The sequence below is a fragment of the Christiangramia sp. genome (assembly GCF_029937855.1).
Taxonomy (GTDB): Bacteria; Bacteroidota; Bacteroidia; order Flavobacteriales; family Flavobacteriaceae; genus Christiangramia.
In genome coordinates, this window is sequence record NZ_JAPYPC010000004.1 from 1 (window position 1) to 115,343 (window position 115,343).

Below are 115,343 nucleotides of genomic sequence, written 5' to 3' on the forward strand. Positions count from 1 at the left end.
ATAATCCAGTTGCTTTCTTATTTTATAGCGCCTGATTAAGTTTAAAGGCTTTTTCTTTAGATATGATTTATCTGTATGCAGAAAATCTATACCGGCCTGGATCACTCTTTCGCTGGATTTTCCATCAGTATAAGGATGGGAGAACCTGGCAAATTTATCAATTTCTGAAATTAATTCTTCAGGTCTGGTGAGTGCCAGGTCAAAAGAACTTTCAATATCCTCCACCCTGTCAATATCAATAAGGTAAGGTCCGGGCATATTATTTTTATAGGTGATCACCGGTTTTCTTTGGAGTAAAAATTCAATTATAGCTGAGGTGGTATCAGAAAACATAATATTTGCTTTCTTAAAAAGCGGAATCAAATCTGTAGTATCGTAGAACTTGAAATTTTCATTCTCCAGCCTTCTAAATTTTTCTACTGTTTCCTGGCCGAGTTTGGGATGTAAAACCGCCATGAAATCATATTTCCCGGTTTTTGAAAGTCGGTGAATTTCATCCACCACATTATCTTTTAAAGCTAGGCTATATTGTTTAGTAAAGGTGGAAGAAATCAGTATTTTGGGCTTTTTATTATGTATAGCTTTTAAAGGGAATAAGGGATCTACCTTAGACCAGCCCGTTTCAACAACATCAAAGGTTTTATATTTTTTTTGCTGTTCTTTAAAAGGAAGAGTGCTTGAGGGTCCCTGTGTGCAATAAAGATCAAAAAAACCACGTATGGTAAATTGATCTGTGCCCTTTCTTTTATTGGCTGGAAAGCCATGAAAAACCTGGACTTTGAGTCCGGAAATAAAATCTGGAACCGTATCGGTGATGCTCAGGACAATGTGAGGTTTATAAGCAATGGCCTCTCTTATGTTATTTATCAAGGCTCCCTGCTTCGGAAAAAATTTCTTTGGAGCTTCCATTCCTGAAAACCATTTTACCGTATGCCCCAATCGGTTGATCTCTTTCTGAAGAGGTAAGCCAATTGGCAGGGCGTAGTCGTGATTTATGTATATTAAAAACCTGTACTTCATTTAGAATTTGCATTTAAAAAATATTCCAGTTTTGGAAGAATCAAAGAAGGCTTAAACAGTTTATATAGGCTATCGACTGTCTTTGTCAGATCTTTATACTTTTTCCCCTGAAACTGTTCAGGTCTATAATCTTTTAAATGAACAGAGATATTACTTTCTCCATCCTCATACATATTCCAGTTTTCCTTATTAATTGGAGGCGAAAAAATTGCAAAAGTGGGAATATTCAGGGCTTTAGCCATATTTACAGCACCACCTTCGTTTCCAATTAGAGCATCACAATGATAAGTGAGGGCAAGGAATTCCCGTAGATTTTTTCCGTATATATTCAAACAAATTTTTTCCCTGGTTGCTGGTTTACAGAAGTCGTACAGTTTTTCAATTTCCTTTTTTTGCGATGGAATGTAATTAAATAAAAGATTCCCTTTAGTTTTCCGAACGATTTTATCTAAAAGTTTTGCCAGGTGCTTTAAAGGATAGGTTTTACCTGAAGAACTACCCAACGCACTGATCATATAAAGATTTCCAGAAAAATGGATTCCCTCAGATTCAAGTCTTTTTCCCGCATTTTCGATTTCTTCTGCTTCGAGATAAATTTTAGGTTTTATTTCTTGTGGTATATCTGAAGATAATGGAGATAGTAGCCTTAACCTTTTTTCTATAGCAGCTCCGGCAATTGTTTCTGGTTCAATATCTCTACTGAACACATGAGTACAAAGTGGACGAGTATATTTTTTGTTATAGGCAATTCTATATTTGGCTCCTGAAAGGCCAGTTAAAAGTGCCGTTCTCAAATTCGAATAAACATCGATAACCGCATGGTAATTAGCGTTTTTAGTAGATTTTATTAATTTTCGTAAACGCTGCTCTTTTTTGGCAAAGATGAACTTATCAATATTTGGATTATTTTGTACTACAGGGAACGTATGCTCAGAGATCATATAATGTAGTTCAGCAGTGGGGAACTCCTTCCGAAGTGCCTCAAAGAGGATTGAGGATGTAAGGACATCCCCAATCATTTTAATCTGAATTACAAGTATTTTCATTCCTCCCTAAATCCCTCCGAAGGAGGGACTTCCAATCATTTTTACTGTTATTTATTCTCCCCCTTCGGGGGAGTTAGAGGGGGATTTATACCGCTACACTATATTCCCTCAACGCATCGTTGAGTGAGGTCTTTTTGTTCGTGCTTTCTTTTCTCTTTCCTATGATCAAAGCACACGGCACCTGAAAATCTCCGGCAGGAAATTTCTTGGTATAACTTCCCGGTATTACTACAGAGCGGGCAGGCACGTAGCCTTTAAATTCTTTAGGTTCATCTCCTGTAACATCAATGATTTTGGTTGAACCCGTTAAAACTACATTTGCTCCCAGAACAGCTTCTTTTTCAATTCTGATTCCTTCTACCACAATACTTCTTGATCCTAAAAATGCATTATCTTCAATGATCACCGGTGCAGCCTGTAATGGTTCCAAAACTCCGCCAATTCCAACACCACCGCTAAGATGAACGTTTTTTCCTATCTGGGCACAACTTCCAACGGTAGCCCAGGTATCTACCATGGTTCCTTCATCTACATAGGCACCTATATTCACATAACTCGGCATCATAATCACTCCTGAAGAAATATAGGCTCCATGTCTGGCCACGGCATTGGGAACGACACGGATCCCTTTTTCTTTATATCCTTTTTTTAGCGGAATTTTATCATGGTATTCAAAAATCCCGGCTTCCAGGGTTTCCATCTTCTGAATTGGAAAATAAAGCACCACTGCTTTTTTTACCCATTCATTAACCTGCCATCCCTCATTTGTAGGCTCAGCAACACGTAATTCTCCCTTGTCTAAAAGATCGACCACTTTCCTTATAGCCTCGGTTGTTTTGGTATCTTTTAAAAGTTCCCGGTTGTTCCAGGCTTCTTCGATTTTCGCTTTTAATTGGTCCATATTCTAATTTTTTTCAAATATAACAGCTATAAAGCAATATTTATGGACAAACGAATATAAACCTTACCTTTGCCTAAATTTTTGAAAATGCCTAGAGTTTTAGCCCTGGATTTTGGAACGAAGAGAACAGGAGTAGCGGTTACCGATGAATTGAAGATGATTGCTTCCGGTTTGACCACGGTTCAAACTCCTGAACTTATAAAGTTCCTTACAGACTATTTCAAAAATGAAAAGGTAGAACGCGTTTTGGTGGGAGAACCTAAGCGAATGGATGATACACCTTCAGAAAGTGAAGTTCATATTCAGGAGTTTTTAAAAGAATTCTCCAAAAAATTTCCGGAGATGCCTCTGGAAAGGGTTGATGAACGTTTTACAAGTAAAATGGCGGTCCAGAGTATGATTGATGGCGGAATGAAGAAGAAAAAACGCAGAAATAAAGCACTGGTGGATGAAATTAGTGCTACCATAATTCTGCAAACCTGGCTCTATGAATAAGGCTTAGTGTTTAATGTATAAGGTTGAAAGTTTTGCTTTAATGGAAAGAAATTTAAAATTGCGAACAAATAAATTTGCACATGGTTGTGTGAATGTTGCACTTTCTTTACCGCAAACCTTTTTAGGGAATCATATTAGGAATCAGCTAGTGAGATGTTCTACATCAGTTGCTGCGAATTATAGAGCTACGTTATTAGGCCAAACTAAAAAGTCATTTATAGCTAAACTGAGTATAGTAATCGAGGAAGCAGATGAATCTATTTTTTGGTTACAATTCTTAATAGATAAAAAAATGATGACTTATGATCATTGTAGAGAAATTTTTGAAGAAGCTAAAGAATTGACAGCAATTTTCATTTCATCCAGAAAAACAGCTGAAAAAACGAATAATCGAAGTTAAACCTTCAACATTAACGATAAACATTAGAAATGATTTTACCAATTGTAGCATACGGAGATCCGGTTTTAAAAAAGAAAGCCAAAGATATTGATAAGGATTATCCGAAACTTGAGGAATTGATCAATAATATGTGGGATACCATGTATAATGCCTATGGTGTTGGACTGGCTGCACCACAGGTGGGCTTGCCTATTAGAATGTTTATGATAGATCCAGCGCCATTTGCGGAAGATGAAGAACTGGACGAAACAGAGAAAGAAACCCTACAAGACCTACGCAAGGTATTTATCAATCCTAAAATTGTTGAAGAAACGGGAGAGGAATGGGCTTTTTCTGAAGGTTGTCTAAGCATTCCGGAAGTTCGGGAAGATGTTTTCAGACAGCCGGATATTAGCATCGAATATTACGACGAAAATTGGCAAAAACATACTGAAAAATATTCCGGTTTAGCCGCGAGGGTGATTCAGCATGAATATGACCATATTGAGGGAGTTCTATTTACAGATAAACTTTCCAGTCTTAAAAAGAGGCTAATAAAAAGTAAACTCACCAATATTTCCAAAGGTAAGATCAACGTTGAATATAAGATGCGATTTCCAAATGCAAAAAAAGCCCGCTAAAGGTTTTGATAATTGACTTTGGCAATTGATATTTGCCAACCTAAATAAAAAAATACTATGGGATTAGATAAAATTCTTGCTATTTCTGGAAAACCCGGTTTATATGAGCTTACCGCTCAAACCAGAGGCGGCTTTGTGGCAAAATCTATGCTGGATGGGAAGAAGATAGCGGTAAACATGCGTCATAATGTGAGTATTCTAAGTGAGATCGCTATTTATACCTATACTGAAGAAATTCCGTTGGGTGAAGTTTTCCAAAAAATCAGGGAGAAGGAAGATGGAGGAGAAGCTATAAGCCACAAATCTTCAAAAAAGGAACTGGAAGACTATTTCTCCGAGATACTTCCAGATTATGATGAAGATAGGGTATATGCCAGTGATATGAAGAAAATATTTCAGTGGTATAATATTTTGATCAATAATGGTTTTACCGACTTTTCAAAAGAAGAAAAAGGAGATAACAAAGACGAGGAAGAATAAATTCCTTATTTTTTCTGAAAAATATAAAAGCTGAAATTGTAGAATTTCAGCTTTTTTTATTCTTATGTATGTTGTCATTCAGAACGAAGCGAAGAATCTGTATCGCTATAAAGAGAGTCCTCCTGCGTCGGAATGACAATCGCATTCAACGCCACAATTATTGATTTTTTTATCCTCTTTTTATATTAAAATTTCAGGCCAAAAATAAAAGCTCCTTCCTGTTTGCCTCCAAAGTCTGAAACAACATAATCCAACCTTAAAAAGCGATATTTTCCGAAACCGAGATTGTCTATTCCCACTGAATATTCAGAGTAAGGATTTAAACCTTTCGTGGTCAGTCGGTGGGCACCTAACACGAGGTTGAAATTTAGTTTATTGATAAGCGGTAATTTTCCCAGTACCCATCCCTGGAAATCATGTTCCGCATGGAATTCAGCATAATTTTGATTAGTGTTAAAGTTATAATATGGCATTAAATTAAATTTCCCCACATAACTTCCAAAACCAATCCTGGTTTGGTTGGCATCAAAATGCTGGTAATCTACCAGGCTAATATTTTCGGCATTAGAAAATAAACCTCCATTGATTAAATATTGAAATTCTCCTTTATTTCCCAGATCTAATTCCTGCCGTATCTGAGCTTTGAACTGATCGAAATTATATTTCTTTTCGCTGCCGCCAAATCCTTTCTCCCAGGCTAATTTCAATTTTGGATATTTGGATTCATCAGCATTGTATCGGCCATTCGGGTAGCTCATGTATTTTTGTCCGAATGTGATATCAGTATAAAAATCTGCTCTAAAAATAGAATGTTCATCGAAAGGAAGACTGCCAAAATTTTCAGGCTGTAAAGGATTGTTTGACGTATAATTGCGATCTTCCCAATCTACTATTACATGGTCTGTATTATTTATCAAAGGCTTTCTGTTTTCCCAGCTTAATTCTCCAAAAAGTCGAATTCCGGGAGTGATATCCTGTCCATAACCAACATTTACAAAATTTCTTTCATAAAGTTTCATGTAATTCCGTTCGAACAAAATGGTGCTAATACTGTTTAAGAGCGGGGAAATAGGCTCCCTGGCATTTATTTGCTCTGTAGCAATTCCACCGGAAATTCTTAGAAATGGCTTATTATAATTATTGAATTTCTTTTCAAAACCCCCATTTAACCTTAGTTTTTCCTCGCTTAAGCCATAGTCTAACTCAGAAAATATTCTCCAGTAGTTTTCCTGGTCTTCACCGGTTCGTTGGGTGTAAGTTAAAGTGATATCGGTGTTCCAGCCCTGGACGGTGTTAAATCCAATACCAGAAATGGGAGCACTGATGCTGAAATTCCTGTTTTTCCATGAGTTTTGATAAGAGTAACCAAATAGTACATCAGTAATCTCGAATTTGTTTCTCACCAGGTCTACGGAGTCTTTATATTCTTTAGTGCTTCTTTTTTCCTGAATACTGTCTTTCCTAATATAATCCCTAATTTCTTCTCCGGTAAGGGGAACGGGTCTTTTCTCTTCCCAAAAAACAGAATCTTTCATATTGGCCTGTTCCTGAAAACTTAAGATCTCCCTTCCAAAACTATCTTTATCAAATTGTGGTGTGAAATCATAATCGCTATACACTGCCGTAAATCTGCCATTGCCACCAAAACCAAAGATTTTGAAGCTGAAATCCACACTCTGGGAAATCTGTATATAAAGATCGTTTTCTTCAGAATATTTATAATTCTGTTTGAAAACGAGTTCTTCAATAGGCGGAACCTGTATGGCAGCACCAGTAGTGGTAAGTTCTACCCCATAAATTTGCCAAAGATCTTCAACTATATAAATATATCCTGAAAATACGCGATCGTTCGACCTCTTTGGAGAAACCAGGATTTTATTGATCATATTTCCCCGGTCATCGAAAAAAGTACCTTCCAGCTGATATCGGTAATAATTAAAAGCATATTCAGCGATAGGGGAGACCAATTCACTGTTAATTTCCAGGGTATTTTCATAAAAGGAGAAATAGGCTTCCTGCGCAGAATTCAGACTAAAACCATTATCATCACCACTTACTTTGGAAGCGATGATCTTTTCCTTAAAGTCATCGGGTTTTTGGTAAGCGATCTCGGAAATAGTTTCACTTAAATATACAATGCCGCTTCTGGTGGAATCCAGGCCACCTCCAAGATCACCAACGTCCTGGCCTAAAATTTTTTCCGGGGCATTTTGTATTCGCCACAAACCGCGAGAGTAAAAGTCGGCGGTAAAAGACTGTAATTTTTTAGCATTTAGTTCACGATTATCAATTGCATTTCTAATGATTCTATTTGCCGGATTCTCCCCGGCTTGCACCGTTACCTCGTCAAGGCTGGTACTTTCAGCTTTTAAAGTGACATTGACAGTTATTGGGAAATTATTTGCGGTAATCTCTTTTTTAAACGTTTTATATCCTAAAAATTGAAAAACCAGGGTGTAGTCTCCAGTCTGGTTTATTTTAAGTTCGTAGATACCCTCGTCATTGGTGGTAGTTCCTATAGAGCCGGTTTTCGTATAAATATTTACATAGGGCAAAGGATTCCCATTTTCGTCTTTAACCTCTCCAATAATTTGCGAAGAAAGCTGAAAAACTGAGAAAAAGAGCATTACGCCCAATAGCTTTTTAAGCATCAGTTAGATTTTGGATTGATAAAAGAACGAAAAAATCTGAGATTTATTTGTATTCCTTCTGAATTCGGTCTAAACGGCGCTTACTTTCGCGGTCTTTAATTGCTTCTCTTTTATCGTAGAGTTTTTTACCTTTTGCCAGGGCGATCTGGAGTTTTGCTAAACCGCGATCATTAATGAATAATCGAAGCGGAATAATCGTCAAACCGGAATTGGTAACTTCCTTCTCCAGCTTTCTTAACTCCCTTCTTTGGAGCAAAAGCTTTCGTTCACTTTTTGGATTGTGATTAAAATGAGTGGCGTGAGAGTATTCTTCAACATGCATATTAATTACAAAAAGCTCGTGATTGTTGAATTCACAAAAACTTTCAGCAATATTCGCTTTTCCTTCCCGTATAGCTTTAATCTCTGTTCCGGCTAATTTAATACCTGCGGTATATTTATCCAGAAACTCGTAATTGAACTTGGCTTTCCGGTTTTTTATGTTGATAGAATTCTTCATAGAGACACAAAAATACAAGCTTTAAGCTAATTTCATACTAAAGCAATTTTAAAATTCTGAGAGAATGCTTCCTCTGTAAAATTTTTTATTTTTGCGGCACTCAAATTATACTTATGAAATATATTTATACTTGCCTGATTATCTTATTTTTTACTTCCTGTACTCAGGAAAAAAAGGAGCTCACCGCAGATGAAATTATAAATAAAGCGATTGAAAATGCTGGTGGTGAAAGATATGAGAATGCTGAAATTGATTTTGTATTCAGAAAGCGGGAATATAAAAGCACGCGAGAAGGAGGAAAATTTCAGTATGAACGTATCCTTATAGATTCCATGGGGAATAAGATTCATGATGTCCTGAATAATAAAGGTCTGGAACGGTTCGTTAATGATACAGTAACAAAACTTCAGGATTCACTGGTGCTACCTGTTGGAAATTCTATAAATTCAGTACATTATTTTGTTCAGTTACCTTATGGCCTAAATGTGCCGGCAGCAAATAAAAAACTACTTGGCAAAGATAGTATCGCCGGAAGGGAATACTATGAGGTTCAGGTTACTTTCTCTGAAGAAGGTGGCGGTACCGATCACGAGGACGAATACCTTTACTGGATAGACACTCAAAATTTTGAAGTGGATTATCTGGCATATAATTTCGAAGTAAACGATGGTGGAATTCGTTTCAGAAAAGCTTTTAATCCTCGTATTATCCAGGGAATTCGATTTGTAGATTATGAAAATTACAAATATGAAGAGCTTTCCACAGCTTTAAAAGATCTTGATAGTCTTTATGAAAAGCGAGAATTAGAACTTCTCTCCGTCATAGAAACGAAGGATGTAAAAGTTAAATTAGGCTCTAATTAATATAAATTACCTGGCTTATTTTAGAGCCGTCTTCCAAAACCTGTACTATAAAAAGAGCGCCGTTCTCTGAATCGTCTATATCCTCATATCTATTATCCCCCAGAATTGCATTGGCGAATTGTGGTGTAGTATTGCTATGGCCAACCACAAGGACCTTCTTTCCTAAAGTAGCTTTCTTAAATTCAGGTGAGTATAAAGTATTAGGGTCGTAAATTAGAACCTCCAGATTTTTTAGGGCTGCAAGGGGTTTAGCCGTTTGTTTTGTTCTCCTGTAATCTGTGCTGTAAATAGCATCAAAGTCAATATCTTTCAAAACCTGAACCCAGTTATTCGCTCTTTCTAAACCTGCATCTGTTAGTTCCGGATCACGATTACTGGAATCGCTTCGGTCTTTTTCAGCATGACGTATCAAATAATAAGTTGTAACTGTATCTTCTGAAGTTTCTGGAAGACTTTCTATAGTTCCAAAACTGAATAAAATTGAAAAGAAGATAGTGATTATTTGTACCATGGCTTTTATGATTATGTTGCAGGTTTGACGATATGCAGATTAATTTGTTACAGTGTCCATTCCTTTAAAATTAATTTCCATTAGAATAAATTGATTGATCTGTTCTGCGAAACTATTGAAATTATTATCGGAAACCAGGATTAAAGATTGTTCTCCATTTTCCAGTTTTGGCCCGAAACACATTCCTTCAATATTATCAATGATCTCTCTGGTTAATTTATCTTTAACTGATTTAAAATTAAAAACCAGCTTTTTTTCAGCAGTATCATATTCTTCACCCTTTAATCGATCCATTTCCAAAGTATTGCTTGCATTCGAAGCATCTACTTCGAAAATTTTCACCGTATTCCCGTGAGAGCCATAGCCTGCGGAGTAGGATCTTTCCAGAATCAGAAATTTATCCTCTGCATATTCAATAATTTCGGTAAGGCCGTTTACCGCAAAATAATTGATGGGTAATTTAGCGATACCATCCAGCTTATAAACGAATTGGTTTATAGGGTTTCCTGTATTTTTATCAAATTTTGTGATCCTGATGTGTGATCTTGAAGGAAAGATCTTTGGTTTAGAAGAGTCTTTTTCCAAAGGAGATTCTGTAGCTACCCAATACCCTTGCTGATCAAAACTTTCAGATAAACCCTCAAATACCCCGTTGTTCCTTGGTTTTTGCGCTCCCTTAGCTTTAAAATAATCAGGAATACTAAAAGAACTTATCACCTCTCCGGTAGTAGAAAGCCTGTATATACCTGGATCTTTGCCATTATCAATTTTACCTTCGCTTGCCACTAAAAATTCTTCCCGTTTTTTATCAAAGCTTAAAGCCTCAAGATCCATGAAATCTTCAGTAAATTTCCCTGTTTTTTTAATTTTAATCAGCTGTTCTATGGAAATATCCTGAAATCTGTTATTCGCAATAGCTATTTTCGCACGGTATATTCTTGGATTGGAAGATTGGTCACTTACCAGGTAATATTTTCCATTTGTATAATCAATTCCAGAAAGTCCCCCCACTACCGTGTTGTCCACTTCTATATTAGGAGCTAGTACGTATTCATCCAGATATTTTAGCTGAATATCATCATTTTTGATTTTTCTGGTTACCGCACAACTGGTAAGAAGTAAAGATATGATGAGCAGCAGGATTACTTTCTTCATGGAGATTTTATTGAAATCAAAAATAACAAATTGTTAAGACAAAAATAGGAGTTTCTTGGGAGGTCTAACGGTGAGGTTTGAATATCTTTAATGTTATTAACAACAAAAACCAAAATGTTATGAACGAAGATCAAAGAGAAGGAAAGTGGAAACAAATCAAGGGGGATTTCAAACAAAAATATGGAAAACTAACCGATGATGATACCACTTATTCCGAAGGTAAATTTGATGAAATGCTGGGTCGTATGCAAGAGAAAACCGGTAAGAGCAAAGAAGAATTGAAAAAGGAAATCGATAGATGGTGATGACGGATGAATTAATAAAAAAGGCGGTAAATTTTTTTACCGCCTTTTTTCATTTTAAAAACTAAAATTTGATCTTACAAATTTCCCGGAAACGCTGTCTTAGGGACAACTGGTTTCAAGAAATTTTTATTCATTTTCGGTGAGCTGCTCCTGATTTCTAAATACCAATTCATCATCAAACTCATCAATGAGAACAATACTGTCGGTACTAATCTTACCGGCGAGAATTTCCTTAGAAAGTTGATTTAAAACCTCCCTTTGAATTACTCTCTTAACAGGTCTGGCGCCAAACTGAGGATCAAAGCCTTTAGCCGAAAGATATTTTATTGCCTCTTCAGTAGCATCTAAAACAATATTTTGTTTTGCCAGCATTTTTTTGACTCCTTTTAATTGTAATCCTACTATCTGCTTAATGTCTTTTTTTGTTAACGGACTAAACATTACAATATCATCTATCCTGTTTATAAATTCCGGACGAACATTCTGTTTTAATAGGCCTAGTACCTCGGTTTTTGCGGCTTCCATAGCCGTATCAGGATCTTTAACATTTTCAAATTTCTCCTGAATAATATGGCTACCCATATTTGAGGTCATGATGATAATCGTATTTTTAAAGTCGGCAACCCGGCCTTTATTATCAGTTAATCTACCTTCATCCAAAACCTGAAGCAGGATATTAAAAGTATCTGGATGCGCCTTTTCTATCTCGTCAAGCAAAACCACAGAGTATGGCTTTCTTCTAACCGCTTCCGTCAGTTGTCCTCCTTCATCATAACCAACATATCCCGGAGGTGCCCCCACTAATCTACTTACCGAATGTCTTTCCTGATATTCACTCATATCTATTCTAGTCATCGCAGATTCATCATCAAAAAGATATTCAGCCAGCGCTTTTGCAAGCTCGGTTTTTCCAACTCCCGTTGTTCCAAGGAATAAAAAGGAACCAATGGGCCTGTTTTGATCCTGTAGGCCGGCACGACTTCTTCTAACTGCATCACTCACCGCAATAATAGCTTCCTCCTGTCCCACCACGCGCTTATGCAAATCTTCTTCCAGGCGAAGCAATTTTTCACGATCGCTCTGAAGCATTTTAGTCACCGGGATACCGGTCCATTTTGCTACAACTTCAGCGATGTCTTCATTAGTCACTTCCTCCTGAATTAGGGATTTCTCATTCTGGTTTTCTGCAACCTTAGCCTGGAGTTTTTCAAGTTTTTCCTGAGCTTCCTTGATTTTTCCATAGCGAATTTCAGCAACCTTTCCGTAGTCTCCTTCACGCTCAGCGCGTTCTGCTTCGAGCTTGTATTCTTCAATTTCAGATTTGGCTGTTTGAATACTATCTACAATATCTTTTTCACTCATCCATCTTGCGTGAAGATCGTTTCGTTCTTCTTTTAGATTTGCAAGATCGGCACGTAGAGATTTAAGTTTTGTTTCATCCTTCTCACGTTTTATCGCTTCAATTTCAATTTCAAGCTGCATGATCTTACGATCCAGAACGTCCAGTTCTTCTGGTTTTGAATTGATCTCCATTCTCAATTTTGAAGCTGCTTCATCCATAAGATCAATGGCCTTATCGGGCAAGAACCTATTGGTAATATACCGCTGGGAAAGTTCAACTGCTGCTATAATTGCCTCATCTTTGATCCTTACTTTATGATGCGTTTCATATTTTTCTTTGATTCCACGAAGAATGGAAATAGCACTTTCAATATCGGGTTCTTCTACGGTTACTTTTTGGAATCTACGTTCCAGCGCTTTATCTTTTTCAAAATACTTTTGGTATTCATCTAAGGTAGTTGCACCAATCGCGCGCAATTCACCTCTCGCAAGAGCTGGTTTCAAAATGTTTGCTGCATCCATTGCTCCCTGACCGCCACCGGCACCAACAAGAGTATGGATTTCATCAATGAAGAGTACAATGCTACCATCACTGGAAGTTACTTCCTTGATCACGGCTTTTAATCTTTCTTCAAACTCTCCTTTATATTTTGCACCGGCAATTAAAGCACCCATATCTAAAGAATAGATTTTCTTATCTTTTAGGTTTTCGGGTACGTCTCCATCTACGATTCGGTGAGCCAGGCCTTCGGCGATGGCGGTTTTACCGGTTCCTGGTTCTCCAACCAGCATAGGGTTGTTTTTGGTTCTTCTGGAGAGGATCTGAAGGATTCGTCTAATCTCTTCATCACGCCCAATTACCGGATCCAGTTTACCATCTTCTGCAAGCTGATTCAGATTTCGGGCATATTTGTCCAAAGAGTTGTAAGTTTCTTCAGCACTTTGAGAAGTGACTTTATCTCCCTGGCGCAATTCTGATATTGCCGCTTTTAAACCTTTTTCCGTAGCTCCCTGATCCTTTAAGATCTGGGCTACCTTACTTGAAGATTTAAAAATGGCCAGGATTAAATGTTCAATGGAAACATATTCATCCTCCATCTTTTTTGCAATAGAAGAAGCTTCGTTGACTGTTTTTCCGGCTGCCCGGGAAAGAATGATGTCACCACCGCTTACCTTCGGAAAACTTTCCAGGCTTTTATCCAGAATCTGGGAAAACAGGTTTACGTTAATGTTCAGTTTTTTCAGCAAAAATGGTGTAACATTTTCGTCCACCATAGTGATGGCTTTAAAAATATGTTCATTCTCTATTTGCTGATGGCCCATCTCCTGAGCAAGCTGCTGTGCCTGCTGGATAGCCTCTTGAGATTTTATGGTAAAATTATTAAAATTCATTTTTTCATTTTTTAAAATCATATGGCAATAGATATACCATTCGAAATTAATGTCAAAATGACACTAAAAACCTATTATCTACAAGACAAAAAGACAGTATAGCTGAATAGCATTAAAAAATTCCTCGTAATTTTCCTTTATTAAATTTACTTAGATTTACTTTTGAAAAAAAGAACGTTATGGGATTATTTGATAAAATTTTTAATTCAGAAAAAAAAGAAACGACAGAGAGTAAAAGTGCAACGCCATGGATAAATTTAACTTCCATGGATCAACTGGATGAAATCGAAAAAATTTCAGAAGAGAAAACGGTGGCTATTCTGAAACATTCCACTACTTGTGGAATTAGTAGAATGGTGCTAAAAATGTTTGAATCTGATTATGATTTAGATGAAAGTGAGCCAATCAATCTGTATTTCCTGGACCTGAGAGCGCATAGGGATGTTTCTAACGCAATTGCTGAAAAGTTTGGGGTGCGGCATGAGAGTCCGCAATTAATTGTAATAAAAAATAAAGAAGTGGTGCATCATGCTTCGCATCAACAAATACAGGCAGAAAAACTGCATGAGCTGGTAAAGTCTTAATTTTCATTGTCTTAAGATTCCTCGTTAAATAATATTAAGAATAAGTGGATTATGCCTAATCTTTTCTAATTTCAGGTTTCATTCTAAAATTAAAATTATGGACAATGAAAATAGAAAGGAGCAGTTGAAAAAGACCATACGACATCCTGAACCGGAAAAGATGAGCAAAGAGTCGCAGGAAGCTCAAAAGGACAAGGATAAAAATAAGAAAGCTTTAGAAGAAAGGGAAATAGATCCTCAGGATGAATTTAAATCCCGGGAGAAATTCAGGGATACAAAGGGAAAGAAAAAATAAAAAAAAACCGCGGATCAACCGCGGTTTTTTTATGATAAGATCATTTCTTTTTTGGTTTGTAAACCGGAAGTAGCTTAGATCTTACTTCGCCAAAACCAATTCTGGAATGACCATTCTGGCAAAATCCTCTCATGATCACCGTATCGTTATCTTCGATAAATTTACGTTCTGAGCCATCCTTTAATTTGATAGGCTTTTTACCACCCCAGGATAGTTCCAGCATAGAACCAAAAGAATCTTCAGAAGATCCTGAAATAGTTCCCGAAGCCATCATGTCTCCGGAATTCACCGGGCATCCATTTACCGTATGATGCGCTAATTGCTGACTCATATTCCAGTAAAGATATTTAAAGTTTGATTTTGAAAGTGAATTTTCCTCACCACCTTCAGGCTGAAGGAAAACTTCTAAATTGATATCAAAACTTTTCTCTCCTTTATATTTTAAGTAAGGAAGTAATTCTTTTTCAGGTTTTGGACTGGCTGTTCTAAAGGGCTCCAAAGCATCCATAGTAACAATCCATGGAGAAATGGAGGAAGCAAAATTCTTAGCAAGAAATGGTCCTAAAGGTACATATTCCCATTTTTGAATATCCCGGGCACTCCAGTCATTGAAAAGTACCATTCCAAAAATATAGTCTTCAGCTTCATCTACAGGGATTGGTTCTCCAAGATGATTAGCGTCTGTGGTAATAAAAGCCATTTCCAGTTCAAAATCTACTCTTTGGGAGGGTCCAAAGACAGGCTCTTCAGAATCTGCAGGTTTGGTTTGTCCCTGTGGGCGGTGTACCGGAATTTCCGAAGGAATAATTGAAGAACTTCTTCCATGATATCCAACCGGAATATGAAGCCAGTTTGGCAACAAAGCATTATCTGGATCTCTAAACATGGTTCCTATATTGGTCGCATGTTCTTTGGAAGAATAGAAATCTGTATAATCTCCAACCTGAACCGGCATTTGCATCTCGATCTCGTCCAGAGTAAAAAGCACAGTATTCCTGTGATCCTGATTATCTTTTAATTTTGTATTGTTAGCATCAAAAATATCGGCGATACGATTACGCACTAATCGCCAGGTTTTCTTACCGTCAGATATAAAATCGTTTAAGGTGTCCTGTAAAAATATATCGTCAGTTAATGGGATCCCCTCAAAATAACCTAATTGGTGCAATGCTCCAAGGTCTATCGCGTAATCGCCAATTCTTGTACCAATGGTGATCACATCATCACGGGTTAAAAATACTCCAAATGGAATATTCTGAATAGGGAAATCGGTATCGCCAGGAATATCCAACCAGGTTTTTCTATTTGGATCGTTAGCGGTAATTGACATAAAATATGTTGGTTTTTTGTTAAAATCTAGTTGACTCAAATATATTATTTTCCTGTTATTAACCGAATGTATTTGTTACTTTTACCGAATATTTAACGTAAAAATTAATGATGCAACGAGACAGCCAGGTATTTGATTTAATAGCTAAAGAAAAAGAGCGCCAGTTAAATGGTTTGGAACTTATTGCAAGTGAAAATTTTGTAAGCGATGCGGTGCTTGAAGCTGCAGGATCTGTGCTTACAAATAAATATGCTGAAGGTTACCCCGGCAAGAGATATTATGGAGGTTGTGAGGTGGTAGACCAGGTAGAACAGCTTGCGATAGACCGTCTAAAAGAATTGTTTAATGCTGAGTATGCCAACGTGCAACCTCATTCTGGTTCACAGGCAAATACTGCAGTTTTTCATGCCTGTATGAAACCGGGAGAAAAATTCCTGGGTTTTGATCTTTCCCATGGGGGGCACCTGACGCACGGTTCCCCGGTAAATTTCTCAGGAAAACTTTACAATCCTGTTTTTTACGGGGTAGATAAGGAAACCGGTTTAATAGATTATGATGCGGTGGCAGAGATCGCTGAAAAAGAAAGACCTAAAATGATCATTGCCGGTGCTTCTGCTTATTCCAGGGAGATCGATTATAAAAGATTTAGGGAAATTGCAGATAGTGTGGATGCAATCCTGGTTGCAGATATGGCTCATCCGGCAGGTTTAATCGCTAAAGGATTAATTAGCGATCCACTTCCACATTGTCATATTGTAACGTCAACCACGCACAAAACCCTTCGTGGTCCTAGGGGTGGTATCATTCTTATGGGAAAAGATTTTGATAATCCTTTCGGAGAGAAATTGAAGAATGGAAATCTAAAAAAGATGTCATCATTGCTGAATTCAGGAATTTTTCCTGGAAACCAGGGCGGACCTTTAGAGCATATAATTGCTGCTAAAGCGGTTGCCTTTGGAGAGGCATTAACCGATGAATTCCTTCATTATACAGTTCAGGTTAAGAAAAATGCTGAAAAGCTTGCGAAAGCTTTTGTTGCAAAGAATTACGGTGTGATTTCGGGAGGAACCGATAACCATATGATGCTTATTGACCTGAGAAATAAGAATGTAAGCGGTAAAGAAGCGGAAGAAGCTTTAGGAAAGGCTGATATTACCGTAAATAAGAATATGGTACCTTTCGATGATAAATCACCTTTCGTGACCTCGGGTATTCGAATAGGAACTCCGGCAGTGACCACGCGTGGTTTAAAAGGAGAGGATATGGCAAAGATAGTAGACCTAATTGACCGTGTGATCTCTAATATTGAAAATGATTCTGAAATTGAAGCTGTAAAAAAAGAAGTGAATTCCATGATGAGTGGAAGGCCTCTTTTTAATGCTTAATACCATATTTTATCCGAAAATTTAGGAGAAGGTCATTCGATAGAATGGCCTTTTTTTATGGCTACAAATCAAAACACCTTATTGCCGTTTCGAGCAAAGCGGCAAGTAGTGAGAAATCTCTATCAGGAGTTATCTTCAACCTGGATTTTGGGGAGAAGAGATCTCTCCCGTTGGTCGAGAGGAAAACGAAAAGTAGTGGTAACTGTCATTGCGAGAAACGAATCAATCTGGTATTTGGTTTCGTACATGAGATTACTTCACTTCGTTCCTAATGAGAAATATGTAGGTTTTTTAGAGAACCTTTTTTGTTTTCAGTTTTTTGTTGCTACTGTAAAAAAACTCTTTTAAGCTCTTCAGAGATCTTCACTGGTTTCTTTGTTTCAGCATCCAGAAGGCACCAGGTGGTTTTGGCTTCGGCAAGGACCTTCTCGGTATCAGCATTTTTAATGATTACGTGTCTTACAGATGTCACATGAGTAGTTTCGCCTACATAGGTTTGCAGAGAGATGTTGTCTCCCAGGAAGGCTTCTTTTTTATAACTGATCTCATGCTTTACCACCACCCAGACAACTTCCGATTTTTGTTCTTCAGAGGCCCTTACTTCCCAATGTTCTTCAGCCACATCCTGGATCCATTGCACATATTGTACATTATTCACATGTTCCTGTTTGTCCAGGTGTTTGTCTTCTACAACCAGGTTCTTTTCGTATATTTCAGGATTGACCTCCATTATTTTTGAATCACTTTTACTTCAAATATTTTATCCCAGTTTTTTCCGGTGACGTATAATTTATCTGTGATTGGATTATACGCGATCCCGTTGAGTACATCCAGTTTGTCATGCTGGGTAACTTCGTCCCTTAATCCGCTAAAATTAATTATACCTTCAATAGCGCCATTCTCAGGGTTAATGATTGCCACACCATCTTTTTGATAGGTATTCGCATAAATTTTTCCGTTTACCCATTCCAGTTCATTCAATTTTGTAGAAATTGACTTATGATGGGTTGGCTGAATATAGCTTTGTTCTGCTAAAGTTTCAGGATCGAGGATCCATATTTTTTCTGTACCGTCACTTTTAAATATTTTTTCTCCGTTATTACAAAGTCCCCAACCTTCTTTGCTCTCATTATATCCAAAACTCCCTGTTTTTTCAAAAGTATTTAGATTGTAAATAAATCCTTCTCCTTCCTGCCAGGTAAGCAAGTATAGGTTGTCATTTAAAATAGTAAGTCCTTCGGCAAAATATTGATCGTCTAATTTTATCTCTTTTAAGACTTCTCCCGTTTCAATATCTACTTTTCTTAATTTGGATTTTCCGTATTGCCCTATACTTTCATAAAGCGTATCACCATGAAATTCCAGTCCCTGGGTATAAGAGCTGGCATCATGAGGAAATGAATCTACAATTTCATAGGTGTAGACCGTAGGAGCTTCAGTATTTAAGATCTTGATATTTTTTGAAAGTGTATCTGCTTTTTCTTCACTGTAAACAATGGCCTGGAATTTTTGATTTCCCAGCAATGTATTCTGAAGTTCCATAGTAAAATCACCATTCTTAGAACTCATCAAATATCTGTTATTGAAATAAAAAGCTACAGAATCTATATTTTTGTTTTTGCTGTTCTCGATCGAAGCTTTTAGGCTTTCATCTAATTTGAATTCAGATTTATTCTGATCTATTTTTAGAGAAAAATCAGATTTTTTATTGCCATTATTGCTTCCGCAGGAAAAAAATAAAAAGTTTAAGATAAAGACTAACAGTAAGTTAAATTTGTTCATCATTAAATAGGCTTGAATACAGGGCTAAATTAACTAATTCACATTAAAAAAAGCTTGCTAAAAGTTACAAAGATTGTATATTTGCATCGGCAAGTCCCACACAACCAGCTCCTGCTGAATCCCCCAGGGCGGGAACGCAGCAAGGGTAGGCGGTCGTAGCGGTGTGATGTGGGTCGCTTGCCATTTTTTGTTTCTACTAAGTCCTAAATTTATTGCATATTTGTGCGATATGAAACACGGGAAATCTTCAGATAAAGTGGTGCTTATTACAGGCGCTTCTTCCGGAATAGGAAAATCCATTGCAACCTATTTAAGCGAAAGAAACTTTAAAGTTTATGGCACCAGTAGAAGTCCGAAAGATTCTTCTAATAATCCATTCAAATTTATCCCGTTAGATGTTACTAAAAAGGAGACGATTGTCACAGCTGTGGAGAGCGTTGTACAGAAGGAAGGTAGAATTGATGTTCTTATCAATAATGCAGGAGTGGGAATTACAGGTCCTATTGAAGAAATTCCTGAAGCTGAAATCAAGAGGGCATTCGAAACCAACTATTTTGGCGCATTGAATATGATCAAAAATGTTCTGCCAATAATGAGAAGTCAGCAAAGCGGACTCATTATTAATATAACCTCCATTGCCGGATATATGGGATTGCCGTATCGCGGAATTTATTCGGCAACCAAAAGCGCCCTGGAGATTACCGCTGAGGCCTACCGAATGGAATTGAAACAATTCGGAATAAAAATGACCAATGTGGCACCGGGAGATTTTGCGACAAATATTGCTTCAGGTAGATATCACGCCCCGGTCATTAAAGGATCTCCTTATGAAAAAGTATATGGCAGTACGCTAAAATTGATGAATGAACATGTTGATGCCGGTAAGGATCCCGAATTAATGGCGAAAGAAATATTAAAGATTATTCATACAAGTGAACCGAATGTTCATTATAAAGTTGGAGAGCGATTGCAGAAAATATCAGTCAAACTGAAAGCTTTCTTACCAGATAAACTCTACGAGAAAATGTTGATGAAGCATTATAAATTGTAATTTTGACTTCATCTGAAAATATATATCATTAATATTCAAAATAACACACAACTATGAAATTTTTTATTGATACCGCTAATCTGGATCAGATCAAAGAAGCACAGGATCTTGGTGTCTTAGACGGAGTGACTACCAATCCTTCTCTAATGGCTAAGGAAGGAATCACCGGAAAAGACAATATATTTAAGCACTATAAGAAAATTTGTGACCTGGTAGAAGGAGATGTGAGTGCTGAAGTAATCGCCACAGATTTTGAGGGAATGGTAAGGGAAGGTGAGGAGCTTTCCGAACTGCATGAGCAGATCGTGGTTAAAATACCTATGATCAAAGAAGGTGTGAAAGCTCTTAAATATTTTAGCGATAAGGGGATCAGGACCAATTGTACGTTAGTATTTTCTGCAGGACAGGCTCTATTGGCGGCAAAAGCTGGCGCTACCTATGTATCTCCTTTTATTGGAAGATTGGACGATATTTCTACAGATGGTTTGAACCTGATTGCTGATATTCGTTTGATCTATGATAATTATGGGTTTGAAACTGAAATCCTTGCTGCCTCTGTAAGGCACACTATGCATGTGCTGGAATGTGCAAAAATAGGAGCTGATGTTATGACCGGGCCTTTATCTTCTATCGAAGGTTTGCTTAAACACCCATTAACTGATATAGGATTAGAGAAATTCCTTGCAGATTATAAGAAAGGAAACTAGAAAAAACATTTTTATATAATGCTGAAGAAGGGCTTTTTAATAAGGCCCTTTTTTTATCTGTTAAGGTAGGTGAGCAATTGCTCTTCAAAATCCGGACTGCCAATATTCAAATCCCCTTTGATAATTTCTCCATCGGCAGAAACCAATAAAACTTTATAAAGGTATTTTTTATAAACCTCATTGCTCGCTTTTCTCTGAGTAATTTGAAAATGTTTTTCTTTATTGTAACCATAAGTCTCTAAAGTCCTAAGCCACTCTTCTGTTTCACCAAGATCCATATTGATCCCTATAAATTCAATTTCAGGATACTTCTTTCTTAAATCCTGAATATACTTGTGTTGAATACGATGTCGTGCAGGAGCATCTATGGACCACGCATAATTTATGGTAGGTTTATTAATGACTTTGCCCCAGGTGGTGATTTCTCCGTCGGTATTTCGTATTGGAAGAGATTTTATGGAAGTTCCTACAAAATAATCCCGCTGTAAATCGGCCAGTTCTTCTATACGTTCCATCTTTGGATAATCAATCTTCTCAAGTAAACCTAAAATCGAATCAATCCGAGATTCATTTTCAGCCATGATAATCATTTGAGAAGCAAACCTGTCCAGGAATTCATTCTTTAAAGGAGCTAAGTTGGAGAGGGAGTCTATTAGAACGATACGGCTTTCAAGGTTTACAAAGCTATTAAGATTATAACAATTTTTATGATCTTTATGTTTTTGAGCACAGTAATCCAGGGCGCGAGAACGTAAATAATCATCGATTAAATTTGTGTAAACGTAATAATCCTGTAGTTCTTCGTGGTTAAAATTAATTTCAGAGCGGTAATCGTGAAAATCATCCGGGATTTGCTTGGCTTTTTCTTTATAATATTTTTTGATTAAAAATGTATAGCGTTCTCGTAGATCATAAAATTCATAGTTGATGCTGGTTCTGGCAATATCCAGGAATTCGCTTGAAAATTTTTGTTTTTTATTAAGTTCCTCAAGATGTTGAATTCTTTTATTCTTTATGGAGTCGGTTATTTTTGCAAATTCAGCCGGTTCAATTTTATAATAGGTAAGAATTAGATCATTATTACTTTGATTTTTAAGGAACATATCCAAGAGAAAACTGCTTTTATCAGCTCCTTCTCCGCTAAAATTTAGCGACTCATCAAAGGACATAGTGTTAAGGTAGATTAAAATACTGTCACCTGGCTCAGTGTAAATAATCTGACTTTCCGGAGGATGTTTGAATGTATAAATCCCACTCTCAAGATTCTGAAAATCCTTTCCGAACTGGTTCTTTTCATCCAGAAATAGCGTATCTATAATTTTATTTTCTCTTGAAATAACTATGAAATCGGTTTCCGGATTATTAATCTGGCCGCCTATATAAATGGAATTTTCTTCGTCGGAATTTTCTTTACATCCCGCGAATAAAATTGCACAGCAGAAGAATAGACAATATAAATATTTCATTCGTAGTATTGGAACCTAAGGGTATTTCGGTTCACCCTATTTTAAACAAATATAGATTCTGCCTTAGGCGGGGCATGTTAAGTGTGCGTTAAAACAAATATTTAAAACGTTAATCTTTCCTAGTAACGCTGATTATATTTACTTTTGCAAAAAATTAATTCATTTAGTTTATGCTTTCAGTATCAAACCTTTCTGTACAGTTTGGAAAACGTGTTTTGTTCGATGAGGTGAATACAACCTTTACTCAGGGAAATTGCTATGGAATTATTGGTGCCAACGGTGCCGGAAAATCTACATTCTTAAAAATCCTTGCGGGAAAATCTGAACCAACTTCGGGTCATGTTCATTTAGAACCTGGTAAACGTATGTCGGTTTTAGAACAGGACCATAATCTATACGATGAATACCCTGTGCTTGAAACGGTGATGAGAGGGAATAAACCTTTGTTTAAAGTAAAGACTGAAATGGACGCCTTGTATGCCGATTATTCTGATGAAAATGCAGACAGGATTGGGGAGTTACAGGTTCAGTTTGAAGAAATGGATGGATGGAATGCAGAAAGTAATGCCGCTTCTATGCTCTCTAACCTTGGTATAAAAACAGAATTGCATTATTCCCAAATGAAAGATTTGGATGGTCAGCAAAAGGTACGGGTGCTGCTGGCGCAGGCTTTATTTGGTAGCCCGGATGTTTTGATCATGGATGAGCCTACCAACGACCTGGATTATGAAACTATTAATTGGTTAGAGAACTTTTTGGCCAATTATGATAATACGGTGATCGTGGTATCTCACGACCGTCATTTCCTGGATGCGGTTTGTACACATATTTCTGATATCGACTTTGGAAAGATCAACCATTTCAGTGGTAATTATACGTTCTGGTATGAATCTTCTCAATTAGCCGCAAGGCAAAGAGCGCAGCAGAATAAAAAAGCTGAGGAAAAGAAAAAGGAACTTCAGGAATTTATTCAGCGATTTAGTGCGAACGTGGCTAAGAGTAAACAGGCTACCTCAAGAAAGAAAATGATTGATAAGCTGAATATCAATGAAATTAAACCTTCAAGCAGAAGATATCCGGCGATAATTTTTGAAAGAGAACGTGAAGCGGGAGATCAGATTCTGAATGTTGAGAAATTAGAAGCCAGTATTGAAGGTGAAACTATTTTCAAAAATATAGATATCAATCTCGCCAAAGGAGATAAAGTAGTCGTATTTTCAAAAGACTCCAGAGCTACCAGCGCTTTCTACGAAATAATAAACGGAAAACAAGAACCTGTAAATGGTAAATATCAGTGGGGAGTTACCACTTCCCAGTCGTACTTACCGGCAGATAATTCAGATTTTTTCGATAATGATCTGACTTTGGTAGATTGGTTGCGTCAATGGGCCACTACCGAAGAGGAACGAGAAGAGGTATATATTCGCGGCTTCCTGGGTAAAATGTTGTTTAGTGGGGAAGAGGCATTAAAAACCTGTAGAGTGCTTTCCGGAGGAGAGAAAGTGCGTTGTATGTTAAGCAGGATGATGATGATAAGGGCAAACGTCCTTATGCTGGATGAGCCAACAAATCACCTGGATCTGGAATCGATTACCGCTTTTAATAATTCCTTAAAAAATTTCAAGGGAACCGTACTATTTACCACTCATGATCACGAGTTTGCCCAAACTGTGGCAAATCGTGTGATCGAACTTACTCCCAAAGGAGTCATAGATCGTTATTTGAGTTTCGATGAATATATGAGTGATAAAAATATTAAAGAACAAAGAGAGAAAATGTATGCCGTAGAAGCATAATTTTATTTCACTGCCTGGAGATGTATCCAATATCCCTGGTTATATAGAATTTTGATATTGTCAAATCCAGCATTTTTCATCCATTCTATTTGAATATCATAATCTGTTGGTTTGTCAAAGGCTTCGTAGTGATCCATGATCCATTTCCATTTTTCACCATCCGGAAAACTGACATTAACAAATCTATTCCATTCTTCTAAAATCTTGGGATGGTCTGGATTAGTTTTGCTTATCATCAAATCACTGTACGAAAATATTCCTCCTTGTTTCAAGGAAGAATAAATATCCTTAAAAATGGATTGTTTCTCTTCATCATCTAAGTGATGTAGACTAAATCCAGCAACTATCAGGTCATAACTATCTTTATTAAACCTAAAATCTTTAAAATAGTTATTGTGATAAATGAAATTATGGTTCTTGAACTTTTGACGACATAAATTGATCATTTCTGTAGATGCATCCACAAGTGTATAAGTCGCATTTGGAAAATATGGAACAAGTTGTGATGAGATATTGCCGTTACCACAACCAAGATCAAGAACAGATCTGGAATTAAAATTTTCCGGAAAATACTTTACAAAGCTTTCCACTAACTGCAAATAATGAGGTGCACAGCCAATCATGTCATTGGTGTAATTTTTAGAAAATTCATTAAATTCTAAGGCTATGTTCTCATTTTTTTCCATGATTAATAATTGTAATTTTACAAATGCTCTCTTTATTGAAATTAGATCTGTTCCTATAAATTTAGGATAATTAAATCATTTTTTTTGCTGGTTTATGTTTAACAAGTTACTTTGTATTGCATAATAGGTGTACGCAATACACCGGAGTTTTGATGATCTTGTACTTATAGGACGACTCAAATTTTCAATTTTTAAATGAAAACTGAAAAGAACCTGCATTTCCCGAAAGAAATGCAGGTATAACAAAATCATCGTTACTAACACTAACCATCAAAATTAATAGGATGATTTTGCAAGGCCCGGACCTCATGAGAAAGACTGCTTATCCTGCTAATTGTTACAGTAAATTTTGTTTAACTTTGAAATATGGAGAAAAAGACACTTGTTTTAGGAGCCTCATTAAATACAGCCAGATATTCTAATCTGGCGATCAATAAACTTGTTGGGCATGGACAGCCCACTGTGGCAATTGGTTTGAGAAAAGGGAGTGTAGCCGGGATAGATATTAAAACCGAAAAATATCCTTTTGAAGACATTAATACTATAACACTTTACCTAAATGCTAGGCGACAGGAAGAATACTATGATTATATTCTTTCCTTAAATCCCGAGCGGGTTATTTTTAATCCTGGAACTGAGAATCCTGAATTATACGACTTGCTAAGGGAAAATGGGATAAACTTCGAAAATGCCTGTACATTAGTGATGCTTTCTTCTCAGCAATATTAATCCGAGGAAAGTAAGTAGCCCATTAAGAATCAGGATAAAGAAGCCGAATTCAAAACCAAACCAAACCAAGCTGTTGATACTTATTATATAAGAAAGGACGGGTGATGCTATGGCAATAACCGGAACCAGCTTATCTTTTACCTTCCATGTGGTAAAAAGTCCGAAGGCATAAAGACCCAATAATGGGCCATAGGTATATCCGGCGAATTGAAATAGCTTATTGATCACGCTTTTATCTGCAATAGCATATTTAAACGCCAACATCACCAGGATTAGTAAAACAGAAATACTAACGTGAATCTGTTTTCTAATTCTTACCTGTTTCTTTTCATCATATTTTTTCTCGATATCCAGAATATCTATACTGAAAGAGGTCGTTAAGGAAGTGAGAGCGCTATCGGCACTGGAATATGCTGCTGCGATAAGTCCCAGGATAAAGAAAATAGCCACGGCCATGCCTAATTCCCCGCTGGTAGCAATGGCTGGAAAGAGGTCATCTTTAGTTTCGGTAATTCCATTAATATCGGCATAATCTGTTAGCAAAACCCCTAAGGTTAGAAATAGGAAGTTTACAAATACCAGGACGATAGTAAACCAAAATATATTTTTTTGTGCGTCCTTCAGGCTTCTACAGGTAAGGTTTTTCTGCATCATGTCCTGATCCAGTCCCGTCATTACTATAGCGATAAAAGCTCCTGAAAGGAACTGTTTCACAAAGTGATCTTTGCTTTTCCAATCTTCAAAAAAGAAAATTTTAGAATGTTCACTTTCAGAAAGGTAACCGAAGAGATTGCTTAGGGAAAAACCAAGATCTTCAGAAATAAAATAAAGGGTGATACCCAATGCTAAAAGCATAAAAAATGTTTGTAAGGTATCGGTCCAGATAATAGTTTTAATTCCGCTCTTAAAGGTGTATAGCCAAATTAATAAGATCGTGATCGTTACGGTTACATAATAAGGAACTCCCATTGCATCAAAAACGATAAGTTGCAATACATTGGCAACCAGGAATAACCTAAAACTCGCTCCTACCACCCGTGATAAAAGGAAAAAAGAAGCTCCTGTTTTATAGGAAGCATTTCCAAACCTACTTTCCAGATAAGTATATATGGAGGTAAGGTTCATCTTATAATATAGCGGAAGCAATACCTGGCCAATCACTGCGTAACCAACTGTATAGCCGAGAACCACCTGAAAATAGCTAAAGGAATCTGCTTCGACGGTTCCTGGGATGGAGATAAAAGTGATACCACTTAACGAAGCTCCAATCATTCCAAAGGCCACGAGGTACCAGGGAGCCTGCTTATTTGCTTTAAAAAATTCAGCGTTACTACCGCTGCGACCGGTGAAATAGGAGATTATTATTAATACCGCAAAATAGGCGGCGATTAGGATAAGTACCTGGTATGCTTGCATAAATCGTAATTCTGCGGGGCAATTTACAAATTAAGCTTTAAGTAATTTCATCCGCTGAAAAAATCATAAATTCGCGTATGGATTTTTCTTCAAAATTACTGGAGCAGGCAGTAGATGAAATGTCGCAATTGCCGGGAATAGGTAAGCGAACGGCCTTAAGATTAGTATTGCATTTACTGAAACAACCGGAAGAGCAAACAAAGCAGCTCACAGATGCATTGCAAAATCTAAGACAACAAATAAAATTATGCAAAAATTGCTTTAATATTAGTGATACTGAACTTTGTGAAATTTGTGCAAATCCTTCCAGAGTTTCAGAAATTGTTTGTGTGGTAGAAGATATTCGGGATGTAATGGCTATTGAAAATACGGGACAATACAGAGGTCATTATCATGTCCTAGGCGGAAAAATTAGTCCGATGGATGGAATAGGTCCTTCTCAGTTAACTATAAAACCGCTCATAGAAAAAGTGAAAGCCGGAAAAATTGAAGAGATCATTTTTGCTTTGAGTAGTACTTTAGAGGGAGATACCACTAACTTCTATATTTTTAAACAACTGGGAGGCACCCATGTTAAAACATCTACGATCGCCCGTGGGATTTCAGTAGGAGATGAACTTGAATATGCCGATGAGGTAACCCTAGGTAGGAGTATTACCAATAGGATCCCTTTTGAAAACTCTATGAAGAGTTAAAAAATTAATTTGGCTTTAGAAGCAAGAAAATTTTAAAAATTCCGGAAACTTTTTTAGTTCCGTAGTTGAAATTGTAATTTTAGCAGGGCGTTTGGCGAATTATTTCGCTGTAAAAAAATCAGTAAAAATCAATTTTATTGATTTTTTAATATTCAATGAGTGGTATTTTGATTAAATTCGCAACTCAAATAACAAAAATCACATCTGATTTAAAGATATGGCAAAATTTGAATTGAAGTTACCTAAAATGGGTGAAAGTGTTGCGGAAGCAACCATAACTAGCTGGCTTAAAGAAGTTGGGGATACGATAGAAATGGACGAGCCGGTACTTGAAATCGCTACCGATAAAGTAGATAGCGAAGTGCCTAGCGAAGTTGATGGTAAGCTGGTAGAAAAACTTTTTGAAGAAGACGAAGTTGTAAAAGTTGGGCAGACGATTGCAATTATAGAGACTGAGGGAGAAATGGATGGAGAGGATGAGGATGAAGTGGAAGAAGAAACATCCGCTGTCGCAAAAGAAGTAGAAGAAACAGTAGAGGCTGCAAAGGCTACCGCTTCTGGAGAGGATACTCCAGGAGAAAATTATTCAGATTCTTCCCGTTTTTATTCTCCGTTAGTAAGGAATATAGCCAAAGAGGAAGGAATTTCTCTTGGGGAACTTGAAAAAATAGAAGGAACTGGCAAGGAAGGGCGTGTTACCAAAAATGATATTCTGGGTTACGTGAAAAATAGAGGTTCGCAGCCCCAGGAGTCTCAAGCTTCCAAAGCTAAGTCGATCGATACCAAAAAGCTTGAAAGTGGAGTTTCTTCGCAACCTGAACCCGTAGTTTCCGGAGAAGATGAGATCATAGAAATGAGCAGAATGGGTAAAATGATCGCTCATCATATGGTGGATAGTGTTCAGAAATCTGCGCATGTTCAGAGTTTTATTGAGGTAGATGTTACCAACATCTGGAACTGGAGAAATAAGCATAAAGCTGATTTTCAAAAGAAAGAAGGAGAGAAACTTACGTTCACCCCCATTTTTATGGAGGCAGTTGCCAAGGCGATCAGGGATTTTCCAATGATCAATATTTCGGTAAACGAAGATGCAACGAAGGTAATCAAGAAGAAGAATATAAATCTTGGAATGGCTGCAGCACTTCCAGATGGCAACCTGATTGTTCCGGTAATTAAAAATGCTGACAGGTTGAACCTGGTGGGAATGGCAAAGGCAGTTAATGATCTGGCAAATAGGGCAAGACAAAATAAGCTGAAGCCAGACGATATCCAGGGCGGTACCTATACGGTTACCAACGTGGGAACCTTTGGAAGTATTATGGGGACCCCAATCATTAATCAGCCACAGGTTGGTATCCTTGCGCTGGGTGCGATTAGAAAGATGCCAGCGGTAATTGAAACTCCGGATGGTGATTTTATTGGAATTCGTTATAAAATGATCCTTTCACATAGTTATGATCATAGAGTGGTGAATGGCGCATTAGGAGGCCAGTTTGTGCAGCGAGTAGCGCAATATCTTGAGAGTTTTGATAAAGACCGGGAAATCTAATTTTCTGAATTATATCAATAATTAAAGCCACGTGATGCGTGGCTTTTTCTTTTTTCAGTGAATATCAGTTCATCTAATTCCCAATGATATATTTAAGCGGACTATCAAATTATACTAACTTTACCGAAATTTTTCAACTATGGATCTTAAGCTTACCAAACCTATTTGTTTTTTCGATCTTGAAACTACAGGTACTAATATATCTAAAGACAGAATTGTAGAAATTGCTATTCTAAAAGTGTTTCCGAATGGAAATAAGGAAAGTCATACCTGGCTGGTAAATCCGGAACGGGAAATTCCTGCAGAAGTGATCGCGATTCATGGTATAACGAACGAAAAAGTTGCGAATGAACCATCATTCAAAGAACTGGCTCCAAAGATCCATGATTTGATCAAAGGTTGTGATCTTGGGGGTTATAATTCCAATCGTTTTGATATTCCGCTGTTAGTAGAAGAATTGCTGCGTGCAGATATCGATTTTGAAATGAAGAATGTGGTCGCGGTAGATGTACAAACTATATTTCATAAAAAGGAGCAGCGAACTTTGTCTGCCGCTTACCAGTTTTACTGCGGAAAAGAACTTGAAGGAGCTCATGGTGCGGAAGCAGATACAGAGGCTACCTATGAAGTTCTAAAATCCCAATTGGATAAATATGACGACCTGGAAAATGACATGAAATGGCTTTCAGAGTTTAGCTCCAGGAGAAAGTTTGCCGATTTTGCCGGATTTATCAGTTTTGATAAAAAAGGGAAAGAAGTATTTTCTTTTGGAAAATACAAAGGAAAATGTGTAGAGCAGGTGCTGGAAGACGAACCTGGTTATTTTGGGTGGATCCAGAATGCCGATTTCCCACTTTATACAAAAAAGGTGTTAACTGCTATAAAACTTCGCAAGCTTAATAATAAACTTTCTTAGATTGAAAAGGCTTCAGGTCTATTTACTCCTTTTAGCTCTTCTGCAAGGTTTCTCAACGATTGCGCAGGTGCTGACCGTTCGCGGAATTATTAAAAATGACTCAACTTCAGAGCCAATCCCTTATGTGAATATCATGTTCGAGAATTATGGAATGGGAACTTCTTCCAACGAAAATGGACAATTTGGTTTTATCATACCGGATTCCCTCAGCACTGAAAATATTGTGATATCTCATGTGGGTTTCAATTCTAAAAAGGTATCTATTCAGGAAGTGCTTGAAAAAAGTACAATCTTATTAATTCCAAAAAAAGAATTCCTGGCAGAAGTTTCAATTTCCCAGGTGCTTAAAGATAAACGTCATATTTTCCGACCTGAAAATTCATTAGAAGCTGTGGGTATTGGGAATATGAACGCTGCTTTATATCCTTCAACCATCGCGAGGTTCTATCCAAAACCGGATAAATTCTCTAGGGAATGCTTCATTGAGAACATTCAGATCTATTTTTATCCGGTTGAGGAGCAAAATCATCTTTCTCCTAAATTCAGGCTTCATATTTATAAGGTTCAGGAAGATGGAAAACCGGGAGAGGATCTGCTTAGTAATTTAGTCTTAGAGAAATCTTCCGGGCAATCCAGGATGAAAGTCGAGCTTTTGGATAAAAAAATAGAGGTGCCCGAGAATGGTTTTTTCGTAGGCCTTGAACACCTTTTTTTAAAGGAGAACGAATTTAAAGAGGTGAAGGATTATTATATTAATGATTCGCTGGTTGCCAAAGAATTTGAGTATAAAAAATATGCTCCTGTATATAAAGGAGTTTTTACCAAACAGGATTCAGACTTAAAAGTTTATTATTATCAGCCTGGAGGTTGGGTGAATATTTCCAATTGGGAAATAAACCGTGAAGAATCTGAAGAAAATTATATTGCGCCCGTTTTTAAAATTAGGATCACAGATTAATCTTAAAAAAAATCAGTATGAAAATTATTTGTGTTGGCCGTAATTACACCGAACATATTGAAGAATTAAAAAATGAGAAACCAGATGATCCTGTGATCTTTCAGAAGCCGGATACTTCCATTTTATTAAAAAAGCAACCATTCTTTATTCCTGATTTTTCAAATGATGTACATTATGAAGTAGAAGTGCTGGTTAAGATTAAAAAGATAGGAAAGCATATTCAGCAGAAATTTGCACACAAATACTATGATGAAATTGGCCTGGGAATAGACTTTACAGCCAGGGATCTTCAGCAAAAATTAAAAGATAAAGGACTGCCCTGGGAAAAGGCAAAAGCTTTTGATGGTGCCGCTGTTATTGGTAATAAATGGCTGGATAAGAATCAGTTGGGCAATGTGGATAAGCTTAACTTTAGTTTATTAAAGAATGACGTGGTTGTGCAGCAGGGAAATACCTCCCATATGCTTTGGAAAATTGATGAATTAATTGCTTATATTTCGACGTATTTCACCCTGAAAATTGGTGATATCATATTTACAGGAACTCCTGCAGGAGTGGGACCTGTAACTCCTGAGGACAGGTTAACGGGTTTTCTGGAAGATACCAAAATGTTTTCGATCAAAGTAAAATGACCAACTAAATGAACAGCTATAATCTTGATGAAGTAAAAGAAATGGCCGGTGGGGATGAGGAATTCATGCTCGTAGTCGTACAAACCTTTCTTGAGGAAATACCACCAGATGTGGCAGCTATGAAAGAAGCTATAAGCAATGATAATCCTTCATTAGCATATCAATTTGCCCATAAGATGAAACCAAATCTGCAATTGTTCGGGTTAAATTTAATGGATCAGATTAAGATAATTGAAGCCTGGTCTAAAAAAGGCCAACGAAAAAATGAGGTGCCGGAAGCAGCAGAAACAATTTCAAAAAAAGTAGACGTTGCCTCGATTGCGCTTAAACGTGATTTTGGATTAGAATGAAAGCTGAAATAATCACTATAGGCGATGAGATACTCATCGGCCAGATTGTTGACACCAATTCAGCATATATTGCTAAAGAACTCAACAAGATAGGTGTAAGCGTTTATCAAATAACTTCTATTCAGGATGAGAGAAGCCATATTCTACAGGCATTAAAAGAAGCTTCTCAAAGGGTTGATATTATAATAATCACTGGCGGATTAGGCCCTACAAAAGATGATATTACCAAGACATGCCTTTGTGAATATTTTGAGGATGAACTGGTTCGCAATCCTGAGGTGCTAAAACATATAGAAGAACTTTTCGAAAAATATATCGATACGCCTATTTCAGATTTAAACCGGAATCAGGCGTTGTTGCCTTCTAAAGCCACGGCCTTACATAACGAGTTTGGAACTGCAGCGGGAATGTGGTTTGAAGATAATGGGAAAGTCTATATTTCTATGCCTGGCGTACCCTATGAGATGAAAGGACTTATGGAAAGGGAGATAATTCCCAGGTTGATGCAAAATTATTCCAGACCCGTTATTCTTCATAAGACAGTGATCACGTATGGGCTAGGCGAAAGTGCCATAGCTGAAAAGATCGAACATTGGGAGGAAAATTTACCTGAAAATGTAAAACTGGCCTATCTTCCCAACGTGGGAAGAGTGAGGCTTAGGCTTACCGCCCGTGGCGATAATGAAGAACATTTAAGAGATGCTATAGATAATCAGGTCACCGCTTTACATGAAATTATAGGTGACATTATTTATGGCTATGAAGATGACGATCCTATGGAGGTGATCATAGGAAGGATGCTTGCTGAAAAAGGCTGGACTCTTTCTACTGCTGAAAGTTGTACCGGTGGCAGGCTGGCCTCGAAGTTTTCCAGTGCACCGGGCTCTTCTGTTTCCTTTGAAGGAAGTGTGGTTTGCTATTCCACTCAGTCTAAAACCGATATCCTGAACGTTTCAGAAGATCTTATTAAAGAGCATTCGGTGGTGAGCGCCGAAGTTGCCAAAGCGATGGCGACAGGAGCCTGCGAGAAGTTTCATTCTGAATTTGCAATTTCCACTACCGGTAATGCTGGACCTACTAAAGGGGATAGTGAAGCCGAATTAGGCACTGTTTTTATTGGGATAGCTACTCCTAACGGTGCAGAGGCATTTGAGTTTAATTTTGGGAATCATCGCGAAAAGGTAATTGGAAAATCTGTTAATAAAGCGATGGAATTAATTCAGCAAAGCATCATAAAAATGAAAGATGCTAATTGATTTTCAGATCTTTATGAAACCAATTAAAATATTCAGCTAATTTCCACTTGATTTATATTGATTAAAAATCTTATTTTTGCAGCCGGAATAGGGATGAGACAGGAGCTGAACGATGGTTTAAAAGAATTGTTTTAAGCGCAAAATATTTTTTTTGAATTAGTTGCCGGTTAGGTAAAAAAATCGTTAATTTGCAGCCTGTTTTGAAATAACGAGAAAAGTATAGAGCAATGTCAAGAGTTTGTGAACTTACCGGGAAAAGAGCTATGGTTGGGAATAATGTTTCTCACGCCATGAATAAAACTAAACGTAAATTTAACGCCAATTTAGTTAAAAAACGTTTTTTTATTCCTGAAGAAGACAGATGGGTTACCCTTAAGGTATGTACATCTGCATTAAAAGATATCAATAAAAAAGGCATTTCTGCCGTAATTAAGGAAGCTAAAGCAAAAGGATTTCTTCAGAAATAATCCTTAGTACTTAAAATATTTTCACAATGGCAAAGAAAGGTAACAGAGTTCAGGTAATTCTAGAATGTACAGAGCATAAGTCATCTGGACAACCAGGTACTTCAAGATATATTACTACAAAAAATAAGAAGAACACACCGGATAGAATCGAGTTGAAGAAATTCAACCCAATTCTTAAGAAAATGACGGTTCATAAAGAAATTAAATAATTAAGTCATGGCAAAGAAATCAGTAGCATCTATTCAAACAGGATCTAAAAGATTAACCAAAGCGATAAAAATGGTTAAGTCTGAAAAAACTGGCGCCTACACTTTTGTAGAACAAATCATGGCTCCGGAAGACGTAAACGACTTTTTGAAAAAATAAGCATCGTTCACAAACGATTTTAAATAATCTTTAAAAGCCGTCCTGGATTTAATCTGGACGGCTTTTTCTTTTTATGTATATTTATTGCCGCTTTCGAAAGGCTTTAAACTTTCGGAATTATTAAAAACCTGCCAAATAAATGAGTTTATTTAAAAAGATATTTTCTAAAGAGAAAAAGGAAAACCTGGATAAAGGATTGGAGAAATCCAAAACCAATTTTTTTGATAAGATGAGTAAGGCGGTAGCCGGAAAGTCTAAGGTAGATGAGGAAGTTCTTGATGATCTTGAAAATGTACTGGTAAGTAGTGATGTAGGTGTGGCTACTACGGTAAAGATTATAAATAGAATTGAAGACAGGGTTGCAAGAGATAAATATCTTGGAACAGACGAACTGAATAAAATTCTTCGTGAGGAGATCGCTGCATTGCTCTCTGAAACCAATGCAGGGGAAGGTTCAGAAATACAGGTACCCGAGAATACTAAACCTTATGTGATCATGGTAGTAGGGGTAAACGGAGTTGGAAAAACCACGACAATTGGTAAACTCGCACATCAGTTTAAAAGTAAAGGTAAAAAAGTGGTACTTGGAGCTGCAGATACTTTTAGAGCGGCTGCGATAGACCAGTTGCAGATCTGGGCAGATAGGACAGAGGTGCCAATCATAAAACAGAAAATGGGTAGCGATCCTGCTTCCGTAGCTTTCGATACGGTTCAGAGTGCCGTGAAAATGGACGCCGATGTAGTTTTAATAGATACGGCGGGAAGGCTTCATAATAAAGTTAATTTGATGAAAGAGCTTACCAAAGTGAAAAGAGTAATGCAGAAGACTATTCCAGATGCGCCACATGAAGTGCTGTTAGTATTGGATGGTTCTACCGGGCAGAATGCTTTTGAACAGGCCAAGCAATTCACTGCGGCTACCGAGGTGACGTCCCTGGCGGTTACTAAACTTGATGGTACAGCAAAAGGTGGCGTGGTTATAGGAATTAGCGATCAGTTTAAAATTCCTGTGAAATATATTGGTGTTGGGGAAGGTATCGAAGATCTGCAGGTTTTCAATAAATATGAATTTGTAGACTCTTTCTTCAAATAGATCTACATTTTAAAAATAAATCTAAACCGGGAATATTGTAATTATTCCTGAAAATTAAATTATTCCTTAATGAAAAAAATACTACTTCTTTTTATTGCTGCAGCGTTATTTAGCTGTAAAGATGATAAATCTGAAAACAACTCTGAAACTGAAAATCTCCAGGCCGATTCTACCAATGTTAAAGAAATTGAATACCGGCAGGTAGATTCTAAAGTTATCGATAATGATAGCCTTTGGAAGCCCTTTCAAACAGATCTGGCAGAATTTTCTACGGAAGTATATGAGGAGGTAAAAGCTTTAGTGTTCGAAAAATCGATTCCTGAAATTCAACAGGCGATAAACGAAGAAAAACTTACCTACGAGGAGTTAGCTTTATTTTATTTAACCAGGATTAAGGAATATGACAGGAATAATGAGCTTTCATTGAATTCTGTAATTTCATTAAATCCTAATTTAATAGAAGAGGCGAGGAAAAAAGATCAGCAAAAAAAGGAGAATAAAGATCACCATCCTATCTTCGGAATCCCGGTGCTTTTAAAAGATAATATCAATACGTCAAATATGCCCACCACGGCAGGCTCCTATGCGCTTCAAAATAATGAGACCGAAGATGCTTTTATTGTAAAGCAGTTAAAGGATAATGGCGCGCTTATCCTGGGTAAAGCGAACTTAAGTGAATGGGCAAATTTCTTCTGTGAAGGCTGTCCCAATGGCTTTTCTACCGTTGGCGGCCAGACGTTAAATCCCTACGGAAGAAAAGTACATGATACGGGCGGTTCAAGCTCCGGTAGTGGTGTGGCAATCGCAGCTAATTTCGCTCCAGTGGCCGTTGGGTCTGAAACTTCGGGTTCTATCCTGTCTCCTGCAAGTTCTAATTCAGTAGTAGGCTTAAAGCCTACAATTGGAGTTTTAAGCAGAGGTGGAATTGTTCCAATTTCAAGTACTTTAGATACTCCCGGACCCATTACCAAATTTGTAGTGGATAATGCTATTCTCTTAGATGCAATGGCCGGAACAGATAATGCCGATCCTGCTTCAAAAATTGCTAAAAAGCAACGAACAGATTATTATTCAGATTTGAAAACTACTGATCTTAAAGGAAAACGCCTTGGTGCCATAAAAGCCCTTATGGAAGATTCCCTGTATGTAACAGCTATCAACGATCTTAAAAATGCAGGTGCTACCATAGTAGAATTTGAAGCTGAAGATATAGACCTTCCAAACTTTTTAAGGTTATTAAATCTTGATATGAAGAAAGATCTGCCGACTTATCTTAAAAATTACGGAGGAGATGTTTCTTATAAAAATGTTCAGGATGTGGTAGATTATAACGATCAGGATTCGCTGAATAGGGCACCTTACGGTCAGGCTTTATTTTTAGGAATAATTAAAGATTCAGCCACCGAGAAAGAATTTGCAGCGATTAAGGATACCCTGAAGACCAATGGAACCAGGTTCTTTGAAAAACCTATGCAGGAGCATAGCCTGGATGCGGTGGTTTCGATAAATAACTATCATGCCGGTTATGCTGCCGTGGCAAAGTATCCAGCTATAACGGTACCTATGGGATATACTCAGGAAGGCCGTCCTATGGGGGTGACCATCATTGGAAAACCTTATTCTGAGGAGCAATTATTACAATTTGCATATATCTTCGAAAAGAATACTAAAAGAAGAAAAACTCCTGTAGATTATAATGAGTAGTACTGCACAAAGATACCTGGTGCTTATTTCCAAGATTATTTTTTTTTACAGTGTTTTTTATGTGATCATGAAGTTTGTGGCCATGTTTCAGGGAGCCTGGGTTATTCCTAACCTTATTTTATCGCTTCCGTATCTGGTTTTTGCAATCGTTGGAGCATTTATGGTAAAACGAGATTCTTACCACTGGGCCTATGTAATTGCTGGTGTGATCCTTATAAGCATCGTGAGGTATTACGAAAAGGAGTGGATGCTTCAGCTACACGAAAATTTCTCTTAAGATCTTCAATATAAAGACTTTCAGGTATATCTAATTTTAGATTGTATCTTTGCACCCGCTTTGAGTTTCCTTCGGAAATGATTAAAGCAAAAAAGAAGAAAAGTTTATGAGGACGAAATCACTAAAGAAGAACAGGATCAACGTGGTAACCCTTGGTTGCAGTAAGAATGTTTACGATAGCGAGGTGCTGATGGGGCAGTTAAAGGCCAACAAAAAAGACGTTGTACATGAAGAAGATGGGAATATTGTAGTGATCAATACCTGTGGTTTTATTGATAATGCCAAGGAGCAATCTGTAAATACCATCCTTGAATTTGTGGAGAAGAAACAGCAGGGAGAGGTGGATAAGGTTTTCGTCACCGGATGTTTGAGTGAACGTTATAAGCCAGATCTACAGAAAGAAATTCCAGATGTAGACCAGTATTTTGGAACTACAGAACTTCCCGGATTGCTTTCTGCTTTAGAAGCCGATTATAAACATGAGCTTATTGGGGAGCGTATCACCACGACTCCTAAAAATTATGCATATTTAAAAATTGCTGAAGGCTGTGACCGTCCCTGTTCTTTTTGCGCGATCCCATTGATGCGTGGCGGACATAAATCAACTCCCATTGAAAATCTGGTGACTGAAGCTGAGAAACTCGCTGCCAATGGGGTAAAAGAATTGATATTGATCGCCCAGGACCTTACTTATTATGGACTTGATCTTTATAAAAAGCGTAACCTGGCTGAATTGCTTGAAAACCTGGTAAAGGTGGAAGGGATTGAGTGGATCAGGTTGCATTATGCATTTCCAACAGGTTTCCCGATGGATGTGTTGGATGTGATGAAACGTGAACCTAAGGTTTGCAATTATCTGGATATTCCGTTGCAGCATATTTCAGATGATCTTTTGAAATCTATGCGTAGAGGAACCACGCACGAAAAAACGACCAAACTTCTGAAAGAATTCAGAAAAACAGTACCCGAAATGGCTATTAGAACGACCCTCATCGTCGGGTATCCCGGTGAAACTGAAGCACATTTTCAGGAATTGAAGGACTGGGTACAGGAGATGCGTTTTGAGCGACTTGGTTGTTTTACTTATTCCCATGAGGAAAATACGCATGCGTATAATCTCGAAGATAATGTGCCGCAGGAAGTGAAGCAGGAGCGTGCAAATGAGATTATGGAAATCCAGTCTCAGATCTCCTGGGAATTGAATCAGCAGAAAATTGGGGAAGTTTTTAAGGTGGTGATAGACCGGAAGGAAGGAAATTATTTTGTAGGCCGTACCGAATTTGATTCTCCAGATGTAGATAACGAGGTGTTGATAGACGCGACTTCAGTATATCTTAAAACAGGGGATTATTACGAGGTAAAAATTACTGAAGCTGCCGATTTTGATCTTTATGGAGAACCTTTAAACGTAAATACTCAAAAGCCTACCCGTAAAGAGCTAAAAATCAAGACTGTTTAGTTAGCTTGATTTTTTTCCGTTTTTTTGTTATTTCAGGGTCTGATTGTTTAGATACTTCAGGAAAATACAAACATCAAAGCTCCTAATGCTCAGGGTACCATGGCTCCCGTTAAAAGCCTATTCTGATGAAGAAATTGAGAAGCTACGAGCGGAATTTGTCAATTTTAATCAGCTTAAGCCAGCTTAATATTCTTGTCTAGATACACTTCCTGAACTTTATTTAAAATTTCAACACCTTCTTTCAAAGGTCGCTGAAAAGCTTTTCTACCCATAATAAGACCTGCTCCACCGGCTCTTTTATTGATCACTGCGGTTCTCACTGCTTCTTTTATATCAGACTCACCTTTAGAGCCGCCACCTGAATTAATAAGGCCAATTTTGCCCATATAGCAATTGGCAACCTGCAAGCGACAAAGATCTATGGGATGATCTGTCGTAAGTTCGTCGTACATCTGGTCATTATATTTGCCAAAATTAATTTCTTTAAAGCCAAAATTTGTCTCCGACAGTTTTTGTTTTATTACATCTGCTTTTATAGTGACACCAAGATGGTTGGCCTGCCCGGTTAGATCTGCTGCAGAATGATAATCTTCATCGCCTACTTTAAAACTGGAATTTCGGGTATAACACCATAAAATTGTGGCCATCCCCAGTTGATGTGCTTCCTCAAAAGCTTCAGCAATTTCCACGAGTTGGCGATTACTTTCCTTCGATCCAAAATAGATCGTCGCGCCAATGGCTACCGCTCCCATATTCCAGACTTCTTTTACAGTTCCGTAGGGAATCTGATCGTATTTATTGGGATGGGTAAGCAATTCGTTATGATTGATTTTTACGATAAAAGGTATTTTATGGGCATATTTACGCGCATGCAGGCCCAGAACTCCAAAAGTAGAAGCAACCCCATTACAACCGGCTTCTATGGCCAGTTTAATAATATTTTCAGGATCAAAATAATCCTGGTTCTTGTAAAATGAAAAAGCTGCTGAATGTTCTATGCCCTGATCTATAGGCAAGATATTAAGGTAGCCTGTTTTTCCCAGATTTCCGTGCTTATATAACTGGGCGAGGCTTCGAAGCGTTTGAGGATTTCTATCTGATTGTTCAAATCCTTTGACTACATCGGGACCAGGCACATGTAATCGCTCTTTTGTGATTTTTTTCGACTCATGGTTTAAGTAGTAATCAGCGTCTTCTCCAAGGATTTCTCTAATATTTTCTAAACTGCTCATAACTTATATTTTTTTGGTGTTTCTTAAATTCCAAATGGAAATGTTTCAGGTGTTAAATGTCCTTCCGGTTCAAATTTTAAAGGATGAAGAGCCTGGGTTTTATCTAAATAAATGAAAGCATCATAACGTTCGGCGATTTCAGAAGGCACATAATTTCTTCTTTCACCTTCAGGATGATAAACCACTCCAATGGCACGGTGACCAAGCTTAGCTTCCAGGGTTTCAGCAATATCGGGATGTTCATTCATAATAAGTAATTGATCTGAAGGATCTAACTCGTGTAATTTATTTTCAAAACTATTAGAGATTGCCCTGGGAACTTCCATCTTTTTCATGGGAGCTCCCCATCTTTCCCCTGCTATCACGAAACCTTCGTAAGAACCAAATCCAACTAATACTGTATTTTTTCGTCCCTTTTCTTCTCTTACCAGTTGCCCAATATTGGTGAGTCCGCTATGCGCCATGTCTGTAGCTCGCGCGTCGCCTATATGTGTGTTATGAGCCCAGACAATTACTTTAGAATCTTTTCCGTGATACTTCTGTAGGGTGTTCAATGTTTCCATCATATGCCGGTCGCGAACGTTCCAGGAACTTTCACCAAAATTAGAAGTGGATTTGTAATACTTTTCAGCATTGGCCATCACCAGGGAATTTATCTCCGCGTTAAGGTCGGCTTCGGGTTGGCTATCGTAGGTGTGCGCCCGTTGTCTTACCTGTTTAAGAAGTTCTACCACCTCCTGCTGGCAACCTGGTTTGGAATTATTAAATATGGAGCCATAGGAATCTGTGGCCTTGTATGGCTCAAAACAGACCAGGGCATTGCGGGCTAATTCGGCGGTATCCGGATCTTCTTTCTCTAAATAATCCACCATTATTTCCATACTCTCCCATAAACTGTAAACATCTAGACCATAAAAGCCTATTTTTTCTTTTGGTTTCTTTCGTGAATTATGTTCCCTCATCCAGTTCGCAAAAGCAGCGATCTCCCAGTTGGCCCACATCCAGGTTGGCCATCTCTTAAATTCATGCAACACTTCCTCAACATCACCCGCTAAATGTCCTTTAATCCATTGATTTATTTTATAGCAATCTGGCCAGTCACCTTCCACGGCGATAAAAGAAAATCCTTTTTCCTCAATAAGTCGCCTAGAGATCTGGGCTCGCCAGGTATAATATTCGTGAGTTCCGTGGCTGGCCTCACCTAAAAGGACATATTGTGCATCTCCAATTCTTTCCATAAGTGGATCCAGATCACTTTTTTTACTTAAAGGATGGAAATGATTAGATAGATTTGATTGACTCATAATTTTGATAATTTCAGCTTATAGTGTTGAAATTAAAAGTTTTATAAGTGAGCCTGCCTTAGAGAGATGATAAAATAATGATAAAAAACGTTAAGAATACTGCCAGAAGATAGGAAAGGCAAAAGCTGTCCAAAGACATGAATTTAAACCAGAATACTTCAGCGCATTATTACTCCAGGAATTACAGGTCCTGAAAGCATGAAAAGAAGAAAAGGAGGCATAAAAAACATCATTTTCAGAATAATGAAAATCCAGCGGCGATATTTGGTTCTTCTTTTTAAATTTCAGATGCATCAGGAAATATTCTGATAATCTTTTATACTCTTCAGCCTTAATATTCAATTCAATAATTTTTTCTGAATCTATTTTATCCAACTGCCTAATATGCATTGCAGAAGGAGTGTTCAGAAATAATGCTTTAAAAGCGGTTTTAAAAGTAAGGTCTTCCCAATAAGGTGTAGTACGATAAAACTCACGATCGCCCCATCCAAAGGAATAGTATTTGGCAGCCCTCATAGCTTTCGGAAAATGCGCTGGAGGTATCACTTTTTTCCAGTCGATAATTTTGTTTGTGATAGGGACTACAATATCTGTATGGGAACCCTTTTGAACCAGGAAAATTTGAATATCACCCTTATTTTTTGAATGTTGGTTAACCGGAATTAACCCACCAATTAATGTTATTAAGAAATAAATAAACGCAGGAAAGAAAAGAATGATCAAAAAACTCCGAAAAAATTTTCCAAAAGTTTTCATCCTAATCTTATGTGGTTGCTTTTTTCTCCTTTTGATTCTTTCGATAATCTATATAAACGTAGATGCCGTAAATCACGATACCCGCACCACCTATCCAGTAGAGTCCGTTTTTTAGAGTATCAATATCCTGGGCAAAATAAGCGATGGCGAAAGATAATGGGATAATTCCGGTTAGGGTCGCCAGAATGAATTTTCGGTAAGTCATACTCAGCATTCCGGCAACAATGCTGATGGCATCATTGGAGAGAAAAGGGGATATCCTGAAAATAGCAATGGTCCAGAACCCATAATCTGAAATCCAGCGTTCTACTTTTTTGTTTTTAGACTTTCCCATTATTTCTTCAAGATGATCTTCACCCAACCATTTGCCCAGATAGAATGCAATGCTAGACGCGCAGAATACCCCAACTATGGAAATTAAAGCACCACCCCAGAATCCATAAGCTAAAACAGCTACGATCATGGGAAGCCACGAGGGAAAAACTACCAGGAAAATTTGTAAAATCATCACGATAATGATTGCAATAGGACCCCAGAAGCCGAAACTTTTGAAATGATTTCGAATTCTTGTTTCGTCCTCGCTCCATAGAATCTGCCAGGTTTCGTTAATAAATTCCTGGAAAGGAGGATACAAAAAATAGAGTAGCACCAGGCCCACGACAATACTTCCGGTAATGATATATGAAAGTCTTTCAGACAAATTTGCTTTTTTAGATTATGTCAAATTGAACTATAATACTATTCTGAGATCAACCTGAACCTGTTTAGTGTCTCTGCTTACTTAATCAGCTTCAAGATTAAATGAAAGGCTGAAACATATTCAGTATAAGGATTTTTTAAATGATTACTTTTTAAATTATAGGAGAAGATATAAAAAAGGCGGAAATTAGAATTTCCGCCAGACTTAAAGCTTTTATAAAATTTTAATATCCACCATACTTATTCAGTAAAACAGGTTTTCCGTAGCCTAATTCCTCCAGTTTATCCATTTGAGTTTCCGCATCACCTACAATTAAATAATACATTTTATCTGGATTTACATATTGCTTCGCAAGATCCTGGATATCTAAAACGTCCAATTCTTCTACCTGTGCTTCACGATCTTTTACATACTCATAATTATACCCGTAATCGTTAATCTCCCGAAGCATATTCAATTTGGCTCCCAAGGTTTCAAACCTCCGGGCATTACTCTTTATCATGTAGCTTTTAGTGACGTCAAGGTCTTCCTGGCTATAAGTGGCAGGATATTCCTTTAAAATATCCCTTACCAATTCTGCCGCTTCGTAGGTAATGTTGGATCTCACGCCACTGCTTATCATAAAAGGGCCAATGTAAGACCTGTCTGTAAATCTCGAACGTATACCGTAGGTATATCCTTTTCCTTCTCTCAATTCCTGGGTGAGTCTGGAAGCAAAACCTCCACCTCCCAATCGGTAATTCATAACTTCGGCAGGATAGAAATTTTCATTTTTGGCTGAAAGCGAGGGAGCACCAAATGCGAAAACCGATTGTTTTGCGCCGGGAACGTCATAGAAATAAACCTTTGATCTTTCAGGTAGTTCAAAGTCAGGCACTTCAGGAAAACTTATATTTCTCGGTGCCCAATTTGCTGAAATGGCTTTGATTGCATTTAATGCCTCATTTTTTTTAATATCGCCCACTGCCAAATAGGTTGCTGCCAGTGGAGAAAGTTTGTCTTTATAATATTCTTTAAGGTCCTGTAAGCTTAAGCTTTTTACAGTTTCTGGAGTTCCCAGTTCATTGTAAGAAAGTATACTTTCTTCTCCATAAATAAGCTTTTTAAATTCATTCTGGGCAATAGCGTTGGGATCGCCTTTTTGTTCTTTTAATCTGCTTAATATTTTCTGTTTAACCAGTTCAAATTCATTTTCATCCCATCTTGGTTCCAGTAAAATTTCCCTAACCAGTTCCATCGTTTCTGCATAATTTTTTGCCAGGGTATTTCCTGAGATCGTAATTTTCTCTTCACCAGCATTCACATAGATCGAGGCTCCTAAAAGCTCTATGGCCTCTTCCAGTTCAGCAGGAGTTTTTTCTGCAGTTCCTTTGGTCATCATGCTGGCGAGCATATTGGAAACACCAGCCGTTTTCGGGGTTTCCAGTAGCTGTCCACCCTTCATTTCGAGGCTGAATTGTACCACGGGCACCTCTGTATTGGTAATTCCCATGACACTCATTCCTGAAGGCATTCGTGCATCCCAGATTTCAGGAATATTTAGTTCCGGTTTTCCCTGATAAGGTGGCTCGATGCTTCTGTCAAAACTTGAAGGAGTCTTTTTATAAGTGAGGCTTTGGCTGGCATCAAACTCCTCTTCGGCACCTTCCACTATTTCTTCTTCGACCACTTCGGCTTTTTCGGAATTTTCCAATGCCAGTTCAAGCTGACCTTTAGGAACAAAACTGGTGGTTACATAATTTTTATCTTTGATATACTCCTTAAACACCCTCATCACATCATCTTCCGTCACTGCAAGCAATTTATCGATCTCCTTATTGATAAAATTCGGGTCTTTGGCAAAGATCTCATATTGTGCCAGTTGGAATCCTTTTCCCAGTACGCTGGAAATGGAGTTGTAAAAATTTGTTTCCAGTCCTGCTTTTATTCTCTTAAGATCTTGCTGCGGAATCCCATTTTTCTCAAATTCAGCAAAAGTTTCATCAATGGCCGTTTTTACAGAGTCCAGATCTTTTCCTTCATAAGCTCTAACCTGAAGCATTAGTTGACCTGCAAGCTCTGAAGTATAATTGAACATGTTTACGTTCCCGGTAAGCTGCTTTTCTTCTACCAGTTTTTTATACAACGGGGCATTTTTTCCTTCCGATAAATAATTAGAAAGAATTTCCAGCGCAAAACAATCTTCATGATAAGAGTACACTGAAGGCCAGGCGATGGTTAATTCCGGTAATTCGGCAAAGTTATCTTCATGGTAAAGACGTTTGGATTCAGGAAGATTTACCAGTTGCTTTTCTAACTCAGCAATATCTTCTCCCCGTTCTATCTCGTCAAAATATTTATGCACCCATTCCTTGGCCTGTGCTTTATCAAAATCCCCGGAAATGGTAAGAATCACATTATTTGGTACATACCATTTATTATAAAAATCCTTTACATCCTGTAAAGTGGCGTTTTGAAGATCTTCAAGGCTTCCTATAACCTGCCAGTGATAAGGATGATCTTTTGGATACAGGTTTCTGTCTATCACATAAAATGTATGTCCGTAAGGCCTGTTATCAACTCCCTGTCGTTTTTCATTCTTCACTACCTGCTTTTCTTTCGCTAACACAGGCTCTGTCACGGTATTGATGAAAAAACCTAGTTTATCAGCTTCAGCCCAAATCATTTTTTCAAGAGCATCATTGGGTACGGTTTGAAAATAATTGGTCCGGTCCCGGCTTGTGGAACCATTGGCACCGGAACCTCCTATTCTTGCACTCAGCTTATCCAGACCTCCCTTTCCCAGGTTCTCCGACTCCAGAAAAAGTAAATGTTCAAATAAATGTGCGAAACCTGTTCTGCCTTCTTTCTCTCTGGCAGAACCAACGTGGGCGGTTAAAGCTACCGCTACCACGGGATCTGAAGTGTCCTGGTGTAAAATTACCTTTAAACCATTCTCAAGATTAAAAGTTTCAAAATCGACTGAAAAATTTTTGGTTTTATCCTGTCCGAAAGACGGACTCAAAGCTCCTAATACAAAAAGAAGAAAGGTTACTTTAATTAATTTCATATGCTATTTATTTTAATAATCATACCCATTATTATTGGTGAAAAAGATGGCATTGGCAAAAAAGAGCTTACCATTTTCCCAAAATGCGCGGAAAAGAGGATTATCTACCATATATATAATGCTGCCATTTCCCATAGGAACTTCTCCAAATACCAGCGAATTGTTTAAATTCTTAACGGCATCACTTCCTGCAAAGCCTGAAACCACTTCCGGCTCCTGAATATAAGAAATGTTGTAGCCGTCTTCTAATAATCTATAACTGTCATTGCTTAATTTTAAACTAAAATAAGTGTCATTATAACCGAAGGCGAGTGGATGGGTATTATCAACTTTCGTCTTAATAATGCTTCCAGTAATCAGATTTTTAATGCTTTCACGTTCCCTCTGGGCGTAGGGCACGAGATTGGCTTCAGTTTTAGTGGTATCTTTTTCAGTTTTTTTATTTTCAGTAATACCAAAACCTTCTTTTTCATTGAAACTGCTAACCGCATTACCGATAGCCATTAATTTTCCGCCATTTTTTACCCAGGATGAAATCTTTTCCATTGTTTTTTCATTCATAAATTCTCCATACCTACCTTCCGGCATGATGAGAATATCAAACTCACTGAGATCTATGCTGCTGAAATAATTGGTGTTTACTGGAGTTACAGGGTAATTTAAATCCTGCTCAAAGAAATACCAGATTTCACCAAAATTGAGTGAAGAAACCTCGTCACCTTTTAAAACAGCTACTTTTTGCCTGTTAATAATCTTTATTTCTGAAGATCCAAAGTCGGGGCCACTACCTGCAAAACTCGTTTCCGCAGTTAAAAGCTGGCGCTCATGTTCATTAGCAATTTTTATCACCCTGGAATTGAAATTTTCAAGATTTAGATTGTCGCTTTTGGTGATAAGGATGCTTCCAGGTTCAAAATTTTGTCCATTACTTTTAAAAGCTACCTCACTAAATCTAACTTTTATATCCTCTTTAATAAGTGCTGCAAGAAATTGTGCATCCTGCATACTGTTCCATTTGCTTATATATCCAGGTCCATCAGTATTGGCTGTATTCTGAATGGTAGTTGTCCCAGGTTTCTCTGAGCCGGAAATAAGCCTGGTGCTGGCCACGGCATCGAGGCCGTAAGCATAAGGCAGACTCCAGGCGGTAATATCGTAAGTAAGGGAATCTGCCAGTTTGGTTTTAGGTTCAAACAATACTTTTACCATTTTTCCTTTCGGCTGATTCGTTGAAACTACCAGCGTATTTTGATTATTTTCTAAATTCCCTGTTTTGTTGGAGTTATAATGAAACCCATTTATCCTGCCTGAATTTGCATAGGAATATTTTATTTGGTGCCTGTCTAATAATTCCTTTAAATTATTCAGTTTGTCAGGGTTACCATTTAAAGCATAACTTTTATATTCAAAATCCTCATTACTGAAATAATTCTGAAATTCTTTATTTAATTCTTCTGTATTTCTCGAAGCCACTTCCACGGTAGAAATTCCTGTGGTATAGTGATGCTCCAAACGATCTTTTAAGGTCAGGATATATCCTTCATCAGTTTTAATTCCTAAACCTGCGCGACCATGACCGGCCTGTTCATAGGTCATTCCAATGGCACCCATATATGTGGGATAGGTATCGCCGTAGCTTGGATAAAGCAGGTCAAAACGCTCCCCGGTAAAATATAACCATCCTTCTTTATCAAAATATTTTGCATGGTTCTTTCCAATTCGGGTTTGGAAATCCCTTTGGAAGGGAGTGATCACTTCGTGAAATGGTTCTGCGGCCGGGGCAAAATAATATGGATCGTTAATTCCCTGTTCATGAAAATCCACATGGATGTGGGGTAGCCACTTATTATAGACCTTCAATCTTTGCTGAGTTTCAATTTGGGTAGCCCAGGCCCAATCACGATTTAAATCAAAAAGATAATGATTTGGCCTTCCTCCTGGCCAGGGTTCGTGATGTTCAGCGGCTTGCTGCAATACATTATAAGGTTGTGTTTTTACCTGATTGTACCAGTTGGCATAACGGTCCCTTCCATCAGGATTTACACAGGGATCTATGATGACAATGGTATTTTCAAGCCAATCCTTTTTTTCTGTGATCAGGCTGTAAAGCGTTTTCATGGCAGCTTCAGTACTGGAGGCTTCATTCCCGTGCACATTATAGCTCAGCCACACAATAGCTTTATCTGAGGCGGCATCGGTATTTCCTTTCCTAACGGAGCCTAAATGAATATTTCTAATATTTTCGAGGTCGGTCATATTTTCTTCGGAAGAAATGACGGCGTAGGTAAGCGGTCTGCGTTCGTTTGTTTTTCCGTAAGTATGATATTCCACCATACCAGAATTTTCAGCTACATGATTAAAATAACCAACCACATCTGCATGACGGGAAAATTGAGAGCCAAGTTCGTAACCAAGAAAATCGGAAGGAGATTTAAGGCTCTGAGCCTTAATTATATGAAAACTTAAAAAAAGTAAGGGGATTAAACAGAAGTGATTTCTCATTAAATATTTATTTTAGAATAAGCCAGGTAAAGATAGTATCTAGGCTTGAATTAACTAAAAATTAGGGAATAAAATCCCTATCTTCGGTATCTTTGCAACCACAATTGAAATTTATGCCGACCGATTGTATTTCGTATCCCGAAACCAATTACTTTACTCCCTTAATTCTGGACTATTTATCTGAAAAAAAAGAATTAAGAGAATTCTATAATAGATTTCCGAAGATTGAAAACTTTGGAGATCATATAGCCGAAAAAAAGAAAAGCTACGATCATAGTATTAGAAAAGATCTTTTAGATGTTTTGCAGCATCAGTACTCCAAACTTGCTGTTTCTGAAAAAACGAAAAATAATATTGAATCATTAGCATCTGAAAATACCTTTACCGTGGTCACCGGTCACCAGCTAAATTTATTTACGGGGCCTTTGTATTTTCTATATAAGATTATTTCTACCATCAACCTTACTAAACAGCTAAAGGAAAAATATCCTAATAATAATTTTGTTCCCGTTTACTGGATGGCGACTGAAGATCATGATTTTGAGGAAATCAATTTTTTTAATCTTCATGGTAAGAAATTCAAATGGAATAGTCCAGATAAAAGGGCCGGGCAAACCGCAGTGGGAACACTTTCTACTGAAGGTCTTGAGGAAGTTTTTAAACTTTTTTCCGCAGAAATAGGTGGAGGTGAAAATGCAGATTTTTTAAAATCACTATTTGAAAAGGCCTACCTGCAACATGATAATCTTACAGATGCCACTCGTTTTATAGCCAATGAGCTTTTTACGGAGCATGGTTTGGTAATTATTGCTGCAGGAGATAAAAGACTAAAAAAACATTTTATAACCTATGTGGAAAATGAATTAATCCGGCAGATTTCTCACAAACAAACAACCAGCACCGTTGAGAAAATAAATTCGCTCGGTTATAATATCCAGGTAAATCCCAGGGAAATCAATTTATTTTATCTCAATGATGAGATGCGGGAAAGGATTATTGAGCGGGAAGGAAAATTTTTTGTGCATGAAACCAATATATCATGGAGCAAAGAAGAGATTCTTCAGGAATTAAAGGAACATCCCGAGCGATTTAGTCCTAATGTAATGCTGAGACCGCTTTATCAGGAAGTGATCCTGCCCAATCTTTGTTATATAGGTGGAGGTGGAGAGCTGGCTTACTGGCTGGAACTAGAGTCATATTTTAAAGCTGAAGAGGTGACTTTTCCTATGTTGCTGCTCCGAAATTCTGCTTTATTACAAACGGAAAAGCAAAAAGAAAAGCGGGAAAAACTGAATATTTCTATTTCAGAATTATTTTTGAAACAGCACGAACTCATCAATAGGAAAGTACGGAAAATATCAAATATCGATATTAATTTTTCTCCTCAAAAAGAACATTTAATTACCCAGTTTCAGCAAATGTATGATTTGGCGGAACAAACCGATGAATCCTTTTTAGGAGCAGTAAAAGCCCAGGAAGTAAAGCAGTTAAAAGGCCTTGATAATCTGGAAAAGAGATTGCTGAAAGCCCAGAAAAGAAAATTGAAGGATGAAGTGGAAAGGATAGCTACACTTCAAAATGAGCTATTTCCACACCGTAGTTTGCAGGAAAGACAAACTAATTTTTCTGAATTCTATAATGATTACGGAAATAAACTTATCAATAAGTTGATGGCAGAATTGGATCCGTTAGAGTCTAACTTTAAAATTCTGACTTTTGGAAAAGAATAGAATGCATACCATAGATATGAATCTGGTAGAAATGACGTTGGACGTCATGAAATATACCATAGATCGTATTTCTAATGTCACGCCGGAACTTGGTTCCCCAAAAAAAGAAGAAGATCTCCTTAGAATAGTAGGAGAAACGATTACTCCTGAAGGGATAGGAGGTGAAAATGCGTTTCAGTTATTTAGGGATGTACTGGTAAAAGCTACGGTGCCCATAGATCATCCACGGCATTTGGCATTTGTGCCTGCAGCGCCTACCAGGGCAGCGATTATGTTCGATTTGGTGACTTCAGCTTCCAGTATACATGGCGCGTACTGGATGGAAGGTGCCGGTGGTATTTTTTGCGAAAACCAGGCGATGAAATGGCTGGTTTCCCTAACCAAGCTTCCTGAAGGGGCTTTTGGAGTTTTCACCAGTGGCGGTACCGCCGCGAACCTTTCTGCTTTGGTGACAGCGAGGGAAGAATGGAGAGAGCAGAAACCAAACCATGCCAGAGAAAGAGCTTTATTACTTACCTCCACCGGAGCACATAGTTCTATAAAATCTATGGCCAAAGTGATGGATGCAGATGTTATTCTGGTAGAGTCAGATGAAGAATTCCTTTCCGGGGAAGATTTGAAAAACTCGCTTAGCCAGCTAAATGAGAAAGACAGAAACCGCCTCTTTGCAGTGGTTGCTACAGGAGGAACTACAAACGCCGGGATTATTGATGATCTTAAAGGAGTTGCTGAGGTTTGCGCAAATGAAAATGTATGGTTACATGTAGATTGTGCCTATGGAGGTGGAGCACTGGCCGCAAATTCTGTAAGACATCTTTTTAACGGTATTGAAAAAGCAGACAGTATTACCATAGACCCTCATAAATGGTTGTTTTCACCTTATGATTGCGGCGCAGTAATTTATAAGAATTTAGAACTGGCTAAAAAGGCTCATTCTCAAAAAGGCGCTTATTTAGATATTTTTAAAGATGAAGGTGCCCAGGGTTTTAATCCTGCAGATTATCAGATTCAGCTTACAAGAAGGTTAAGAGGAATGCCGCTTTGGTTTTCCCTCGCCATGCATGGTACCAATAAGTATAAAGAAGCGATAGAACGCGGAATTGAACTTGCCAAAATAGCTGCGGAAAAAGTTGAGAATAATGAAAATCTTGAGCTGGTAAGACCTGCAAGTCTATCGGTGGTTTTGTTCAAAAGAAAAGGCTGGACTGCGGAAGATTACAGAGATTGGACCTATAAAAATCACAGGGAAGGCTTTGCGCTGGTAACGCCATCTTTATGGAAAGAAGAAAGCGTGATTAGATTCTGCTTTATCAACCCAGATACTACAGAAGATGATATAGATCAAATCCTGAAAACTCTTGAAAAATAGGATCTAAATTTGAGATCTTAGCTGCTAATATGTATGTGCTGGCAATTTCTATATTTTTTAGCTTCTAATCCAAACTACGAAATGTTATTCTTCTAAACCATTAATCTTTTTGATTCTAACAATATTGCTTAAAATTCTAGCACAATTAAATTATTTAAGAAGTGTTTAATACGCCTTTCTTTAGTTTTAGGAAATAAGAATTTTAATAATGAATTATTTACCGGAAGTTATTATTGGCTTGGTGTTGCTTATAATAGTATTTACTGTATTTGCTCTGGGAAAAGGAATAGAAGACTGAGTTATTTTACTTACTAATACCAGTTTGATTTTTTATTATCCATACGATTATCCTCATCTTAAAGCCTGCGTTTCTCATACTTTTCAGCGCTTTTGAAAATTTATTAAATCCCTTGCTTTGATTTTTTCTCAATTTCCTATTTTTGCGCATGCAAAATAACGTACTCATCCTAGACTTTGGCTCGCAGTACACGCAACTTATCGCGCGAAGAGTTAGAGAGCTAAATATCTACTGCGAAATTTATCCTTATCACAAAATTCCAGATGACCTTTCTGGTTTTAAATCAGTCATCCTTTCTGGTAGTCCATTTTCAGTTAGAGCTGAAGATGCACCGCATCCAGACCTTTCTAAAATAAGAGGGAAATTGCCTGTTTTGGCAGTTTGCTATGGGGCGCAATATCTGGCTCATTTTTCCGGTGGAAAAGTAGAACCTTCAGATACCCGGGAATATGGAAGGGCAAATCTTTCAGTAATTAAAGATGCTGAGCCTTTATTCGAAAATATCAAAGAGAATTCACAGGTTTGGATGAGCCATAGTGATTCTATTATTAAACTTCCTGAAAACGCTGTTAGGCTTGCAAGTACAACCGATGTACTGAATGCCGCTTATAGAATTGATGGAGAAGAAACCTATGCGATTCAGTTTCATCCTGAAGTTTACCATTCTACCGATGGGAAACAACTCCTTGAAAATTTTCTTGTAAAAATTTCCGGTACAAATCAGACCTGGACTCCCGGGAAATTTGTAGATCTTACGGTCTCAGAATTACAGGATAAAATTGGCGATGATAAAGTGGTACTTGGTCTAAGTGGCGGAGTAGATTCTTCGGTAGCAGCAGTATTGTTACATAAAGCTATTGGCAAGAATCTTTATTGCATCTTTGTTAATAACGGATTGTTGAGAAAGAACGAATTTGAAAGTGTTCTGGATCAGTATAAAGATATGGGTCTTAATGTTAAAGGAGTGGATGCTTCGGCACGTTTCTTGGATGCTCTCAAAGGATTAAGTGATCCCGAAGAAAAACGTAAAGCTATTGGAAATACTTTTATCGAAGTATTTGATGATGAAGCACATGAAATAAAGGATGTGGTTTACCTGGCACAGGGTACTATTTATCCCGATGTTATTGAATCGGTTTCAGTAAACGGACCTTCGGTTACCATTAAATCACATCATAATGTGGGTGGTTTGCCAGATTTTATGAAACTGAAAGTGGTAGAGCCTTTGAGAATGTTGTTTAAAGATGAGGTAAGAAGAGTAGGGAAGGAACTTGGAATAGACCAAACCTTACTGGGAAGACATCCTTTTCCTGGACCAGGACTGGCCATAAGAATATTGGGTGATATTACTGCGGAAAAAGTTAGAATCCTTCAGGAAGTAGATCATATATTTATTCAGGGTTTAAGAGACTGGATGTTATATGATAAAGTATGGCAGGCAGGAGCGATCTTATTGCCAATTCAGTCGGTTGGAGTTATGGGAGACGAAAGAACCTACGAACAGGTAGTAGCGCTAAGAGCTGTGGAGTCTACAGATGGGATGACCGCAGACTGGGTAAATTTACCTTATGAGTTTTTACAAAAAACCTCCAATACAATAATTAACCGGGTTAAAGGCGTTAATAGAGTGGTATATGATATTAGTTCAAAACCACCGGCAACTATTGAGTGGGAATAATAATCACCGTTTAAACTAAAAACGATAATGAAGTATCTATTTGTAATATGTTTTCTTTTTCAGGTTTATTCGACCTCGGCGAATGCACAGGCGTATAAATACCATACTGTAAAAAAAGGGGAAACCGTTTTCAGTATTTCTCAAAGCTATAGCATAGATGAGGAAGATATTTACAAATATAATCCAGAGGCACGTGAGGGGATTGGGGTGAATGAGAAGCTGGTAATTCCGATTAAAGAATCTGGTTCTGCTCAAAAATCTACCGTTTCTGAAGCTCCGCAATTTGTGGAACATACAGTAAAGAAGAAAGAAACTCTTTATAGCCTTTCCAAAGAATATAACGTAAGTGTAGACGATATAAAGAGATACAATAAGCAGCTGTATTCCAAAGAACTGCAAATGGGGGAGACTATAAAAATTCCTTCAGGAAATTCTAATTCTCAGCAATCTATTATTACTGAAAATACCACCTCCTCAATTCCTGTTGAAAATAATAAACCTCAGGAAAAGCAAATTACAAGCACCCGGGAGCATATCGTTCTTCCGAAAGAAACAAAGTACGGGATCGCCAGGAAATATGGAATGACGGTAAAAGAACTGGAAGGTTTAAACCCCAGAGTAGAAGTGCTACAGCCGGGAATGATGATAAGAGTGGGTACCGATGTACTGGATGATGAGCCGGTAATCATTACCGATGAAAGGTTTAGGTTCTACGAAGTAAAACCACAGGAAACCTTATATAGTTTAGCTGAACGTTTTGGAGTGAGTCAGGATTCTTTAAAGCAACTCAACCCTGCACTTAAAGAAGGGCTAAAATTCGGGATGGTATTAAAAGTTCCGAAGAAAAACAGTGACGGCGAAGAGATAGATGATGATGCTTATACCGGGCGGGGCGAAATGGCCGATACCAAAATGGATTTAAGTGAATTTATAAATAATCGTAGTACCAAGGAGATCGCCTTAATGCTACCATATCATTTAAACAAAATAGATGCCGATTCTCTGGAGACCTACCGCAATACAATTTTGAATGAAAGGGTGGTACGTATCTCTTTAGATTTCTATAGCGGAGTGCTCATGGCGGTAGATAAAGCGAAATCTATGGGCATCTCGACGAACCTTAAAGTTTATGACACCAAAAGAGATCCTTCTGAGGTAGCCAATATCATCAACAGTAATAATTTTAATAATACCGATGCGGTTATTGGACCGCTGTTACAGGAAACTACCGAAGCTGCGGCCTCGAGGTTGGAAAAAAAGAATATTCCGGTGATAAACCCGTTGTCAAACAGAAGTATGAGAGGCTATAAAAATCTTTTTCAGTCAAGGCCTGGAGATGATTTTATGAAAAGCGCCATGGTGGATTATATTGTAAAGAATTCTACAGGAAAGAATATTATTATTGTAGCTGATGGGAAATCTTTTCAGATTAAAAATGAATTGAATAACCTTATTCCTTCAGCTAGAAATGTGAATCCCAGCGGCAATTTTGTTTCTGAAGCTAAATTAGCTGAAATGATGGCTGGAGGTGAAAATTGGGTAATTCTGGAATCAGATAACATCAATTTAGTAAGTAGCGTTACTGCAGCATTAAATAGATTGGCAAGAAATCATGACGTGACGTTGTTAACTACTAATAAGAACAATGCCTATGAAAATGACATCATTTCCAACAATCACCTTGGAAAGCTAAAATTCCGTTATCCTTCTGTAGATAAGGAATATGATACCAAACTTTCTGATGATTTTATCAAGGATTACGAAACCCGCTTCAATATTGAACCTAATCAATATGCGGTAAGAGGTTATGATCTAACTATGGATGTGCTATTACGGCTTGCTTCAGCAGAAGATCTTTATGAGTCTTTTGAAAAGTATCCCGGCTATACCGAATATTATGAAAGTAAATTCCATTATATGCCAAATGCCGGTGGAGCAGGCTATACCAATGATGCAATTTATATTTTACAACTGAATGAGGACCTTACTATAAGCAAAGCAAATGACTTCTAAAGTAATTTATCTTGGTGACCTAAGAACTGAATCTGAACATCTTCAAAGTGGATCCAAGATGATCACTGATGCTCCAGTGGATAACCATGGAAAAGGTGAAGCATTTTCTCCTACAGATACCGTGGCCAATGCCCTGGCGACCTGTATGCTAACGGTAATGGGGATTAAAGCAGAATCTCTCGAAATAGATATAAAGGGCGCTTCTGCGAAAGTTACTAAAACTATGGCTTCAGAACCCAGAAGGATCTCCAGGATTGATGTGGCTATTTTGATGCCTGCCACTTATTCTGAAAAGCAGACTAAAATCCTTGAAAAAACCGCCAAAACCTGTCCTGTACTTGAAAGTTTGCATCCAGAGATCGAAAAGAACATTTCCTTTCGTTATTCATGAAAAATGTAGGGTTTTTAATAATTATTTTATTGATTTCTTCGGCAGTTTTGGCGCAGGAGAAACAGGAAAAGATTAGATGGCAGCAGGATAGGCCTTTGACCTGGAAAGATTTTAAAGCTTTGCCAGATGATTCAAATTCTTATTCTGCAAATACCAATTCCGGGATTAGTTATACCTGGAGTTACAGCACTTCTTCCGGAACGCCGATTTTAGAGCACGAAGTATTTAGCAATTTTTACCCCCAACTTTCCTGGGTTAAAGAAATAGAAAACGAACAATATCTCCTGGCTCATGAACAATTGCATTTTGATATTTCTGAATTACATGCCCGCAAGCTTAGAAAAGCCCTGGAGCAATATGAGATTGGTCGAAATATTCGACAGGACTTAAAACGTATTTATCAAAAAATTGAAGCAGAAAGAACTGCCATGCAAAATAAGTTTGATAAAGAAACTTCCCATAGTGAATTTAGGGAAGCCGAAATTAAGTGGCGAAAATTTATTCAGCAGGAACTAAAAAAATTACAGCAATATTCAAGCTAAAGTTGAGCTGCTTCTTTTTTTGCCGAATCAAATTCAGAGATTATTTCTCTAACGATATCGGCAGCAGGTTTAATTTCATGAATAAGGCCTGAAATTTGTCCAATTTCAAGTTCGCCTTCTTCCAGATCACCTTCAAACATCCCTTTTTTTGCCCTGGCGCGTCCTAATAATTCAATGAGTTCCTGTTTACCGGGTGATTTTGTATAGAGTTCCTGCACATCTTCATAGAATTTATTTTTAAGTAACCGCACTGGAGCAAGTTCCTTCAGGGTTAAAACGGTATCACCCTCTTTGGCATTTACCACCATTTCTTTGAAATTCGGATGGGAAGAAGCTTCTGGTGTGGCTACAAATCGGCTGCCAATTTGAACAGCATCTGCGCCAAGTACCATAGCTGCAAGCATTCCTTTTCCTGTTGCAATACCGCCAGCAGCGATTAAAGGAATAGAAATCTTTTCCTTGACCATAGGAATCAGTGTAAAAGTAGTAGTCTCATCCCTACCGTTATGGCCCCCGGCTTCAAAACCTTCAGCTACCACGGCATCTACTCCGGCTTCTTCAGATTTTATCGCAAATTTCACACTGCTTACCACATGAACCACTTTTATTCCGTGCTCTTGCAGGTGTCTGGTCCAGGTTTTTGGATTTCCGGCAGAGGTAAATACGATCTTAACCCCTTCTTCAACGATAATTTCCATGATCTTATCAATTTCAGGATATAGCATGGGAACGTTTACAGCGAAAGATTTATCGGTAGCTTTCTTACATTTTTGAATATGTTCTCTTAAAATATCGGGGTACATAGAACCTGAACCAATTATTCCCAATCCGCCGGCATTGGAAACGGCACTGGCTAATTTCCATCCGCTGGCCCAGATCATTCCGGCCTGGATCAAAGGATATTTTATATTGAAAAGTTGTGTGATTCTATTTGTGTTTGCCATTATTTTTTAATGATAAGAAAAGATTGTCTTGAATTATTCTGTTCAAACATAATAATATAAATTCCTCTGGAAAAACCTGAAAGGTCTATTTTATCTTCCCTCTGCTCTTGTTGTAAAAGAACCTGCCCCAGCGTATTGAATAAAGTGATTTTATAGGCTAAATTCCCTGGATTGTTAAATCTTAAATTGTTAACCACAGGATTTTGATAAAGAAACAATTCTTCGGAAATTTCTTTATCTTCAAGTACCTGTAATAAGGCATCCTGAAAATTGGGAATCCCATACCCAAGTTGAGTCGTTGGATTAGTAAATAAACTTGAAAATTTCCTTACCAGTTGCATTACTTCAGTATTGCTAAGAGAAGGATCTGCCTGCCAAAAACTGGCCACCGAACCGGCAAGGATAGGGGAGGCAAAGGAAGTTCCGCTTACCTGTACCAAATTATCAAACTCATCTATCGCCACTATTTCCAATCCCTGGGCGGCCACATCTGGTTTTACCCGACCATCTGCTGAAGGTCCGGGTGAACTAAAGGGAGCATAATTTCTGTTCCTGTCTACAGCGCCAACAGAAAGTACATTGGCATCTGCAGGGGCACCAATAATTTTAAAATACTCCTCATTTCCGCGGTTTCCGGCTGAGGTTACCACTAGCAAACCTTTTTCTGTAGCAATAGTTGCTCCCCTGGATATAAAAGTTGTTTCTCCATCCATATCTTCAGGAGTGTAGCTATAATCTGGATCGTCAAATAAAGTGTAGCCCAACGAAGTATTGATAAGATCTACACCCAGACTATCGGCCCTTTCCGCAGCTTCCACCCAATAGGACTCTTCCACAGGAGTCTCTGTTGCTTCAATTTCTGTACGGAATAGATAATAGGAGGCATCGGGTGCTGTCCCCGCATAGCTACCTTCAATAAAACCAGCCATATTAGAGAGTACCAGCGTGCCGTGGTTGCTCAATTCAGGGTTATTAAAATCTGTAGATCTATTAGGAAAATCATAACCTCCCAGAAGTTTTCCGTTAGATCGCAACCTATTAAAAGCCTGCATGGTTCTTACATTGGGAAAACCAGCATCCATAACCGCAATGCTTATTCCTTCACCGGTAAAATCATTTTCATGGAGATAATCGGTGTTTAGCATTTCGGTTTGATTCAAAGCCTGGCCGTAGCTGAAATCAATATTGGTTTCTAATTTATTCTCTTTTATTTTCTTTTCAGAAGAAGATCTTGTATTTAAATTATCATTGGCAAATTCTATTTTCAAAACAAATTCGAACATCCCAAGTTTTGAAATTTCCTCAGCTGGGCCAATCACATGCACGCAATTCATCCATTTAGATTTAGCTTTTATTGAAATGTTTTCCTCAGATTTAATACGCGAAATATAATCTTCATTTACCGGAACGTCCCTTTCATCTATTGGTGTTCCTCGAAGGGATTTCCGCTGAATAGCTTTTACACTTAAAATGCTGGAGGGATTCGCCAAAGCCTGCTGAAGATTCGGCTTGTCTTTAAAATATACCCATGCGTGTTCTTCCTGTGAATAGGAAAAACAGGTCACAAGGAAAAAAATCAATAGTAGATTTTTCATGAAAGGGTGCTAAAACTTCAATTTACGAAATAACTCCAGAACCGAGTAGTTCTTCATTTTTATACCAGGCTACGAATTGTCCTTCGGTGATAGATGCCTGTGGTTCATCAAAAATCACGTACATACCATTTTCAGTTTGATGTAGTGTAGCATCCTGTAGCGGCTGGCGATATCTTATACGAGCTTTAAGCCTCAATTCCTCGTCATTTTCAATGGCAAGATCTTTCCGAACCCAATGGACTTCATCCTGGGCTATAAAAAGTCCCTGCCTGTAAATCCCTGGATGATCTTTCCCCTGCCCGGTATAGATAACGTTTTCTTCAACATCGGTATCTATTACAAATAAAGGCTCCGGGGTACCTCCAACCGCAAGACCTTTACGCTGACCTTTGGTAAAATAGTGCGCACCCTGGTGTTTTCCCACGATCTTACCATCCTTAAGGCGGTAATTGAATTTTTTAGAGAGATGTTTTAATTGCTCAATTTTTGTATTGAAATTAATATCTTCTTCTAAAAAAGTGTCGTTTTTTGCCGGGACTTCCACGATCACTCCTTCTTTCGGCTTTAATTTCTGCTGAAGAAATTCTGGGAGTCTTACTTTACCAATAAAGCATAATCCTTGCGAATCTTTCTTTTCTGCAGTTACAAGATTTTGTTCCGAAGCTATCTTTCTAACTTCAGATTTTTGTAGTTCGCCAATAGGGAAAAGGGTCCTGGAAAGCTGCTCCTGAGTTAACTGACAAAGAAAATAAGATTGGTCTTTGTTAGTGTCTTTTCCTGAAAGTAACTGGTAAATAGTTTCCCCATCCTTCTCGAATTCTCCTTTTCGGCAATAATGACCGGTCGCCACATAATCGGCTCCAAGGGAGAGGGCGATTTTCATAAAAACGTCGAACTTTATTTCCCGGTTGCAAAGCACGTCGGGATTTGGGGTTCGTCCTTTTTCGTATTCATTGAACATATAATCTACGATACGCTCTTTATACTGTTCACTGAGATCTACCGTTTGAAATGGGATACCAAGTTTATCGGCCACCATCATGGCATCGTTGCTATCGTCTAACCAGGGACATTCGTCTGAAATGGTCACAGAATCATCATGCCAGTTCTTCATAAAAAGACCAATCACCTCATAGCCCTGCTCCTTTAAAAGATAAGCTGAAACACTTGAATCTACACCTCCGGATAAACCAACAACCACTTTTTTCATTCCCTGTTATTTTATGCTTTTAGATAACCGAAGAAAGAGTCGGTTAAGCGGGCACAAAATTACGAAATAAAAAAAGGTGGCGAAAGCCACCTTTAAGTTTGATAAATAAGATCTTTTAGTTTCTTTGAAAAGTAAGGCTGGAAGCAGGAAAATCATTAGGTCTAAAAGTAAATCTATTGCCGTTAAACGCTACAGTTCCTGTAACTTCACCTAATTGAGGTACTTCAATAGTATATTGTGAATCTGAGGAACTGCTCCAGTTTCCGGTATCGGTTTCAGAAACGCATTCTCCTTCTACGGAAGAGAAAAACTCTGAAGATGCCGTATTATCTGCATTGAAAGTGATTGTAGATTGTCCTGTGCACTCGTTTACCGTGTATCCCGGAATGTTATTAGCTTCTACAAGCACCCAGGTTCCAACGATATCTCCCTCTTGCGTTGCATCATCGTCATCACTACAAGACGTTAAAAGCGTAATCGATAATAATAAAATTAAGAACTTTTTCATAAGTATTTATTTAGGTTATTCAAATATATCATTTTTAATAATCTTCTTCTCTTTCTAATTTTCCTTCTGAATAATATTTCCAGGTGCCGGATTTTCTGCCTTCAGTATAAGATCCTTCCATGAGTTTATCCCCAGTGGGAGTAAAATAAAGGGCGGCACCATGCAATTCTCCATCCTTATATTGTAGCTTTTTCGTCACCTGGCCATTATCAGCATAAATTAGACTTTCCCCATGCTTATTTCCGTTTTGATAATTGGTTTTTTCGGCAAGCTCTCCGTTAGTGAAATAAGTCTTTTGAAGACCGTTTAAGGTGTCATTTTTATAAACTTCTGTCATCATGATACTATCAGATTCCTGATGAAAATACAGCCATTTTCCTTCTCTTTTTTTATCAATCATCATCCCTTCACTAATCGCTTTGCCTTTTTGGGTGAAATAAGTGACCTTAACCGAATCGCGATCTGATTCAAAATCCATTATGGCTGTGGGATGGTCATAAAATCCTTTTTTATAGAATTTAAATTCTCCGGTTTCTTGCCCATGATTAAAATTTCCCTCAAATTTCGGTTTTGAGGTTCCTTCAAAATCCACTTGCCAGTAACCATGTCGATTACCTTCCTCATCGTACTGGTTTTTCTGAGCTTGAGTATCTGTAAAGAATAATATAGATACAACTATATATAAATACTGTTTAATCATATTTTAATTAGACGGTATAATTAGCAAATTAACTAATTGGTTTTAGTTATTATCAAAAATTAATCCACTAATAAAAACTCTGAAAAATAGAATTTATTTCAAAAAGTAAGTTCTGAAATAATAGTATAAAAAAAAGCTGTCTAAAAAGTTTTTATTTCGTCAAGCTGAACTTGCTTCAGCTTCTAATTGATTCGGATTTCAATTAGTTGAGATCCTGAAATAAATCCAGGATGACGTCTTTCTAACTTTTTAGACAGCCTCGTGCAGTAAACTATTTCTTTTGTTTTTTCTGTTGTTCTTCAGCCTGTTCCATCATTTCCTGGAACTTTTTTGTAAACCTGTTCTGTTTCTTAGGCTTCTTTTTGTTTTCCTGAATTTTAGCATGAATCTTATCCTCATCGATAATCGCATATTTTATCACCAACATGATACCTATGGTAATCAGGTTAGAAGTGAAATAGTAAAGCGATAATCCACTGGCGTAGTTGTTGAAGAAAATCAACATTATAAGCGGTGAAAGATACATTAAGAACTTCATATTAGGCATTCCAGGTTGTTGATTAGCCTGCATGCTTTGCCCGGTGGTCATCATCATATAAATGAATATCGCCACGGAAGCTAATATTGGGAACAGACTCACATGGTCTCCATAAAATGGAATGTGGAACGGCAATTCAGCAACCACATCATAACTGGAAAGATCATCTGCCCAAAGGAAACTTTTTTGTCTTAGCTGAAAAGCACTTGGGAAAAACTGAAATAAGGCATAGAAAACAGGAATCTGCATTAGTGCCGGCAAACATCCGCTCATAGGGCTGGCTCCCGCCTTACTATAAAGCTTCATTGTTTCCTGCTGCTTTTTCATCGCATTGTCCTTATACTTCTCATTAAGCTCATTGATCTCTGGTCTTAGGATCTTCATCTTCGCCTGGGAGAGATAAGATTTATAAGTAACTGGAGAAAGTACAATTCTCACTACAATGGTCATTGCGATAATTGCTAGTCCGTAGCTTGGAAGTACTCCGGCAAGAAATGCAAAGAATGGAATGAAAAGATATTTATTGATCCATCCAAAAATTCCCCATCCTAAGGGGATAATTTCATCAAGGTTACGATCGTAATCATTCAGGATCTTATAATCTGAAGGACCGTAGTACCAATTCATACTATAGTTTAATTCCCCTGCTTTCAATTCTAAAGGAATAGTTGATGCGAATGTTTTGGTAAATACAGTGTCTACTTCTTCATCTTCCACCAGATCTACTACTTCGAAACTACTGGTCTTGAAGGGATTATCGGTTAAAAGAATAGAAGAGAAAAAGTGTTGTCTATAGGCGATATAACTAACATCCTCATCTTCATCCTCGCCGTTGGTCACACTATCATCATCACCGCCATCATATTCATAGATAAGGTCGGTGTATCTATTTTCATAGGAGATACTTTTTGCGTGACGATATCCCTTAAGTTTCCAGTCCAGAGTAGGGGTGTTGCCAGAATTTAAAACACCGGTTAATCCCTGGGAACGTATGCTGAAATCCAGCATATATTCTCCCGGACGCATGGCATAGCGATATTCCAGATATTCATCTTCTGAAACCTTTAATTTCATCGAGAGGATCTGGTTGCCATTATGTTCAGTAAGTTCCGGTTCAAAGAATAAATTTTCAGTATTTAAAGACCTACCATCGGTAGTGCTGAAGTTCATGTTAAAAGATGCATTTCCATCTTTAATTAGGTAAACCGGAATGGAATCGAAAGTCTTGAAATTCTTTAGGCGTGCTTCTTCTATATAACCACCTTTGTTGGCAATCTTTAATTCCAACACATCATTAGAAATGGTGGTGGTTCCTCCCTTGGCTGAAGAAAGAGTTTCTGAATAACCAAATGCCCCTAATCGTCGTTGAGCATCTACAAGCGCCGTAGAATCATTAGCGGTACTTTTTTGTGGTGCTTCTGAAGTTTGCTGATTTTCAGAAGGCGTTGTTTCAACCTGTTCAGTAGTAATATTATCTTCTGTTGGAGTTTCTTCAGGCGTATTATTGTAGAGCATCCATAAAAGAATCCCTCCAATAAGAATAAATCCAATGATAGATTGAATATCTATTTTCTTTTCTTCCATTATTTAGTTTTGCTTAATCTTCCATGGTCAAAAAAATGACCAATTTTATTTCTGTGCCATCTTGGCATTTTTCTGTTTTATGGAATGTTCGTGTGCAGCTTTCACAAAAGAAACAAAAAGAGGATGTGGGCTGGCCACAGTACTCTTATATTCCGGGTGATATTGAACCCCTACAAACCATGGGTGGTCTTTTAACTCAATGATCTCTACCAGTCCGGTTTCAGGATTAATCCCGGTACTTTTCATTCCGGCATTTTCCAATTGCTCTTTATATTTATTATTGTATTCGTAGCGATGGCGATGACGTTCCTTTATCTTATCCTGCCCATATACCTTTTGGATAATAGAATCATCAACTAATTCGCAATCCCAGGCACCAAGACGCATGGTCCCACCTTTATGGGTTACTTCCTTTTGTGCCTCCATCAGGTCTATCACCGGATGTTTGGTTTCCGAATCCATTTCAGTAGAATTAGCTCCTTTTAACTGAAGTACATTACGAGCAAATTCTATTACCGCCATTTGCATTCCCAGACATATTCCTAAAAATGGTAAATCGTTTTCACGAGCGTATCGAACCGCATCGATCTTTCCTTCAATTCCTCTTTCGCCGAATCCGGGTGCTACAAGTACTCCGTCAAGATGGCTTATTTTATTATGAATAGTACTGTCATTAATAAATTCTGAATGGATATATTCCACATTTACAGATACTTCATTCTCTGCGCCGGCATGGATAAAAGATTCGAGGATAGATTTATAGGAATCCTGAAGTTCTACGTATTTTCCAATCAATCCAATATGAACTTCAGCTTTCGGGTTTTTATGTCTTTGCAAAAACTGGTTCCATCGGTCTAAATTTGGCGTGGACTCGTCTGGAAGTGCCAGTTTTTTAAGAGTAACCGTATCCAGTCCTTCCTTAAGCATCATATTAGGGACATCATAGATAGTAGGAGCATCGATACTTTGGATTACTGCTTCCTGCCTTACATTACAGAATATGGCCAGTTTTCTGCGAATATCATCAGAGAGTTCATGTTCTGTACGGCAAACCAGGATATCTGCTTTAATCCCGCTTTCCATCAGCGTTTTCACACTGTGCTGGGTAGGCTTTGTTTTTAATTCACCTGCTGCGGAAAGATAGGGTACCAGCGTAAGATGAATTACAAGTGCATTATCATCACCTAACTCCCATTTTAACTGTCTTACCGCTTCAATATACGGCAGGGATTCAATATCCCCTACGGTTCCACCAATTTCTGTAATTACGATATCGTAATCTCCATTTTTTCCAAGAATCTGAATTCTTTCCTTGATTTCATTGGTAATATGAGGTACCACCTGTACGGTTTTTCCAAGGAATTCACCGCGGCGTTCTTTTTCAATGACGCTTTGATAAATTCTTCCGGTGGTGACGTTATTTGCCTGCGAGGTATTCACGTTTAAAAAACGCTCATAATGACCAAGATCAAGATCGGTTTCAGCGCCATCTTCGGTAACATAACATTCTCCGTGTTCGTAGGGATTTAGGGTTCCCGGATCTACGTTGATGTATGGATCCAGTTTCTGAATAGTAGCTTTAAATCCCCTTGCCTGCAATAATTTTGCTAAGGAAGCGGCAATAATCCCTTTTCCGAGGGAAGATGATACACCTCCTGTAACAAATATATACTTGGTATCGGCCATTTTTCTTGTTTGTTGCGTTGTTTATTCAGGGCGCTAAATTACAAAGAAGAATAGAAAAAGACACTAAATTGGAAAGCTATTATTAAGAGCTTTTTAACAGGCTGTCTTTACTGAAATTACGGCTTTGGATACCTTTTTCTTATCTGCCGCAGCAAACCTTCAAGACTATTAATCTTTAGTTCAAAAACCTGTTGCATTTGATCTCCGAGTTTTCCCGGGGGAAAACCTTTCTGCCTGAACCAGACATAATAAGGTTCTGGAATATCTGAAAGATAATAATCTTTATACTTGCCGAAGTGCATTTTAGCGTAGGCAAGTTCTAATAATTTTTGAGGATCTGGAGCCGGCAACTACGAAGCTTTTAAATAATCTGAAAGTTCAGAAAACTTCTTTTTATTCATGGGCTTGGTCATGTATTTTACCACACAGGGGTATTCTTTTGCCCTCGCCTGGTCTATTTTGCTGGTGCTGGAAGTTAGAATGATGATACGATGAGAAATATCTTTCTCCTTCATAGCATCTAAAAATTCCCATCCGTTCATTTTCGGCATATTAAGATCCAGAAAAATCAATGCATCTTTATCTATGGCAACAGATTGAAAGGCCTTTTCAGGATCTGTATAATCTTCTACACTGCCCTTGAAACCTTCAAGTTCCAGCAATTTTTTGGTGATGAAATTTGCGATAGGCTGATCGTCTACCAAATAAATTTTACTCATTAATCTGTAGCCTTTAATTGTATCAATTCTTTGGAGGCCATTTCTACGACTTCTTTTAATATATCGTCCATTTCCTCAACCGTAGTTTCAAGTTTAGGAATAAGATCCTCTCTGCAAGCGGTATCATCCATAAATTCAAATAATTGTATGATTCCCTGAATCCTGGATAAGGGCTCCCTTATATTGTGGGAATTTAGAGCCAGAATATGTAGCAATTTTTTATTCTTTTGAACAATCTCATTGGTTCTCTCCTGAATAATTTGCTTTTGGTTCTCTACTATATTTTCAATTTCCTTATTCTTTTTCTTAATGGTATCGTAAGCTTCAGAAAGATTTTTATTCTGAATAGAAAGTTGTCTTTTCAGATATATTTCACTGAATTTAGCCTGAACACAATCCACCATTAATTTCAGGATTTCCACATCTCCAACCGAAAATGATTTTTCCTGGTCTGCGAGCAAAGATACTAATACTTTTCTTTCATTTTTATCAAAACACCAGCCCCAAAGCACAGGATCTAATAAGGGAGTAATATCAACTTTATTTCTGATTAATTTATCTGGAATTTCATTGGTAATAAGTGGGATCCCTTTTTCCAGTAATTCTTTTTCGAAAGGAAAGAGAGAAGAGTTCTCTTTTAGATCTACCCAAACTTCATTCCCGAACAATTCAAAGAAAAAGAACCGGTCACCCTGGTGTATGGTCATTCTTATAATCCTGAAATTTATCAGATATTTTAGGTGGGTCCTACATACATCAGAGACCTCTTCAAGATTTACGCAACGATTTATATCATTGGCAAATTTTGAATAGGCTTCGTAGGTAATTCTATAAAGCTGGGAAGTATTTTGGGTGATATTGCTCATGGATACTGATAACGAAGCCTTTATTGCGGAGTTTCGAGCAATTCATTATCTATTTTAATCCCTGAAACATCAGAAATAGTATTTAACATATTCACGAGGTCTGCCTGCGCCATTAATTCCTGAATTTCTTTTTGGGAAAAACCAGCCTCTTCCAGTTGGTTGAAATCTTCATCTGAAACTTCAGAAGGATTTAAAGCTGCTTTACTAACTACTTGAACAGCCGTTCTATAGCTTAGCGGCATCGTTGGGGAACTCAAATGTTTTGTGGCAACAAAACCTTCTTCTTCTGAGATCATGGTACTCATGCTATCAGCAAAAATTCCATGAGCGTGAGTACAATAATGACATCCTCTTTCTTTGGAAACATTATATATAATAAGCTGTTTAAGAACATTTGGTACCTGGCCTTCCATTAAGGTATTTTTTAATTTGCTCCAGTTTCCTTTAAGTAGAAGTTCGTTGTCTCCCTGACATTTAAACCAGTTCAGAACGAATGGAAGTTGAAGTGTTTTCTTGGTGTCATCGTAAATTTCCTGTACACCTGGAGAAGCCTGTTCATAGGAAACCATTTTAAATCTAGCCTGAGTTTTGGGTAAAGTTTGAGCCATAAGAATTTGTAGGATTATATTGGTGTAATAGCTTTAATTTGTAAATATTACAGTTAAATTTTGTATTTCATCGGTTCTAACTGATTTTTAACAGTTTTTAAATTTTTTCCCAATCCAAATAAACAAGTTTGTACGGCTAATATTACTTATTGGTTCTCGTTAAATATTTGGTAATCTTTAGAAGGTGATTAATGTTATTTTTAGCTTTAAAGTTTCCAAAAAAAATACGACACATGGCAGTTTTCGGTTCTATTATAAAAAGTCTTATAGACCTCAAAGAAACTTTTACAAATGAAGGGGAAGCAGAGAAAAATCAGGAAGAGGTATTGCGCGGATTATTAACAAAGGCGAAAAATACTTCCTTTGGTAAATATTATAAGTTTGAAGAGATCTTAGAATCTGAGAATATCCAGAAAGAATTTTCCGAAAGGGTTCCTTATTTTGATTATAACAAAATAGATAAAGAGTGGTGGCATAAATATCATGAAGGAGAAGAGAGTGTAACCTGGCCGGGAAAACCTCCTTATTTTGCCATTAGTTCAGGAACTACCGGGAAAAGTAGTAAAAGAATTCCCGTTACCGATGAAATGCTTGAATCTATTCGCAGTGCTGGTATTAAGCAGGTTAGTGCGCTTAGTAATTTCGATCTTCCCCCAGATTTTTTTGAAAAAGAGATCATGATGTTGGGCAGCTCGACAGATCTTCATAAAGAGGGAGATCATGAGGAAGGTGAGATTAGTGGTATTAGCGCGAGCAATATTCCGTTTTGGTTCAGAGGATATTACAAACCCGGCGAAGAGATCTCTAAAATCGATGAATGGGATGAAAGAGTTCAGAAAATTGCTGAAAATGCAAAAGACTGGGATATAGGTGCTTTAAGCGGCATTCCTTCCTGGATGGAACTTATGCTGAAAAAGGTTATAGAATATTATAAAGTAGCGAATATACACGAAATATGGCCAAACCTTCAGGTGTATGCGTCCGGTGGGGTAGCTTTTGAACCTTACGAAAAAAGCTTTGAGGCACTTTGGGGGAAACCTGTACAGGTGATAGATACCTATCTGGCTTCCGAAGGATTCCTGGCTATACAAAACAGGCCAGATACCCGTTCCATGAAACTGATCCTCGACAATGGTGTATATTTTGAATTCGTGCCCTTTAAACCTGATTATATCAACCAGGATGGTTCCATAACAGCAGATGCCCCTGTAATCTCCTTGGCCGATGTCGAGGAGGAAAAAGATTATGTGCTTCTAATTTCAACGGTGAGTGGTGCCTGGAGATATTTAATAGGAGATACTGTTAAATTCACCGACAAAGCAAAACATGAGATAAGGATCACGGGCAGAACGAAATTCTTTCTGAATGTAGTAGGCTCACAACTTTCAGTAAATAAAATGAACGATGCTGTTCAGGAACTGGAGAACCAGTTCGATATTAAAATACCTGAATTTGTAGTGGCAGCAAAGCGTGCAGAAGATGGCGAATATTATCATTTCTGGTATCTGGGAACTGAAGATAAAGCAGATGATGAAAAACTGGCAGAAGCTTTGGACCAGGCTTTAAAAGATGCTAATAAGAATTATAAAGTAGCCAGAGGAAAAGCTTTAAAAGGTGTCAAACTAACCACGATAGATCCTAATTTGTTCCATGAATGGAATGCCCGTAATAAAAAGAAAGGCGGACAGGTTAAAATGGAAAAAGTAATGAATGAAGAAAAACTCGAAAACTGGCAGCAATTTTTAAAAGATGAAGGAGCATTAAGTTAATCTGTCTCTTCGTGAATTTCTTCAATTAAAACCATTATTTCTTCCTGGGACAGGTACAGATCCTGAATCCTGTCTTTATAATTTTCAGAAAGTTTCGAATGGTTCAATATGAAATCTTTTGTAGCTATGATATGTTGTCCTAAGCCATGATTTACCGCATAGGTATCTGCAGCTCTTTCTGCTTCTCTAATGTAATTTTTCGAGGTGATGTATTTAACGCCAAACCACAGCATTTCCGCAGCTGATCTATCCCGGTAATCCATTATATGCCCCAGTTCATGACCTATCCAGCCAATTAAAACATCTGATGGTACCGTGGTAACATCAAATTTTTCACCTTCAATAGAAAATTCTTCATTTATGAATATAAAATAACTTCGATTTTTCCGGTTTTTCAGTAAGCTACTCACCTTAGGCTGTGCCTGCATAAAAGACTTTTTGATATTCTTTTTAAACCTAATTTCAATAGGGGTATCTTTTAACTCAGGGTAATGAGAAAGAGCAACATAAGCCTCTCTCCAAATAATATCAGGTACAATTTTATTTGTAAATTTTAAACTGTCTTTTTGTTTCATGGTGGATTGCTGGGCATGACAAACCGGAAGAATACTTACAAAAATAAATAATAGAACTGTTCTTTTTAAAATGCTTGTCATATTAGATTATTAGGCTTAAAGTACAACAAAATTGATGCCTTGAATATTTTCTAGTTTTAAAAAAGACTTAAAATATAATTTTGATAAAAGGCATAAAAAAAGCAGGTAGTTAAACCTGCTTTTAAAAAAAATAGTATTTTCAAAAATTTAGCTCTGCATGATCTTCTGAAGTCTCTGTTGTAATTCAGCATCAGTCTGCAGTGCCATTGCGAGCTGTTGGTATCTTTCCATACTAAGATCACTTTCGGTGATTACCGCCTGCATTTTCTTTTGAAATTTAGGTTGCATCGCTTCAAGTTCGCCTACAACAGCCTCATATTTCTTATCTTCTTCTTTTGTAGTTTCAATTTCTTTTTCAGGATTCATTTTAGCCTGGTGGATCTCATTAAATCTTTGGAGCTCAAAATCCTCATTTTCAACTACTGCCATCATTTCTTTCTGAACTTCCTGGTTCATCATTCTCATTCTCTGAAAAACTTCAGCAAATTGAGCGAGTTCAGCGTCACTTACTTCTATTTTCTCCTGCTGTTGTGTCATAGGAGTAGATTGTGCCATTACAGAGGCAGATCCTATGGCTAGTACAAATAACAGGCTACTAAAAAACTTCTTCATTTTCTTTATTTTATGATTTCACTTTTAAAAGTGCGAAAACTATGCCTATAATTATAAAATTCCAAAGCTTTAAGAAAACGAAATATTTTATTAGGAAATACTTAACATTTATTTATTCACTTATTAGTCTATAAATTAAGATTGCGGTTCTTTTAGTCAATGCTTCAAAAGTATTTAGGTTCACTGTTTCTTGCGGCGTATGGGCACCGGAGCCCATGGTTCCCAGACCATCAAGCCCGTCTACGTATCCAGCGATGAAAGAGATATCGGCAGCACCTCTTTTTGCAGGGTCATAGGCTTTTACCTCTCCCTGGTTCAGGTCCTTACTAACTTTATTTAATTTTTCAAGAAGCGCATAGTTCCCTTTTGTTGGTCCCATGGCCGGATAGCTATCTGTAAAGCTTATACTGGCATCTGTTTTGGGATGGTGTTTTTCTACAATTTCTCTCATTTTCCCTCTTGCGTTTTCTTTTTGTTCTTCTGAAATAAACCTCAAACCACCTTCCACCATTGCTGTTTGAGCAACAACATTTGTTTTTCCAAAGGCAGTTCCTTTACTTTTGTTATCGTCATACTCCACAAAAGTGCCGCCCAGAATTAGACCAGGATTAAAAGTTAAAAATTCTTCTCCCTTTATATCGGTATAGAATTGGTGAAGAATGCGGCATAATTCAAAAATGGCTCCGGCTCCTGTATTTTCAGAAAAAACACCAGAGGAATGAGCCCGTTTGCCAGATGTTTCCACTTTCCATCCGGACGAGCCTCTTCGTGCAACAGTGGCATAATTAAAACCGGTAGAAGTTTCAAAACCTAAGGCCATATCGCTTCTTTTTGCAGCTTCAATCAGGTCGCTTCTGCTTATGGAAAGAGGCTTGCCAGTTCTTTCTTCGTCACCGGTTAGAGCAACGATGACCTGGGCATTTTTAAGAAGATTATTTTCGGCCAGAGCTTTGAGGGCATATAAAATAATGACATTTCCCCCTTTCATATCATTTCCGCCGGGAGCATGTGCTATACTGTCATTTATTTTCTTAAAGCTCTGGAAGGGACTATCTTCCTCGAAAACAGTATCGAGATGGCCAATTAAGAGGATCTTTTTTCCTTTTTCACCTTCAGTTTCAGCAAAAAGGTGGCCAGCCCTGTTCATTTCTTCAGGCATTTCTATCCATCTAGCTTCCATCCCAACATCTTCGAAAGCATCTTTAAAAACCATTCCTGTTTTCTTTACTCCCGTAAGATTAAGAGTGCCACTGTTAATATTTACTACCTTTTCTAAAAAATTGATGGCTTCTTCATTATTAGCCTCAACAGACTCGATAATCTTTTCTTCAGTTCTTGATAGTTTCTGTGCATATGTACTGGTGAAGAACAAAAAGAATATTAGCTGAGCCAGAAAAATTTTTACCGCGGATATTTTCATCACATTTTTAATTATTTAGTAGTATCAGGAATTGGTGGAGGTCCAGAAGGAATTATAGCCTTATATTCAGCATTTCCTTTCCTTTCTTTATATTCCTTTGTTACCTTATTTATTAGTTCAGGATTTTTAAAAAGATCAAGCATAGTCATGCTCATAGCCTTCGAAGCATATATCATTCCTTTGTGACCAATGCTCATCCCGCCACACGCTACTACTGCCCAGGAATGCCAGGGGGTATCTTTGGGAGCCGTGGTAACGCTTAAATTAATATTGGGTACATTCCAGCTCACGTCCCCAACATCTGTAGAACCACCTCCCGGATGATCTTTCGTATCCTCCAGAGCGGTTATTTCAGCATCCATTCCAAGCATCTCCTTTTCAGTAGCTTTTTGAATTTGTTTTCCAAACTCCTGTTCTTCCCGGGTATATTCTATTGGGCCGAGTAACTCCAGATTCTTCTGCATAATTTTTCCGCCTTCGCGATTAACTAAGGTTTCATAAATACCGGAAATCAAAGAAACCTTATAATCTACATCTGCCATTATTGCGGCACCTTCAGCCATTTTTTGTAAGTGTTCATATACCGGCATGAGTCCTTCCCTTTTTGTATCTCTAACTCTCATCCACAGTCTGGAATAATCCGGTACCACATTTACTACCTGGCCCCCATCCTGAATATGATAATGCATTCTCACAGTAGGTTTTACGTGTTCACGTAAATAATTTACACCTGTTGTGTAAAGTTCGAGCGCGTCTGAAGCACTCTTACCATTCCATGGGTCGGCAGAGGCATGTGCAGCCTGGCCGAAGAATTCGATTTTAAAGTCAACAAGCGCAAGTGAGCTTTGCACATCAGCTTTTGTCTCTGCACCGGGATGCCAGCTTATATTCACATCTACATCATCCCATATTCCTGCATTCACCATCCAGATCTTTCCGAAGAATTTTTCTTCACTGGGAGTTCCTATAAACTTCACAGTTCCTTTTATATCACCATTTTTTATCTTTTCCTTTATCGCAATTGCCGCTGCAAGACTACCAACTCCAAACAGGTTATGACCACATCCATGGCCCGCAGCACCCTCGTTGAGAGGTTCTTTGTCTGGTTGGGCCTTTTGTGAGATTCCTGGTAACGCATCAAATTCTCCCAATACGCTTATAACCGGGGAACCACTTCCGTAAGTAGCTACAAAGGCTGTTGGAATTTCAGCCACTCCACGCTCCACACGAAAACCTTCTTTTTCGGCAAAATCTGCCAGTAATTCTGCCGATTTGTGTTCTTCGAAAGCAGTTTCGGCCAGAGCCCATATTTTATCGCTTAATTCGGTTAGTTCCTGCTTTTTAGTTTCAATCGTGTTTATAAGATCTTTTTTATCTTTTGAGATTTGCTGTTGGGCAATTCCGAAGCTTGAGGTAAGAAGGAAGCTTAGAAATAAGAATTTTTTCATTTATATTTTGGTTTGAGTTAGCTTCTAATTTAGGAAAAAAACACTCAAATTCTTTTGATTAATCAGGATCTTCAATTTTTGGACTCGTTTTTTTTATTTCTGAAAAATCCAAATAAACCTAATGCCGGTCCTATTCCCAGGAGTACGTAAAGATATTCATGGCTAATTTCTCCGGCGAAAATATTTAATAATTGAATGCTCACAATGGTAATGGCAAATCCAATACTGTTTACGATCGTTAAAGCAGTTCCGCGGGATTCAGCCGGAGCATTCTGCGCTACGAGTGTAGAAAATAACGGGGAATCTGCTACCACTACCAGCCCCCAGAACATTAAAAAACCAATCAATAAATTTTCAGAATCCAAAAAAATTATTAGTGGAGAAATTAAGCAGCAAAGCCCGGAAAGTGACAATGCAATGATGGCTGTTCTTTTAGTTCCTAAATTTTGTGAAATATATCCGCCGGCAACACACGCAAGTCCCCCGAGGCCAATGACTAAAAAAGATATAAGGGGAACACTGTATTCTGCTTCAGGATGAAGGCTTTTATAAAAACTTAGGATCACAGGAGTAAATGCCCAGAAAGCGTAGAGTTCCCACATATGGCCAAAATAGCCGAATGCAGCGGCACGAAATTTTATATTCTTAAAAACCTTGTACGCCGTGCTCAAATCAGGTTTGTTACGTCTGAAGCGATGTGGGCCGTCTGGAATGAAAACAAAAATTAAGACACCTCCCAAAACTGCTAACAAAGAGGTAAATAGGATTACCGATTTCCATGCTATTTGAACATTTTCAGTAATATCTTTTAATAAGTGGGGGAAAGCAGTTCCGACCACCAGTGCGCCAACTAAAAACCCCAGCGATTTCCCGAGGCCCTTTTCGAAATAATCTGAAGCTATTTTCATGCCTACAGGGTAGATTCCCGCGAGTGAAAAGCCGGTAAGAAACCTAAAGGCTAAAAGGCTGTAAAGTGAATTATCTTTCAGGATAATACCAAGGTTAAAAAAAGCACCAAAAAAAGCGCAAATAAAGAAAACTTTTGAAGGAGAGAATCGGTCTGAAATTGTAAGAAAAGCAAAACTTAAAGTGCCCAGAATAAAACCAAATTGAACTGCAGAAGTTAAATCTCCCAGGGCTTCTGACTGGAGATTAAAATCCAGAACCAGGTCACTCATAACTGCATTACCAGCAAACCATAGTGAAGTACAGCAAAACTGGGCAAAAACAATAACAGGCAATATCCGGGAAGGTACTTTCAATTAGTTAAAGTTTTTCTGAATATTACCTGTTTCATTTTCTTTAGCTAAATCGCTAAATTAATTTTTTAGTGCTTTTTCAGGCATGGTTACGTCTTCATTTTTAAGATATTTATCAAGAAATATCCGAATTTGCCTATATCCTTTGATTTCGTTTTCCTTTTTTATAAAACCGTGACCTTCATCGGGGAAAATCATATATTCCACCGGTACGTTATTTGCTTTTACAGCCTCCACAATTTCATCAGACTCTACCTGGAGCACACGGGGATCATTGGCGCCCTGTAAAACCATGATAGGGTTTTTTACATTTTCAGCATGAAATAATGGGGAGATCTTTTTCAATCTAATAGAATCACTGGTGTTTGGATCTCCCAATTCTTCGTACAGGGCATTTTTAAAAGCCTCCCAATAAGGCGGAATAGACCTTAAAGTCCGCAACCAATTGGTAACTCCAAAAATATTTACCCCTACTTCAAATTCTTCTGGTTCAAAGGTCATCGCGGCCATCGTCATATACCCGCCGTAACTACCTCCAATAATTCCTATCTGATCTTTATTGATATAATCCTGCGATGTAAGCCATTTTTTTCCGTAGATGACATCCTGAAGGTCTTTTTCGCCATGGTTCTTATCGTCCATTTTGTAAAAACTCGCGCCATAACCACTACTGCCGCGGTTGTTCACTGCGAGCACGGCATAACCATGATTAACGAGATACTGAATTAGTGCCGAATAGCCTACCCGGGACTGCCCACCAGGTCCGCCATGTACCCAAACCAGTGCTGGCACTTTATTATTTTCAGAAGCATTTATAGGTTTGTAATAAATAGCCGGAATTTCCAATCCGTCAAAAGATTCGTATCTCACCACTTCTGCTGAAACCAGGTCATGTGGATCAATTTCAGGATTTAGCGTGTTGGTTAATTTTTTAAGTTTTTTGCTCTTTAGTTTGTATACATAAATATTATTGGGTGTTTTTGAGGTTCCTACGGTAAGTCTAAGAAGATCTTCACTTTCAGAGAAACCGGCTGACACTATATTACCATCTTTAATGTCTGGTAATTCCATAGGTTCTCTTGTAGCGTTTTCCCACATAATAAGTTTGTTTGTCCCATCCTCATTGATGGCAATTACCCTATAGGTGTCATTTTCACTAAGACTACTATACATCACATCCCAGTTGGTCTCATAGAGTACTTCAGATTTGTTTGATCCTATTTCGAAAGACATCAACCGGCTGAATTCCCCTCCCTGGTTTGTGGTATAATAGAGTTCTGTTTCATCTTGATTGAATCCAGTTGGACTATAGCTGAATCCAGGTTCTGAAATTTCCTTCATTGCATCATTATCACGATTCAGCAAAAAAAGTTTATTTTCACTGGTGGAGATTGATTTTGTTAAGGCCAGGTATTTTCCAGATTCTGAGATTCCAGCCACCGTATAGCCTTCATTATTTTTATACAGTAGTTCCGGTTCCCAGGTTCCGACTTTCATTCTGTAGAGATCGAAAAATTGAGGATTTCTTTTGTTTGAGAGGTAATACATATACTGATTATCTTTGCTCCATCCTGCAAAACTGGCTTTCTCATTTTCCCCGGGAGTTAGGTCTTTTGAAGTTCCGTCAGGTTTATATATATAAAGATGATCAATTTCATTACCTCCTTTGTCTGCAGAATACAGGATATCATCGCTTCCCGGAACATAATCCACGGCGAAGTATGATTCTTTTTCAGAATTGGTTACCGCTGTTTGAGTACCATCTTCAATATTGATCTCATAAAGGTTAAAGATGCCAGATTTATCACTGCTGATAAGCAATTTTGTTTCATCATCAGAGAAACTTCCTCCTCCAATACGTGTATTTTCATAGAATTGCTCTATGCTATACTCTTTGGGCTTTTCCTGATCCTGTGCATACAGACCTGCTACCAGGAGAAAAAGTAAAAAATTAATTTTTTTCATGTTTTTGTCTTTTTGGTTGGAACTGGTTTTCTAGATTGAAAACCAGTTAAATATACAAAAAATGAATTGCGGGAATTCTGTTATCACTCTGGAAAATCAACTATAAATGTTCCTGGTTATTATTGGTAAGTTTATGCTTTTCTTTTCCAGTATGCTCTGTTGATGCAGGTTCAAAAAGCATCACCTGTACTTCTTCTTCAGCAATAGGTTTGTGTTCCACGCCACGAGGAACAATAAAAAATTCGTTTTCTTTGAGTTCAACTGTTTTATCACGGAATTCGATTTTTAAACTTCCCTTTACAATAAAAAACATCTCATCTTCATCCTCGTGGGAATGCCAGATAAATTCTCCTTTTAACTTTGCAAGTTTCACTTGCTGGCCATTAAGTTCTCCAACAATCCTGGGATTCCAATGATCTGAGAACATTTGAAACTTTTCTTTCACATTTACTTTTTTCATAATTATTCCGGGCTTTGGTGATCGTAGCTTAAAACGCGTTTTAAAATCCATTCCTTATTTTCCAGCAGCCATATATGTGTGAATTTAGCCGAACTGGTTTTGTATAATTCTTTATTGGGTTCTTTGATATAAAAATCGTGTATACCTTTTTGGATAGCTCCATATAATTCACCATTTTCATATAAAGGAAAAACCTGAAGGCTTTCATTTACAAGTTTTCGTATAGGTTTTTTATCTGGATTTGCACAAATATTGTTCTTCACCGCATTTAGAAAATCTTCTTTGTTGGTGCTGAGACCTCCCTGATCATGATAAAATTCAAGATCTTCACTTATAAAATTTTCAAACTGGCCAATTTTACACTGATTAAATCCCAAATCAAAGAGTAAACTGTCGCGAGATTGTAATTGTTTGTATAAGTCAGATTCACGATCTACCTGTGCAGACATGGAAGTGATTGCAAATAGAGCGACTAAGATTTTAAAAAAAGTTTTCATTTTTAAATTAATTATTCATTAACCAAAGATAAGTCTTCGGGAAATTTTTACTCCACATAGCTTCATTATGTTCACCACCCTCCATATAATTAACTTTGAAATTTTCAGGTTTCAAGCCATTATCTATGAGAATTTTGATCATCTTTTTTAAATCGGGGATCATTTCTTCAGATTCTTCAGTCCCTGCTAAAAAATAGAATTTGGTTTCGGTATTGATACTAGTGTTCTCGGCCAGTTCAAAAATCTTATCATTAAACCAGAAAGAGGGGGAATAAACACCAGCTTTTCCAAAAATTTCCGGATATTTTATCGCTGCATAAAAAGAAATCAACCCGCCAAGGGAGGAACCAAAAATAGTCGTGTTTTCTGAACCTGATTTTGTCCTGTAACTGGTATCTATATGTGGTTTGAGAGTGGAAGTTATAAACTTCATGTAATCATCACCCCTGCCACCGCCATATTTTTCATGAGGGAATGGAGTTAATTCATCAATCCTTTTTTCTCCGCCATGTTCAATGCCCACGATGATAGTTTCCGGCTTTTGAAGACTATCCAAAACTTCATCAATTTTCCATTCGCCAGCATAGGAAGTTTCCCTGTTAAAAAGATTCTGTGCATCATGCATATATATTACCGGATAGCGTTTTTCTGAGGAACTGTAGGATTCCGGTAAATAAATCCAGATCTTTTTGATGGTATCCAATTGCGGAGCTTCAATAGAAAAAATTTCAACCTGAGCGTTAGCTGTGGATTGACAGAAACTGGTCTGGTATATAAAAAGCAGGAAAAAAGAGGATAAAGCAAATTTCATACTTCAGGTTTAAGGTATTTTCAAAAATATCATAAGATTTAATATTAGCTGGTTTTCCCTTAAACTTTTGTAGAAAAAATAATTTTATACTAAAATAGTATCTTTAGGGGCTTAACTTTTTTCCGTGATAAAAATGAATAAAAAATTATACTATCTACTAACATTTATTTTGATTATAAGCCTTGGCCAAAATGTAAAGGCTCAACTTAAAAGTAATTTCGACTACCTGGATGTTTTTCAATTGGAATATACTCAGAATCCGCAAATTTCACCCAACGGTAAATATGTGGTCTACCGCCGTACAGGATTTGATATTATGCAAGATAAATCAAAGGGAAATCTCTGGATGGTAGGAGTGGAAGATCCAAGCATTCATCACAAATTAACTACCCGAGAAGGCAATGAAAATAATGCCGTATGGTCTCCCAACGGGAAGAAAATTGCCTTTATAAGCAATACAGAAGAAGGTAGCGAGATATTCTTATACTGGACAGAAACAGGAGCTATTGCTCGTCTTACTCAACTTGAAAATAATCCTTCTTCACTTGTTTGGTCTCCAGATGGTTCAAAACTCGCCTTTACCATGAAAGTGGAAGCTGAAGCTCCGGTTCTGGCAAAAATGCCCAACAAACCTGAAAATGCGGAATGGGCTAAAGCCCCTCGTATCACCGACAGGCTAAAACATGAAGCAGATGGGAGTGGTTATATTAAATTAGGTTTTGCTCATATTTTTATTATTCCTTCAGAAGGAGGGACGGCTATGCAACTTACATCGGGAAATTTCAATCATGATGGGAAACTTTCCTTCAGCCCTGATGGTTCAAAAATCTTTTTTTCAGCGAATAGGAACGAAGACTGGGAATATGATTTTAGGAATAGTGAGGTGTATTCAGTACACGTAAAAACAGGAGAGATAAAACAGTATACAAACAGGCAGGGTCCAGATAAAAATCCTTTAGTTTCACCAGATGGCAAGCATATCGCTTTTGTAGGTTATGAAGATAAAGTACAGGCATATCAGGTTCAACAGCTGCAAGTGATGGATATTGAAGGGAATAACAAAAGGTTAATTTCAGATAAGCTCGATCGAAGTATAAGCGACCCTGTTTGGGGAGAGGATTCTAAAGGTTTATATTTTATGTATAATGACCTTGGATATACCAAATTAGCCTACATAGACCTTAAAGGAAATGTAAGAGATATAACTGATGATGTAGGGGGAACTTCCCTGGGACGGCCTTATGCAAGTGGAAGCTTTAGTGTCTCTAACGAAGGAAGTATTGCCTACACCATTTCTAAAAGCACAAGACCGGCCGATGTTGCGGTGATAGAAAAGAAAGATCCTGAAGTTCTCACCGCGGTGAACGAGGATATTTTAGGATATAGAAATCTTGGAAAGATTGAAGAGATATGGTATAAATCCAGTGTAGATGAAAGGGAAATTCAGGGATGGATCGTTTATCCTCCCAACTATGATGAGCAAAAAAAATATCCATTATTAGTAGAGAATCATGGCGGCCCGATTTTGAACTACGGTCCGCATTTTTCAGCTGAAATGCAACTTTATGCATCTCAGGGCTATGTGGTTTTCTATCCAAATCCACGAGGAAGCACAAGTTACGGTGAAGAATTTGGTAACCTGCTGTACAACAATTATCCTGGAGAGGACTATAACGACGTGATAGATGGAGTAGATGCTGTAATCGCTAAAGGCATAATTGATACAGGTAAACTTTTTGTGACCGGTGGAAGTGCTGGTGGTATTATGACGGCCTGGATCATAGGAAAAACCAATCGTTTCGCTGCTGCTGTGGTCGCCAAACCGGTAGTAAACTGGATTAGTAAAACGTTAGTTGCAGATAATTATTTTGGTTACGCCGATTCCCGATATCCTGGCCAGCCCTGGGAAAATTTTGAAGCTTATTGGAAATTCTCTCCACTTTCGTTAGTTGGTAATGTAGAGACTCCTACGATGGTCATGGTGGGAATGGATGACCTTCGTACACCACCGAGTGAGGCAAAGCAACTTTATCATGCTCTTAAGCTTAGAAAAATTGAAACCGTACTTGTGGAAATTCCGGAAGCATCACATGGTATTGCTGCCAGGCCAAGCAACCTCATCACAAAGGTGGCTCATACTATTGCCTGGTTTGAGAAATATCTTGAAGATTAAATATTAATTACATTCAAAGCACTTCATAAGGCCTTCATTCATTTGGAGGTCTTCTGAACCTTTTAAAGCTTCGGTAAGTTCTCCTTTCTCATTGAGGATCTTATGGAAAGACACGGCATAATCAACGAGATCTTTCTTTCGGCTTTTGATCTTTTCTGAAATTTCCTCCTGATTTAATCTTCGAATATTCTCCGGCCATACCTGAAATGCATTTTCAATTTTATCATCTGTCAAATGCTTTTGAAGGTACCTCGCTTGTTCAACAAAATCTTCTTCCGGAGTATTCAGTAAAAAATAACGGTCAAATGGGTAAACAAGACCAGGCATGTGGTCTATGGTTTTTTCGAAAGGTCTTACCAGAGGCTCTATATTCTTGTTGGTAATGATGGAGGGCAGAAGCCCCGTCGGGTTAAAAAAAGCATTGTCCCGGTCACCCGGAATAGGAATAGCTTTAAAGTTTTTACCGTTTTTTTGAAGCGCCCAGCCCCATTGCTCCGCATGCCGATCCCAGTCACCAATAAGAAGATCGAATAGGCGAGTTCTAATCAATCCTGATTTGTCAATATGAAAATGCTTTGGGTTTCCCTGTTTTAACTCCTGGAGATCATCGGTTTCTACAATATGTTCGATATTTTGAAGATTAGTCCAGTTCTTTTTGCTTTCAGTTTCATACTCCAAAAGATATAATCTGTTACCATATTTTTCGTTGTATTGGACTAACTGCTTTTGTTTGGGCACAAAAACCACCATGGGATTGGTATGCAATACTCCCGCAGCATCTGCAAGCTTCGCAGCGAGAATCGCACCATAGGGGTGTTGAGCTGAAATACCATCAACGATGATATTTTCCAGACCCAGAGTTTTGGCAGACTCAGGTATTAACTGTTTAGGATCTTTGGTAATACTTCTCAGCGTAAACATGGTACCTTCAGAATTAGTAAGTTTTAAGGAATGGGTTTGTTTGCCACCTCCTTCTTTCAGGATCTTCATCCCGCCTTTGAGGGTATCCAGAAAAACGATGGGAACTTTTACCGAAGTAGACCAGGCTTCACGATAGTTCTTTCCCTGCATGAATTCTTTTAAAATATCTCCTTTATAAAGCGTACTTGGAGCAATAATAACAGAATCATATTCATGAAAATCGGTGTTTTCGAGATCTTCAAAATTTTTAATCGTACAGGTTTCAAAATTCTTATCGGTGCTTGAAACTGAAATATAGAGTAGTACAATAAAGATGACCAAGAGAATTGCAGTAAGAGCAAGGATCTTTTTCATTCAGAACAATTTGAGAATTTTTGAAACTCAAAACTATGATTTTCCTAAGAACTTAAGATTATAGAAAGTTATAATATTCAAAAAATAATTTCAGAAAAGCTTCTTAAATTTAGGTCTAAACATACAATCTATGAATTACAAAATTCCTTCAAATACACGAATAGGCCATATTCATTTAAAAGTTTCAAATATTGAGAAGGCTTTGAAATTTTATAGGGATATTTTAGGTTTCGAAATTACAGACAGCATCGGTGACCAGGCGGTATTTTTATCGGCTGGGGGGCTATCATCATCATATTGCTTTGAATACCTGGCATAGCAAAGGCGCTGGTATGGCCACGAAATCTGGTGTAGGTTTATTCCATGCCGCGATTGTATATCCAACAAGAAAAGACCTTTCTGAAATAACAAAAAAGATACTATCTATGCATTATCCAATAACTGGTGCTGCCGATCATGGTGTTTCTGAAGCGATCTATTTAGACGATCCAGATGGAAACGGAATTGAACTTTATTGGAATAAACCAAAAGAACAATGGCCGCGAAAAGCAGATGGGAGCATTAAAATGTACACAGACTCATTAGACTTACAAGATCTCCTGGACTTAGCCTAAAATTAATTAATTTTAAAAATACCCCCGATGGCTCTGCCTCGGGGATAGTCGGTTTCTAGAAAATTTTTAACTAAGTCCAGGTTTATAATATATTCTTTTTAACCAAAAGGAAACCCTTACCAGTAATATCAATGCAGGTACTTCTACCAAAGGGCCGATGACTCCCGCAAATGCCTGTCCGCTATTGAGCCCGAATACCGCGATGGCAACTGCGATGGCGAGTTCAAAATTATTACCAGCAGCAGTAAAGGAAATAGAAGCATTTTTATCATAAGAAGCCCCCATTACTTTACTCATAAAGAAACCAATTAAGAACATTAGGGTAAAATAAATAAGTAATGGGATGGCAATTCTTACCACATCCATGGGGATTTCTACAATTAGTTCACCTTTAAGAGAGAACATAAGAATGATGGTAAACAGAAGTGCAATTAGCGTTAGGGGCGAAATTGCCGGGATAAATTGGTTATCGTACCAGTCTTCCCCCTTAAGTTTTACTAAAATTAACCTGCTAAGGATTCCCAAAGCGAAGGGAAGCCCCAGGTATATGGCTACACTTTCAGCGATTGTACCTATAGAAATATCTACAATAGCGCCTTCAAATCCAAAAAATGGTGGTAGCCAGCTAATAAATAACCAGGCGTAAAAACTATAGGCGAATACCTGGAAAATACTGTTTAAAGCAACCAATCCTGCACCATATTCACTACTTCCTTCAGCCAGATCATTCCAAACAAGTACCATCGCAATACATCTTGCCAAACCTATTAAAATAAGACCTACCATATATTCAGGATGATCCTGAAGAAATATAATGGCCAGGAAAAACATTAAAAAAGGACCAATGATCCAGTTTAGAATTAAGGAAATACTTAGGATCTTCACATCTTTAAAAACCTTGGGTAAAAGTCTGTATTTTACTTTCGCCAGGGGCGGGTACATCATAAGAATCAAACCTATCGCTATAGGGATATTGGTGGTTCCGCTACTGTAAGAGTTAATGTTTTCTGGGATTGAGGGGATAAAATATCCCAGGCCGACTCCTACTCCCATCGCCAGGAAGATCCATAATGTTAGATTCTTATCGAGGTAATTCAGTTTTTTGGCCATACTATTTTATGCTTTTAAATACATAGATCATTTCTGATGCGATTTGATCACTGCGTTCATCGTACTTCTCCTTTACCTGTGAGGTTCCATCAAATTCTTTTGGATCATCATAATCCAGGGCGATCCTGGCTTTCGCACCCGGAATAAAAGGGCAATTCTCATCGGCATGCGAACAGGTCATTACCGCGGCAAAATTTTCAGAAGGATTTTCTTCAGCATCATAAACCTTGGAATAGCAATTTAGAGAATCATTCTCTTCTGAATAATTAACCTGAAAATGAGGATTTTCGCCTTCTGAAGATTCTATTCTGAAACCAGCGCGTGTTAAAGATTCAATAGCGTTTTGATGAAAAGCGGTTTTTTCAGTACCTCCGGAAAAACATTTAGTTTTGATCCCGTAATGATCTGAAATTGCCTGAGCCCAAACCTGGCCAAACTGGCTGCGTCTTGAATTATGAGTGCAGATAAAATTTAACTGAACAGCTTTTTCTGAATTTTTTTCTTTTTCAATATAATTGATCAGTGGCTGAAGAATTTTCTTTCGGTTTTCAGGAATTTCAAGTTTTTTTAAATACTCCAGTTTTTTTTCCAGTACCGGGTATAGTAGTATTTGTGACATAGATTTTTTTTAGCAGCAACCAGATTCTGGAGTACAGCATGAGTTTTGAATTTCAGATAATTTTCCTTTTGGCTTTTGAGCAGGAATTCCACAATTCTCTTTTGCCAGGCAATCGGTTTGGGTGTTAACTAGAAGAAAATTCTTTCCGTCAAAATCCAGGTGGAATTTATTGATACTCTCTCCCTGGTATTCCACTTCAATTTCAACATCGGGCAGTTCTAATTTATCTTTCGCTAGTTCAATAATTTTAAACAGTTTATCTGGATGGAGACGATGGTTATAGTCGTTCTCTTCCCAAAGTTGAAAAGAGATTTTTTGTTCATCCCTTAAAGTACCGCCACAATCGATAAAATGTTTGCTTATTTTTCCAACTTCGGTAACATGGAAGTGTTCTGGTACTAACTTGCCGTTTGGCAGTTCAAAAGCGATTTCGCTTAATCCTGATAACCGATCTATAAATTCTGAAAGTCTCATCTGTTTATATTTTTTTGATTTATGTAATTTCTCAATAATCTTTTAAGCTAGATCAAAGATTATTTTATTATCGTTTTATCGTATTTTTACGATGATTATTTATAAATTTTTTTAGCAGCATTCGCCGGGTCTGCAGTTTTGAATTTCATCAAACATGCCGTTAAAAAGTTGCTGAACATTTTCCCATTTTTCAGGATTAATACAATAACTCATCGATGCACCATCAATACTTCCCTGAATAATCCCCACATTTTTTAGCTCTCTCAAATGCTGACTTATGGTTGCCTGCGCCAGCCCTAATTCATTTACCAGATCGCCATTTATACATTTATTCGATGTCAGTAAATATTGCAGAATGGCAATGCGTGCAGGATGTGCAAATGCTTTGGCCAAAATTGCCAGTTCATTTTGCTCCTTTGTAAACAGATCTGTTTTAGTTACACCCATAATTAATTATATATTGCAATATTACGATGAATAGTTTTCGCAGCAAAATTTATTTGGTAATTTATATCTGAACCCAGCCTGTTTTTGTCGCGGCTTCATTTATCTTTTCTACAATATGAATGTCTTTCATTCCTTCTTCTCCAGGCACAAGCACAGCTTTATCGTTGATTATAGCAAGAGCATCATCATCCATTTGTACCGCTTGCTGGTTTTTACCCATTGGTGTCAGGATCTTTCCGTCACTTGTTTTACCCCGTACTCCGGAATAGGCTTGCATTGGTCTTAGATAATACCAGCCGTTCTGAGTTGTTACTTCCAGATTATTCAGGCTTTCTCCAAAACTGGTTTTACCGTCTACCATAATTCCGCCGGGAAATTCCATTTGAAAGCTCGTGGTTTCATCTACCTCTGTAAAAATTTCAGGTCGGTTTGTAGATTGGGTAGCGGTTACAGCAATAGGTTCAAGACCGATAGAATATCTAGCCGCATTGATGCTATAAACTCCCATATCATAAATTGCACCACCGCCCATTTCTTTTTTAAGTTTCCAGGGATTGATAGCGCCTCCATTATAGCCAGCTTCAGAAATCACATTTTTTATATTTCCGTATGGTTTGGTTTCCGCCCATTTCATGATGGTTTGTGTATTCTTTTCATGTTGCATTCTATATCCAATAGAAAGTTTGACCTTATTTTTATTACACGCCTCAATAATCTGCTGACATTCTTCAGCAGTCCTGGCCATGGGTTTTTCACACCACACATGTTTACCTGTATTAGCTGCTTTAATAGCATATTCAGCATGTAGACCGGTGGGGAGGACAATATAAATCACATCAATCTCATCATTATCAGCAATCTGGTGCATGTTTTCATAGTTATAAACATTAGAATCCCTGATGTCATATTTCTTTTGCCATACCGGAATCTTTTCAGGACTGCCTGTAACTATGCCTTTGAGTTCACAATATTCTGTCTTTTGTAGGGCAGGGGCGAGGAGGTCTGTACTGTAGTATCCCAGACCAACAAGGGCAACTCCTAATTTCTTTTGAGAACCGGAAGTTATGCAACCAGGGAATGGTAGTAAGGTCGCTCCTAATAAAATTCCTGATTTCTTTATAAACGCTCTTCTATTACTCATAATCTAAGGTGCTTGGTTTATCTAAAAATAACTTATTGAAAATCAGAAATGAAATGAAAGCTTAATATTTCTGAAAATTTTAAGCTAATTCAGGATTTTTCTGTCTTAAAAAGGGTTAATTATCATAAAGTAAAGAAAGCCTTAACGCTTTATTGGCGAGTAATAGGAGGTATGTTGCCTAGTTTTAAGTTGTCAAACCAAACTACTATTTACTATGCAAGGCTTTAATATAATTAGAAAAATATCATTATTGTTTTTAAGTAGTGTTCTTTTCTATGCCTGTAATTCTAACACCCAGGTAGTAGAACCTTCCATTTCAAAATCGGAAAAGTTGAGTATGCGGAATCCGGTGGTAAAGAAAGAGCCTAAATTATATAGGAAAGAGATTAGTTATACTATTGATTCTCTTGAGACGAGAGAAAAAGTGGATAGTATTATCAAATCATATCCGCAGGAGGAACTAAAAACCATTTTGGCGTTGAATAGGATTGAGAAGAACCAATTAAGACCTGAAAGACCTATTGTTCTACCGGAATGTCCTTCGGATGAATTCAATACTTACAGTCCGTTTCCTGAGAATATTAATTTTTTACAATGTATTCCTAAAACGGTATTGATCTCTCAAAGGGTGCAGGCCTTCGGTTTATATGAAAATGGGGATTTAGTGAAATGGGGACCTGTAAGTACAGGAAAGAATTCCACCAGAACTCCCAATGGATTGAATTATGGAAATTATAAAGCCAAAAGAAAAGTGAGTACGGTAGATGAATCCTGGATTTTGCCGTATTATTTCAACTTTATGAATTTTGAAGGAGTAGGAGTTCACCAGTATGCGCTGCCGGGTTATCCTGCCAGTCATGGATGTGTAAGATTATACATGGATGATGCTAAATATATTTTTGAATGGGCAGATATGTGGGACGTAGAAGGTTTCAGGATCGCCAGAAACGGAACTCCATTTATGGTATTTGGAGAATATGACTATGATTCAGAAAAACCATGGATCAATCTTTCTCAAAATATGAAAGCAAATGATCTTACTCAGGAAGAGGTAAATACCCTAGAAGGATATATCCAGGAATACCAGTCAGATCCAAAGAATTTTAAAAATATTGCTTCGAAAAATGCTGAAGCAGAATTAGCCAAAGCTTAACTAAATTAGATTTTAGTTAAATTAGCCGGTAAACATTGATACTATGAAAAAGATTAATTTTTATCGGCTTTTTTCTATACTAATCTTATCTGTATTTACTATGAATATAGCAGCTCAGGAAACCAATATAATGATCAGGGCACAAGCCAAAGATGCTAAATTTATAGGTTCTTCTATCGGAGGAGCAAAAATTCTGGTAAAAGATGAGCTTAAGGGAGAAATCCTGGCAGAAGGTATAACCACTGGAAGCACGGGAAATACAGATAAGATCATGAAGCAGGACTGGAAGCGTTCTGAAAGACTTTCAGATGAGGAGACGGCCGGTTTCAATGCAGTTTTAGATATAGATACTCCCACCTTTGTGACTATTGAAGCTTATGCTCCTAAGAATAAAAAGCAGGCTGAAGTAATGAGCAGTACCCAACTTTGGGTAGTTCCTGGAAAGGATATTGTGGGAGATGGAGTAGTGTTGGAAATCCCAGGCTTTGTGGTGGATATCTTAAGTCCACAGACACATGAAAGAATAGCTTCAACAGAAAGTATAGTATTAAAGGCCAATGTGGTGATGATGTGCGGCTGCCCGGTCACGGAAAACGGGATTTGGGATGCCAATCAATATGAAGTAAAGGCTATGTTCACAGATGCAGAAGGCAATACAGAAGAAGTGGAGATGAGTATCAGCGATAAGCCCAGCACTTTTCAGGCAGATGTAAATCTCAAAAAAGGATTGTATGAAGTTATGATCTATGCGTACGATTCGGTAACAGGAAATACGGGCTTAGATAAGACCAATATCATTGTAAATTAGGTACCAAGTAAACCAAGCGCTTCAATAGTTCTAAGCACTCCATTATCGTTATTATCGTGGGTAGTTACAAAATTACTAACTTCAATAATTTCAGGATGCGCATTTTTCATAGCATAGCTATGTTTTGCCACTTTCATCATTTCAAGATCATTTAAATAATCACCAAAAACCAGGGTTTCTTCAGCGCTTATATTTAATTCCTTCTGAATATCCCTGATAGCATTACCCTTGTTCGCATTTAAAGCGGTAATATCTATAAAGACTTTTGCAGCGATGGCAACTTTATAACGATCTGTATAATTTACAAAATGCGGGAAGGTATTATCTTCCACTCCGTTAAAATTACAAAGGGTCACTTTTAAATAGGTGTCTTCTACTTTTGTTAAATCATCAACCACCTTTAGGCGCTCGTAGAATTTATTTATTTCATTTTTGAATTCTTCATCTTTAGTTTCTATGTATGCAGAATCTTTTCCGCATAGAACCAAATTAGTGCTTTCAAGCTTTCTCCCTAATTGAATAAATTCAATGGCAGCTTCCTTTTCAATAGGATTAACATATAATTCTTTGCCTTTATGAGATACATAGGTGCCATTTTCAGCAAAGAACATAGTACGATCTTTTATTTTTTCAAACTTTGATTCCAGATTATAAAATTGACGTCCGCTGGCGATAGAGAATAAAATACCGCCTTTGGTGAGCTGTTCTTCTATTTTCCAGAAATCAGGATGTATTTCATGATTATCGTTCAATAAAGTTCCGTCAACGTCTGTTACAATAAGTTTGATCATAATTTATTTTTCGAAATTTCAAAAGTAAATGAATGTTCATCTAATAAGATTAAATCTCTATTAAATTTCACGTTCCAGTTATAACTCTTCTTTATTGTTTCCGCTATAAATGTTTGAAATACAGTTTTTTCGAAAATTTTATTTAAAATAAATCTAAATAAGCTTTTAAATTTCATTTTCAGCTTTTAGATTTGCACCTCTATTTATACTAGGTCTAAATAAAATTAAAGTGATGATCCAAAAACTACTACTACTATTACTGCTAATTAATTTCAGTGCCTTTGGCCAAAATTCTGGAGGATTGAAGGGAAAGGTATCTAACGCAGATGGAGAAATAATTTCCGGCGCGAATATTAATATCCAGGGAACCGGGATTGGTACTGAATCTGATAAAAACGGTTCTTTCCTGCTTCAAAATGTTCCCGTTGGAAATTATCTTTTGAGAATTTCTTATGTTGGTTACAAATCTCAAGAAATTGCATTTTCAATTCAGCCCGGAGAAACTACTAACCTTCCCAATATAATTTTGAAATCGGCAGAAGAACAGCTAACAGAAGTATTGATTCGAGGTAATGGGAATTCCAATGTATTTAACCGTGAAAAAAGTATTTATGTTGCAAAATTGCCTTTAAAAAAGATAGAAAATCCCCAGGTTTATGATAATATTACCGCAGAGCTTCTCGATGAACAGGTCATTACAGATTTTGATGATGCTTTAAAAAACAGTTCTGGCATCACCAAACTTTGGGAATCTACAGGAAGAGGTGGAGATGGTGCCGGATATTACTCATTGAGAGGTTTCCCGGTACAGCCTAGCCTGATAAACGGACTTCCGGCAATTACGAATGGTAGCCCTGATCCTGCGAATATTGAAAATATCGAGGTCATAAAAGGCCCTTCTGGAACCCTTTACGGCAGTAGCCTTATTTCCTACGGAGGTTTGATTAATATTACTACTAAGAAGCCTTATGAATATTTCGGCGGAAACATAAGATACACCCTGGGCAGTTTTGGACTTAATCGCGTGGCAGCAGACGTTAATACCCCACTTGATGAAGAAGGAGATGTTGCTTTACGTGTAAATACAGCATACCAGACTCAAAACTCTTTTCAGGATGCTGGTTTTTCAAAATCCTTCTTTGTAGCACCTTCCCTGAGTTATAAGGTGAATGACAGACTTTCCTTTTTTGTGAATACAGAATTTTTCAATGGTGAGTCCACCAATCCTACCATGCTGTTTGTGGATAGGGGAGCGCCATTACGCGTTACCAATATTGATGAGTTGGACTATAATACCAATCGATCTTATACCAGCAATGATTTGACTTTAGAAAATCCCACTTATAGTCTCCAGGGACAAATGAACTATGAGTTATCAGATAACTGGATCTCGCAAACCGTAATATCCCGCGGTAGTGCCAAGTCTATGGGTTATTATTCTTATCTATACGAAACAACCAGGTTTGTGGAAGGTCTGGAAGAAGGCGTAGTATTTAGTCGTTTTATGAACAATCAGAATTCTACTACCTTAACTACAGATTTTCAGCAAAATTTCATCGGAGATTTTGAAATCTTCGGCATGAGAAACAGAATGGTTGCCGGTCTGGATTATTTTCAGAGAGAAGTAATAGATAATGGTACTGGATACATAGGAAATGGACGCGTTTATATAGGTGACGCAAGTTTGACAAATGTTAATGAAAGTGTTTTTGGATTTACAGAGCCAGATAACTATATCACAGATGGAGACAGTGGAATACTTTCCACCGCTGCGGTTGATGCCCTATTAGAAAACACGAATCGAAATAATAGAACCACTAAAGAGGATATTTATAGTGCTTATATCTCCAATGTACTGAATATAACCCCTGCTTTATCTGCCATGGCCAGTTTGCGTATAGACCAGTTTGAGAACGATAGCAATAGCCAAACTGCATTTTCACCTAAATTCGGGGTAGTGTATCAACCAGTTATAGACAGGCTTTCCATATTTGCGAATTACATGGATGGTTTCAGTAATGTTGCACCTGCAGAGGTTATTAATCCAGATACGCAGGAATCAAGGAGAATCACTTTTGAACCAGAGCATGCTACTCAGTTTGAATTTGGGACAAAGCTTAATTTTTTAAATGATAAAGTTTTTGCCACATTAAGTTATTATAATATTGAAGTTGAAAATATTGTATTAGGTAGCGGGATTGAAGTAACCCAGGACGGGACCCAATACAGCCGTGGATTTGAAGCCAGGATTACGGCTAGTCCCGTAGATGGATTGAATCTGGTCGCGGGTTTTAGCCATAATGATAGTGAAGTAACCGAAGCTGCTGAAAATGATGATTTTTTAGGAAAAAGGCCTGAATCTGCAGGGCCGGAAACACTCGCAAACCTTTGGGCAAGTTATAGATTCACCAATGGTATAGCAGAAGGATTTGGAATAGGATTTGGAGGAAATTATGCTAGTGAGAATATGATTTTTAACAGAAATACGGCGGGAACATTTACCTTACCGTCCTACACGGTGCTGAATGCTGCTGTATTTTATGACGTAGATAAATTTTCTATCAACTTAAAACTAAATAATCTTACCAATGAAGATTATTTTAACGGATGGTCTACGATAAATCCACAGGCTCCAAGAAATTTTGCAGCCGCGCTTACTTATAAATTTTAGATTTGAATTAGCCCGAGATCGCCTTTAAGGCGATCTCTTATTTCTAATATGAAGAAAAAGAAAAAAAATACCTTGAAGAAGTGGGCCGGGAGAATACATCTCTGGTTAGGCCTGCTTACGGGGATTATAGTTTTTATTGTTGCGGTAACCGGCTGTATCTATGTTTTCCACGATGAGATTAAAGATGCCTTATACGATTATCGATTTGTGGAAGAAAAGGATATGGCTTTTCTCCCACCTTCAAAGATTAAAGAGAAAGTTCAGGATAGATATCCCGGTGCTACAGATGATTTCGTGCTTTATACCGGGAAAGACAGGCCCGTTGCTGTATATGGTTTGCACAAGGATATTCCATACTATTTCTATTTGAACCCATACACCGGAGAATTCTTATATGCCCAGGATTTCACTACAGATTTCTTTGAAATTGTTAAAGCGCTGCATATGTACCTTTTACTACCTCAGGATATAGGCAGGCAGGTGGTTGGTATCTCAACACTAATTTTTATTCTGATGCTTGTTACCGGTATTATTCTCTGGTGGCCTAAAAAAATTAAAAAATTAAGGAATAGCTTAAAGGTAAAATGGGACGCCCGTTGGAGACGTGTAAATTACGATCTACATCAGGTAAGCGGATTTTACCTGCATATTCTGGCCATTATTGTAGCGATTACCGGATTATACTTTTCATACGAATGGGTTAGCGATGGTATTTATTACGTTGGAAACCTGGGAGAAAAAGTAGAAAGCGATCAGCATGTTGAAAATATCGAGCAGAAATCCCGAATTTCTGAAAATCCTATAGATATTGCTTTCTTTCAAACCGTTGAAATGATGCCGAATAATGATATGTATTTTGTTTGGACTGAAGGAGATGATCATCCGGTAGTGACGGGAGTTTACCCCGAATCGCTGGATTATGACCATCAATCTAATTTCTATTTTCATCCTCAAACGGCTGAATTGCTTCAAACGCAGGCATACAACACTAAAAGTACCGGGCTTAAATTACAGGAAATGAGCTACGGAATTCATACCGGCCAATTCTTTGGAATGCCTGGTAAAATTATTGCTTTTATTTTAAGCATTTTTGTAGCCTCTTTACCTGTAACGGGTTTTATTGTTTGGTGGGGAAGAAAAAACCGGATGAAACATCTCACCCGGTAATTTTTTATGATTTCTTTGAGAGAAAGAATTGAATTTTTTTTCTTTAAAATAAGAGTGCATCTACAATCCCACCAATAATAGCAATTAAAACTGCCAGCCAAACTGAGGGCCAAAAGCCATCCGTTTTAAAATCGGAAGAAAGTTTATCTGCTATTTCTATGATTATTGCATATGCAATCACCCTCGTTACAAAACCAATTCCAAGGAAATAAAATATTCCCAGAGTGGCAATATTTAGGATTGCCGTTAAAAGCCAGCTCAAAAGAAAGCTTAGAACACCAATTATCAAAGCGACTATAATGGCAGATTTAAAGCCGCTTAAATGAACTTTACTTAGGAATTTTGCTGCAATAAGAAGGACTACAGCGTCAATTAGAATATGAATTAACCACTGGATCATATTTTTTGTTTTAAGGTTAGTTACAGCTCTAATATAATAAAAAACTTATTCAGTAAAATTAAAGGAGCTAAGGCTGATTAATGAAGTCTTGCTTGCAGTGTGCGTGGTTTTTTCTTTAAAAGTACTTCCCAGAGCGCTTTTAAGTTGGCTAACTTCTCCCGTTGTTTAAGTCTGTATTCAGTTTGATAGGCTCTTTGATCTGCCGTAAAACCTCTATAATCCAGTCCCAAATTCTGGGCTATAAATAAAGTTCTGGGAAGATGGAATTTCTGTGTTACTACAATAGCACTTTCCACACCAAACAATTTGCCAGCCCTGTACATGCTGTCATAAGTATCCAGTCCGGCATGGTCTGATATTATCAGGTCTTTATCGATCCCTTTCTCCTGAAGATAATTTACCATTGCCGCTACTTCATTATAGTCTTCAGTACGGTGATCTCCCGTTACCAGAAAATTTTTAACCTTATTACTTCTGTATAATTTAATAGCGGTATCTACCCTGTCCTGAAGAATTGGGGATAGTTTCCCATCGGCATGAACGCTTGCTCCAAGTACGATAACCGTATTGGCGGGAGGAACATTGGACATATTGCTATAGATAAGCCCCGCAGTTTGTCTCTGGAAGATAGCCTCAATACCCAGAATCATAAAAATGATGAGTACAAGACCAATAACGGAAGCCAAAATGATTTTTTTTAATCGCTTCATTAAAGGTGGATAAATTGAGTATCGAAGATAGCCATAATAATTGGATGTATTAGATTAATTTATGCGCTAACGCCAGTGTTACCTTATACATTGTGTACCTTTGTAAAATATTATTTTAAATAGATATGAGTAATATTAAAGCTTTAAACTGGCGCTATGCGACCAAGAAATTTAATGAGGATAAAATTCTTTCCGAAGAAAAAATAAAGGTCCTAAAACAGGCTTTTAATTTAACCGCAACTTCCTACGGACTCCAGCCACTAAAGATGTTGATCATTTCAAATAAAGAGATCCAGAAAAAATTGCGTTCTTTTTCCATGGATCAGCAACAGGTAGATACCGCTTCTCATGTACTGGTGATTTGTATTGAAAACAGGGTAGATGAAGACTTTATAACCAATTATTTTAAAAGGGTTAAATACTTAAGAGAAACACCAGAAGAGATCCTTAAGCCTTTTCATGATTTTCTCATCAACGATTTTAAAATGAAGGAAATTGAAGAAATTGAATCCTGGGCAATTAATCAGGCTTATCTGGCTTTAGGCACTTTACTCACCGTTTGTGCGGCTGAAGAAATCGATGCCTGCCCCATGGAAGGATTTGAACCTGAAAAATATGACGAATTTTTAGGACTCCCCGAGAAGAATCTAAGATCGGTACTGGTGCTTCCTGTGGGATATCGATCAGAAAACGATGAGTTTTCGAAATTTAAAAAAGTAAGAAGACCCCTGGAGGAGGTCATTATTGAAATAGATTAATAGCTAACGTATTCTGTGATTTCGAGTCCGTAACCAATCATACCCACACGTTTGGTTTGTTGGGAATTAGAAAGAAGCCTGATCTTGTGGATTTCAAGATCATGAAGTATTTGGGCACCTATTCCAAAATCCTTATTGTCCATTTTAACCGGAGGGGCTTTTATTTCCCCTGTTTTCTGACTTTCTTTTAATTCTGATAACCGGCTTAAAAGGTTAGGATACTGGTTTGCAGGATTAATAAATACAATAGCTCCACGGCCTTCATTATTAATCGCCTGGAACATTCCGTCAAGTTTCTTGTCTGGATTATTCGTTAAGGTTCCTAAAATATCATTATTTACAAGGGTAGAGTTTACCCTCACCATAATCTCTTCATTTGGCTTCCAGGATCCTTTGGTTAGCGCTACGTGAACCTGTGAATTTGTGGTTTGTTTATAAGCCCTTAATCTGAATTTTCCAAAGCGGGTATCCACTTCAAAATCTTCTTTCTTTTCAATTAAAGAGTCATGTTGCATCCTATAGGCTACCAGATCTTCAATAGAAACTATTTTAAGGTCAAATTTTTTAGCGACTTTTATAAGCTGAGGTAAGCGGGCCATGGTACCATCTTCATTCATGATCTCAACGATCACACCGGCCGGTTCAAACCCGGCAAGCCTGGCGAAATCTATGGCTGCTTCTGTATGGCCTGTACGTCTTAGAACACCACCTTCTTTAGCTTTTAGCGGGAAAATATGTCCGGGTCTATTTAAGTCCTGGGGTTTGACATCAGGATCTATAAGTGCTTGAATGGTTTTGGCCCTGTCTGAAGCAGAGATTCCTGTAGTAACTCCTTTTCCATTAAGATCTACTGAAATGGTAAAAGCAGTTTCCATGGGATCGGTATTATTGCCAACCATCATTTCCAGTTTCAGCTCGTTACACCTGGGTTCAGTAAGTGGTGCGCATATAAGTCCGCGACCGTGGGTAGCCATGAAATTAATCATTTCAGGAGTCACTTTTTCAGCTGCAGCTAAAAAATCACCTTCATTTTCACGATCAATATCATCTACCACGATAATCACCTTACCGGCGCGAATATCATCAATAGCTTCCTGAATAGTATCCAGTTTTATTGAATATTGATTGTTCTCTACCTGAGCCATAACATCTTTTTTAATGGCTGCAAAGATATTTATTCTGATTTACTTTTGTCCTTGAAAAGGCCGGCTTTTTTGAAGAGTTTTTTAAAGGGATCCAGGATATTATCAAAAACAAATAAGCCCTGATCTGTAGTTGCCCTATAGGTTAAATATATACCTAATGGCAACATGATGAAAGTAGAGAGCCAGGTAGCAATGAAGGCGGGTACACTCCCGTCTTCCGCTGAATTTTTAGCGAAAATCCCTATAAAATGATAAGTAAGAAAAAGCAGGATGGCAACTACTATGGGCAGCCCAATCCCACCTTTCCGAATGATGGCTCCTAAAGGTGCGCCCACGAAGAACAGTACAATACAGGCAACGGAAAGGGCATATTTTTCATGCAATGCAATTTCAAATTTGTTCACCTGCTGTACACTTCTTTTGAATTCCTGTTTTTTCATTCCTAAATGTGCCAAAGCAGAATTGACCGTTCCCAGCGCAAGATTTACGATTTGTGCACCATCGAAAGTGTTGTAATGGGACAATAGTCCGTCTTCAAAAGCTACAATGGTATCTTTAGGTTTGTAATTTATTTGTATGTTTTTCACTCCGGTACGCTGGTACATCGATTCTTTGAACTCAGCCATTTTGTTGTTATAGGCTACAGAAAAGGAATCAATACTTTCATCCAACTCTGAAATTTTCAGCATTCCATGTGTTGAGCTATAACTTTCATCTTCCAGGTTTACATTATTAAAATCTGAAAGATCAATATTGATAATATATTCGTCAAAATAACTTTTGGTGAAGGGTTTATTTTTCCTTTTTTCGTAATCACTAGGTTTTATCTCGTCATAATAATTTCCTTCTTTCAGTATAAGTGAGAGTACATCAGATTCTGTACTTCCCACGAGTTCACCCTCTTTGGCTTTAATAACTGTAGTATTTCCCCCGGTTTGTTTTTTCTGATGGATTATAACATCGGTGAGGTACTGGTCATTTTCACCGGTTTTTTCTTCCACTTTTATATTGAAAGCTCCAATATCATTAAAAATCCCTTCAGAAATTGCCATGGCCGGTTTTAACTGGGCGATATTTTTCCGAAGGTTGATCGATTTAAATTCGGCGGCAGGAATTACATTATTGGCAAAAAAGAAGGCAACAAAACTAATAAATACAATAAATACGGTTAAACTTCTCATGGCACGTCCCAGGGAGATCCCGGAAGATTTCATCGCTGCAAACTCATAGTTTTCAGCGAAGGATCCAAAGGTCATTATAGAAGTTAAAAGAATGGTGAGCGGCAATACCAGCGGTACCAGCTTTGGAGAGAAGTAAAGGAGAAATTTCAGGATTATTTCTGCATCCAGATCTTTACCAGCAAGTTCACCTATGTACAACCAGATCGTCTGAAGTACAAAGATGAACATGAGTATTATAAAGACCGAAAAAAATGTTTTTAAAAAACTGGTTAGTATGTACCGGTCGAGTATTTTCAATTTAGTCTAATCTATTGATGTAGTAATCGCTGTATCTAGCTTCGTCAAAAGTAAACAGGTTTTTTGCTAAAGGCTGGTCTGTTTTAAAACTTTTTACGGTGATTGTCACTTTTGTACCGTTTTCCTGGGTCTGTATTAAATTATAAATATGCTTTGTCTGGCTATCTATTCCCAGTAAAATATTCTTGATCTCAGCATTACTATCTTTAGGAGTAAGCTTTACATACTGGATCTCACGCCCTTTTACATCTTGTGTAATATCCATTTGGTAATTATAACCATCTTCATAAAAACTGAACATTTTCGATGGAGTAATGCTATTATTGTCTTCTTCTACATAGTTGGAGATATTGATCTCTTCATCTTCAGGAATAATAGTATAAATCTTTTTTCCGTCGAACATTTGCGTAGTTCCCATAAGGTTCAAAATATATTTTTCACCTTTAATGCTTACATCCCCGCGCGTTTCCTGACTTACATTCTCTGCTTTATTCTCCAAAGCATACTTAAACTCGATCACCATATTATCGTAGTTCTTGACTTTGAAAGATACTTCGTTAAGTAATTTTTCAGCTTTTTGAGAATTTTGAGCATTTAAGTTCAAAGACATGATCGCAGCCAGGATAAATACTAATTTTTTCATTTTGATTTTTTAATTGTCTGGTTTTTCATTTAAAAGTTGATCTAATGCCGCGAGATCCGTTACTAACACCTGTCTAGCCTTGCTTCCTTCAAATGGACCAACGATGCCTGCGGCTTCTAGTTGATCTATGATTCTTCCTGCCCGGTTATAGCCAAGTTTTAATTTTCTCTGAAGCAGTGATGCTGAACCTTGCTGGTGCGTCACGATTACTTCTGCGGCTTCACGGAATAACTTATCCCGCTCGCTCACATCTATATCAACTCCTGTGCCACTTTCCTCACTTTCATAAGCTGGAAGCTGGTGCGCATCTGGATAGGCTTTTTGTGATCCTATGAATTCGGTGATCTTATCTACTTCGGGGGTATCCACAAAAGCACACTGCAGCCTTTTTAGATCGTTCCCCTGCGTAAATAGCATATCTCCACGTCCAATCAGCTGGTCTGCACCCTGGTTGTCGAGTATTGTCCTGGAATCTATTTTAGAGGTTACTCTAAAAGCTACACGCGCCGGGAAGTTTGCTTTAATAATCCCGGTGATCACATTTACCGAAGGTCTTTGCGTGGCGATAATCAAATGTATTCCAATCGCCCTGGCAAGCTGGGCCAGTCGTGCGATAGGTGTTTCCACTTCCTTACCTGCCGTCATAATAAGATCTGCAAACTCATCAACCACCAATACGATATAAGGCAAAAATTCGTGGCCATCATTGGGATTAAGTTTTCGAGCCTTGAATTTCGTATTGTACTCTTTAATGTTACGGCACATGGCATTTTTCAGCATGTCGTAACGGTTGTCCATTTCGATACATAATGAATTAAGCGTATTGATCACTTTAGTATTATCAGTGATAATAGCATCGCCGGAATCTGGCAGTTTCGCCAGGTAATGACGTTCGATTTTATTGAAAAGTGTAAGTTCTACTTTTTTAGGATCTACCAGTACAAATTTTACTTCTGCAGGATGTTTACAGTAGAGTAGGGAGGTAAGAATGGCATTTAAACCTACAGACTTACCCTGACCTGTGGCACCGGCCATTAACATATGCGGCATTTTAGCAAGATCTACCACAAAAGTTTCGTTGGAAATTGTTTTTCCAAGTGCGAGGGGTAATTCCATTTCCGCATTTTGGAATTTAGCCGAAGCGATTACCGAGCGCATGGAAACAATACTCGCGTTTTTATTCGGAACTTCAATACCGATGGTTCCTCTTCCGGGAATAGGTGCTATGATCCTGATCCCTAATGCCGAAAGTGAAAGCGCGATATCGTCTTCCAGGTTCTTGATCTTGCTTATTCTTATTCCCGCTTCCGGAACTATTTCGTAAAGCGTAACGGTGGGTCCAACTGTAGCTTTAATCTGGGCGATCTCAATTTTGTAATTTTTGAGCGTTTCAACGATTCGGTTCTTGTTTTCCTCAAGTTCCTGCTGATCTATGGTGATGGAGCCACCATAATCCTTCAGTAATTCTATCGTGGGAAATTTATAGTTTTTCAATTCCAGGGTAGGATCAAATTCACCGAAATCTTTTACCAGCTTATTGCTTAAATTATCTTCTTCTTCCTCTTCGGGTGCAGCTTCCACTTCCATGGCGACATCTTCTTTCGGAGGGGTGCTCACTTCCATTTTAGGAGAGGGAGCAGGATCATTCTTCTTTTCTGTTTTTTCTTCTGAAAGGTCTATATTTTGAGTTTGTTTTTCTTCAACTTCAGGTTTTACTACCGTTTCTTTCCAGTCTTTTTCTTCGTCGGTTTCTGAAATTTCCGACTGATGCTCCTGCATGGCATCTTTAAGCTCTTTTTTACCTGATTTGAAATAGCCGCCAACCATTTCCGGGGTAACTTTTAACCGAATCGCTAAATAAGCAACGAACAGGAAAAGCATTAACAATGCAGTGCCAAAGAAACCTAAATAATCCTGGATAAAATCATTCGTTTCAAAACCAATACGACCCCCTAGTAAAGCATTATTTTCGGCGAAAAACCCGAAGAATACAGATAGCCAGATCATCACCAGGATTCCCCAGAACCAGAATTTAATAAGATTAGAACTTTTGAATCCGAAAAAGAGATAGATACCACTGAGTAAAATAAGAAATGCGATAGAGAAAGCGGCTAGTCCGAAACCTCGATAAATAAAAAAGTCGCTAACAGTGGCACCAAATTTACTTAACCAGTTTCTGGCTTCAATTTCACGATTGGAGAATTCATTAAGTACGCTCTGATCTGCCTGCCAATTAAAAAGAAAAGAAATAAAGGCTACAATAAGTGCCAGCCCAAATAGCATTAGGAAACTACCCAGAACCACCTTCTGCTGCCTATTAAGCTTTAATGAGAAATTACGTGATTTTTTGGTGGTTTTTTTGGTCTTAGCCTTCTTTTTAGCCATAGGTAGGTTGAACGGTTTCGGCAAAAATACAAATTAGCCTTTTCCAAAGTAAAGAAAAAAAACTTCAATTTTAAAAGTTGCCTGTTTTACACGGGAAAAACGATTAAAATCAGTTTTTATTTTTTCAGGAAGGGAAGTAATGCTTCGCTGAATTTATCGAAAGCTTCTATATGGGGTAAATGCCCGGTATCTGGAATTTCAACAAATTCTGCATCAGGAATTTTTTCCGCAGTTTTTTCGCCTAATTGATCATATAATCCCATGGTGGCCTTTACTTCTTCGCTCACAAGGTTTTTACCCAGCGCTGTTCTGTCCCTGGTTCCAATAATCAGCAGCGTGGGAACTTCCAGTTCTTTGAACTCGTACACTACCGGTTGGGTGAGAATCATATCGTAGGTAAGTGCGGCATTCCACGCGATACGGGGATAATCTTCATTTAAGGTCCAGCCCGCCAGTAATTTCGCCCATTGGGCGTAATCTTCATTCCAGTCTCCAGCGTAATAATTTTCTTTCTGATATTCTTTTATGGCTGCATAATCTTTTTTTAATTCCTGTTCGTACCAGTCGTTCACGCTTTGGTACGGAATTTTTAATTTCCAGTCTTCAAGTCCGATTGGATTTACCAGAACCAGTTTTTCAGTGATCTCAGGATACATTAAAGCGAACCTGGTAGCAAGCATTCCGCCCATGGAATGCCCTAGCACCACAGTTTTTTCAATTTGGAGGCTCTGAATTAGGTTTTTAGTATTTTCCGCCAATTGCTGAAAGCTATATTGAAAATAATCTGGTTTACTGGATTTTCCGAAGCCTATCTGGTCTGGTACCAAAACGTCGAAACCATTATTGCTTAAAAGTTCTATAGTTGACTCCCAGTAAGCTCCATTAAAATTTTTGCCATGCAGTAGTACCACTGTCTTCCCATTAGGATTTTCGGCTTTTACATACATATAAGCCATAGTGTAAGTTTCCTGCTGTGCGTTAATTTCCAAAAAATTCACCTGGTAAGGATATTCGTAATTTTCCAGGTTTAGGTCTAGTTTCCTAAGATCTTCCTGGGAAGTGACTTCAGAAAATATTAACAGCCCAAAAAGAAAAATTACGTATGCCTTCATATTATTATTTTTAGGAGGTAAGGTAGGGGAGATAAATAAAGCCGGCAATGATAACTGCTATAACTGCGGCTATAAAAACAGCACCAGCGGCAACGTCTTTAATATGCCCAATTTTATTATGAAAATCGGGATGTACAAAATCTGCCATCGCTTCAACGGCTGTATTCAAGCCTTCGGTGGACATTACCAGGCCTATCGCGAGGAATTGAAAAATCCATTCGGTTCTCGTGATTTCAAAATACCAGCCTGCAATACAAACCAGTACAGAAATCACAAATTGTACCTGTATACTGGGTTCGTGTCTAAGCAGGAGCCAGGCTCCCTTTATTGCATATCCTCCTCCTCTGATTCTTTTTCCGAGGAAACTGTTCTTCATTATACTAATGTTTTCAGAGCAGCGAGATAATCTGGTTCGTCTTCGATCTTTTGAACCTGTTGGGAATGTATCACATGGCCGTTTTCGTCCAGTACTACAACAGCTCTGGAAAGAAGACCTTCAAAAGCGCCATCGATTATCTCCACTCCATAGTCTTTACCAAAATTTCTATCCCTGAAATCTGAAAGATTGGTTATATTATCCAGTCCTTCTTCGCTCACAAATCTTTGCTGAGCAAATGGCAGATCCCGAGAGATGCACAAAACTACAGTATTTTTCAATTCTGAAGCTTTTTTGTTGAAATTCCGAACTGAAGTTGCACAAACTCCGGTGTCTATACTTGGAAAAATATTCATTATAACTCTCTTTCCTTTAAATTCTTCTAATGTGCCAATTGATAAATCTGATTTTATCAATTCAAAGTGAGGTGCTTTCTCATCCATCGATGGTAAACTTCCGTATGTAGTTACCTTCTCCCCGTCAAGTTCAATCTTTGCCATGTTATTTTTTTATTAGAAATATAAATTTAGAAGATTGTCTTTCGGTTATTACTAAAATTATCATAAAACAACAAGGGCTGTTTCCCAATGAAAACAGCCCTTATGAATTGATTTATTAGAAAATCTATTTGTCTATAGATCCCAATACTTTTTTGACAAAATTATTTGCAGCATCCCTTTCAGGAACACCATCTTTTATCATTTTATGAACTTCTACAGCTCCGCAAAGGTTGGTAAGCAATTCCCCAATAACATCCATTTCCTGTTCAGAAACTGAACGATGCTCGGTGAAATTTTCGAGAACCTCAATAGCGTTCTCCAGCTTCTCAGCCTCATTGTTCTTCTGCAGATGTCTAATTACTGGTAACTTCATCTACTAAGCTTTTTAACTGATCAAACTTATTTGTTTGAACCTGATTCTTAAAACTTCCATTTTTGAAGGTAGCGAACGTAGGCAGGTTGTCAACTTTTGCCAATTTCCTGGATTCAGGAAATTTTTCCGCATCCACCAATACAAACTGGGCTTTTTCATTTTCAGAAGCCAATTTTTTGAACTTGGGCTTCATCAATCTACAGTTTCCACACCATCCGGCCATATACTGAACCACCACGGTGTCATTCCCTTCAATTATTTCGCTTAAGTTATCCTGATCTAATTCCTTAATCATAGCAATTTTTTTAAGTTTTTAATCCAGTGGTAACTTCTTAGTTAAGGCTTAGGTATGAGGCAACTCCTTCGCGGTCTGCATTCATTGCTTCTTTACCTTCTTCCCAGTTTGCAGGACAAACTTCTCCTTTTTCCTGAACGTGCGTATAAGCATCGATCAATCTCAAGAACTCATTTACGTTTCTTCCAAGTGGCATATGGTTAATCCCTTCATGAAATACTGTCCCTTCTTCATCTATAAGGTAAGTCGCTCTATAAGTCACATTATCACCTTCTAGAGTAATCGCTCCTGTTTCATCATCATAAGTTTCGCTCATAATATCAAGGATATCAAGTCTTGAACTTAAATTGCGGTTAGAGTCCGCAAGGATTGGGTAAGTTACACCCTCAATTCCTCCGTTATCTTTAGGAGTGTTCAACCATGCAAAATGAACTTCAGGAGTATCACAAGAAGCACCAATTACCATTACATTTCTTTTTTCAAATTCTTCCATTGCATTTTGAAAAGCATGTAATTCTGTAGGGCAAACAAAGGTGAAATCTTTTGGGTACCAGAAAAGCAATACTTTCTTATTATTTTTCTGAGCTTCTTCCAATACATTTAATTTGAAAGTGTCTCCCATTTCATTCATAGCATCTACGCTAAGGTTTGGAAATTTTTTTCCGACTAAAGCCATATTGTAATCTTATTTTTAATTAAACTATTTTCTAATTCTACACTGCAAATTTACTAACTAAGAGCATTTTGGGAAGACTAAAAAATTTTAAAATTTTATCGTATAATAGGGTTTAGTTATCGCAAGAGGTAACGATAATAGTTAAGCTCTATAATTGTCAAATTATCAGTAAATTAACTCTAGAATTGAAGGAGTGGTAGGATTTATTTTTTATTAAGCATTTTAATTTTTATTCCTACCGCTGCAAAGAGTAAAGTCATAAAAGGACTCAGGTAATTGAAGAAAGCATAGCCTGCATAAGAAAGGACAGGGACCCCCAGGACGCCGCTGTGATAAGCACCACAGGTATTCCACGGCACTAATACTGAAGTAACAGTGCCCGAATCTTCCAGGCTCCGGCTTAGATTTTCAGGAGCCAGACCTTTATCTTTATATGCTTTAGCGAACATTTTTCCTGGCACCACAATAGCCAAATACTGGTCTGAGGCAGTCACGTTCAATGCTAAACAGCTAAATACGGTACTTGCAAACAAACCGAAGGTAGTATGGAAGAGGTTTAACAATGCTTTACTAATGGTCGCAAGGGCTCCGATGGCTTCCATGATTCCGCCAAAAACCATGGCACAAAGGATTAACCAAATAGTACCAAGCATTCCGGCCATACCACTGGCAGCAAATAGATCATTCAATGCTTCAGAATCTGTTTCCACGGCTGTGTCTACGGTGATCGCATTCATGATTCCTTTATAACCACTTATAAAATTTAAATTTTCCATACCGCTAACTGCTAAAACAATATCCGGCTGAGCGATTAATGCAGCCACCGCTCCTAATAAAGTTCCTATAAGCAACGCGATTAATGGAGAAGTTTTTCTAACGATAAGGACGATTACCAGAACCGGAACTACAAATAACCATGGACTAATATTAAATGAGGCACTTATAGAATTTAGAATTTCGGTAGTATCTGTAGACCCGCTTGTATCAATATTCAGTCCTATAATTATGAAAGCTATGATCGTAATGGTTATAGTTGGTACTGTGGTAAGTGCCATATATCGTATGTGAGTAAAAAGATCTGTTCCAGCCATGGCGGGAGCAAGATTGGTAGTATCGCTAAGGGGTGACATTTTATCTCCGAAATAAGCTCCAGATAAAATTGCTCCGGCAGTCATTCCAAGGGAAATTCCAAGGGCATCAGCAATCCCGATAAGGGCGATCCCGACTGTTGCTGAAGTAGTCCAGCTACTTCCGGTGGCAAGCGAAATTACCGAACAAATAACCACACAGGCCGCAAGAAAAATAGTAGGGTTCAATATTTGAAGACCATAATAAATCATAGTGGGAATGATCCCGCTAATAAGCCAGGTTCCGGCAAGTGCTCCCACCATCAATAAGATAAGGATTGCGCCGGCGGTACTCTGGATGTTATTGGCAACCTCATCTATCATTGTATCAAATTTCACTTTGTTGAAGTAACCAACAACTGCAGCTACTGCTCCTCCTAAAAGTAAAATGAATTGATTAGAGCCGCTAAGAGCATCATCTCCAAACACAAAGACATTAAATGCCAGCATGGCAATAAGGGCAAACACCGGGATAAGAGCTTCACGGATATTTAATTCCCTGTTTTGAATTACAGGTTCATTTTCAGGATTGGCAGTAGAATTTTCCATTGAGGTTATTAAATTGAAAACCTTGCAGGTTTTGAAAACCTGCAAGGTTTGTAAATTTTTAATAAAGTAGATTTTCCATTTAGTCGCGTAATTTTACGACTTTCGGCTTAATCCTGCAAAATTTTAAGCCAATTCAGTATCCAGCACACCCACTTTTATCATACATTCTTTCATCATTTCATAAGTTCTTGCAATATCGTTATCCAAACCAATGGAAAATCGAATCAAACCATCACTCAATCCCATCTCTATTTGTTCTTCTTCCGGAATTTCAGAAGAAGTAGAAGTTCCAGGTGCGCTAAAAAGAGTTTTATAAAATCCTAAACTTACCGCCAGGTAACCCAGATTTTTTTCCTGCATTAGTTCCATCAACTCATTCGCTTTTTCTAATGAGCCAACGTCAATGCTTAACATTCCACCGAAACCATAAGATTCATTCATCATTTTTCTGAAAGTTTCATGACCGGCATGAGATTTAAGTCCTGGATAAACGGTTGTGATTCCGTCTTCCTGAAATTTGTGCGCCAGAAACATGGCGTTATGGCTGTGTTGCTTCATGCGGATATGAAGTGTCCTTAGGTTTTTAAGAATTGAAGCTGCTCTAAAGCTATCCATTGTAGGGCCTAATAGCATCGCAGCACCGTCATTCACATTTCGAAGCTCATTAATAAAATCTTTTGTTCCGCAAACTACTCCGCCAACAGTATCGCTGCTTCCATTGATAAACTTGGTAAGACTGTGGATAACAACATCTGCTCCCAATTTTGACGGACTAATAGAAAGCGGCGAGAAGGTATTGTCTACCACCAACTTAAGATGATGTACTTTCTTTATATGGGATAAAGCTTCAAGGTCTGCTACCTCTAATAATGGGTTGCTTACAGATTCACAATAGATAACTTTAGTATTAGGTTGTACTGCCTTATTTACACAAAGCGGTTTTGTAATATCTACAAAAGTGGTTTGAATGCCGAATTTGGGTGCGAAATTCTTTAAAAAGGCGTAGGTGCCGCCATATACTGTCCTGCTGCAAACAATATGATCTCCTGCTTTGCATAATTGTAACAAAACGGAGGTGATCGCGCCCATTCCTGAGGCAGATACATTAGCAGTTTCAGTTCCCTCCATTGCGGCCAGGGCTTCACCCAGGTAAAGATTCGATGGTGAAGAGTGACGGGAGTATAAATAGCAACCCTCAGCATTTCCTTCAAAAGTATCAAACATGGTTTTTGCTGAAAGAAATGTGTATGTGGAAGAATCGGAAATTGAAGGATTTACTCCTCCAAATTCTCCAAAATATTGTAGATCCTGAATACGATCTGCTGGTTTATATTTCATGATTTCTGAATTTAGATAATACCAAATTTCAGATTTAAGTGTATTAAAGTCAATACAATGTACTTTTTATAGAAAATAAATCTTAGAAATAGGTGTTATTCAGTATAATATTCTAATTTCAGCATAAAGAAAAATCATTTTCCGAAAATTTATAAGCTATGAAACTTGACGAACTGGATAAAAGGATTTTGGCGCATTTGCAACAGGATAGTAAAAAGACGAATAAAGAAATTTCCAATGATCTTGGCTTATCGGTAACAGCGATTTATGAAAGGATTAAAAAATTAGAGAGGGAAGGGGTGATTTTTAAGTATGTGGCTCTTATTAATCCTGAAAGCGTGGAGAAAGGTTTTATGGTACTCTGCCTGATCAAGCTCATTCAGCACAAAAAAGAATTTTTAAATAAATTTGAAAAAGAAATAACCAGTCTGCCAGAGGTTATTGAATGTCTTCATGTAAGTGGTGATTCTGATTATATACTTAAAATCCTGGTAAAGGATATGGATGCCTACCGCGAATTTATGGTGACAAAACTTACAAATATTGATCATATTGCCAGTACAAAAAGTATTTTTACAATCAATAAAGTGAAACAGAGCACGCTGATTAGTCTTTAATAAATAGTATGTAATGGGTAATTCTCGCTTAGGGTTGATAAGGCTGAAAAAACTTTATAAAGTAGGTTTGCAGTTTTTTGTGCTATTTGCTATCTAGGAGATTTAGTGGTGTAAAGTAATTGCTGTTTATTAATCCCTTTTCTAAAAACAGTTAAAATGAATTCCTATTAACAAAAATAAGTCACAATTATAAAAAGTTTAAAATTATGAGTGTGATATCTTGAGAAGTTAGCTTGTATATTGTTGTGAATCAAAAAATTACAAGTTATGAAAAGAGAGAAAAGATTATTTATGTGTATTCTTATATGCGCGTCGTTGCTAACATCCTGTTCAGTATCCAATGAAGAGGAAGATTTGAAAGTTTCAGAATTATCAGCAAAAAAAATGAAGGATGATAATTCAGAACTTTTTGATTATGTAGATGATTATGCAGAATCCTTTTATGAAATTGAACCATATCCTGCATTGACCCCAATGTTTGATTTTACAATTGATGAGGCCTACGAATTTCAGGAACGCCTGGTGCAGGAATTAAAAAAAGGTGATAGCAGCAGAAATGGTGGCGTAAAAAGACTAACAGGTTATAAACTTGGCTTTACCGGAGATGTTAGACCATTTGGAGCTCCTAAACCTTTGTATGGTCGTTTATACTCCAGTTTTGAACTTCCTGAAGGTTCAACATTGAGTCTAAGTGAAGATTTTATAAGTGGATCAGTTGGTTTTGAAGTGGCTATAATCATGGGAAAAAATGTAAGAACTGCTATTAGCCCCGAAGAAGCTAAAGAAGCGGTAAAAGCAATTGCTCCAGCTTTTGAGTTTGCCGATTTTGGTTTTGAAGGTGAGGATTTTAATTTCAAAGATATCATTGCTACTAATAGTGCAGCCCGCTATTATATCGTGGGAGAAGAGACAGCTTTAGATGATTTACTCGAACAGGGAATCGATCCAAATGAAATTCAATTAACAGGGACATTAGATGGAGAAACTATTCTCACGGCTAAGGTTGGACTTCCGGTAGATGGTCTTTTTAAGGCTGTTTCATTTCTTAGTGAAGAGTTAGCATCAAGAGGAGAATTTTTAAAGCCTGGAGATATAATTTTGACAGGCGCAATAAAAGGTGATCAAAGTGCAGGTACTGGGACCTATGTAGGTGATTATGGTGTTTTGGGTACCATAGAATTTACTTTAGTTGAATAATCGGTTTAACACCTAACTTAAACTTAAGAACAGGCTATAAATGAAACATCTTTATTTGTAGCCTGTTTTTGATTTAGGTACTTGATGAATATCTCCTGTCTGCCTTTTAAATTTATAACCGACTGCTAACGCAATATTGGTCATTGTAGAGAATAGTCGTACTTTTACGTTCAATTTTTAAAAAAACCAGTAAAACATACAATTATGAGTACATATGATGTTGCAGTAATAGGATCTGGACCCGGTGGTTATGTAGCCGCCATTCGTTGCGCCCAACTAGGGATGAAAACTGCGATCATAGAAAAATATTCCACTCTGGGTGGCACCTGTCTTAATGTGGGTTGTATCCCAAGTAAGGCACTCTTGGATTCTTCTCACCACTATGACGATGCTATCAGGCATTTTGAGGATCATGGAATTGAAATTCCGGGTGCAGTAAAGCTGAACCTTGAGAAAATGATGGAACGTAAATCTTCTGTGGTAAGTCAGACTTGTGATGGAGTGAAGTTCCTGATGGATAAGAACAAGATCGATGTTATTGAAGGAGTTGGATCTTTTAAAGATAAAACTCATATCAACATCGAAAAAGATGGGGAAACTCAAACCATCGAAGCGAAAAAAACCATTATCGCAACAGGTTCAAAGCCAGCAAATCTTCCATTTATTGAATTGGATAAAGAGAGAATAATCACTTCAACCGAAGCTTTAAAACTGAAAGAAGTACCAAAGCATATGATTGTGATTGGTGGTGGTGTGATTGGCCTTGAGCTTGGACAGGTGTATCGTCGCCTTGGTGCTGAGGTTACTGTTGTTGAATTCCTGGATAGAATTATCCCAACGATGGATTCGGCATTGTCCAAAGAACTTCAGAAGGTATTGAAGAAACAGGGAATTAAATTTCATACCAGCACTAAAGTGAAGTCGGTGGAGAGAAATGGAGACGAGATTATCATAAAAGCTGATGATAAGAAAGACAAGGAGATAGAACTTAAAGGTGATTACTGTCTTGTTTCTGTAGGTCGTCGTCCTTTTACTGATGGATTAAATGCTGATGCTGCAGGTGTGGAAATTGATGATAAAGGAAGGGTAAAAGTGAACGATCATTTGCAAACCAATGTAGATAATATTTATGCTATTGGTGATGTGGTGCGAGGAGCCATGCTTGCGCATAAGGCTGAAGAAGAAGGAACCATGGTTGCGGAATTGATGGCAGGCCAAAAGCCCCATATCGATTATAATCTTATTCCCGGGGTTGTATATACCTGGCCCGAAGTTGCTGCAGTTGGAAAAACTGAAGAGCAATTAAAGGAAGAAGGTGTGAAGTATAAAGAAGGAAAATTTCCCATGCGTGCCCTTGGACGTTCCAGAGCCAGTGGAGATATTGACGGACTTGTAAAGATCCTTGCTGATGAAAAGACCGATGAGGTTCTTGGAGTGCATATGATTGGAGCCAGAACTGCAGATCTTATTGCTGAAGCGGTTACCGCAATGGAGTTCAGAGCATCTGCTGAAGATATTTCCAGAATGAGTCATGCACATCCAACCTATGCGGAGGCTGTAAAAGAAGCTGCTTTAGCGGCGACAGAGAACAGACCTTTACATATCTAAGTTATCTTGGAGATAAAAATTTAAAGCCTCGCATTTAGCGGGGCTTTTTTTGATTAAAATAAATCATTTTCACGTTGAAACATTCACTACTTTTATTCGGTTAATTCTAAAGATTAGAAATCATGGCAAAGGAAAAATCGCCTTCAAAGAATTCGGCCAAGAAAGAGCCGGTATTAAGTTTAAAAGAAAAGAGAGCTGCCAAGGCAGCGAAGAAAAAGAATAGAAGTTAAAAGTTTAATCAATTAATTCTTCGTCAAGCTGAACTTAATTCAGCTTCTCTATAGATCCTGAATCAAGTTCAGGATGACGATTTAACTTATTTAAACGAAAACAAAAGGAGCGCGATTGCGCTCCTTTATTATTTCTTCCTTCTGCGGTTAGCGTTTTTATCCCCCCGTGTTTTAGGTTTTTTATATTTCTGAGCAATCTCTCTTCGGTAAGAACCGCCAAGGTTTACCTTCTTATTCTTATCTTTCTTTTCATGAAAAGCAGGGCCGGCTTCATCAACTACTTTATTTGGATTATTGATCTCTATTGCCCTTGGTTTCTCTTCCGGAATTAATTCTGTAGCGATTTTAACCTCTTTCGGTAATTCATATTTTGGAACGTCAGTTTTCATTAGTTCTTCAATAGCATCCAGATATTCCTGTTCCGCTTCTGTAGTAAACAATAACGACTGACCTTTTTTCTGGGCTCGTCCTGTTCTGCCAATCCTATGCATATAATTTTCAGGATATTGCGGAGTGTCAAAATTCACTACATGAGATACATTTTCAATATCCAGGCCACGGGCCATAACATCGGTCGCGATCAAAATCCGGGAGTTGCCTTCATCAAAATCACTTACACTTTTTAATCGGTAATTTTGACTTTTTCCCGTATGTACCAGGCTTGTTTCACCCGGAAATTCCTCTGCTAAATTTTCATATAACCGGTCTGCAATTCGTTTATCGCCAATAAAAATTAAAACCTTGTGATAAGTTTCAGAATTTGCCAGTAAATGTATTAATAAGTTAGCCTTGGTATAGAAATTTGTGATCTTATATCCTCGCTGATCTATATTTTCCAGAGGTGTGCCGCTAACAGCAACAGAGATCTTTTCAGGCGACTTGAAATTGGCGTTGATCATTTCTTCAACCGTTTCCGTCATTGTCGCTGAGAACATGATACTTTGCCTGTTCCTTGGAAGTAATTCAATAATATTATTTACCTGAAATTTAAAACCAAGATCCAGCATTACATCTACTTCATCTATTACAAATTTCTGAATAGATTTTAGCTGAACAGCTCTTCTTAATACCAAATCGTAAAGCCTTCTTGGAGTTGCTACCACAATATCCAATCCCTGCATCAAATCCTGGTGCTGCGTGTTGATATTTACACCACCATAAACCCCTGCAACCCGCACATTGATATATTTCGCCAGCTTTTCTATTTCTTCAATAACCTGAACTACCAGTTCCCTGGTAGGAACCATAATAAGGACACGCGGATTCTTTTGTTCCGAATATTTTAGCGTTCTAAGGACAGGCAACAGGTAGGCAAAAGTTTTTCCTGTACCCGTTTGGGCGATCCCAACCACATCCCTTCCAGACATAATGGAGGAAAAAGCCTGTTCCTGGATAGGAGTTGGAGTCTGAAAATTCAGATCTTCCAGGGCATTGCGTAAGGGGGTATTTAAATTTAGGTCTTGAAAACTCAATGTGTGAAGTTTAATTTTTCGCAAAGGTACGGTATGATGCTCAAAGTTTTACCCGATTTTGTCAAGTAAAAATCAGTTGATGTTTATAGTGTAAGCTGCATTGAATTCTTTTTCAGCCTTAAGTTTTATAATTCCTTCCTTTTTCTTCAGGTCCCTATCGGTTCCTTGAATATCTGCAATTCCTAGCCAGGGCTCGATGCATACATAAGGAGCGCCGGGTTTAGCCCAGATTCCCAGGTTTTTAAAATCTTTATATTCCACTGAGAGTATTTTCCCTTTTTTCTTGCTGACCAGATCCACTTTTTTCAACTTAATATTTTTAAAGATCAATGCGTCATTCTCGAAAATCTGTTTCGTAAGCTGAATTTTTATTCTCATTCTTCAATATATTTTTAGTCTCAGAAGTAATCAGGCCCGCTTCATTCAATAAATAAGTGTCAAGCTCCATTTTTTGATCAAAAACCAGAGAATAATCTTCAATATTTTCATTTTCATAATGCTGAATATTGAAGGCCGGATGCCCTCCTAAGGAGAAATAAATTGATTTTTGATCCAGATTGATAATATGATGAGTTACCTCCAGGCGTTTTTCGTTCAATGTAAAAGTGATCCTGAAATCAAATTTAAACGGATATATTTTTAGTGTTTCTTCCGAATATAAAAGTTCAAAGACAAGATGATTTTCAGATTTCTCTTTTAACCTCATATTTTTATTGTTCCGAATAAAGCCATGCTTCGGAATTTTATATTCTTTCCCCTCAAAGTGATATTTGCCATTTTTAAGAGCCCCAATTATCGGAAAAAGATTAGGGGCGTGGCTGCCCCAAATTGATGGATCTGCCTGCCAGATATATTCTTTGTTGTTTTCTTTATTCAGGATACTGCAAAGTTCAGCTCCTGTTCCCTGGATAGTAATTCTCAGAAGCTGATTTTCTATGGAATGCTTTTTCAAAACCTTTTATTTTTTAATCTTATAAGTTCCCGACGGCTCTGCCTCGTGGTTTCCTCTTCACCTCTCATCTTGAGGACGAAACTGTTTTTTCGTAGTTGCAGGGGAGGTCAAAATGATACCGATAACTATGGGTACGGCGAAATACCCCTACAGCTTACATTGAAAATAGTTGGTTTCAGGATTTTTTTTATTTAAAGTTACAAAACCACAGAGAGTAACAAAAAGGAATACCTCAGGCTAACTAAATTTTAGGTATTTTTAGGCAAAATTGATTCCTATGAAAGTTCTTGCCTTTGCCGGTTCCAACAGCAGCGCGTCCATAAACCAGCAATTGCTGGATCATGTGGTGGAGAGAATTCAAAACCATGAAATAAAAGAAATTAAACTCACAGAATATCCGCTGCCCATCTACAGTCAGGATATTGAAAAAAATGAGGGCTTTCCAATAAATGCTACGATCATCAAGAATGTAATTGCTGAAAGCGATGCTTTGATAATTGCCGTAAACGAGCATAACGGCGGTCCTTCGGCGTTTTTTAAAAATCTCATAGACTGGCTTTCCCGCTTGAATAAAACCTTTTTAGAAGGAAAGAAAATTCTACTTATTAGTACATCTCCCGGAAAAAGAGGTGCAAAATCTTCTTTGGAATACACAAAAAATATTTTCGGAAGGTTTGGGGGAGATGTGATCGAAAGTTTTAGTCTGCCATCTTTTAAAGATAATTTTCAGGATAGAAAAGTAACAAACGAGGTACTGCATATGGGAATTGAGGATGTGCTTACTACCTTTGCGCACCAAATTGAGAGTTAAGTGCGAACTGCGAGAGTATTTTCAGTAAAAGAGTCCAAAAAATTTAAAGAGCAATTATTGTCCTGGGGCAGACAGTTTCAGGAAATTGCGTGGCTGGACAGTAATGAGTATGATTCTAAAACAGGAGAGTATGAAGCAATTCTGGCCGTAGAAGCCTTCACTGCGATAAAGACAGATCATGTAAATGCTTTTGATAAGCTGAAAGAATACCAGGAAACCACGGCCGACTGGATCTTTGGATATTTGAGCTATGATCTGAAAAATGATGTGGAAAGACTGAAATCTTCAAATTACGACGGACTTCATTTCCCGGAGCTATACTTTTTTCAGCCACAGAAATTGATTTTTATCAAAGAGGATCAGGTGGAATTCCATTATTTGAGGATGGTGGATAATGAAATCAAAGATGATTTTAATGATATTAAAAATTGTATCATAGAATCGGCTTCTGCACATATCCCGGTAAAAGTAGAAGCTCGCATTTCTAAAGAAGGATATCTGGAAAAGGTCGGTTTGATGCTGAACCATATTCATCGAGGAGATATTTATGAAGCCAATTTTTGCCAGGAATTCTATGCCGGGAATATACATATAGATCCGTTTAATATATTTAGGTCATTAAATGAGATCTCCTCTCCACCGTTTGCAGCCTATCTAAAGCTGGAAAATTTCAATCTTATTTCGGCTTCACCGGAACGATATTTAAAGAAAAAAGGAACAAAATTAGTAACTCAGCCTATAAAGGGAACTGCCAGGAGATCACGGGATCCTGAAGAAGATCAAAAGATCGCTGCAGAACTTGGCAGAGATCCAAAAGAGCAGTCTGAAAATGTGATGATCGTAGACCTGGTTAGGAATGATCTTTCCAGAATTGCCAAAAAAGGCAGTGTATCGGTAGAAGAACTTTGTAAAGTGTACACTTTTAAACAGGTACATCAGTTAATCTCCAGTGTAACTGCTGAAATAGCAGATGAAATTCCGCCGGTAGAAGCTTTGCGTACCAGTTTTCCCATGGGAAGTATGACCGGTGCTCCTAAAATTTCTGCCATGAAGATCATAGAGGAGCTGGAAGAATCCAAGCGCGGACTATACAGCGGAGCGGTGGGGTATTTCACACCTGATGGTGATTTCGATTTTAACGTGGTAATTCGTAGCATTCTCTATAATTCAGAAAATAAATACCTTTCTTTTTCTGTAGGTGGAGCCATAACGGCTCTATCTGATCCTGAGAAAGAGTATGAAGAATGTCTTCTAAAAGCAAAAGCAATGCGGGAGGTACTTACCAATCTGTAGATATTTAAATATTGTAGTTTTTCATAATCAATTCTTTGAAAAAAAGTCCTTTCCGCTGAGGAGGATTTAGGAGGGGCATTTGTATATTTGGGAAACAATGGAAAAAGCCTTTAAAAATCTTATAAAAACTCACTATCCCTATTTATGTGGAAGTAAGCTGTTGCTCGCGGTTAGTGGTGGGGTAGATAGCGTGGTGCTGGCTCATTTATGCCATGCTGCAAAACTGGATTTTTCTATGGCACATTGCAATTTTAATCTTCGTGGTGATGAAAGCGATGCAGATGAAAAATTTGTAATAGACCTGGCCGATTTTCTTGATGTAGAAGTATATACGGAAAGTTTTGACACCCAAAGCTTTGCAGAAAATCATAAGATATCTGTTCAAATGGCGGCGCGGGACCTGCGCTATGAATATTTTTCTGAACTTAGTAGCGCCGTACATTGTGATTATACGCTTACCGCACATCATGCCAATGATAATCTGGAAACTTTTTTGATCAATCTTATTCGCGGCACCGGACCTGAAGGTCTTACGGGAATTAAGAATGAAAGGGACAATATTGTAAGGCCTCTATTAACTTTTACGCGGACAGAGATAGAAACTTACGCCAGAAGGAAAAACTATAAGTGGAGGGAAGACAGCAGCAATGGTTCAGATAAATATATGCGGAATAAAATAAGGAACCAGATCATCCCGGTAATGGAAGAGATCAATCCTCAGCTGCTGGATAGTTTTGCTAAAACACAGGAACACCTGCAGGAAAGCCTGGATCTGGTGGAAGATTATATAAGCCTGCTTTATCCAAAA

112 protein-coding genes and 1 other RNA gene (1 of these 113 running past the window's edge) are annotated in these 115,343 nt (G+C 37.7%); 49 read left to right on the top strand and 64 right to left on the bottom strand.

What is annotated here, in order from left to right:
• The 3 genes from Q1K34_RS03185 to Q1K34_RS03195 form a co-directional block, all read right to left on the bottom strand.
• Positions 1 to 1,020, bottom strand: a 1,020-nt coding sequence (locus tag Q1K34_RS03185; protein WP_300434420.1) for a CDP-glycerol glycerophosphotransferase family protein, incomplete at its 3' end; no start/stop codon positions are given.
• Positions 1,017 to 2,066 (bottom strand): glycosyltransferase family 9 protein, encoded by a 1,050-nt coding sequence (locus Q1K34_RS03190; RefSeq protein WP_300434423.1) that lies wholly within the window; start codon positions 2,064 to 2,066, stop codon positions 1,017 to 1,019. The genes Q1K34_RS03185 and Q1K34_RS03190, both read right to left, overlap by 4 nt.
• 85 nt (positions 2,067 to 2,151) lie before the next feature.
• Positions 2,152 to 2,967, bottom strand: a complete 816-nt coding sequence (locus Q1K34_RS03195; RefSeq protein ID WP_300434425.1) for a 2,3,4,5-tetrahydropyridine-2,6-dicarboxylate N-succinyltransferase — start codon at positions 2,965 to 2,967, stop codon at positions 2,152 to 2,154.
• A gap of 87 nt (positions 2,968 to 3,054) precedes the next feature.
• Between Q1K34_RS03195 and ruvX the strand changes: the two genes are divergently transcribed.
• From ruvX to Q1K34_RS03215, 4 genes are read left to right on the top strand one after another with little or no spacing between them, the layout of a single operon-like run.
• Positions 3,055 to 3,462 (top strand): Holliday junction resolvase RuvX, encoded by a 408-nt coding sequence (ruvX, locus tag Q1K34_RS03200; protein WP_300434427.1) that lies wholly within the window; start codon positions 3,055 to 3,057, stop codon positions 3,460 to 3,462.
• 13 nt (positions 3,463 to 3,475) lie between these two features.
• Complete coding sequence (locus Q1K34_RS03205; RefSeq protein WP_300434429.1) at positions 3,476 to 3,862, top strand: four helix bundle protein; 387 nt, start codon at positions 3,476 to 3,478, stop codon at positions 3,860 to 3,862.
• Between the two features lie 29 nt (positions 3,863 to 3,891).
• Positions 3,892 to 4,482 carry a peptide deformylase gene (gene def, locus Q1K34_RS03210; protein ID WP_300434431.1) on the top strand — a complete coding sequence of 197 codons (591 nt, stop codon included), beginning with the start codon at positions 3,892 to 3,894 and terminating at the stop codon, positions 4,480 to 4,482.
• A gap of 57 nt (positions 4,483 to 4,539) precedes the next feature.
• The gene (locus Q1K34_RS03215) at positions 4,540 to 4,962 is read left to right on the top strand and encodes a DUF5606 domain-containing protein (protein ID WP_300434433.1); all 423 of its coding nucleotides are present in this window, start codon (positions 4,540 to 4,542) and stop codon (positions 4,960 to 4,962) included.
• Positions 4,963 to 5,147: 185 nt separating this feature from the next.
• Here Q1K34_RS03215 and Q1K34_RS03220 read toward each other — a convergent pair whose 3' ends face one another.
• Positions 5,148 to 7,613 carry a DUF5686 and carboxypeptidase regulatory-like domain-containing protein gene (locus Q1K34_RS03220; RefSeq protein WP_300434436.1) on the bottom strand — a complete coding sequence of 822 codons (2,466 nt, stop codon included), beginning with the start codon at positions 7,611 to 7,613 and terminating at the stop codon, positions 5,148 to 5,150.
• Positions 7,614 to 7,656: 43 nt separating this feature from the next.
• A complete protein-coding gene (smpB, locus tag Q1K34_RS03225; RefSeq protein WP_300434439.1) occupies positions 7,657 to 8,112 on the bottom strand; it encodes an SsrA-binding protein SmpB in 456 nt (151 codons plus the stop codon).
• Positions 8,113 to 8,225: 113 nt separating this feature from the next.
• Here smpB and Q1K34_RS03230 point away from each other — a divergent pair, with 113 nt between their 5' ends.
• Positions 8,226 to 8,975: a DUF6503 family protein gene (locus tag Q1K34_RS03230; RefSeq protein ID WP_300434441.1), complete on the top strand. Its 750-nt coding sequence runs from the start codon at positions 8,226 to 8,228 to the stop codon at positions 8,973 to 8,975.
• Here Q1K34_RS03230 and Q1K34_RS03235 read toward each other — a convergent pair.
• Entirely contained in the window at positions 8,968 to 9,486 is a 519-nt protein-coding gene (locus tag Q1K34_RS03235) for a phosphoglycerate mutase family protein (protein ID WP_300434443.1), read from the bottom strand. The genes Q1K34_RS03230 and Q1K34_RS03235 overlap by 8 nt on opposite strands.
• Before the next feature lie 39 nt (positions 9,487 to 9,525).
• Positions 9,526 to 10,641: an esterase-like activity of phytase family protein gene (locus Q1K34_RS03240; protein ID WP_300434445.1), complete on the bottom strand. Its 1,116-nt coding sequence runs from the start codon at positions 10,639 to 10,641 to the stop codon at positions 9,526 to 9,528.
• A 119-nt stretch (positions 10,642 to 10,760) separates the two neighbouring features.
• On the opposite strand from Q1K34_RS03240, the gene Q1K34_RS03245 reads away from it, so the two are divergent.
• Entirely contained in the window at positions 10,761 to 10,946 is a 186-nt protein-coding gene (locus Q1K34_RS03245) for a CsbD family protein (protein ID WP_300434447.1), read from the top strand.
• 126 nt (positions 10,947 to 11,072) lie between these two features.
• Here Q1K34_RS03245 and clpB read toward each other — a convergent pair whose 3' ends face one another.
• Positions 11,073 to 13,679: an ATP-dependent chaperone ClpB gene (clpB, locus tag Q1K34_RS03250; protein WP_300434449.1), complete on the bottom strand. Its 2,607-nt coding sequence runs from the start codon at positions 13,677 to 13,679 to the stop codon at positions 11,073 to 11,075.
• Positions 13,680 to 13,858: 179 nt separating this feature from the next.
• On the opposite strand from clpB, the gene ytxJ reads away from it, so the two are divergent.
• Both ytxJ and Q1K34_RS03260 read left to right on the top strand, forming a co-directional pair.
• Positions 13,859 to 14,263: a bacillithiol system redox-active protein YtxJ gene (gene ytxJ / locus Q1K34_RS03255; RefSeq protein ID WP_300434452.1), complete on the top strand. Its 405-nt coding sequence runs from the start codon at positions 13,859 to 13,861 to the stop codon at positions 14,261 to 14,263.
• A gap of 97 nt (positions 14,264 to 14,360) precedes the next feature.
• Positions 14,361 to 14,558, top strand: a complete 198-nt coding sequence (locus Q1K34_RS03260; protein WP_300434454.1) for a hypothetical protein — start codon at positions 14,361 to 14,363, stop codon at positions 14,556 to 14,558.
• A gap of 40 nt (positions 14,559 to 14,598) precedes the next feature.
• Here Q1K34_RS03260 and fahA read toward each other — a convergent pair whose 3' ends face one another.
• Entirely contained in the window at positions 14,599 to 15,888 is a 1,290-nt protein-coding gene (gene fahA / locus Q1K34_RS03265) for a fumarylacetoacetase (protein WP_300434456.1), read from the bottom strand.
• 110 nt (positions 15,889 to 15,998) lie between these two features.
• Here fahA and glyA point away from each other — a divergent pair, with 110 nt between their 5' ends.
• Positions 15,999 to 17,273, top strand: a complete 1,275-nt coding sequence (gene glyA / locus Q1K34_RS03270) for a serine hydroxymethyltransferase (RefSeq protein ID WP_300434846.1) — start codon at positions 15,999 to 16,001, stop codon at positions 17,271 to 17,273.
• Positions 17,274 to 17,598: 325 nt separating this feature from the next.
• On the opposite strand, the gene Q1K34_RS03275 is transcribed toward glyA, so the two are convergent.
• Both Q1K34_RS03275 and Q1K34_RS03280 read right to left on the bottom strand, forming a co-directional pair.
• On the bottom strand, positions 17,599 to 18,003 hold the full coding sequence (locus tag Q1K34_RS03275) for an acyl-ACP thioesterase domain-containing protein (RefSeq protein WP_300434459.1): 405 nt from the start codon (positions 18,001 to 18,003) through the stop codon (positions 17,599 to 17,601).
• Positions 18,003 to 19,058, bottom strand: a complete 1,056-nt coding sequence (locus tag Q1K34_RS03280) for a glutaminyl-peptide cyclotransferase (protein ID WP_367183293.1) — start codon at positions 19,056 to 19,058, stop codon at positions 18,003 to 18,005. The genes Q1K34_RS03275 and Q1K34_RS03280 overlap by 1 nt, the downstream gene beginning before the upstream one ends.
• An 84-nt stretch (positions 19,059 to 19,142) precedes the next feature.
• Between Q1K34_RS03280 and ffs the strand changes: the two genes are divergently transcribed.
• The 3 genes from ffs to fsa all read left to right on the top strand — a co-directional run bounded on the left by ffs (position 19,143) and on the right by fsa (position 20,813).
• Positions 19,143 to 19,241, top strand: an RNA gene (ffs, locus tag Q1K34_RS03285) — signal recognition particle sRNA small type.
• 43 nt (positions 19,242 to 19,284) lie between these two features.
• Positions 19,285 to 20,106, top strand: a complete 822-nt coding sequence (locus Q1K34_RS03290) for an SDR family oxidoreductase (RefSeq protein ID WP_300434462.1) — start codon at positions 19,285 to 19,287, stop codon at positions 20,104 to 20,106.
• Positions 20,107 to 20,159: 53 nt separating this feature from the next.
• Positions 20,160 to 20,813 (top strand): fructose-6-phosphate aldolase, encoded by a 654-nt coding sequence (fsa, locus tag Q1K34_RS03295; protein WP_300434464.1) that lies wholly within the window; start codon positions 20,160 to 20,162, stop codon positions 20,811 to 20,813.
• 53 nt (positions 20,814 to 20,866) lie between these two features.
• Here the strand turns inward: fsa and Q1K34_RS03300 are convergent, their stop codons facing one another.
• On the bottom strand, positions 20,867 to 22,279 hold the full coding sequence (locus Q1K34_RS03300) for a hypothetical protein (RefSeq protein ID WP_300434467.1): 1,413 nt from the start codon (positions 22,277 to 22,279) through the stop codon (positions 20,867 to 20,869).
• Positions 22,280 to 22,449: 170 nt separating this feature from the next.
• Here Q1K34_RS03300 and Q1K34_RS03305 point away from each other — a divergent pair, with 170 nt between their 5' ends.
• Positions 22,450 to 24,075, top strand: coding sequence for an ABC-F family ATP-binding cassette domain-containing protein (locus Q1K34_RS03305; RefSeq protein ID WP_300434470.1), 1,626 nt, complete (start codon positions 22,450 to 22,452; stop codon positions 24,073 to 24,075).
• Positions 24,076 to 24,077: 2 nt separating this feature from the next.
• Here the strand turns inward: Q1K34_RS03305 and Q1K34_RS03310 are convergent, their stop codons facing one another.
• The gene (locus Q1K34_RS03310) at positions 24,078 to 24,761 is read right to left on the bottom strand and encodes a class I SAM-dependent methyltransferase (RefSeq protein ID WP_300434473.1); all 684 of its coding nucleotides are present in this window, start codon (positions 24,759 to 24,761) and stop codon (positions 24,078 to 24,080) included.
• A gap of 366 nt (positions 24,762 to 25,127) precedes the next feature.
• Here Q1K34_RS03310 and Q1K34_RS03315 point away from each other — a divergent pair, with 366 nt between their 5' ends.
• The gene (locus Q1K34_RS03315) at positions 25,128 to 25,490 is read left to right on the top strand and encodes a CoA-binding protein (protein WP_300434475.1); all 363 of its coding nucleotides are present in this window, start codon (positions 25,128 to 25,130) and stop codon (positions 25,488 to 25,490) included.
• Here Q1K34_RS03315 and Q1K34_RS03320 read toward each other — a convergent pair.
• Complete coding sequence (locus tag Q1K34_RS03320) at positions 25,461 to 26,906, bottom strand: sodium:solute symporter (protein ID WP_300434478.1); 1,446 nt, start codon at positions 26,904 to 26,906, stop codon at positions 25,461 to 25,463. The genes Q1K34_RS03315 and Q1K34_RS03320 overlap by 30 nt on opposite strands.
• A 77-nt stretch (positions 26,907 to 26,983) precedes the next feature.
• Between Q1K34_RS03320 and recR the strand changes: the two genes are divergently transcribed.
• From recR to rimO, 14 genes are all read left to right on the top strand, one after another.
• Positions 26,984 to 27,601 carry a recombination mediator RecR gene (gene recR, locus Q1K34_RS03325; protein WP_300434481.1) on the top strand — a complete coding sequence of 206 codons (618 nt, stop codon included), beginning with the start codon at positions 26,984 to 26,986 and terminating at the stop codon, positions 27,599 to 27,601.
• A gap of 217 nt (positions 27,602 to 27,818) precedes the next feature.
• Positions 27,819 to 29,150, top strand: coding sequence for a dihydrolipoamide acetyltransferase family protein (locus tag Q1K34_RS03330; protein WP_300434484.1), 1,332 nt, complete (start codon positions 27,819 to 27,821; stop codon positions 29,148 to 29,150).
• Positions 29,151 to 29,289: 139 nt separating this feature from the next.
• On the top strand, positions 29,290 to 30,066 hold the full coding sequence (locus Q1K34_RS03335) for a 3'-5' exonuclease (protein ID WP_300434487.1): 777 nt from the start codon (positions 29,290 to 29,292) through the stop codon (positions 30,064 to 30,066).
• A 1-nt stretch (position 30,067) separates the two neighbouring features.
• Complete coding sequence (locus Q1K34_RS03340) at positions 30,068 to 31,024, top strand: carboxypeptidase-like regulatory domain-containing protein (RefSeq protein WP_300434490.1); 957 nt, start codon at positions 30,068 to 30,070, stop codon at positions 31,022 to 31,024.
• Positions 31,025 to 31,041: 17 nt separating this feature from the next.
• On the top strand, positions 31,042 to 31,656 hold the full coding sequence (locus tag Q1K34_RS03345; protein WP_300434493.1) for a fumarylacetoacetate hydrolase family protein: 615 nt from the start codon (positions 31,042 to 31,044) through the stop codon (positions 31,654 to 31,656).
• A gap of 8 nt (positions 31,657 to 31,664) precedes the next feature.
• Positions 31,665 to 32,006 (top strand): Hpt domain-containing protein, encoded by a 342-nt coding sequence (locus Q1K34_RS03350; RefSeq protein ID WP_300434496.1) that lies wholly within the window; start codon positions 31,665 to 31,667, stop codon positions 32,004 to 32,006.
• A complete protein-coding gene (locus Q1K34_RS03355; RefSeq protein WP_300434499.1) occupies positions 32,003 to 33,262 on the top strand; it encodes a competence/damage-inducible protein A in 1,260 nt (419 codons plus the stop codon). The genes Q1K34_RS03350 and Q1K34_RS03355 overlap by 4 nt, the downstream gene beginning before the upstream one ends.
• 227 nt (positions 33,263 to 33,489) lie before the next feature.
• Positions 33,490 to 33,729 carry a 50S ribosomal protein L28 gene (gene rpmB, locus Q1K34_RS03360; protein ID WP_108172696.1) on the top strand — a complete coding sequence of 80 codons (240 nt, stop codon included), beginning with the start codon at positions 33,490 to 33,492 and terminating at the stop codon, positions 33,727 to 33,729.
• 26 nt (positions 33,730 to 33,755) lie between these two features.
• Positions 33,756 to 33,938, top strand: coding sequence for a 50S ribosomal protein L33 (gene rpmG, locus Q1K34_RS03365; protein WP_300434505.1), 183 nt, complete (start codon positions 33,756 to 33,758; stop codon positions 33,936 to 33,938).
• Positions 33,939 to 33,945: 7 nt separating this feature from the next.
• Positions 33,946 to 34,095 (top strand): DUF4295 domain-containing protein, encoded by a 150-nt coding sequence (locus Q1K34_RS03370; RefSeq protein WP_084509775.1) that lies wholly within the window; start codon positions 33,946 to 33,948, stop codon positions 34,093 to 34,095.
• Between the two features lie 139 nt (positions 34,096 to 34,234).
• On the top strand, positions 34,235 to 35,188 hold the full coding sequence (gene ftsY, locus Q1K34_RS03375; protein ID WP_300434508.1) for a signal recognition particle-docking protein FtsY: 954 nt from the start codon (positions 34,235 to 34,237) through the stop codon (positions 35,186 to 35,188).
• A 69-nt stretch (positions 35,189 to 35,257) separates the two neighbouring features.
• Positions 35,258 to 36,892: an amidase family protein gene (locus Q1K34_RS03380; RefSeq protein WP_300434510.1), complete on the top strand. Its 1,635-nt coding sequence runs from the start codon at positions 35,258 to 35,260 to the stop codon at positions 36,890 to 36,892.
• On the top strand, positions 36,885 to 37,169 hold the full coding sequence (locus Q1K34_RS03385) for a hypothetical protein (RefSeq protein WP_300434512.1): 285 nt from the start codon (positions 36,885 to 36,887) through the stop codon (positions 37,167 to 37,169). The genes Q1K34_RS03380 and Q1K34_RS03385 overlap by 8 nt, the downstream gene beginning before the upstream one ends.
• 106 nt (positions 37,170 to 37,275) lie before the next feature.
• On the top strand, positions 37,276 to 38,628 hold the full coding sequence (gene rimO / locus Q1K34_RS03390; protein WP_300434515.1) for a 30S ribosomal protein S12 methylthiotransferase RimO: 1,353 nt from the start codon (positions 37,276 to 37,278) through the stop codon (positions 38,626 to 38,628).
• Between the two features lie 173 nt (positions 38,629 to 38,801).
• Here the strand turns inward: rimO and Q1K34_RS03395 are convergent, their stop codons facing one another.
• From Q1K34_RS03395 to Q1K34_RS03420, 6 genes are all read right to left on the bottom strand, one after another.
• The gene (locus tag Q1K34_RS03395) at positions 38,802 to 39,860 is read right to left on the bottom strand and encodes a class I fructose-bisphosphate aldolase (RefSeq protein WP_300434517.1); all 1,059 of its coding nucleotides are present in this window, start codon (positions 39,858 to 39,860) and stop codon (positions 38,802 to 38,804) included.
• A gap of 23 nt (positions 39,861 to 39,883) precedes the next feature.
• Positions 39,884 to 41,164 carry an erythromycin esterase family protein gene (locus tag Q1K34_RS03400; protein WP_300434519.1) on the bottom strand — a complete coding sequence of 427 codons (1,281 nt, stop codon included), beginning with the start codon at positions 41,162 to 41,164 and terminating at the stop codon, positions 39,884 to 39,886.
• A 90-nt stretch (positions 41,165 to 41,254) separates the two neighbouring features.
• On the bottom strand, positions 41,255 to 41,887 hold the full coding sequence (locus Q1K34_RS03405) for a TIGR02117 family protein (RefSeq protein WP_300434522.1): 633 nt from the start codon (positions 41,885 to 41,887) through the stop codon (positions 41,255 to 41,257).
• 40 nt (positions 41,888 to 41,927) lie between these two features.
• The gene (locus tag Q1K34_RS03410) at positions 41,928 to 42,620 is read right to left on the bottom strand and encodes a TVP38/TMEM64 family protein (protein ID WP_300434525.1); all 693 of its coding nucleotides are present in this window, start codon (positions 42,618 to 42,620) and stop codon (positions 41,928 to 41,930) included.
• 223 nt (positions 42,621 to 42,843) lie between these two features.
• Positions 42,844 to 45,669, bottom strand: a complete 2,826-nt coding sequence (locus Q1K34_RS03415) for a pitrilysin family protein (RefSeq protein WP_300434527.1) — start codon at positions 45,667 to 45,669, stop codon at positions 42,844 to 42,846.
• A gap of 12 nt (positions 45,670 to 45,681) precedes the next feature.
• Positions 45,682 to 48,171: a M14 family metallopeptidase gene (locus Q1K34_RS03420; protein ID WP_300434530.1), complete on the bottom strand. Its 2,490-nt coding sequence runs from the start codon at positions 48,169 to 48,171 to the stop codon at positions 45,682 to 45,684.
• 113 nt (positions 48,172 to 48,284) lie between these two features.
• On the opposite strand from Q1K34_RS03420, the gene bshC reads away from it, so the two are divergent.
• From bshC to Q1K34_RS03450, 6 genes are all read left to right on the top strand, one after another.
• The gene (gene bshC, locus Q1K34_RS03425; RefSeq protein WP_300434533.1) at positions 48,285 to 49,901 is read left to right on the top strand and encodes a bacillithiol biosynthesis cysteine-adding enzyme BshC; all 1,617 of its coding nucleotides are present in this window, start codon (positions 48,285 to 48,287) and stop codon (positions 49,899 to 49,901) included.
• Position 49,902: 1 nt separating this feature from the next.
• Positions 49,903 to 51,270, top strand: a complete 1,368-nt coding sequence (locus Q1K34_RS03430; protein WP_300434851.1) for an aminotransferase class V-fold PLP-dependent enzyme — start codon at positions 49,903 to 49,905, stop codon at positions 51,268 to 51,270.
• A gap of 446 nt (positions 51,271 to 51,716) precedes the next feature.
• On the top strand, positions 51,717 to 53,246 hold the full coding sequence (guaA, locus tag Q1K34_RS03435) for a glutamine-hydrolyzing GMP synthase (protein ID WP_300434536.1): 1,530 nt from the start codon (positions 51,717 to 51,719) through the stop codon (positions 53,244 to 53,246).
• Between the two features lie 27 nt (positions 53,247 to 53,273).
• Positions 53,274 to 55,259, top strand: coding sequence for a LysM peptidoglycan-binding domain-containing protein (locus tag Q1K34_RS03440; RefSeq protein ID WP_300434538.1), 1,986 nt, complete (start codon positions 53,274 to 53,276; stop codon positions 55,257 to 55,259).
• The gene (locus Q1K34_RS03445; protein ID WP_300434540.1) at positions 55,249 to 55,650 is read left to right on the top strand and encodes an OsmC family protein; all 402 of its coding nucleotides are present in this window, start codon (positions 55,249 to 55,251) and stop codon (positions 55,648 to 55,650) included. Before Q1K34_RS03440 ends, Q1K34_RS03445 begins: the two co-directional genes overlap by 11 nt.
• Complete coding sequence (locus Q1K34_RS03450) at positions 55,647 to 56,192, top strand: DUF922 domain-containing protein (RefSeq protein WP_300434542.1); 546 nt, start codon at positions 55,647 to 55,649, stop codon at positions 56,190 to 56,192. Before Q1K34_RS03445 ends, Q1K34_RS03450 begins: the two co-directional genes overlap by 4 nt.
• Here the strand turns inward: Q1K34_RS03450 and Q1K34_RS03455 are convergent.
• The 11 genes from Q1K34_RS03455 to Q1K34_RS03505 all read right to left on the bottom strand — a co-directional run bounded on the left by Q1K34_RS03455 (position 56,189) and on the right by Q1K34_RS03505 (position 67,150).
• On the bottom strand, positions 56,189 to 57,136 hold the full coding sequence (locus Q1K34_RS03455; RefSeq protein WP_300434545.1) for a nitronate monooxygenase: 948 nt from the start codon (positions 57,134 to 57,136) through the stop codon (positions 56,189 to 56,191). The genes Q1K34_RS03450 and Q1K34_RS03455 overlap by 4 nt on opposite strands.
• The gene (locus Q1K34_RS03460) at positions 57,136 to 58,731 is read right to left on the bottom strand and encodes a S8 family serine peptidase (protein WP_300434547.1); all 1,596 of its coding nucleotides are present in this window, start codon (positions 58,729 to 58,731) and stop codon (positions 57,136 to 57,138) included. Before Q1K34_RS03460 ends, Q1K34_RS03455 begins: the two co-directional genes overlap by 1 nt.
• 22 nt (positions 58,732 to 58,753) lie before the next feature.
• Entirely contained in the window at positions 58,754 to 59,941 is a 1,188-nt protein-coding gene (gene mnmA, locus Q1K34_RS03465; RefSeq protein WP_300434550.1) for a tRNA 2-thiouridine(34) synthase MnmA, read from the bottom strand.
• 115 nt (positions 59,942 to 60,056) lie between these two features.
• On the bottom strand, positions 60,057 to 60,449 hold the full coding sequence (locus Q1K34_RS03470) for a lipocalin family protein (protein ID WP_300434553.1): 393 nt from the start codon (positions 60,447 to 60,449) through the stop codon (positions 60,057 to 60,059).
• A 34-nt stretch (positions 60,450 to 60,483) separates the two neighbouring features.
• The gene (locus Q1K34_RS03475) at positions 60,484 to 61,149 is read right to left on the bottom strand and encodes an aspartic peptidase (RefSeq protein ID WP_300434556.1); all 666 of its coding nucleotides are present in this window, start codon (positions 61,147 to 61,149) and stop codon (positions 60,484 to 60,486) included.
• A gap of 271 nt (positions 61,150 to 61,420) precedes the next feature.
• Entirely contained in the window at positions 61,421 to 63,271 is a 1,851-nt protein-coding gene (gene yidC / locus Q1K34_RS03480; protein WP_300434559.1) for a membrane protein insertase YidC, read from the bottom strand.
• A gap of 45 nt (positions 63,272 to 63,316) precedes the next feature.
• Entirely contained in the window at positions 63,317 to 64,957 is a 1,641-nt protein-coding gene (locus Q1K34_RS03485; RefSeq protein WP_300434562.1) for a CTP synthase, read from the bottom strand.
• A gap of 116 nt (positions 64,958 to 65,073) precedes the next feature.
• Positions 65,074 to 65,307 carry a DUF3820 family protein gene (locus Q1K34_RS03490; RefSeq protein WP_300434566.1) on the bottom strand — a complete coding sequence of 78 codons (234 nt, stop codon included), beginning with the start codon at positions 65,305 to 65,307 and terminating at the stop codon, positions 65,074 to 65,076.
• Positions 65,308 to 65,676, bottom strand: coding sequence for a response regulator (locus Q1K34_RS03495; RefSeq protein ID WP_300434568.1), 369 nt, complete (start codon positions 65,674 to 65,676; stop codon positions 65,308 to 65,310).
• The gene (locus Q1K34_RS03500) at positions 65,676 to 66,542 is read right to left on the bottom strand and encodes a histidine kinase (protein WP_300434571.1); all 867 of its coding nucleotides are present in this window, start codon (positions 66,540 to 66,542) and stop codon (positions 65,676 to 65,678) included. Before Q1K34_RS03500 ends, Q1K34_RS03495 begins: the two co-directional genes overlap by 1 nt.
• A gap of 20 nt (positions 66,543 to 66,562) precedes the next feature.
• Complete coding sequence (locus Q1K34_RS03505) at positions 66,563 to 67,150, bottom strand: carboxymuconolactone decarboxylase family protein (RefSeq protein ID WP_300434574.1); 588 nt, start codon at positions 67,148 to 67,150, stop codon at positions 66,563 to 66,565.
• A 233-nt stretch (positions 67,151 to 67,383) separates the two neighbouring features.
• Here Q1K34_RS03505 and Q1K34_RS03510 point away from each other — a divergent pair, with 233 nt between their 5' ends.
• Positions 67,384 to 68,919, top strand: coding sequence for a GH3 auxin-responsive promoter family protein (locus Q1K34_RS03510; RefSeq protein WP_300434576.1), 1,536 nt, complete (start codon positions 67,384 to 67,386; stop codon positions 68,917 to 68,919).
• On the opposite strand, the gene Q1K34_RS03515 is transcribed toward Q1K34_RS03510, so the two are convergent.
• The 9 genes from Q1K34_RS03515 to Q1K34_RS03555 form a co-directional block, all read right to left on the bottom strand.
• Positions 68,916 to 69,575, bottom strand: a complete 660-nt coding sequence (locus tag Q1K34_RS03515; RefSeq protein WP_300434579.1) for a hypothetical protein — start codon at positions 69,573 to 69,575, stop codon at positions 68,916 to 68,918. The genes Q1K34_RS03510 and Q1K34_RS03515 overlap by 4 nt on opposite strands.
• 147 nt (positions 69,576 to 69,722) lie before the next feature.
• Entirely contained in the window at positions 69,723 to 70,187 is a 465-nt protein-coding gene (locus Q1K34_RS03520) for a DUF4168 domain-containing protein (RefSeq protein ID WP_300434582.1), read from the bottom strand.
• A 112-nt stretch (positions 70,188 to 70,299) separates the two neighbouring features.
• On the bottom strand, positions 70,300 to 71,607 hold the full coding sequence (locus tag Q1K34_RS03525) for a M20/M25/M40 family metallo-hydrolase (protein ID WP_300434854.1): 1,308 nt from the start codon (positions 71,605 to 71,607) through the stop codon (positions 70,300 to 70,302).
• An 11-nt stretch (positions 71,608 to 71,618) separates the two neighbouring features.
• Entirely contained in the window at positions 71,619 to 73,055 is a 1,437-nt protein-coding gene (locus Q1K34_RS03530) for an amidohydrolase (protein ID WP_300434585.1), read from the bottom strand.
• A 71-nt stretch (positions 73,056 to 73,126) separates the two neighbouring features.
• On the bottom strand, positions 73,127 to 74,317 hold the full coding sequence (locus tag Q1K34_RS03535; RefSeq protein ID WP_300434588.1) for an MFS transporter: 1,191 nt from the start codon (positions 74,315 to 74,317) through the stop codon (positions 73,127 to 73,129).
• A gap of 57 nt (positions 74,318 to 74,374) precedes the next feature.
• Positions 74,375 to 76,279, bottom strand: coding sequence for an alpha/beta fold hydrolase (locus Q1K34_RS03540; RefSeq protein ID WP_300434591.1), 1,905 nt, complete (start codon positions 76,277 to 76,279; stop codon positions 74,375 to 74,377).
• 100 nt (positions 76,280 to 76,379) lie between these two features.
• Positions 76,380 to 76,739, bottom strand: coding sequence for a cupin domain-containing protein (locus tag Q1K34_RS03545; protein ID WP_300434593.1), 360 nt, complete (start codon positions 76,737 to 76,739; stop codon positions 76,380 to 76,382).
• Positions 76,740 to 76,741: 2 nt separating this feature from the next.
• Complete coding sequence (locus Q1K34_RS03550; protein ID WP_300434595.1) at positions 76,742 to 77,236, bottom strand: nuclear transport factor 2 family protein; 495 nt, start codon at positions 77,234 to 77,236, stop codon at positions 76,742 to 76,744.
• A gap of 7 nt (positions 77,237 to 77,243) precedes the next feature.
• Complete coding sequence (locus Q1K34_RS03555) at positions 77,244 to 78,047, bottom strand: alpha/beta hydrolase-fold protein (protein ID WP_300434598.1); 804 nt, start codon at positions 78,045 to 78,047, stop codon at positions 77,244 to 77,246.
• Between the two features lie 133 nt (positions 78,048 to 78,180).
• Here Q1K34_RS03555 and Q1K34_RS03560 point away from each other — a divergent pair, with 133 nt between their 5' ends.
• The gene (locus Q1K34_RS03560) at positions 78,181 to 80,220 is read left to right on the top strand and encodes a S9 family peptidase (RefSeq protein WP_300434600.1); all 2,040 of its coding nucleotides are present in this window, start codon (positions 78,181 to 78,183) and stop codon (positions 80,218 to 80,220) included.
• 3 nt (positions 80,221 to 80,223) lie between these two features.
• Here Q1K34_RS03560 and Q1K34_RS03565 read toward each other — a convergent pair whose 3' ends face one another.
• Positions 80,224 to 81,495, bottom strand: coding sequence for a hypothetical protein (locus tag Q1K34_RS03565; protein ID WP_300434601.1), 1,272 nt, complete (start codon positions 81,493 to 81,495; stop codon positions 80,224 to 80,226).
• A 130-nt stretch (positions 81,496 to 81,625) separates the two neighbouring features.
• Here Q1K34_RS03565 and Q1K34_RS03570 point away from each other — a divergent pair, with 130 nt between their 5' ends.
• Both Q1K34_RS03570 and Q1K34_RS03575 read left to right on the top strand, forming a co-directional pair.
• Positions 81,626 to 81,814, top strand: coding sequence for a VOC family protein (locus Q1K34_RS03570; protein ID WP_300434603.1), 189 nt, complete (start codon positions 81,626 to 81,628; stop codon positions 81,812 to 81,814).
• Positions 81,815 to 81,827: 13 nt separating this feature from the next.
• Positions 81,828 to 82,109 carry a hypothetical protein gene (locus Q1K34_RS03575; protein ID WP_367183295.1) on the top strand — a complete coding sequence of 94 codons (282 nt, stop codon included), beginning with the start codon at positions 81,828 to 81,830 and terminating at the stop codon, positions 82,107 to 82,109.
• A 66-nt stretch (positions 82,110 to 82,175) separates the two neighbouring features.
• On the opposite strand, the gene arsB is transcribed toward Q1K34_RS03575, so the two are convergent.
• The 5 genes from arsB to Q1K34_RS03600 all read right to left on the bottom strand — a co-directional run bounded on the left by arsB (position 82,176) and on the right by Q1K34_RS03600 (position 85,900).
• Complete coding sequence (gene arsB / locus Q1K34_RS03580) at positions 82,176 to 83,219, bottom strand: ACR3 family arsenite efflux transporter (protein WP_300434608.1); 1,044 nt, start codon at positions 83,217 to 83,219, stop codon at positions 82,176 to 82,178.
• Between the two features lies 1 nt (position 83,220).
• The gene (locus Q1K34_RS03585; protein WP_300434610.1) at positions 83,221 to 83,838 is read right to left on the bottom strand and encodes a protein-tyrosine-phosphatase; all 618 of its coding nucleotides are present in this window, start codon (positions 83,836 to 83,838) and stop codon (positions 83,221 to 83,223) included.
• 9 nt (positions 83,839 to 83,847) lie between these two features.
• Entirely contained in the window at positions 83,848 to 84,312 is a 465-nt protein-coding gene (locus Q1K34_RS03590) for a DUF6428 family protein (protein ID WP_300434613.1), read from the bottom strand.
• A gap of 111 nt (positions 84,313 to 84,423) precedes the next feature.
• The gene (locus tag Q1K34_RS03595) at positions 84,424 to 84,759 is read right to left on the bottom strand and encodes a metalloregulator ArsR/SmtB family transcription factor (RefSeq protein WP_300434617.1); all 336 of its coding nucleotides are present in this window, start codon (positions 84,757 to 84,759) and stop codon (positions 84,424 to 84,426) included.
• Positions 84,760 to 84,820: 61 nt separating this feature from the next.
• Positions 84,821 to 85,900: a Gfo/Idh/MocA family oxidoreductase gene (locus tag Q1K34_RS03600; protein ID WP_300434620.1), complete on the bottom strand. Its 1,080-nt coding sequence runs from the start codon at positions 85,898 to 85,900 to the stop codon at positions 84,821 to 84,823.
• Positions 85,901 to 86,114: 214 nt separating this feature from the next.
• Here Q1K34_RS03600 and Q1K34_RS03605 point away from each other — a divergent pair, with 214 nt between their 5' ends.
• Positions 86,115 to 87,053, top strand: a complete 939-nt coding sequence (locus Q1K34_RS03605) for a L,D-transpeptidase (RefSeq protein WP_300434622.1) — start codon at positions 86,115 to 86,117, stop codon at positions 87,051 to 87,053.
• A gap of 43 nt (positions 87,054 to 87,096) precedes the next feature.
• Positions 87,097 to 87,861, top strand: a complete 765-nt coding sequence (locus tag Q1K34_RS03610) for a hypothetical protein (RefSeq protein WP_300434624.1) — start codon at positions 87,097 to 87,099, stop codon at positions 87,859 to 87,861.
• Here Q1K34_RS03610 and Q1K34_RS03615 read toward each other — a convergent pair.
• A complete protein-coding gene (locus tag Q1K34_RS03615; protein ID WP_300434627.1) occupies positions 87,858 to 88,652 on the bottom strand; it encodes an HAD family hydrolase in 795 nt (264 codons plus the stop codon). The genes Q1K34_RS03610 and Q1K34_RS03615 overlap by 4 nt on opposite strands.
• 232 nt (positions 88,653 to 88,884) lie before the next feature.
• On the opposite strand from Q1K34_RS03615, the gene Q1K34_RS03620 reads away from it, so the two are divergent.
• The gene (locus Q1K34_RS03620) at positions 88,885 to 91,323 is read left to right on the top strand and encodes a TonB-dependent receptor (RefSeq protein ID WP_300434629.1); all 2,439 of its coding nucleotides are present in this window, start codon (positions 88,885 to 88,887) and stop codon (positions 91,321 to 91,323) included.
• 48 nt (positions 91,324 to 91,371) lie between these two features.
• Complete coding sequence (locus tag Q1K34_RS03625) at positions 91,372 to 92,490, top strand: PepSY-associated TM helix domain-containing protein (protein ID WP_300434631.1); 1,119 nt, start codon at positions 91,372 to 91,374, stop codon at positions 92,488 to 92,490.
• A gap of 43 nt (positions 92,491 to 92,533) precedes the next feature.
• On the opposite strand, the gene Q1K34_RS03630 is transcribed toward Q1K34_RS03625, so the two are convergent.
• Both Q1K34_RS03630 and Q1K34_RS03635 read right to left on the bottom strand, forming a co-directional pair.
• Positions 92,534 to 92,890, bottom strand: coding sequence for a phage holin family protein (locus tag Q1K34_RS03630; protein WP_300434634.1), 357 nt, complete (start codon positions 92,888 to 92,890; stop codon positions 92,534 to 92,536).
• A gap of 77 nt (positions 92,891 to 92,967) precedes the next feature.
• On the bottom strand, positions 92,968 to 93,600 hold the full coding sequence (locus tag Q1K34_RS03635) for an ElyC/SanA/YdcF family protein (protein ID WP_300434636.1): 633 nt from the start codon (positions 93,598 to 93,600) through the stop codon (positions 92,968 to 92,970).
• Between the two features lie 125 nt (positions 93,601 to 93,725).
• Between Q1K34_RS03635 and Q1K34_RS03640 the strand changes: the two genes are divergently transcribed.
• On the top strand, positions 93,726 to 94,358 hold the full coding sequence (locus Q1K34_RS03640) for an NAD(P)H-dependent oxidoreductase (protein ID WP_300434639.1): 633 nt from the start codon (positions 93,726 to 93,728) through the stop codon (positions 94,356 to 94,358).
• Here the strand turns inward: Q1K34_RS03640 and ribB are convergent.
• The 12 genes from ribB to Q1K34_RS03700 form a co-directional block, all read right to left on the bottom strand.
• On the bottom strand, positions 94,355 to 95,503 hold the full coding sequence (gene ribB / locus Q1K34_RS03645) for a 3,4-dihydroxy-2-butanone-4-phosphate synthase (protein WP_300434642.1): 1,149 nt from the start codon (positions 95,501 to 95,503) through the stop codon (positions 94,355 to 94,357). The genes Q1K34_RS03640 and ribB overlap by 4 nt on opposite strands.
• A gap of 29 nt (positions 95,504 to 95,532) precedes the next feature.
• Positions 95,533 to 96,981, bottom strand: coding sequence for an LptF/LptG family permease (locus tag Q1K34_RS03650; RefSeq protein WP_300434644.1), 1,449 nt, complete (start codon positions 96,979 to 96,981; stop codon positions 95,533 to 95,535).
• 1 nt (position 96,982) lies between these two features.
• A complete protein-coding gene (locus tag Q1K34_RS03655) occupies positions 96,983 to 97,624 on the bottom strand; it encodes an outer membrane lipoprotein carrier protein LolA (RefSeq protein WP_300434646.1) in 642 nt (213 codons plus the stop codon).
• 9 nt (positions 97,625 to 97,633) lie between these two features.
• Positions 97,634 to 100,009 (bottom strand): DNA translocase FtsK, encoded by a 2,376-nt coding sequence (locus Q1K34_RS03660; RefSeq protein WP_300434648.1) that lies wholly within the window; start codon positions 100,007 to 100,009, stop codon positions 97,634 to 97,636.
• Positions 100,010 to 100,125: 116 nt separating this feature from the next.
• Complete coding sequence (locus Q1K34_RS03665) at positions 100,126 to 101,121, bottom strand: alpha/beta hydrolase (protein ID WP_300434650.1); 996 nt, start codon at positions 101,119 to 101,121, stop codon at positions 100,126 to 100,128.
• 10 nt (positions 101,122 to 101,131) lie between these two features.
• Positions 101,132 to 101,497 (bottom strand): diacylglycerol kinase family protein, encoded by a 366-nt coding sequence (locus Q1K34_RS03670; protein WP_300434652.1) that lies wholly within the window; start codon positions 101,495 to 101,497, stop codon positions 101,132 to 101,134.
• Positions 101,497 to 101,997, bottom strand: coding sequence for a thiol peroxidase (gene tpx / locus Q1K34_RS03675; protein WP_300434654.1), 501 nt, complete (start codon positions 101,995 to 101,997; stop codon positions 101,497 to 101,499). The genes Q1K34_RS03670 and tpx overlap by 1 nt, the downstream gene beginning before the upstream one ends.
• Positions 101,998 to 102,121: 124 nt before the next feature.
• On the bottom strand, positions 102,122 to 102,370 hold the full coding sequence (locus tag Q1K34_RS03680) for a hypothetical protein (RefSeq protein ID WP_300434656.1): 249 nt from the start codon (positions 102,368 to 102,370) through the stop codon (positions 102,122 to 102,124).
• On the bottom strand, positions 102,351 to 102,665 hold the full coding sequence (locus Q1K34_RS03685; RefSeq protein ID WP_300434658.1) for a thioredoxin family protein: 315 nt from the start codon (positions 102,663 to 102,665) through the stop codon (positions 102,351 to 102,353). Before Q1K34_RS03685 ends, Q1K34_RS03680 begins: the two co-directional genes overlap by 20 nt.
• Positions 102,666 to 102,702: 37 nt before the next feature.
• Positions 102,703 to 103,341: a peroxiredoxin gene (locus Q1K34_RS03690; RefSeq protein ID WP_300434660.1), complete on the bottom strand. Its 639-nt coding sequence runs from the start codon at positions 103,339 to 103,341 to the stop codon at positions 102,703 to 102,705.
• 203 nt (positions 103,342 to 103,544) lie between these two features.
• Positions 103,545 to 105,017 (bottom strand): Na+/H+ antiporter NhaC, encoded by a 1,473-nt coding sequence (nhaC, locus tag Q1K34_RS03695; protein WP_300434663.1) that lies wholly within the window; start codon positions 105,015 to 105,017, stop codon positions 103,545 to 103,547.
• A gap of 123 nt (positions 105,018 to 105,140) precedes the next feature.
• On the bottom strand, positions 105,141 to 106,355 hold the full coding sequence (locus Q1K34_RS03700) for an aminotransferase class I/II-fold pyridoxal phosphate-dependent enzyme (RefSeq protein WP_300434665.1): 1,215 nt from the start codon (positions 106,353 to 106,355) through the stop codon (positions 105,141 to 105,143).
• 158 nt (positions 106,356 to 106,513) lie between these two features.
• On the opposite strand from Q1K34_RS03700, the gene Q1K34_RS03705 reads away from it, so the two are divergent.
• The 3 genes from Q1K34_RS03705 (at position 106,514) to lpdA (ending at position 109,777) form a co-directional block, all read left to right on the top strand.
• On the top strand, positions 106,514 to 106,972 hold the full coding sequence (locus Q1K34_RS03705) for an Lrp/AsnC family transcriptional regulator (RefSeq protein WP_300434668.1): 459 nt from the start codon (positions 106,514 to 106,516) through the stop codon (positions 106,970 to 106,972).
• 267 nt (positions 106,973 to 107,239) lie between these two features.
• Complete coding sequence (locus Q1K34_RS03710) at positions 107,240 to 108,169, top strand: fumarylacetoacetate hydrolase family protein (protein ID WP_300434671.1); 930 nt, start codon at positions 107,240 to 107,242, stop codon at positions 108,167 to 108,169.
• A gap of 204 nt (positions 108,170 to 108,373) precedes the next feature.
• Positions 108,374 to 109,777: a dihydrolipoyl dehydrogenase gene (gene lpdA / locus Q1K34_RS03715; protein ID WP_300434674.1), complete on the top strand. Its 1,404-nt coding sequence runs from the start codon at positions 108,374 to 108,376 to the stop codon at positions 109,775 to 109,777.
• Between the two features lie 358 nt (positions 109,778 to 110,135).
• Here the strand turns inward: lpdA and Q1K34_RS03720 are convergent, their stop codons facing one another.
• The 3 genes from Q1K34_RS03720 to Q1K34_RS03725 form a co-directional block, all read right to left on the bottom strand.
• Positions 110,136 to 111,479, bottom strand: a complete 1,344-nt coding sequence (locus Q1K34_RS03720; protein WP_300434677.1) for a DEAD/DEAH box helicase — start codon at positions 111,477 to 111,479, stop codon at positions 110,136 to 110,138.
• Between the two features lie 72 nt (positions 111,480 to 111,551).
• Positions 111,552 to 111,857 carry a hypothetical protein gene (locus Q1K34_RS17990; RefSeq protein WP_367183297.1) on the bottom strand — a complete coding sequence of 102 codons (306 nt, stop codon included), beginning with the start codon at positions 111,855 to 111,857 and terminating at the stop codon, positions 111,552 to 111,554.
• A complete protein-coding gene (locus Q1K34_RS03725; protein ID WP_367183296.1) occupies positions 111,814 to 112,431 on the bottom strand; it encodes a hypothetical protein in 618 nt (205 codons plus the stop codon). Before Q1K34_RS03725 ends, Q1K34_RS17990 begins: the two co-directional genes overlap by 44 nt.
• 277 nt (positions 112,432 to 112,708) lie before the next feature.
• Here Q1K34_RS03725 and Q1K34_RS03730 point away from each other — a divergent pair, with 277 nt between their 5' ends.
• The 3 genes from Q1K34_RS03730 to tilS all read left to right on the top strand — a co-directional run.
• Positions 112,709 to 113,242 carry an NADPH-dependent FMN reductase gene (locus Q1K34_RS03730; RefSeq protein WP_300434680.1) on the top strand — a complete coding sequence of 178 codons (534 nt, stop codon included), beginning with the start codon at positions 112,709 to 112,711 and terminating at the stop codon, positions 113,240 to 113,242.
• A complete protein-coding gene (gene pabB / locus Q1K34_RS03735; RefSeq protein WP_300434683.1) occupies positions 113,243 to 114,535 on the top strand; it encodes an aminodeoxychorismate synthase component I in 1,293 nt (430 codons plus the stop codon). It begins immediately after the preceding gene.
• Between the two features lie 97 nt (positions 114,536 to 114,632).
• Positions 114,633 to 115,343: the 5' portion of a tRNA lysidine(34) synthetase TilS gene (tilS, locus tag Q1K34_RS03740; protein WP_300434686.1), read on the top strand. 603 nt of this gene lie beyond the right edge of the window; 711 of the gene's 1,314 nt are visible here — the first part of the coding sequence; the start codon lies at positions 114,633 to 114,635; its stop codon lies off the right edge, out of view.

Bases quoted from the DNA above. Each gene is read 5' to 3' on its own strand.
- Q1K34_RS03395 (WP_300434517.1), bottom strand. From the start codon at position 39,860: ATGAGCAGTTTAGAAAATATTAGAGAAATCCTTGGAGAAGACGCTGAT.
- Q1K34_RS03655 (WP_300434646.1), bottom strand. From the start codon at position 97,624: ATGAAAAAATTAGTATTTATCCTGGCTGCGATCATGTCTTTGAACTTA.
- Q1K34_RS03310 (WP_300434473.1), bottom strand. From the start codon at position 24,761: ATGGAAAAAAATGAGAACATAGCCTTAGAATTTAATGAATTTTCTAAA.
- Q1K34_RS03575 (WP_367183295.1), top strand. From the start codon at position 81,828: ATGGCCACGAAATCTGGTGTAGGTTTATTCCATGCCGCGATTGTATAT.
- ribB (WP_300434642.1), bottom strand. From the start codon at position 95,503: ATGGCTCAGGTAGAGAACAATCAATATTCAATAAAACTGGATACTATT.
- Q1K34_RS03440 (WP_300434538.1), top strand. From the start codon at position 53,274: ATGAAGTATCTATTTGTAATATGTTTTCTTTTTCAGGTTTATTCGACC.
- Q1K34_RS03510 (WP_300434576.1), top strand. From the start codon at position 67,384: ATGGCAGTTTTCGGTTCTATTATAAAAAGTCTTATAGACCTCAAAGAA.
- rpmB (WP_108172696.1), top strand. From the start codon at position 33,490: ATGTCAAGAGTTTGTGAACTTACCGGGAAAAGAGCTATGGTTGGGAAT.
- Q1K34_RS03220 (WP_300434436.1), bottom strand. From the start codon at position 7,613: ATGCTTAAAAAGCTATTGGGCGTAATGCTCTTTTTCTCAGTTTTTCAG.
- Q1K34_RS03640 (WP_300434639.1), top strand. From the start codon at position 93,726: ATGAGTAATATTAAAGCTTTAAACTGGCGCTATGCGACCAAGAAATTT.
- Q1K34_RS03520 (WP_300434582.1), bottom strand. From the start codon at position 70,187: ATGAAGAAGTTTTTTAGTAGCCTGTTATTTGTACTAGCCATAGGATCT.
- Q1K34_RS03415 (WP_300434527.1), bottom strand. From the start codon at position 45,669: ATGAAATTAATTAAAGTAACCTTTCTTCTTTTTGTATTAGGAGCTTTG.
- Q1K34_RS03555 (WP_300434598.1), bottom strand. From the start codon at position 78,047: ATGAAATTTGCTTTATCCTCTTTTTTCCTGCTTTTTATATACCAGACC.
- Q1K34_RS03665 (WP_300434650.1), bottom strand. From the start codon at position 101,121: ATGAAGGCATACGTAATTTTTCTTTTTGGGCTGTTAATATTTTCTGAA.
- rimO (WP_300434515.1), top strand. From the start codon at position 37,276: ATGAGGACGAAATCACTAAAGAAGAACAGGATCAACGTGGTAACCCTT.
- Q1K34_RS03570 (WP_300434603.1), top strand. From the start codon at position 81,626: ATGAATTACAAAATTCCTTCAAATACACGAATAGGCCATATTCATTTA.
- Q1K34_RS03245 (WP_300434447.1), top strand. From the start codon at position 10,761: ATGAACGAAGATCAAAGAGAAGGAAAGTGGAAACAAATCAAGGGGGAT.
- Q1K34_RS03595 (WP_300434617.1), bottom strand. From the start codon at position 84,759: ATGGGTGTAACTAAAACAGATCTGTTTACAAAGGAGCAAAATGAACTG.
- Q1K34_RS03300 (WP_300434467.1), bottom strand. From the start codon at position 22,279: ATGAAATATTTATATTGTCTATTCTTCTGCTGTGCAATTTTATTCGCG.
- Q1K34_RS03320 (WP_300434478.1), bottom strand. From the start codon at position 26,906: ATGCAAGCATACCAGGTACTTATCCTAATCGCCGCCTATTTTGCGGTA.
- nhaC (WP_300434663.1), bottom strand. From the start codon at position 105,017: ATGGAAAATTCTACTGCCAATCCTGAAAATGAACCTGTAATTCAAAAC.
- Q1K34_RS03430 (WP_300434851.1), top strand. From the start codon at position 49,903: ATGCATACCATAGATATGAATCTGGTAGAAATGACGTTGGACGTCATG.
- Q1K34_RS03505 (WP_300434574.1), bottom strand. From the start codon at position 67,150: ATGGCTCAAACTTTACCCAAAACTCAGGCTAGATTTAAAATGGTTTCC.
- Q1K34_RS03455 (WP_300434545.1), bottom strand. From the start codon at position 57,136: ATGGCAAACACAAATAGAATCACACAACTTTTCAATATAAAATATCCT.
- Q1K34_RS03260 (WP_300434454.1), top strand. From the start codon at position 14,361: ATGGACAATGAAAATAGAAAGGAGCAGTTGAAAAAGACCATACGACAT.
- Q1K34_RS03690 (WP_300434660.1), bottom strand. From the start codon at position 103,341: ATGGCTTTAGTCGGAAAAAAATTTCCAAACCTTAGCGTAGATGCTATG.
- ytxJ (WP_300434452.1), top strand. From the start codon at position 13,859: ATGGGATTATTTGATAAAATTTTTAATTCAGAAAAAAAAGAAACGACA.
- Q1K34_RS03515 (WP_300434579.1), bottom strand. From the start codon at position 69,575: ATGACAAGCATTTTAAAAAGAACAGTTCTATTATTTATTTTTGTAAGT.
- Q1K34_RS03615 (WP_300434627.1), bottom strand. From the start codon at position 88,652: ATGATCAAACTTATTGTAACAGACGTTGACGGAACTTTATTGAACGAT.
- Q1K34_RS03385 (WP_300434512.1), top strand. From the start codon at position 36,885: ATGAGTAGTACTGCACAAAGATACCTGGTGCTTATTTCCAAGATTATT.
- Q1K34_RS03475 (WP_300434556.1), bottom strand. From the start codon at position 61,149: ATGATTAAACAGTATTTATATATAGTTGTATCTATATTATTCTTTACA.
- Q1K34_RS03710 (WP_300434671.1), top strand. From the start codon at position 107,240: ATGAAAAGAGAGAAAAGATTATTTATGTGTATTCTTATATGCGCGTCG.
- Q1K34_RS17990 (WP_367183297.1), bottom strand. From the start codon at position 111,857: ATGAGAATAAAAATTCAGCTTACGAAACAGATTTTCGAGAATGACGCA.
- Q1K34_RS03470 (WP_300434553.1), bottom strand. From the start codon at position 60,449: ATGAAAAAGTTCTTAATTTTATTATTATCGATTACGCTTTTAACGTCT.
- Q1K34_RS03240 (WP_300434445.1), bottom strand. From the start codon at position 10,641: ATGAAGAAAGTAATCCTGCTGCTCATCATATCTTTACTTCTTACCAGT.
- Q1K34_RS03540 (WP_300434591.1), bottom strand. From the start codon at position 76,279: ATGAAAAAAATTAATTTTTTACTTTTTCTCCTGGTAGCAGGTCTGTAT.
- Q1K34_RS03565 (WP_300434601.1), bottom strand. From the start codon at position 81,495: ATGAAAAAGATCCTTGCTCTTACTGCAATTCTCTTGGTCATCTTTATT.
- Q1K34_RS03190 (WP_300434423.1), bottom strand. From the start codon at position 2,066: ATGAAAATACTTGTAATTCAGATTAAAATGATTGGGGATGTCCTTACA.
- Q1K34_RS03460 (WP_300434547.1), bottom strand. From the start codon at position 58,731: ATGAAAAATCTACTATTGATTTTTTTCCTTGTGACCTGTTTTTCCTAT.
- Q1K34_RS03660 (WP_300434648.1), bottom strand. From the start codon at position 100,009: ATGGCTAAAAAGAAGGCTAAGACCAAAAAAACCACCAAAAAATCACGT.
- glyA (WP_300434846.1), top strand. From the start codon at position 15,999: ATGCAACGAGACAGCCAGGTATTTGATTTAATAGCTAAAGAAAAAGAG.
- Q1K34_RS03345 (WP_300434493.1), top strand. From the start codon at position 31,042: ATGAAAATTATTTGTGTTGGCCGTAATTACACCGAACATATTGAAGAA.
- ruvX (WP_300434427.1), top strand. From the start codon at position 3,055: ATGCCTAGAGTTTTAGCCCTGGATTTTGGAACGAAGAGAACAGGAGTA.
- Q1K34_RS03350 (WP_300434496.1), top strand. From the start codon at position 31,665: ATGAACAGCTATAATCTTGATGAAGTAAAAGAAATGGCCGGTGGGGAT.
- Q1K34_RS03545 (WP_300434593.1), bottom strand. From the start codon at position 76,739: ATGAAAAAAGTAAATGTGAAAGAAAAGTTTCAAATGTTCTCAGATCAT.
- rpmG (WP_300434505.1), top strand. From the start codon at position 33,756: ATGGCAAAGAAAGGTAACAGAGTTCAGGTAATTCTAGAATGTACAGAG.
- Q1K34_RS03525 (WP_300434854.1), bottom strand. From the start codon at position 71,607: ATGAAAATATCCGCGGTAAAAATTTTTCTGGCTCAGCTAATATTCTTT.
- Q1K34_RS03635 (WP_300434636.1), bottom strand. From the start codon at position 93,600: ATGAAGCGATTAAAAAAAATCATTTTGGCTTCCGTTATTGGTCTTGTA.
- Q1K34_RS03235 (WP_300434443.1), bottom strand. From the start codon at position 9,486: ATGGTACAAATAATCACTATCTTCTTTTCAATTTTATTCAGTTTTGGA.
- bshC (WP_300434533.1), top strand. From the start codon at position 48,285: ATGCCGACCGATTGTATTTCGTATCCCGAAACCAATTACTTTACTCCC.
- Q1K34_RS03610 (WP_300434624.1), top strand. From the start codon at position 87,097: ATGAAAAAGATTAATTTTTATCGGCTTTTTTCTATACTAATCTTATCT.
- Q1K34_RS03600 (WP_300434620.1), bottom strand. From the start codon at position 85,900: ATGAGTAATAGAAGAGCGTTTATAAAGAAATCAGGAATTTTATTAGGA.
- fsa (WP_300434464.1), top strand. From the start codon at position 20,160: ATGAAATTTTTTATTGATACCGCTAATCTGGATCAGATCAAAGAAGCA.
- Q1K34_RS03380 (WP_300434510.1), top strand. From the start codon at position 35,258: ATGAAAAAAATACTACTTCTTTTTATTGCTGCAGCGTTATTTAGCTGT.
- Q1K34_RS03670 (WP_300434652.1), bottom strand. From the start codon at position 101,497: ATGAAGAACAGTTTCCTCGGAAAAAGAATCAGAGGAGGAGGATATGCA.
- Q1K34_RS03590 (WP_300434613.1), bottom strand. From the start codon at position 84,312: ATGAGACTTTCAGAATTTATAGATCGGTTATCAGGATTAAGCGAAATC.
- smpB (WP_300434439.1), bottom strand. From the start codon at position 8,112: ATGAAGAATTCTATCAACATAAAAAACCGGAAAGCCAAGTTCAATTAC.
- Q1K34_RS03445 (WP_300434540.1), top strand. From the start codon at position 55,249: ATGACTTCTAAAGTAATTTATCTTGGTGACCTAAGAACTGAATCTGAA.
- recR (WP_300434481.1), top strand. From the start codon at position 26,984: ATGGATTTTTCTTCAAAATTACTGGAGCAGGCAGTAGATGAAATGTCG.
- fahA (WP_300434456.1), bottom strand. From the start codon at position 15,888: ATGTCAATTACCGCTAACGATCCAAATAGAAAAACCTGGTTGGATATT.
- Q1K34_RS03305 (WP_300434470.1), top strand. From the start codon at position 22,450: ATGCTTTCAGTATCAAACCTTTCTGTACAGTTTGGAAAACGTGTTTTG.
- Q1K34_RS03215 (WP_300434433.1), top strand. From the start codon at position 4,540: ATGGGATTAGATAAAATTCTTGCTATTTCTGGAAAACCCGGTTTATAT.
- Q1K34_RS03280 (WP_367183293.1), bottom strand. From the start codon at position 19,058: ATGATGAACAAATTTAACTTACTGTTAGTCTTTATCTTAAACTTTTTA.
- Q1K34_RS03335 (WP_300434487.1), top strand. From the start codon at position 29,290: ATGGATCTTAAGCTTACCAAACCTATTTGTTTTTTCGATCTTGAAACT.
- Q1K34_RS03450 (WP_300434542.1), top strand. From the start codon at position 55,647: ATGAAAAATGTAGGGTTTTTAATAATTATTTTATTGATTTCTTCGGCA.
- Q1K34_RS03290 (WP_300434462.1), top strand. From the start codon at position 19,285: ATGAAACACGGGAAATCTTCAGATAAAGTGGTGCTTATTACAGGCGCT.
- Q1K34_RS03485 (WP_300434562.1), bottom strand. From the start codon at position 64,957: ATGGCCGATACCAAGTATATATTTGTTACAGGAGGTGTATCATCTTCC.
- Q1K34_RS03275 (WP_300434459.1), bottom strand. From the start codon at position 18,003: ATGGAGGTCAATCCTGAAATATACGAAAAGAACCTGGTTGTAGAAGAC.
- Q1K34_RS03400 (WP_300434519.1), bottom strand. From the start codon at position 41,164: ATGAGTCAATCAAATCTATCTAATCATTTCCATCCTTTAAGTAAAAAA.
- tpx (WP_300434654.1), bottom strand. From the start codon at position 101,997: ATGGCAAAGATTGAACTTGACGGGGAGAAGGTAACTACATACGGAAGT.
- Q1K34_RS03530 (WP_300434585.1), bottom strand. From the start codon at position 73,055: ATGAAAAAATTCTTATTTCTAAGCTTCCTTCTTACCTCAAGCTTCGGA.
- Q1K34_RS03550 (WP_300434595.1), bottom strand. From the start codon at position 77,236: ATGAAAACTTTTTTTAAAATCTTAGTCGCTCTATTTGCAATCACTTCC.
- Q1K34_RS03195 (WP_300434425.1), bottom strand. From the start codon at position 2,967: ATGGACCAATTAAAAGCGAAAATCGAAGAAGCCTGGAACAACCGGGAA.
- arsB (WP_300434608.1), bottom strand. From the start codon at position 83,219: ATGGCCAAAAAACTGAATTACCTCGATAAGAATCTAACATTATGGATC.
- ftsY (WP_300434508.1), top strand. From the start codon at position 34,235: ATGAGTTTATTTAAAAAGATATTTTCTAAAGAGAAAAAGGAAAACCTG.
- Q1K34_RS03230 (WP_300434441.1), top strand. From the start codon at position 8,226: ATGAAATATATTTATACTTGCCTGATTATCTTATTTTTTACTTCCTGT.
- Q1K34_RS03630 (WP_300434634.1), bottom strand. From the start codon at position 92,890: ATGATCCAGTGGTTAATTCATATTCTAATTGACGCTGTAGTCCTTCTT.
- Q1K34_RS03605 (WP_300434622.1), top strand. From the start codon at position 86,115: ATGCAAGGCTTTAATATAATTAGAAAAATATCATTATTGTTTTTAAGT.
- yidC (WP_300434559.1), bottom strand. From the start codon at position 63,271: ATGGAAGAAAAGAAAATAGATATTCAATCTATCATTGGATTTATTCTT.
- Q1K34_RS03315 (WP_300434475.1), top strand. From the start codon at position 25,128: ATGGAGAAAAAGACACTTGTTTTAGGAGCCTCATTAAATACAGCCAGA.
- Q1K34_RS03680 (WP_300434656.1), bottom strand. From the start codon at position 102,370: ATGAAGTTACCAGTAATTAGACATCTGCAGAAGAACAATGAGGCTGAG.
- def (WP_300434431.1), top strand. From the start codon at position 3,892: ATGATTTTACCAATTGTAGCATACGGAGATCCGGTTTTAAAAAAGAAA.
- mnmA (WP_300434550.1), bottom strand. From the start codon at position 59,941: ATGAAAAAAGTGGTTGTTGGTTTATCCGGAGGTGTAGATTCAAGTGTT.
- Q1K34_RS03730 (WP_300434680.1), top strand. From the start codon at position 112,709: ATGAAAGTTCTTGCCTTTGCCGGTTCCAACAGCAGCGCGTCCATAAAC.
- Q1K34_RS03620 (WP_300434629.1), top strand. From the start codon at position 88,885: ATGATCCAAAAACTACTACTACTATTACTGCTAATTAATTTCAGTGCC.
- Q1K34_RS03700 (WP_300434665.1), bottom strand. From the start codon at position 106,355: ATGAAATATAAACCAGCAGATCGTATTCAGGATCTACAATATTTTGGA.
- Q1K34_RS03685 (WP_300434658.1), bottom strand. From the start codon at position 102,665: ATGATTAAGGAATTAGATCAGGATAACTTAAGCGAAATAATTGAAGGG.
- Q1K34_RS03355 (WP_300434499.1), top strand. From the start codon at position 32,003: ATGAAAGCTGAAATAATCACTATAGGCGATGAGATACTCATCGGCCAG.
- Q1K34_RS03370 (WP_084509775.1), top strand. From the start codon at position 33,946: ATGGCAAAGAAATCAGTAGCATCTATTCAAACAGGATCTAAAAGATTA.
- Q1K34_RS03500 (WP_300434571.1), bottom strand. From the start codon at position 66,542: ATGAGCAATATCACCCAAAATACTTCCCAGCTTTATAGAATTACCTAC.
- Q1K34_RS03330 (WP_300434484.1), top strand. From the start codon at position 27,819: ATGGCAAAATTTGAATTGAAGTTACCTAAAATGGGTGAAAGTGTTGCG.
- Q1K34_RS03625 (WP_300434631.1), top strand. From the start codon at position 91,372: ATGAAGAAAAAGAAAAAAAATACCTTGAAGAAGTGGGCCGGGAGAATA.
- guaA (WP_300434536.1), top strand. From the start codon at position 51,717: ATGCAAAATAACGTACTCATCCTAGACTTTGGCTCGCAGTACACGCAA.
- clpB (WP_300434449.1), bottom strand. From the start codon at position 13,679: ATGAATTTTAATAATTTTACCATAAAATCTCAAGAGGCTATCCAGCAG.
- Q1K34_RS03705 (WP_300434668.1), top strand. From the start codon at position 106,514: ATGAAACTTGACGAACTGGATAAAAGGATTTTGGCGCATTTGCAACAG.
- Q1K34_RS03560 (WP_300434600.1), top strand. From the start codon at position 78,181: ATGAATAAAAAATTATACTATCTACTAACATTTATTTTGATTATAAGC.
- Q1K34_RS03205 (WP_300434429.1), top strand. From the start codon at position 3,476: ATGTATAAGGTTGAAAGTTTTGCTTTAATGGAAAGAAATTTAAAATTG.
- Q1K34_RS03420 (WP_300434530.1), bottom strand. From the start codon at position 48,171: ATGAGAAATCACTTCTGTTTAATCCCCTTACTTTTTTTAAGTTTTCAT.
- Q1K34_RS03585 (WP_300434610.1), bottom strand. From the start codon at position 83,838: ATGTCACAAATACTACTATACCCGGTACTGGAAAAAAAACTGGAGTAT.
- Q1K34_RS03495 (WP_300434568.1), bottom strand. From the start codon at position 65,676: ATGAGTAAAATTTATTTGGTAGACGATCAGCCTATCGCAAATTTCATC.
- lpdA (WP_300434674.1), top strand. From the start codon at position 108,374: ATGAGTACATATGATGTTGCAGTAATAGGATCTGGACCCGGTGGTTAT.